The following is a 113987-nucleotide window of genomic DNA, read 5'->3' on the forward strand; positions in this document are numbered from 1 at the left end:
GTAGTAAGCGATGTAGCCGATGAGCGCGAGGCAGCCGGCGCAGGTCAGAATGGTCTGGGTGATGCTGATGCGGTTCATGTCGAAGCTCCTTCCGGGCAAAAACGACTCACCGTTCCAATATAGGAGCCATACCGCACCGCAGCGCGCGCTGATATCGCAATGCACAATTGCACGTACAGCATAAGTCGAGACCTAGGCCGCCTATTATTTCCCAAATCCCCGCAATCGATCACGCCGGCGGCTGGCCCGGCGGGACCTCGAGCAGAGCGGTGAGCCGGCGGGCCGCGGTACGGGCGAGCTTGAGCGTCAAAGACTTTCTGCGAGCAGCATTCAGTTTGTCGGTCTCGGCTTCCCGGAAGATGACCGCTTCATACTGATCCGCAAGAATAAGGCCGCATTTCGGATCGTCGGGCAGTTGATCGCGCGGAAAGTCCGGCGCGACGGCGAAGAAAAAGCGGTCGCAGAAATCCAGGTATTCGTGCCATTTGCGGTCCGCCAGATAGTCCGCCATGTCTGACTTCACCTCGACGACGATAATCTCGCCGGCCGGATCGAGCGCCATGACGTCCACTCTCCGCCCCGACCGCAGGGGCATTTCCGTGACATGGCTCCAGTCGAGCTCGGTGAAGAGGCGGGTGACGCCGCGCGTGACCCGCAGCGTAATTTCCGGACGGACCGCCACAGCCGCGATCAATCGTCGAGACGAAGATTCAGCGCACCGCGCAAATCGGCGCCGGAAAGATCGGCCCCGCGCAGATCCGCACCGTCGAACTCGGCATCGCGCAGAACCGCGCCCCTGAGATTGCAATCCCGCAAATCCGCGCCGGTAAATACAGCCCCGCTCATCTCCGCCTGATGGAAATCGCCGCCCCTCAGGATCGCACGATCGAAGCGGGCACGGTCGAAATGGGCAGGCCAGCGCTGGGTCTTCGCCCCGACGATCTGGATCGGCCCCGCCTGAACGCCCGTAAGCCGCGCTTCCATCAGATTGGCCCGCCGCATCGTCACACCGCGGAGATCCGCGTTCGAAAGATCGGCGGAGCGGAGATCGGACAGAGCGAGATCCGCCATCAGCAGATTGATACCCGTCAGATCGCAGCTTGTGAGGACGCTGCATTCAAGATTGGCCGCGGCCAGATTCAGCCGGCTGAGGCTCTGTTTGCTGACATCACGCCTTTCCAGGGACGCCCGCGCTCCCTGCTTGCCGTTGCTTTTGATCCAGAGATCGTGCTGGATCATGATCTCCCGCATCTCCGGACCGAGCGCATCGAGTGCCCGGGGCATTCTCGCCAGCCGGAACTGGGGGTCGTCCGGGTTCATGTTCGAGAACACGGCTCCGGCGAGATCGGCTCCCGTCAGGTCCGTGCCGCTGAACACCACGTTGTAGAGGATCGTGCCGTGCAGGATCGCACCGGTCAGGGTCGCCTCGGTCAGATCGGCGCCTTCGAGATCGGCGCCCGTCAGGTTGGAATGGCTGAGATCGGCTCGAACGAACCGGGTGTTCCGAAGTTTCGCATCGGTCAGGTCGGTCTGCACGATAAACGCGTTCGACAGGCGCGCGCCGCTCATATCGGCGCGAGTCGCATTCGCCACCGCGATGTCCGCATCGACCGTGTTGTAAGTGACCGCAACGAGGTTGCCCCGGGCATCCGGTTTGAGCAGGACGCCGTCCCGCAGATCGGCCTCCTGCATCGTTACATCGCAGAGATCCGCGCCGCGCATGCAGGCACCTCGCAGATCGGCCCGCGTCAGGATGGCGCCCTTCAATTGCGCCTCGCGCATGTCGCAAGCGAACAGGTTCGCCGTCTTCAAATCGCACTTTTCGAGATTGGCGTTCCGGAGCGAACATCCGGAAAGCTCCGCGCCGGCGAGTTCCCGTCCGGACAGATCCCTGAATTTGAGATCGTAGCCCTGAAGGTTTGCCCGCGCGCCACCAGTCTGTCCGCGCAGGAACATCCCGTGTCGTTCGATAACCTCTTCCAGCTCCGGGGCGCTGATTTCTCTGAGCGGGATATCGTCCGCAGCCGGTGAACCGAGGTCGAGCCTTGCTTCAGTAGAGGCCCAGGCGACTTCTGCTGGGATCCCCGTTACGGCATCCTTATCCTTTTCGTCTCCGGACAAGTCCTGCGCCCACTCTCCACACTCTATGCGCCGACGCGTTGTGCGTCCCGCCAACGTCTAAGTAGATCGTGTTCTTGGGGCGGATTGCAAAAAAATACTTGGAGAAACCCGGTTACATCCAGTCTTGGGCCTGGGGGAAATTGTAGGCAACGAACCTGTAGGTCGATTGCACGGCCTCCCGGATGCCTTTCGAGCGGGTGGAAAGATCGATTTCCCAGGTCTCGATAATCTCGTCCCAGATCATGATCTTCTTGTGCAGCTCATCGCGCATTTCGCGAATGAAATTGATCTGCTTGTCGTAACTCTTGAGAACGGTGAGAATCTCACCGGTCTGCGCATCGACCTGGTCGAAGATGAAGCTGAAATCGCGAATCGGCGGCTCCATGAGAGTCCGCACACGCTGTACCTCGTCGGTGAATTGCCGATCGCCGCGATGCAGGGCGATAACCTGCACGAGCTTGGTTTGGATCGCGCTCGCATGGGTAAAGCGGTCGCGCAATGCTTCGATATAGGCAAGCTCGCGCGCGACGCGGTCGACAAGATCCAGAACCTCCTGCTTGCGCTCCTGGCCGAGACCGAGCTTTTCGGCGATTTCGGAGATCCCCTTCTGGATCCGCTCCTTGGTCTCCGGTTTCGCGAGTTCGGCATGGATTTCCGATTCGTCCGGGTTCGCGACGGAGGAACCGGCGACCCACTGGGCGATCTGCACCATGAGCCGGTTCTTCGCCCGCTCCATGTGCTTTTCCTCGATCGACCAGCTCGCGGAGCCGTCCAGCAACTCGCGCGGGATGGTGTCGCCCGGACGGATGTCCTTTACGTAGTTCAGGCCCTTGCGAACCGTATCGAGCAGCTTTCCGTCCTGCGAGTCCTCGTCGATGCCGAACTCGGTACAGAGAGACTCGAGCGGAATCGATGCCTCGAGTTCACCCACTTTCACACGAAGGGCCGGAATCCGATCCTGGCCGGTTAGGGCGAAGTGCGCGCCGTTCACCTTGAAAATCTTATGTTCAAAGGCGAAGTGCGTCGACGGATCAAGCGCCTCTTCTTTTTCCTGTTCTGCGGCGGTCATTTTCGCTCCAAATTTGCGGGTCCGGAGACCAGCAACCCCAACGTAAGATGCCGTTCTACAACAAGAGACTGAATGAATTGCTAACGCTAACCAACCAACTCAAGGTACCCCTTAATCCTTATGTTTGTAGAGAAAATTGATTAACGGAAAATTAGGATGGCCACGCTATAGTGCAATTAAGCGGGGAAGCAAGGCATCGAACCAGGGTTGCCACTGTCCCATAAGACTAACTATTGCCGAGGTCGCGCCGTGGGTGATGCAAAGGGTAAACTCTTCTCGGTCGAACGCCGTGCTCAGCAGCGCGGCGGCTCGAGTGGACCGGTCATAACCCCGAAAGCCGTAGCGCCGGGTCTTTCATCCACCGCTTTCGAGGAAGCCCTGCTCGCCGAGGTGTCGAGTCTCCGGACCGAGCTTTCCGAAATCCGCAAAGCGATCGGAATGACCGGTGTCACGGTGCCGGTCACAGAAACGCCGGCTGTCGAGGAGACGGTCGCCGAGGCCGCGCCCGTTGACGAAAGCGACGTTGACCACGACCTCAGAATCGAGATCGCGCAGATGGTGCGGTCGATCGGCCGGGCGAAGAGCCAGATCGCGGCGATCAAGCATCCGATGTCTGCCGAGGACCAGATGCAGACCGCCTCCCTCCAGCTCGATACGATCGTTCAGACCACCGAAAACGCGACGAACGAAATCATGTCCTCGGTGGACTCGATCGAAGGCACTCTGAAGCAGATTCACGGCTTCACCCTGGACGACCCGGAAGTGCAGCAGTTGATCGACCAGGCCTCGAACCAGCTGATTTCCATTATCGAGGCCTGCAGCTTCCAGGATCTGACAGGCCAGCGGATCAATCAGGTGGTGAAGACTCTGCGCTTCATCGAGAGCCGCATCCTCGCCATGATCGATATCTGGGGCGGGCTTGAAGCCTTCAAGGATCTGCCGATTCCGAAGGAAGAGGGAGAAGAGGAAGCGGGCGAAGAGGACGATCTGCTGAACGGTCCGGCACTCGGCAGCGCCGGTCTCAGCCAGGAAGATATCGACGCCCTGTTCGACTAGACGCGGACCGCCAGGGTAGCGGTGCCGTCAGCGGAGCATGCCCGACGACTTGATCCGGACGTGGCGATCACCTACATGAGGAAGGCGCGTGATCAATGAGGATGCGCGCCCGGAGTGCCGCTCTTGCGGGCTCGCTGATCGTCTCGCTCATGTCATGAGGGGTTGGTCCCATGTCACGCATGTCTGTTTTCAATTCGCCGCTACTGCTCGGATTCGACCATTTCGAACGGGCACTCGACCGCATCGCGAAGACCACCACGGAAGGCTATCCGCCTTACAATATAGAGCAAACCGACAAGGACGGGCTGCGTATCACGCTCGCCGTTGCCGGGTTCGCTTCGGAGGATCTCAGCGTCCAGATAGAGGACAATCAACTCGTCATTCGCGGTCGCCAGACCGATGACGACGATCGGATCTATCTGCATCGCGGCATTGCGGCGCGCCAGTTCCAGCGAACCTTCGTCCTCGCCGAGGGGATAGAAGTGGTTTCCGCCGATCTCGATAACGGGCTCTTGCATATCGATCTCCGCCGCCCGCTGCCGGAAGTGAAGGTACAGACCATCGAGATCAATAGCGGTAAAAAGACACCGACCATCACGGCCGAGAAATTGGACGTCGAGCGCGCGGATTGAGCCGCGCGCAGAAACGGGTTGGCCAGCATACGATGGGAAATGGAATGAATATGACAGAACAGACAGACGTGCGCCGCATGAGCGCTCAGGACTTCGCCGCTCTCGGGATGTTCGATATCGCTTTCGTAAAGCCGGTCATGAGCAGCGGCGGGGCGACTTACGAGATTCACACCGCAGACGGCCAGCTTGTGGCAGACGCGCCGAGCTGGGACGAAGCGGTACTGCTGATCCAGGAAAACGAAATGCAGGCGGCACGCATTCACTGAGGCCGCCCTGTACCAAGCTCCCAGCCGCTAACGCGGCCACCGGGCCGATCCGTCAGGCGGCGTTGCTGGCCGTGGCTTCGGTCAGAAGCGCGTAGATCGCATCGACGCTGTCCGCGCCGCGGATCTTGTCGCACGTACCTTTGTCGCGCAGCAGCCGCGAGACCCGGGCGAGCGCCTTAAGATGGTCCGCGCCGGCCGATTCCGGCGCAAGAAGCAGAAAAATGATATCCACCGGCTTGTCGTCGATGGCATCGAAATCGACGGCGCGGTCGGCGCGCGCAAAGATTCCGTGCAGCCGATCCAGCGACGGCAGCTTTCCGTGCGGAATGGCGATGCCTTCGCCCATGCCGGTCGTGCCGAGACGCTCACGCTCCAGCAGGACGTCGAAGATTTCTCTTTGCCCGAGACCGGTCACGTCGGCAGCACGGCGGGACAACTCCTGCAGTGCCTGCTTCTTGGACGTGACTTTAAGATGAGGAAGAACGCCCTCGGGAATTAGGATTTCCGCGATTTCCATCGTGTCTACCCTGCTCTCGCATCAAATAGGCACCGCGCGGGCCGTCTCTATCAAGCGAGCAGCCCACTGCGATGCCGGTCCAAAACGAGGGCCGGCTCAGCCGTGAGCCAGGCCCTTCGGATCAATCCAACCAATGTTCCCGTCACTGCGACGGTAGATCACATTCAATTCACCGTGCGACCGGTTCCGGAACATCACCACCGGAAGGTCGCCCAACTCGAGACGCATGACCGCCTCCTCCACCGAGAGGTCCTCGATAGAGGTGGTCATTTCCGCAACGACCACCGGCTGCCACTCCTCCTCGGGAGAAGGCTGGGCCTCGGCGTGGTCTGCCGCAAGCACATATTGCTGCGCTGCAACTTTCGCGCCACCGTCGGCCCGATGATGATCGCGCACGCGGCGCTTGAACCGGCGCAGCCGCTTGTCGATATGCTCGCCCGCCTTGTCGGCGGACTTATAGGCGTCGCTATCGCTGCCCTGGCCGCGCACAAACATGTCGCGGCCGACATGGACCGCGATATCGGTGCGGAAATCCTGCCCCTCTTTGGAAACGGTCACGTTTCCTTCGAGCGGGTCACCGAAATACTTCTCGGTGATATCGGTCACAAGGCGTTCGACATGGTCCTTTAGCGCGTCGCTGATCTGGACCTGCTTACCGTTGATAGCTAGCTGCATGCGTCTTTCGCGGTCGATGAAACTGACCCCTGGTCGCGAAGCTCCGAAATGCACTAATCCGGAGATGACCAGCCCGCAACGCCGCCTCTGCGACGAAGGCGCGGAACTTATGCGCGCGTCATTGGAGAGTCAAGCACTGCGGTTACGGGATTTCTAAGTCCCGGACATTAAGATCAAATTCCCATCGATTTTTCGCGTCTCCTCTGAACGGACGACGGAATCTTCATCGCTTCTCGGTATTTCGCAATGGTCCGCCGTGCAATATCGACACCCTCGCCTTTCAGGATTTCGACGATGCGGTCGTCCGACAGCACCTTGTTCGGCGGTTCTTCGTCGATCAGTTTCTTGATCTTGAACCGCACCGCCTCGGCGGACAGGGCGTCACCACCCGCCGATGATGCGATCGCACTGGTGAAGAAGTACTTAAGCTCGTAAATACCGCGCGGCGTCGCCATGAACTTGTTCGAGGTGACGCGGCTGACCGTGCTTTCGTGCATTTCGATCGCCGCCGCGATATCGCGCAGGACGAGCGGACGCAGATACTGGATGCCGTGCTGGAAGAATGCATCCTGCTGACGCACGATCTCTCCCGCGACCTTGAGAATCGTGGTCGCACGCTGATGCAGCGAGCGCACGAGCCAGTTGGCGGATTGATGACACTCGCTCAGATATTCCCTGTCGGCCTTGTTCTTTGGATTGCGGCTGATCTGGGAGAGATATGCGTTATTGATCAGTACACGCGGCAGGGTATCCGGATTGAGCTCGACGACCCAGCTCCCGTCCGGCGCCGCGCGCACCAATACGTCGGGAACCACCGGTTCGCTGCTGTCCGGCTCGAAGGCGAGGCCCGGCTTCGGATTGAGCGAGCGAATCTCCTCCACCATCTCGGCCATGTCTTCTGCATCGACGCCGCAGACCTTGAGCAACCCTGCCATATCCCGCTTGGCCAGCATTGGAAGATTGTCGAGCAGCGCCTGAATCGCCGGATCGAGCCGATTGCGGTCCTTCAGCTGCAAGGCCAGGCATTCCGAGAGATTGCGGGCGAATATTCCGGGCGGGTCGAGCGCCTGCAGCTTGCCGAGCACGGACTCCACCGCTTCAAGATCCGAGCCGAGGCGGTCCGCCACCTCTTCGAGGTCGCCGGTGAGGTAACCCGCATCGTCCAGCAGATCCAGAAGATCGGCGGCGATCAGACGCTCGTCGGAGCGTTCGATATCGAGCGTAATCTGTTCCAGAAGATGCTCGCGCAGGGTCTTGAGGGCACCGACGCTCTCCTCCAGCCCCGGAAGATCCTCGCCGCCGCGCCCCGAGCCCGAGCCGGAGCCGGACGCCTCCCAGCTTCCAAGGGTCGGCGTCACCGACGGATCGGTTTCTTCGACCCCGGCGCTGCCCCAATTGTTGTCGTAATCCGTATCTCCCGGGTCCTCGCCGCCGGCGGGCAGCGATTCCGATGTCGTACGGTCGACCGTGTCGGGCCCGTCGGGTGCTTCGTCCCAGCCGCTCTCCGCCGCGCCGTCAGCCGGAGCGGCCTCGCCCTCCACCGCCTTGTCATAGGCCGCGAGATTGTCGGCTTCCAGCGCCTCCAGGGTCGCAGGCCCGTCGCCGTCGTCCCGCTCCAGCAGCGGGTTCTGTTCGAGTTCGGCCTCGACGAATTCGGACAGCTCAAGATTGTTGAACTGCAGCAGCTTGATCGCCTGCTGCAGCTGCGGCGTCATTACCAGGTTCTGGGACTGTCTGAGGTCCAGTCTGGCCGAAAGCGCCAAAGCCGGTCTCCCTAGAGGCTGAACCGGTCGCCGAGATAGACCCGCCGCACTTCGTTATTCGCGACGATCTCGTCCGGCTCACCGTCCATGAGGACCATGCCGTCATGCAGGATGAAGGCGCGGTCGACGATATCGAGCGTCTCCCGCACATTGTGGTCGGTAATCAGCACGCCGATCCCCCGGTCTTTCAGGTGGGAGATCAGGTCGCGGATCTCTCCGACCGCGATCGGGTCGATCCCGGCCAGCGGCTCGTCCAGCAGGATGAAGGCCGGATGAGAGGCCAAAGCCCGGGCGATCTCCACACGCCGCCGCTCGCCGCCGGAAAGCGCGATGGAAGGGGTCCGGCGTAAGTGGCTGATAGAGAATTCCGCCAGAAGATCTTCCAGCAATGCGTCGCGCCGGGCGGGATTGTCCTCGACCACTTCCAGCACCGCGCGGATATTCTGCTCGACCGTCAGCCCGCGAAAGATCGAGGCCTCCTGCGGCAGGTAACCGATGCCGAGGCGCGCCCGCCGATACATCGGCAATTCGGTGATATCCGCACCGTCCAAGTGGATGGAACCGTAGTCGGCGGAGATCAGTCCCGTGATCACGTAGAAACAAGTCGTCTTTCCGGCCCCGTTCGGGCCGAGCAGCCCGACCGCCTCACCGCGCTGCACCGAGATGCTGACGTCGCGCAGCACCGGGCGCGACTTGTAGCGCTTGCCGAGATTGAGCGCGACGAGCCCCCGATTGCTGGAGACCAGACGCGGCCCGTCTGCACTTCCCGTCGATGCGTCCGCCGCACCGGAACTGTTATCGGTCATCCCTAGCCTTTGCCCCGCTTTGCGGGCTGCCGTTTCCGCACCGGATCATTGCGTGTCCGATTTCGGGTTAAACAATCCTCTAACGCGCTGCCGCGTGCCGTCCGGCCCCGACAACAGCCGGCTGATGCCGGTCTTCAGATTCACTTCGGCGCGCTCGCCGTTCAGCTGGTTCTCTCCACGCGTGATCCGCACATTGCCCTGAAGGATCGCGGTTTCCGAATCGACATTGTAGATGCCTTCGTCGCCGTGCGCGACATCCTCTGCCGTGGTGATCACGACATTGCCAACGGCGTCCATGCGCTTGGCGACCAGTTGGCCGCCCGCATCTTCCTCGAAGCGTGCAATCAGAGTGTCCGCGCGGATCGTCCGGTCTTCCTTCTTCGCGACCGCGTTGCCGCGGGCGACCGCGATCTGCCGCTGCTCCCAATATTCCAGGCTGTCACGCGCGGTGATCGTCTCGGTCCCGGTCTCGAGTCGCGGCGGCGTCTGCTTGCCGAGCATGACCGCGACCGCCTCGTCGAGATCGTAGACGGCGCGCTCGCCATAGCCCCTCTGCTTTTCGGAAGAGATCACGACATTGCCGATCGCTTCCAGGCGATAGATGTCGGTTGCGCCGTTCTGCTCGCGATAGAGCGCTGTCAGGGTATCGGCTTCCACCGTCACCCCACCCCGCTCGGCCCGCGCATTGCCGCGCGCGACATACATGCGCTGATCGCGGATCCACTCTATGCCGTCATCGGCCTCGACCGTGACCGGCCCCTCGTCCTCGCCTTGCCCCGGAACGGACTGGGCAAGAAGCTCCGGCGAAAGGAACATCGAAACGGAAGCGAGAAGCAGGGCAGCAACAAAATTCATCGGATATCCGCAGCGGCGAGAAAGCGAGAGCATCAATTGGCGCTCCGGGTCTCGAGACCGCCGAGCTGCGAGGGATAGAGCACGACCTTGCTCTTACCGGTGAAAACGATCCGTTCGCCACGATTGTAGATCCGGAAGCCCTCACCGGTCGCGGTGCCGCTTTGCCCATGGGCGCTGACCGGGTCGTCGCTGGTCGCCATGCCTTCATCGAGAAGGACGCGCGCGCTGTCCGAGGATACCGTGTAGCCGCGGTCATGAAACACGGTCACCCCGCCGGAAAGGTCGATCGTCTTCTTTTTCTTGTCGTAAATGCCGGCCGTAGCCGAGAGGGCCAGCCATTCTTCCTGGTTGACCGCGAGATCGGCCTGCGGCGCGACGAGATCGAGGCGGTCGGAATCCGGATTGTCCTGGCTTGCGCGCTCAGCCGTGATCTCGTAGGGCCGCTGCTCCTCGTCCACGCCGACATAGCGCGGCTGATCCATGCTTAGACCGTCGGTTGCGCTGGCGAGCACGCTCCGCGCCTGATCGCCGAGACGGAACTTCGTATGGTCGGGAATCAGCTGCGGCCAGCTGACGATCAGAGCAACGATGGCGAGCGCCAGAGCCGGCAGGATCAGCTTCATAAGCACCACGAGCCGGCTGGCGCGGAAATGCGCGGCCCGCGCCCGGCGCGGCGCACCCGGCATGAACCTGCGCGCGCCGAGATCGCCTCCGATATTTCCCGCTGTCTGCTCGGACATCTGTTCCTCTTCGCATCCGCGAACGGCACAAAATCGCGCGGTGCACGGCATCGTCCGGGGCCGGCTCCGCGTGCCGGGCCCAATTTGGCCCGACAATTGCTTGTCTATGTGTCCGGAGTATGGCGAATGGCCGCCAAAGGGTCAATGAATCCCGATAGTTCCGAGCCTAATGCGCGAATATGTCCTGATCCTGATAACCGATCAGATCGAGCGAGGCCCGCACCGGAAGATAGGCGAAGCTGGCAGCCGCGTACCCGTCCCGTCCCTCGCGGACGAGCCGGCGATCGAGTTCTTCCTTCAAACGATGCAGGTAGAGCACGTCGGAGGCGGCGTAGGCCATCTGCTCTTCGGTCAGCTCGTCCGCACCCCAATCGGAAGATTGCTGCTGCTTGGACAAGTCAACCCCGAGCAGTTCCCGGCAGAGATCCTTCAGGCCATGCCGGTCGGTATAGGTCCGCACCAGCTTGGAGGCGATTTTCGTGCAATAGATCGGAGTCGTGACCACCCCTAGATAGGCCTGCATCACCGCCACGTCGAAGCGGGCGAAGTGAAACAGCTTCACCACCCCCGGATCGGTCAGCAGGCGGGTCAGGTTCGGCGCGTTGTAGCTGCCTTTCGGAAACTGCACGAGATGGGCGGTACCGTCGCCGGAGGACAGTTGCACGACGCAGAGCCGGTCACGCTCCGGGCGCAGCCCCATGGTCTCGCTGTCGATCGCGACGACCGGCCCGAGATCGAGTCCGTCCGGAAGATCGCCCTTGTGCAGGGTAATGGTCATTGATGTCTCCTGACCGCGTCTGGTCTGACGGCAAATAGGCCGCGCCACAGGCCGCATCAAGGCGAAATGCCAAGCGCGCCAATCGTTTCGGGTCTCTTTTTAAAGGAGGATGGTGCCCAGGAGAAGACTCGAACTTCCACGGCCTTGCGGCCACTGGCACCTGAAGCCAGCGCGTCTACCAATTCCGCCACCTGGGCACAGCCGGCGGAACGTGTCCGCCGGTGAGGCCGCCGTAAATGCCAGCACGCGGGGCGTCTGTCAAAGGCTTTTTGCGGGCCTCGGGTAATCCTTTTCCTCGGGATCGTCGGGACCGGGAATTTTGATCGCCGGTCCCCGCCCCTTATATTATAAGCGCCCATGTGGGTAAGGACGCGCCGCGGGCTTGCTGGGCCCCGCAAGGCGCGCAGGGGAAGGTCAGAAACCATGTTCGACGGTAAGCAGATCACCATTTTCGGAGGCTCCGGCTTCATCGGCCGGAATATCGTGCGCGAACTGGCGCAGCGCGGCGCCCGCATCGAAGTCGCCTGCCGCGACGTGGAAGGCGCCAAGCACCTGAAGGTCCAGGGAGTCGTCGGGCAGGTCACACCGGTCCATGTCGACGTGACCGAAGGGGAGAGCGCGATCGCTCCCGCCGTAGAGGGCGCCGACATGGTGATCAATCTCTGCGGCATTCTCTACGAGAGCGGCCGCAACCGGTTCGACGCCGTGCAGGCGACCGCGCCCGGCCTGATCGCAGCGGCGGCTGCAAAAGCAGGCGCGAAGAAATTCGTCCATATCTCCGCAATCGGTGCCGATGCCAAATCGCCGGCTCGCTATGCACGCAGCAAGGCGGCCGGCGAGGAAGCCGTGCGCGCCGCCTTCCCGGGTGCGTCGATCCTGCGGCCCAGCATCGTTTTCGGCCCCGACGACGACTTCTTCAATCGCTTCGGTGCGATGGCGGAAAGCTTGCCCTTCCTGCCGCTGATCGGCGGCGGCAAGACGAAGTTCCAGCCTGTCTATGTGGACGATGTCGCCGACGCCGCCCTGAACGCGCTGGCCAGCGATCCGGCGGCAGGCAAGATCTTCGAACTCGGCGGCCCGAAGATTTACAGCTTCAGGGACCTGATGGAACTGGTGATCGCGCAGACCGGCCGCAAACGCCGCCTCGTCGACATCCCGTTCTGGCTCGCTTCCGTAGAAGCCGCGTTCCTCGAATGGCTCCCGACCCCGCCGCTGACCCGCGACCAGGTAGAGCTGCTGAAAAGCGACAACGTCGTTTCGGAAGGTGCGCTGACGCTGCAGGATCTCGAAGTCGAACCGACGGCGTGCGAAGCGATCCTGCCGACCTATCTCGACCGTTTCCGCCCCGGCGGCCGCTATAACCGGTTCCGGGCGGCCTGACGGAGCGGGTACGGCGTCCTGCAATGACCGGTCATTTCAGATCCGCGACATAGTCCCGGTTCGCGTATGGTCCGCGAACCGAGGTCAAAACGGCATAGATATATGCCGAAGCAAGCAGCGAAAGACAGGTGACTGGAAGCGTTACGAGGCCCGAGATGAATTCGACATCCGGGATGTTGCGCGACACCAGATAGAGTCTTGAGAAGGACAGCGACAGCCCGGTGAGGGACTGCCCGCTAACAAGCGAAACGACCAGCCAATAAGTGTACTGCACTACGACTTCTATCAAGAAAGTCGCAAACTGGAGCAGCACGAGAACTGCCAAGATATGGAGTCGGTATCCCCGGGTCATCTGAAAACTTGCCTCGGTTGCCGCAAGCGGGCCGATGCGCTCCATTGCGGCGACGGGAAGCGCAAGGAACCAAGAACACAGCGCGATCAGACCGGGGACGACAAGAAGCAGGAATCCGATCGCGATGCCGATGAAAGCGAATGCTCCGGCCATGAAAACCCAAATGGCGCAAGATAGACCCGCTCTTACGGCGTCGGATGCAGACAGGGGCGTTCCTCGAAGCTGCCTAATTGCGGCGTAAATCAAGATCGAGGCGGAAAAACTCCCGACGAACAGATTGAGCCCTGCAAGCCCCCAGGCTTGCCAGCCTCGCGGCCACCATCCGCCAAACTTCACGGCAAGATATTCCGCTGAACCCAATAAAAGGATCGGCGTCCCAAGAACGACCGAATAGAATAAGAACCGTTCGCGGTACAAATTGACGGTATTCGCCAGAATGTCCCGGACCGTGAGCCCTTCGACCTTGAAGAAATAAGAAGATTCCATGCGCCCCAACCGCACTCGCCAGATATCGCCCTAAATCCGCCACGTCGGAGGAACAAGCGCAACTCTAGAATTTTCTTGGAAGTACTCGACCGGTATTCCTGCCGATTGCTTGAAAAGCCGGGCCCGGAAATGGACGAAGCCCGCAGGTTTCCCTGCGGGCTTCGGTGGTGGAGCCAAGCGGGATCGAACCGCTGACCTCTACAATGCCATTGTAGCGCTCTCCCAGCTGAGCTATGGCCCCTTAACGCTCCCGACCGGTTTGGGTTCCGGCGCGGTGGGCCGCTTATGTAACGACCCCGGCGCCCCGGATCAAGAGCTTTTTGTCATCCCTCTGACGCTAATTTCGACTCAGCGATCATCCTCGTCATCGTCGCCGCCGATCACCCCGACATCGTCGTCGTCATCGAGGTCGGACGTGTCCTCGATCAGGTCGTCGTCATCGTCGCCGCTTTCGTCGTCGGAGTCGTAATCGTCCGGCAGATCGTCATCGCCATCGTTGCCGTCGTCGTCATCGTCATCGTCATCGAGAACGTCATCATCGTCGCTGTCGAGCTCGTCGACACCGGCATCCTCTTCTTCGTCCTCGTTCTCGTCCTCGGCGTCCTCGGCTTCCTTCGGCTTTTTCTTTTCCTCGGTCAGCGGGACAGCCCGCGCGCGCCGGCTCTTCAGCACGGCTTCCGGATCGAATTCGGCCTCGCATTTCGGGCAGACGATCGGAGATTTCATCAGGTCGTAAAAGCGCGTGCCGCAAGACTGACAAGTGCGCTTGATGCCCCATTCCGGCTTTGCCACGGTATTCCTCCGAGAACAACTGACTTCGGATCGCAATCCAACGAGGCGCCGAATAGCGATCATCATTCCTTCTGTCAAAGCGAAAATGCGCAATACGGCGCCGCTTTCCGCAATGCCGTACGGATTTCCCCCAGACAGTATGCAAGCCTCTGTGATAGAGAGCCTGCGGTCAACGCGAATTCGCCCCAGAGAAGGCCAATGACGTCTCTTAGCGCATCGAAAAGCTCCGCCCTGACCGGCACGATCAAAGTGCCGGGCGACAAGTCGATCTCCCACCGCTCCCTGATCCTCGGCGGTCTCGCGGTCGGACGTACCACGGTTACGGGACTGCTGGAGGGCGAGGATGTGCTCGCCACCGCGGCCGCCATGCGCGCGCTCGGCGCCTCTGTGAAACGGCATGAGGACGGCACCTGGGAGATCCACGGCCGGGGCATCGGCACGCTGGACGAGCCTGAGGACGTGCTCGATCTCGGAAACTCGGGTACCGCCGCCCGCCTCTTGATGGGGGTGGTCGCGGGACATCCGATCTCCGCCATCTTCACCGGCGATGCCTCGCTCCGGCGCCGGCCGATGGGCCGGGTGATCACGCCGCTCGGACAGATCGGCGCCGCCTTTCACGGACGCGCCGGCGGCAAGCTGCCGCTCTGCGTCGTCGGGGCAAGAGATCCGCTGCCGATCCGCTACACGCTTCCCGTCGCTTCCGCGCAGGTGAAATCCGCGATCCTGCTCGCCGGGCTCAACACGGCGGGCGAAACCACGGTGATCGAACCAGAGAAGACCCGCGACCATACCGAGACCATGTTCCGCCATTTCGGCGCCGAGGTCCGGGTCGAGGATCTGCCCGAGGGCCGGGTCATCTCGGTCACCGGCCAGCCCGAATTCCACGGCCGCGACGTGGTCGTGCCGGCGGACCCGTCCTCCGCGGCCTTTCCGGCGGTCGCGGCGCTGATTACACCCGGCTCCGACATCCTGCTTGAGGCCGTCGGGCTCAACCCCCTCCGCTTCGGGGTCTTCGAGACCCTGATCGAGATGGGCGCCGATATCGAGATCACGAACCGGCGCGAGGAGGCGGGCGAGCCGGTCGGCGATATCCGGGTCCGAGCTTCGGAGCTGAAGGGCATCGAGGTTCCGGCCGAGCGCGCGCCGAGCATGATCGACGAATATCCGATCCTCTCCGTGGCCGCTTCCTTCGCGGAGGGCGCCACCGTCATGCGGGGCGTCGGCGAATTGCGGGTCAAGGAAAGCGATCGGCTCGGCACCATGGCCCGCGGGCTCGCGAAAGCCGGGGTTCGGGTCGAGGAAGGCGAGGACACGCTCGCCGTCACCGGCTCCTCCAACGGCGTGGCCGGCGATGCGCTGATAGAGGCCGATCTCGATCACCGGATCGCCATGTCCTTCCTGGTGCTCGGCATGGGGGCCGAAAGCCCGGTCGCAATCGACGACGCCCGGACCATCGACACGAGCTTTCCGGACTTCGCCGGCCTGATGCGCGGCGCTGGCGCGAAGATCCAGGAGAGAACCTGAACCATGATCATCGCCATCGACGGACCGGCGGCAGCCGGCAAGGGCACGTTGGCACGCCGTCTCGCGGACGAACTCGGCTGTGCCTATCTCGATACGGGGTCGCTTTACCGGGCGGTCGCCGTGATGGTGCTGCGCGCGGGCGCCGATCCGGAGGACGCTGTTGCGGCAGCCGAGGCCGCGCGCAATCTCGATCGGAGCATTCTCGGCAGCGCAGAGCTTCGGACCGGCGAGGCCGGTGCCGCCGCGTCGAAGGTCGCCGCGATACCGGAGGTCAGGGCGGCGCTCACGGACTTCCAGCGCGGCTTCGCGACCACCCCGCCGGACGGCGCGACGGGCGCGATCCTGGACGGGCGCGACATCGGCACGGTCATTTGTCCGGACGCCGACCGCAAGCTGTTCGTGACCGCTTCGGTCGAGGCAAGGGCAGAGCGGCGATTCAAAGAGTTGCAGGAGCGGGGCGAGGCCGCTATATATGCGCGCGTTTTGCAGGATATGCGGGAACGCGATGCCCGTGATGCCGGCCGGAGCGACGCTCCGATGGTGCAGGCGGACGACGCGGTTCTGATCGACACATCGTCGATGACCCCGGATGAGGCCTTCGCGGTCGCGCTCGAGGTGATCAAAGGCACGGACTGATCGCCGCGGCCTGGGAAACGAACTGAGATGCCGGTCAGTAGGTCCGCTGACCGGCTTTGGCAACCCAACGGTGGCTGACAGGCTCAGCCGCGTTCCAGCCCACGGACCGGGTGGAACGGCCCCGCGAGGCGGGGCGCAGATCATCATATTTGCACAGCCACCACGATACTGCTGCCGGTGAACCGCGGTTCTCCGGCATGACCCTTTGAGGAGCTTACATGGCTGATACAGCCGCTGCGGTTCAGGAACCGGAAATCACTGAGAATTTTGCTGCCCTGCTCGACGAGTCCTTCGGCGACGTCACGAGCATCGAAGGCAGCGTGGTCAAGGGCACGGTCGTCTCGATCGAAGGCGACAGCGCCCTGATCGATGTCGGACTGAAGTCCGAAGGCCGTGTGGCGCTGAAGGAATTCGGCGGCCCCGGCCAGAAGGCGGAACTCGCGCCGGGCGATACCGTCGAAGTCTATGTCGAGCGCATGGAAGACCGGAACGGCGAAGCGATGCTGAGCCGCGAGAAGGCCCGTCGCGAGGAAGCCTGGGCTGTCCTCGAAGGCGCCTTCGAGAAGAACGAGCGTGTCACCGGCACCATCTTCGGCCGGGTCAAGGGCGGCTTCACCGTCGACCTGTCCGGCGCCGTGGCCTTCCTGCCGGGCAGCCAGGTCGACATCCGTCCGGTGCGCGACATCGGCCCGCTGCTGGGTACGCCGCAGCCGTTCCAGATCCTTAAAATGGACCGCCGCCGGGGCAACATCGTCGTTTCCCGCCGCGCCGTTCTTGAAGAGTCCCGCGCCGAAGCCCGTTCCGAGCTGGTCGCGAACCTCCAGGAAGGCCAGGTCCTGCAGGGTGTGGTCAAGAACATCACCGACTACGGCGCGTTCGTGGATCTCGGCGGTGTCGACGGCCTGCTGCACGTCACCGACATCGCGTGGCGCCGCATCAACCACCCGAGCGAAGCGCTGCAGATCGGTTCCACCGTCAAGGTGCAGGTCATCCGCTTCAACCCGGAAACCCAGCGCATCTCCCTCGGCATGAAGCAGCTCGAGGCGGATCCGTGGGAAGGCGTCGAGCTGAAGTACCCGGTCGGCACCAAGTTCACCGGCCGCGTCACGAACATCACCGACTACGGTGCGTTCGTCGAGCTGGAGCCGGGCATCGAAGGCCTGGTCCACGTCTCCGAGATGAGCTGGACCAAGAAGAACGTCCATCCGGGCAAGATCGTCTCCACCAGCCAGGAAGTCGAGGTCATGGTCCTCGACGTCGATCCGAGCAAGCGGCGTATCTCCCTCGGCCTCAAGCAGTGCATGGCCAATCCGTGGGACGATTTCGTCACCAGCTACCCGGTCGGCACCGAGATCGAGGGCGAGGTCAAGAACATCACCGAATTCGGTCTGTTCGTCGGCCTCTCCGGCGAGATCGACGGCATGGTGCACCTCTCCGACCTCTCCTGGGAGCAGTCGGGCGAAGAGGCCATCAAGGAGTTCAAGAAGGGCGACATGGTCAAGGCGAAGGTCCTTGACGTCGATACCGAGAAGGAGCGCATCTCCCTCGGCATCAAGCAGCTCTCCGAGGATCCGTTCGAGTCCGGTGCGTCCGACCTGCGCAAGGGTGCGGTCGTCACCTGTACGGTCACCACACTCACCGACAATGGCCTTGAGGTCTCCGTCGGCGACGGCCTGAACGGCTTCATCCGCAAGTCCGATCTTTCCCGCGACCGTTCCGAGCAGCGCCCGGACCGCTTCGCCGTGGGCGAGAAGGTCGACGCGAAGATCACGCAGATCGACAACAAGACGCGCAAGCTCACGCTGTCGATCAAGGCCCGCGAGATCGAGGAAGAGAAGAAGGCCATGGCCGACTACGGTTCGTCCGACAGCGGTGCAAGCCTTGGCGACATCCTCGGCGCGGCCCTGAAACAGAAAGAAGAAGAGAACCAGGGTTAAGGCCGACGCCAAACCCAACTCTCTCGCGAGCAGCGGCGCCGCCCAACCGGGCGGCGCCGTTCTCATTTGCAGGGCCAAGACCGCACTTCGCGTTTGGTGAAGTGCTTTTTTATTATGCAAAAGAGAGACTTAAACTTGACGAACAGCGGCAAAATTCGGTTTTATTGTCGCCGTAACCCATCCGGCCGCCGTTCCGGTGCGCCGAAGGGTTGTTTTGGGGGAGCGTGGCAAACATGACCAAATCAGAGTTGATCATGCGTCTCGCTGAGGCGAACCCCCACCTTTATCAGCGCGACGTCGAGCGTATCGTTTCCGCAATTTTCGACGAAATCTCTGATGCCCTTGCACGCGGCGACCGGGTAGAGCTCCGCGGTTTCGGGGCGTTCTCCGTCAAGAAGCGCGATGCCCGTGTCGGACGCAATCCGCGGACCGGGGATTCCGTTCCCGTGCAGGAGAAGTTCGTGCCCTTCTTCAAGACCGGCAAGCAGCTCCGCGATCGCATCAACGAAGGCTAGGCGCCGGACGCCCGGGGCTCACTTCCCGCATTTCCGATTTCTGTGATGCCATCGGCGGACAATTTCCGCCAATTAGGCCATTTAGATTTTCCGCGCCGCGCACTAGATTAGGAGCGCTAGCAAAACGGAAACACCATGGCCCGCAGATCATTCATCGCTAAGACCTTCGGCATGCTGATCGGATTGCCGGTCGCGATCGTCATCGTCCTGTTCGCGATCTCCAACCGGCACGCCGTCGAGGTCGGGTTCTGGCCGCTGCCGATCACGGTCGAGGTGCCGGCCTATATTCTCGGGCTCTGCACCATGGCGTTCGGCTTCGTGCTCGGCACCGTCGTCGCCTGGTTCAGCGGCGGATCGACCCGGCGCCGCGCACGTGTCGCTGAAGGCAAGGCCCGGCGGCTCGAACACGATCTCGATGTCCGCTCTCACGAGGTGGACGATCTGCGCAAGGCGCTGCCCTCCCCGGATGCCCGGTAGAAAAGATGGACGTTAAAATCTGTGGCCTGAAAACGCCGGACTCGGTCGAGGCGGCCGCGGCGGCAGGCGCCACTCATCTCGGTTTCAATTTCTTCGCCCCCTCCCCGCGCGCGGTGACGCCGGCCGAGGCCAGGTTGCTGGCCCGCCATGTCCCGGCGGGGGTCAAGATCGTCGCCCTCGTGGTAGATGCCGACGACGCGCTGCTGGAGGAGATCTGGGAGCACTTGCATCCCGACATCTTCCAGCTCCACGGCAAGGAAACGCCGGAGCGGGTCCGCGAGATCAAGGCGCGCTTCGGCGTCGAGGTGATGAAAGTGGTTCGCGTCGCGGAAGCGGCGGACGCGCGGTCCGCGGAAGCCTATGACGGCGTCGCCGATCTGCTGCTGTTCGATGCCAAGCCGCCGAAGGATAAGGACAAACTTCCGGGCGGCAACGGCCTGATTTTCGACTGGACCGCGCTCCAGGCCTATCGCGGCAAGACCCCCTGGATGCTCGCCGGCGGGCTCGACGCGGCGAACGTCGCGGAGGCGATCCGCGTCACCGGGACCGGGGCGGTCGACACCGCGTCGGGTGCCGAGGATGCGCCCGGCGTGAAAAGCCCCGAGAAGATCCGGAAATTCGTCGCCGCGGCGCTCGGAAAAGCCTGACATATTTTGCCTGCCCGGAGCCTTGCTTTGGCAGGGCGCCCCGCGCATTATGCCGCCTTTCGCGAGCCTCCCCGAAAGATGAGGAAGTCTGACCATGGCCAGCGCCACGCCAGCCCCGAACTCGTTCCGAAGCGGACCCGATGAAAACGGGCATTTCGGAATCTTCGGCGGCCGTTATGTCGCCGAAACCCTGATGCCGCTGATTCTCGACGTCGAGAAAGCCTACCTGACGGCGAAAGGCGACCCGGACTTCTGGGCGGAGATGGAATATTACCGCAAGCACTATATCGGCCGCCCGAGCGCGCTCTATTTCGCGCCGCGGCTGACGGAGCATTTCGGCGGCGCCAAGCTCTACTTCAAGCGGGACGAGCTCAACCATACCGGCGCCCACAAGATCAACAACGTGATGGGCCAGGCCCTGCTCGCCAAGCGCATGGGCAAGACCAAGATCATCGCCGAGACCGGCGCCGGCCAGCATGGCGTCGCGACCGCCACTGCCTGCGCCCTCTTCGGCATGGAGTGCGAGGTCTTCATGGGCGCCGAGGACGTGAAGCGGCAGAAGCCGAACGTCGACCGCATGCGCCTGCTCGGCGCCAAGGTCGTTCCGGTGACCTCCGGCTCCGCCACCTTGAAGGACGCCATGAACGAGGCCCTGCGCTACTGGGTGTCGAAGGCGGAAACCCATTTCTACATCATCGGCACGGCCGCCGGCCCGCACCCCTACCCGGCCATGGTACGCGACTTCCAGTGCATCATCGGCGAGGAGGTGCGCTGGCAGCTCGAGGAAGCCGAAGGCAAGCTTCCGGACGCCGTGGTCGCCTGCATCGGCGGCGGCTCCAACGCCATCGGCCTGTTCCACCCGTTCCTCGACGATCCGAGCGTGAAGATCTACGGGGTCGAGGCAGCCGGACACGGTATCTCCAGCGGCGAACACGCGGCCTCGCTGACCGGCGGTGCGCCGGGCGTGCTGCACGGCAACCGGACCTACCTGCTGCAGGACGATGACGGGCAGATCACCGAGGCGCACTCGATCTCGGCCGGCCTCGACTATCCGGGCATCGGCCCCGAACATTCCTGGCTGCACGAGAGCGGCCGGGTGAACTATGTCAGCGCCACCGACAAAGAAGCGCTGGAGGCCTTCGCCCTCTGCGCCAAGCTGGAAGGCATCATCCCGGCCCTGGAGCCGAGCCACGCGCTCGCCTTCACCGGCACGATGATCGGCGACATGGATAAGGACGAGATCGTGGTCATGAACCTCTGCGGCCGCGGCGACAAGGATCTGGATGCGGTGATTCCGCGGCTCGAGGAAATGGGCAAACTCTGATGGACTATACCGCTTCCCGACTGGACAAGTGCTTCGCGGGCCTGAAGGCGGAGAACCGCCCCGGGCTCGGCATTTTCATCACTGCCGGCGATCCCGATCCGGAAACCTCGCTCGCGCTCCTGAAGGCGCTGCCCGGCGCCGGCGCGGACATGATCGAGTTCGGCATGCCGTTCTCCGACCCGATGGCGGACGGCCCAGCGATTCAGGCCTCGAGCCAGCGTGCGCTGAAGGCGGGCGCCTCGCTCGCCAAGACCATCGATCTGGTGAGGAAGTTCCGGGAAGAGGACCAGACGACGCCGGTCGTCCTCATGGGCTACTACAACCCGATCTACATCTACGGGGTGGAGAAGTTCCTGACCGACGCCATCTCCGCCGGCGCCGACGGGCTGATCGTGGTCGACCTGCCGCCGGAAGAGGATGACGAGCTTTGCGTACCGGCCGTGAAGCGCGGCCTGCCTTTCGTGCGGCTGGCGACGCCGACCACGAACGATGCCCGTCTGCCGAAGGTGCTGACCAATACCAGCGGCTTCCTCTACTATGTCTCGATCACCGGGATCACCGGGACGGCGGACGCGCCGGTCGATCTGGTCCGGGCCGCCGTCGGGCGCCTGCGCGGACACACGGATCTGCCGATCGCCGTCGGCTTCGGGATCAAGACCCGGGAACATGCGGCGGCCATCGGCTCGGTCGCCGATGCCTGCATCGTCGGCACGGCAGCGGTGAACGCGATTGCCGGAACGCTGGATGCGGACGGCAAGGCCACGGAAGGCACCGTCGGCGCCCTGACCGACCTCGTATCGGAGCTGGCCAAGGGCGTGCGCGAGGCGCGCGGCTGATTTTGACCCGCGAGACGCGGAGTGGGATGACATGAACTGGATCACCAACTCGGTCCTGCCGAAGATCAAGGCCCTCGTGCAGCCGCGCGACGTGCCGGAGAATCTCTGGATCAAGTGCGGCGGCTGCGGGGAGATGATCTTCCACCGCAATCTCGAGGAAAACCAGCAGGTCTGCCCGAACTGCGAACACCATATGCGGATCGGCGCGGTCGAGCGGCTGGAGCTGCTGTTCGACGGCGAGAAACATGACCGGATCGAACTGCCGAAGCCGGTGCTGGACCCGCTGAAGTTCCGCGACCGCAAGCGCTACACGGACCGGCTGAAGGAAGCCCAGGCGAAAACCGGCGAGGACGATGCGATCATCGTCGCCCACGGCAAGATGGGCGGTGCCCCGGTCGTCATCGCGCTGTTCCGTTTCGACTTCATGGGCGGATCGATGGGGGTCGCCGTCGGCGACGCGCTGGTCCGCGCAGCCGAGCTCGCCAAGGCGCAGAAGGCTCCGCTGGTGGTCTTCCCGGCCTCCGGCGGCGCCCGCATGCAGGAAGGCATCCTCTCGCTGATGCAGATGCCGCGCACGGTGATCGCCCGCGAGATCGTCAAGGAAGCCGGCCTGCCTTTCGTCGTCGTGCTGACCGATCCGACCACGGGCGGCGTCACCGCCTCCTTCGCCATGCTGGGCGACATTCATATCGCCGAGCCCGGTGCCATCATCGGCTTCGCCGGCCAGCGGGTGATCCAGGAGACTATCCGCGAGCAGCTGCCGGACGGCTTCCAGCGCTCCGAATACCTGCTCGAGCACGGCATGGTCGACATGGTGGTGCATCGCAAGGAGCTCAGGAACACGCTGATCCGGATCTTCTCCATGATCCGCTCGCCACTGCCTGAGGCCGAGGTGGTCTCTCTGCCGAAATCGAAGGCGGCAGAGGACACGGAAGAAGGCGGCGAGAGCTAGGCTTCGCCCGCCGGAGGACCCCGAGATTTCCGCACCGACGCCCTCGCCGCAGCCGATCCTGGAGAGGCTGCAGCGCCTGCACCCGAAACTGATCGACCTGACGCTCGACCGGCTGGAACGGCTGCTGGACGGCCTCGGTCATCCGGAGCGCAAGCTGCCGCCGGTGATCCATGTCGCCGGCACCAACGGCAAGGGCTCGACCATTGCCATGCTGCGCGGGATCTACGAGGCGGCGGGCCTGAAGGTCCATGCCGATACCTCGCCGCATCTCGTGCGCTACAACGAGCGCTTCTATGTCGCCGGCGAAGAGATCGGCGACGCGGCGCTGGTCGCGATCCTGGAGGATTGCGAGCGGGTCAATGGCGGCGTGCCGATCACGCTGTTCGAGATCACCACGGCGGCGGCCTTCCTCGCCTTCTCCCGCAGCCCGGCCGACGTGCTGCTGCTCGAGGTCGGGCTCGGCGGGCGGTTCGACGCGACCAACGTCGTGGAAAAACCGGCCGTCTCGGTGATCACGCCGGTCTCGATGGACCATATGGGATTCCTCGGCGACACGATCGAGAAGATCGCCTTCGAGAAGGCCGGCATCCTGAAGCCGGGCGTACCTGCGGTCATCGGCCCCCAGGATCCGGCGGCACTCGCCGTGATCGCAGCGCGCGCGGCGGAGGTCGGCGCGCCGCTCTACCGTTACGGCCAGGAATGGAATGTGGCCGAGGGCGGCGACGGCATCCTCTTCAGCGCCGGCGGCACCACGCGGCGCTATCCGAAGCCCGGACTGCTCGGCGCGCACCAGATCGCCAATGCGGGGCAAGCGCTTATGGCGGCCGACCTTGCGGAGAAACCGGTCCCCAGTCCGGAGGGCGCGCGCGCGAAAGGCATCGCCGAGGCGAGCTGGCCGGCCCGCATGCAGCAGCTTCAGGACGGCGCCCTGACAGAGTATCTCGCCCCCGGTTCCATGCTCTGGGTCGATGGCGGCCACAACGAGAGCGCGGGCGCGGCGGTGGCGGCGATCCTCGACGGCTGGGCTGCCGAGCCCGGCGCGCTGCCGGTCCATCTTCTCTTCGGCTCCTTGAACACCAGGGACCCTGCTGCCTATCTTAGACATCTGAAGGGGCGGGCGAAGCGGCTCTATGTGATGCCCATTCCGGGCGAGGAGAATTCCCTTTCCGAGGACGAGCTGATGGACGGCGCCAAACGTGCCGCCATGCCGGCGGTACCGGTAAAAACCGTGCAGCAGGCGCTTCGCGACAGTCAGAAGAAGAGCACGCCCGTGCGCTTCCTGATCTGCGGCTCCCTCTATCTCGCCGGGCACGCGCTCGGGATCAGTTCCGGCGGCTGAGCTTTTCGGCGCCACCACTACTTTTGTCGTCATCCCCACGCAAGTGGGGACCCGGTGATCATAGGGCTAGGCAGACAGCCCTGGGTCCCCGCGTTCGCGGGAATGACGGTTTTATCGTTGGGGAGCACACACATGGATCTCGGACTCAAAGCGAAGAAAATCATCGTCACCGGCGGCACCCGCGGCATCGGGCTCGCCATTGCGGAAGCCTGCGCGGCGGAAGGCGCCGCCGTCTCGGTCTGCGGCCGCAGCCAGGAAAGCCTCGCGAATGCCGCCGAGAAGATCTCGGCCCATGGCGGGGTGGTGCACACGGCGATCTGCGACGTCGCCGATGCCGACGCGGTCAAATCCTATATCGAGGGCGCGGCGGACGCGCTCGGCGGGATCGACGGGCTGGTGAACAATCCCTCCGGTTTCGGGGCGAGCGACGACGAGGAAAGCTGGAAGAAGGGCGTCGATGTCGACCTGATGGGCGTGGTCCGCGCCACCTGGGCGGCCTACCCCTTTCTCACCGCCTCGAAAGGATCGATCCTGACCATCTCCTCGATTTCCGGCATCGGCAGCTCGAGCTCGATCCCCTACGGCGCGGTGAAGGCGGCCGTGATCCAGCTGACCCAGAGCCATGCGAAGAAATTCGCCGCCGACCGGGTGCGGGTGAACTGCATCGCGCCGGGCTCCATCGAATTCCCCGGCGGCAGCTGGGAGCGGCGCAAGACCGAGGCGCCGGACGTCTATGCCGCGACGCTGGCTAGCATCCCGTTCGACCGCTACGGCACGCCGGCGGAAATCGGCACCGTCGCCGCCTTCCTGCTCTCGCCCGCCGCGAGTTGGGTCACCGGCCAGACCGTCGCCGTCGATGGCGGCCAGAACCTGTAAAGCAAGCGAAAGGACGCGAAGCATGGCAATCGAAGCCGTCAACCTCGCCGAAAAGCTCACGAAATTCAGCGAGCACTGGTCGCCGAAGAAAGTCACCGCCTTCAACGGTCACGACATCATGGTCGTGAAGGTGAAAGGCGAGTTCAACTGGCACTCGCACGACGATACGGACGATTTCTTCATGGTTCTGGAGGGACGGATCCGGATCGAGACCGAGGACGGCGACGTCACCCTCGGCCCGGGCGAACTCTATGTCGTCCCGAAGAATGTCCGGCACCGGCCGGTTGCCGAGGAAGAGGCCCATTTGCTGCTGATCGAGAAAGCCGGCACGCCGAATACCGGCGACGAAGCGACCGCGGCGACGATTACCGAGATCTGAGCTCCAACACCGTCACAGCCCGACGAAGAAGCCGATGACGAAGGCGTTGGCGAGGTCGACGAAGAAGGCGGAGACCAGCGGCAGCACGATGAAGGCAAGCGGCGCCGGGCCGAAATGTTTGGTCACGGAGGACATGTTGGCCATCGCGGTCGGCGTCGCGCCGAGGGTGAAACCGGCGAAGCCCGCGCTCAGCACGGCGGCGGTATAGTCCTTCCCCATCACCCTGAAGAAGATCAGGACGATGAAGGCCGCCGCCGCGAGGATCTGGAGCACCAGTACGGTGACCAGCGGCCCGCCGAGCCCGGCGAGGGTCCAGAGCTGGATGCTCATCAGCGACATGGCGAGAAAGATCGAGAGCGCATAGTCGGAGACGATGGCGAGCGAGCGGGTGCGCGCCGGAAACTGCACGCTCGGAAAAAGCAGCGGCACCGTGTTCGCCAAGACGATCCCGGTTAAGAGGCAGGGCACGAACAGCGGCAGCTTCAGACCGGCCTCGGCGATCCCCTTATTGGCAAAATAGCCGACGATCACGGCGATATGGGCCCAGAGCAGAACCCGCATCAGGGTGATGTGATTGACCTGACCCTCCCCGGTTTCGTCCTCCTCTTCCTTCGGATAGGGCATGCCGACCGTGAGGGTCGTATCGTTCCCGCCTGAGATACCGTGCCGGCCAATCAGGTAATGCGCGATCGGCCCGCCGATGAGGGCGGCCGAGACCAGCCCGAGCGTCGCCGCCGCGATCCCGATCTCGCTGGCGCCCGCGACGCCGGTCGCAGTCCCGATCGTCGGCCCCCACGCGATCGCGGTCCCGTGCCCGCCGATCAGCGACGCCGAGCCGATCAGGACGCTGAACGGCTTCGGAAGATCGAACAGGACCGCGCCGAGGAGCCCGACGGCGTTCTGCGCCACGATGAAGATGAAGGTGGCACCGAGAAGGATCGCGAGAAGGCGGCCGCCGCGCGCCAGATCCGAGAGCCGCGCATTGAGCCCGACCGTGGCGAAGAAGATCACCAGGAACTCGTCCCGCGCCGAGAGGTCGAACACCACCTCGATACCGGCGAAGAGATAGAGCAGCCAGATCACGAAGGCCACGACCAGTCCGCCCGAGACCGGTTCCGGAATATTGTAGGACTTCAGGAAACCGACCCGCCGCGTCAGCATCGCGCCGAGAAAGAAGACGATGATCCCGATCGTCACGGTCGGAAATGCAGGGATCTCCAACATGTTGCCCCCCTCGGACGGTTCGCCCTTGGGAGCCAATCATAAGCCAGCCGTCAACTGATCTGGAATTTCTTTCGGAGCGCGAGCGCGAAGAGGAAGGCGAGAAGCAGCGAGAAAACCGATTGCAACGTCGCCAGCAGTCGGAAGGCAAGCCATCCGAACCCGCCGTTTGACGGGCACGCCGTCTCGGCCGGCTTGCCGCAGCTCACGATCTTCACGATATCCAATTCGAAGAGCGTGGAACGTGTAGTCGCCGTCCAGGGCGAGAAGGGCTGAACCACGTTGCGGATGGAGAATTCCAGCGCCGTCCGCTCCTTTTCCACCCCAAGGAACGACGGGTCTAGACTAAGTCCCCAACCCCAATACACCACCCAGAGCAAGAGCACCGATAGCCCAAGCGCGGCCAGCGGCCGCCCCATCGAGTTGCCGTAATCCGACAGCAACCCGTAACTCCAGGACGCCACCTTCTCCAACCGCGACACCGAAGGCCGCCGCCGCTTCGCCTGCAACTCGAAGCGGAAAAACCGATGCTCCTGCATATGGTCCTTCTCCGCCTCCATGGCGGTCTTCAGAACTCGCAAGCCACCTTCCAGCGCAGCAAAGCGATTGTTGGCACCGCGCTCGTTCCCCGAGTATCCTCCGTCTGCCTTGACCGCCGCCTTTGTCGCCCGCAGCACGGCGTCGAACCGGCTCTGCTCCTCCCGCTCCGTCCTGGCGGCGGCGAGCAGCAGCTTGCCTTTGAAGACGGCCCCGTCGAAGGCGGCAAAGGCGGTGAAGTCCGGGCTCCGGAACCGCGCCTCTCCCATAAAGCGCGCGGTCTCGAACGCGCCCTGAATGCGCGCGGGTTGATTGGGCAAACGACAGCGCGAAAAGTCCGCCAGTTCGAAAAACTGCGCGGTACGGAAACCAACCGGTCCAGCGTCAGCCTTGTTCCAGAACTCCACGTCGTTGAACCCGGCGAAGCCGTGGAAATGGGCGCCGTCGAACTTGGCCCCACCGTGGAAATGGGCGCCGCCGAACCAGGTTGCACCGTGGAAAAGGGCGCCGCCGAACCAGGCCGCACCGTGGAGCTGGGCGCCGACGAACCGGGCCAGGCCGTGAAAATGGGCGCCGCCGAACTCGGCTGTACCGTGGAAATGGGCGCCAGCGAACCGCGCCGCGCGGTGGAACTGGACGTTGGCGAACAGGGCAGCGCCGTCGAAATGGGCGCCGCCGAACCCTGCCTGGCCGTGAAACTGGGCAGTGTCGAATCTGGCCAGGCTGTGGAATCGGGCGCTGGCGAATTCGGTCGTGCCGTGGAAATGGGCGCTGGCGAACTCGGCAGCGCTGTGGAAATGGGCGCCGGCGAACCAGGACAGGCCGTGGAACTGGGTGCCGTCGAACCGAGCCACCCCGTGGAACCGGGCGCTGGCGAACTCGGTCGTGCCGTGGAAATGGGCGCCGTGCACATCGAAGAATCGGAGTGCAGCAAGCCGTGCGTCTAGATATATCCTTGGGCGGTCATCCGGGCCTTCCACGTAGGATTCGGAATAGTTCCGCAGAACATCGCCAAGGCCTTTGGCCCGGGCTCCGATCAGGCGGAGCGCGCCATCCGGGCCGTTCCCGCCCGCCTCAAAGCCGACAGCCAATCGTGCCAAAAGCACGTGCGACAGGCTGCCGCCTCCGAACCCGCTTTTATCGGCACCGTCTCCCGGTTCTGCGTTTCGCAATTCTGTGGCGGAACCATCCAAGTCAAGGGAGGCATCGGGACGCAAGTGCAGGCGATGCCAGAGCGTACCGTCGGGCGCTTTCAGTAGAAGGTCCGCAATTCGAAGCTCATTATCGGAGAGCCGCCGGGTGCCTCTCTCGTCCCCCTCATACCCGAGCGACCAGCGCCAATAGTCCTGGAGCGTGGCCTCTTTCCAGGCAATCTCGCCCTCGCCGTGGGTCTCGCCACCGCCTGGAAAGTCCGCTGGAGCGCGCCAGCGTTTCAGCACTTGTGCTGCGTTGGGGCCGTCCTTCCGCCCCCATCCGGCGTCGGCGAGACCCTCCCAAGAGAAGTCCGCGGCCTCCCACATTGCCTCCCACAGTTCGACTACGGCTGCGGCATCGAGGTCTTCTGGGCGCTCGCGCCAAGCGGCGAAAGCGGTCTTGACGACCTTGTCCTTTGTCGCCTGATCGATCTGGTTCTTTTTCGACTGTTCCCCCACCACGCGCCGACCCTCCCATTCCGCCATCTTTACGTGTGCTGCCGATGGGAGCAAGGCGTCAGAGAATAGTCGCACCAAAGCCGTCATCCCGTTGAAAAACGGGATCCACTGCCGAGACCAGAGGGCCGAGAGTGGATCCCGACCTCCGTCGGGATGACGGAATGCTGGGGGATGACGATCAAGCTGCGATGGCATGCCCAGCCGTCGACCGGTTCTGGACGTTATCCCGGCCGGAGAGCCGGGACCTTGTCGAACGTGGAGCCAGGCTCTTCGGAAGATCCCGGATCAGGTCCGGGATGACGAATTTGGGGTTGGGGATCGGACCCTAGTATACCACCACGCTGCGGATGCTCTCGCCCGCATGCATCAGGTCGAAGCCCTTGTTGATGTCGTCCAGTGGCATGGTGTGGGTGATCAGACTGTCGATGTCGATCTTGCCGTCCATGTACCAGTCGACGATCTTCGGCACGTCCGAGCGGCCCCGCGCCCCGCCGAAGGCGGTGCCGCGCCAGGAACGGCCGGTGACGAGCTGGAAGGGGCGGGTGGAGATTTCCTGACCTGCACCGGCGACGCCGATGATGATGCTCTCGCCCCAGCCCTTGTGGGCGCATTCCAGCGCCTGGCGCATGGTGGTGGTGTTGCCGATGCACTCGAAGCTGTAGTCGGCGCCGCCCTTGGTGAGGTCCACCAGATAGGGCACCAGATCGCCCTCGACCTCCTTCGGATTGACGAAGTGGGTCATGCCGAACTTCTCGGCGATCTCTTTCCGCGCCGGGTTGAGATCGACACCGACGATCATGTCGGCCCCGACCATGCGGGCGCCCTGGATCACGTTGAGGCCGATGCCGCCGAGGCCGAAGACGACGACGTTGGAGCCCGGCTCCACCTTGGCCGTGTTCACCACCGCGCCGACGCCGGTCGTCACGCCGCAGCCGATGTAGCAGATCTTGTCGAACGGCGCGTCCTCGCGGACCTTGGCCAGCGCGATCTCCGGCATCACCGTGTGATTGGCGAAGGTCGAGCAGCCCATATAGTGGAAGATCTTCTCGCCGTTGATCGAGAACCGGCTGGTGCCGTCCGGCATCAGGCCGGCGCCCTGGGTGGTGCGGATCTTCTGGCAGAGATTGGTCTTCGGATTGAGACAGTATTCGCACTCCCGGCATTCCGGGGTGTAGAGCGGGATCACGTGATCGCCCTTCTTGAGGCTGGTCACGCCGGGGCCCACGTCGACCACCACGCCCGCGCCTTCATGGCCGAGGATCGCCGGGAAGATGCCTTCGGGATCGTCGCCGGAACGGGTGAATTCGTCGGTGTGGCAGATGCCTGTCGCCTTGATCTCGACCAGCACCTCGCCTTCGCGCGGGCCGTCAAGGGTCACGGTCTCGATCTGCAGCGGCTTTCCGGCCTCGAATGCGACGGCGGCTCTCGTTTCCATGGCGTCCTCCCTAACGTGCCCGGATTGGAATGGGAGGCTAACAGTCTTTCATCAAAGCCACTTTTGCAATGCGCGTCTCGGAGCATCCCGGAAACGTCATCCGCTCTCGACCCCGGCGGCAAAGCGCGAAAGAATACCCACCAATAATAGGGAGGAACAAAGATGATCAGCAAAACGGTGATTACCGGAGGCGCCTCCGGGATCGGTCTCGCGATCGCGGCGAAACTGCTCGCCGACGGCGGCAAGGTCTGCCTGCTCGACCAGAGCGACGCGAACCTCGTCGCCGCGCAGGAGCGCTTCGGCAGCGAACGGGTGATGACGGCCACCGCCGACGTGCGCGACGACGCGGCACTCAATCTCGCGATAAGGGCCGGGGCCGAATTCATGGGCGGGCTGACCGGCTGCGTCGCCAGCGCGGGCATCGGCTACCGGGTGCCGATCCTGGAGTCCGAGACGTCGGATTTCGAACGCGTCATCGCGATCAACCTGACCGGCGTCTACTCGACGCTCCGCAACGCGGCCCAGGTGATGATCGAGCGCGGCACCCGCGGCTCCCTGGTCTCGCTCGCCAGCGTTTGCGGCGTGCGCGGCTGCGCCGACCGGGCGGCTTACGGCGCGGCGAAGGCCGGGGTCATCAACCTGACCCAGGTCGCGGCCATCGAGTTCGCCAAGCACGGCATCCGCGCCAATGCGCTCTGCCCGGCGCCGATCAACACGCCGCTGATCGACGGCGTGCAGAGCGCGCAGCACAAGGCGGAATGGCTGAGCACGATCCCGATGGACCGCTACGGAGAGCCGGCGGAGGTGGCGGAACTCGCGTCCTTCCTGCTCGGCGACAAGGCCTCCTACATCACCGGGCAGGCGATCGGGGTCGATGGCGGCTGGATGGGCACGGGCCTGCAAACCGCCGATACCCATATCTCCCGGGGGGCCGCGGAATGACCGGCGCACCGGAGATCAAGGTCGGCAGCTTCCGGGTCCGCACCGTCACCGCCCCGCTGCCGCAGCCGCACAAGACCGCGTCCGGAACGCTGCATGCGGCCCCGCTCGTGCTGCTCGATATCGGCACCGACGCCGGCGTCGTCGGATCCGCCTACCTCTTTCCCTACGCCGCCCACTTCCTGCGTCCGCTGGCCCTTTTGGTCTCCGAGCTCGAGGATCTGGTGAAGGGTCAGCCGCTGATGCCGCGGGATATCTGGCAGATGTTCCGGACCAAGAGCCGGCTCGCCGGCTGGCCCGGCTTGATGGCCTCGGCGGTCGGCGGCATCGACATGGCACTCTGGGACGCGCTGGCGAAGGCGCACGAGCTCCCGCTCGCCGCCCTGCTCGGCAGCACGCCGCGCCCGGTCTGGGTCTATGACAGTCTCGGCCAGATGGGCCCGGAGGAAACCGCCCGCGATATCGAACGCTCGCTGAAGGACGGCTTCCGGGCCTTCAAGGTGAAGTCCGGCGCACCGGATCCGCGCCAGGATGTCGCCGTCGCCCGCGCCATCAAGTCGGTCGCGGGAGAGGATGCCTGGGTGGCGATGGATTTCAACCAGGCCTTCACCGCCGACGAGGCGGTGAAACGCATGCACCTGCTCGACCATGAGGGTCTCGCCTGGATCGAGGAGCCAGTCGCCTGGGACGACGTGAACGGCCACGCCAGTGTCCGCGCCTCCATCGCGACCCCGGTGCAGACCGGCGAGAACTGGTACGGCGCGCGCGACATGGCGAAGATGCTGGATGCGGGCGCGCTCGATCATGCCATGCCGGATGCAATGCGGATCGGCGGCGTCACCGGCTGGATGGAGGTCGCGGGGCTTGCCGCCGCGCACAATATTCCGGTCTCGAGCCATCTCTTCCCGGACCATTCGGCGCATCTGCTGGCTGCGACGCCGACCGGCCTCATCCTCGAATGGTTCGATATTGCCGCCGGTATCCTCGCGGAACGGCCGAAGATCGAGAACGGCATGGCGGTGCCGCCGGACCTGCCGGGTGCCGGCATCGTCTGGGACGAGAAAGCGATCGACGAACACGCGGCGTGAGAGCCGTCAGCCGATCGACATCAGGCTCGCATTGCCTCCGGCGGCGGCGGTGTTGACGCTGACGGACTGCTCCTCGACCAGCCAGTCGAGGCAGTAGTCCTCGCGGCCGGCGGCAAGCCCGGCGGGCGAAACGCCCTGAACGCCGAGCAGCGGGCCGTCGCGGTCCGCCGCGCGCTTCTGGATTTCGATCAGCGCATCCGCGTCGCCCTCGAAGAGAACGGCGGCGAGATCCGGTTCCGCCGTCCAGTCCTTCGTCAGCGTCACCCGATCACGGAGATCCGTCGGCAGGCTCGAGACCAGCTCGGCGGCGGCGCTGTTCTCCTGCAGCACCGCCGCATTTCCTGCCGCGAGGGCCGCCGCGACCTGACGCAGCATGCCGCCCTTGCCGGAGGCAAGGGCGGCGACGCGGCCTTTCGGATGCACCAGATAACGGTTCCGCTCCCCGACCGGTCCGGGCAGATCGAGATCGGTGCCGAGCGGCGAGCGGGCGATATAGGTCCGGGCGAGATCGGCTTCGGCCGTGCGGCCGGCCTCCCGCAGCCACGCCTCGAACTGATGCGCCGGTTCCGGTCCCACTTCCGGCACCCGGCCGACGAGCGCGGAGGCGAAGGGGCGCCGTGCCAGCAGGCGGTTGAGATAGAGCGGCCCGCCCGCCTTCGGCCCGGTGCCGGAAAGGCCGCGGCCGCCGAAGGGCTGCACGCCGACGATGGCACCGATGATGTTGCGGTTCACATAGACATTGCCGACGCCGATCCGCCGGGCGACCCGGTCGATGGTCTCGTCGATCCGCGAATGCACCCCGAAGGTCAAGCCGTAGCCTGTAGCGTTGATATCGTCGACCAACTCGTCGAGCCCGCTCCGCTTGAAGCGGATCACATGCAGTACCGGACCGAACACCTCGCGTTCCAGGTCCGCCATGTCGTCGATCTCGATCAGGGTCGGCGCGACGAAGGTGCCGTTGCGCGTTTCGGCCGGAAGCTCCAGCGCTTCGACCTTTTTCCCGCGCTCGCGCATCGCATCGACGTGGCTCAGGATGATGCCGCGCGCCTCGGCGCTGATCACCGGGCCGACATCGATGGAGAGCCGGTCCGGGTTGCCGACGGCGAGCTCGCGCATCGCGCCCTTCAGCATCTCCAGCATGCGGTCCGCGACATCCTCCTGCAGGCAGAGCACGCGGAGCGCGGAGCAACGCTGCCCGGCGCTGTCGAAGGCCGACATGATGACGTCGGCGACCACCTGCTCCGGCAGGGCAGAGCTGTCGACGATCAGCGCGTTCTGCCCGCCGGTCTCGGCGATCAGCGGGATCTGCGTGCCGTCCGGCGCGAGGCGCCCGGCAAGGCCTGACTGGATCAGCCGCGCCACTTCGGTCGAGCCGGTGAACATGACGCCGCGAACGCGTTCCTCCGCGACCAGCGCCGCGCCGACATCGCCCGCGCCGGGCAGGAGCTGCAGCACGTCTTCCGGGATACCCGCCTCATGCAGCAGACGTACCGCCTCGGCAGCGATCAGCGGGGTTTCCTCGGCCGGCTTCGCCAGCACCGGATTGCCCGCGGCAAGAGCTGCGGAGACCTGGCCGGTGAAGATCGCGAGCGGGAAATTCCAGGGGCTGATGCAGACCACCGGACCGAGCGGCCGGTGGGTATCCATGTCGAACTTGGCTGCGACCTCGGTTGCGTAGTAGCGGAGGAAATCCACCGCCTCGCGGACCTCGGCGATGGCGTTCGCCATGGTCTTGCCGGCCTCGCGGACGCAGATCCCCATCAGCACCGGCATGCGGGCCTCCATCAGGTCCGCCGCGCGCAACAGATGGGCGGCACGCTCCGCCGGTTCGGTCGCGGCCCAGACCGGCGCCGCCGTCTCGGCGTTTGCGAAGGCCTTCGAGATCGTCTCCGGATCGGCATCGCGGACCGTGCCAACGAGGTCGCGCCGGTCGGACGGGTTGCGCACCTCGCGCACCGATCCCGTCGCCTCTGCGCCCGGGACGGTCGGACCCGAGGTCCAGAGACCCTCGGCGCTGGAAAGCAGGGCGGCCGAGAGCGAGGCGAGCCGATGCTCGTTGGAGAGATCGAGACCTTCCGCATTCGGCCGCGCCTCGCCATAGAGACCGCGCGGCAGCCGGATCTGCGGATGCGGCGCGCCGACCGGCTCCACGGCCTGCGCGGCGGCCACCGGGTCCGCAATAAGGTCCTCGACCGAGAAGGCCGGGTCGGCGATGCGGTTGACGAAGGAGGTATTGGCACCGTTCTCCAGCAGCCGGCGGACGAGATAGGCGAGCAGGGTCTCGTGGCTGCCGACCGGGGCATAGACCCGGCAGGGCCTGTTCAGCCTGTCCTTGCCGACCACTTCCTCGTAGAGCGGCTCGCCCATGCCATGCAGGCACTGGAACTCGTACTGGCCGGAATAGTAATTCGGCCCGGCCATCTGCATGATCGCGGCGAGGCTCTGAGCGTTGTGGGTGGCGAACTGCGGGTAGACCGCGTCCGGCGCCGCCAGCAGCTTCTTGGCGCAGGCGAGGTAGGAGACGTCGGTATGGATCTTCCTTGTGAAGACCGGGAAATCCTCCAGCCCGTCGACCTGGGCGCGCTTGATCTCGCTGTCCCAATAGGCGCCCTTCACCAGCCGGATCATCAGCCGGTGACGGCTGCGCCGGGCGAGGTCGATCAGGTAGTCGATGACGAAGGGGCAGCGCTTGGAATAGGCCTGCACGACGAAGCCGATGCCGTTCCAGTCGGCAAGGTCCGGGTCGAAGCAGAGCGCCTCCAGGAGATCGAGAGAAAGTTCCAGCCGGTCCATCTCCTCGGCATCGATATTGAGCCCGATATCGTAGGAGCGGGCGAGCAGGGCCAGCTTCTTCAGGATCGGCAGCAGCTCCTCCATCACCCGGTCGAGCTTCTGGCGCTGGTAGCGCGGGTGCAGGGCGGAGAGCTTGATCGAGATCCCCGGCCCCTCATAGATGCCGCGGTTCTTCGCCGCCTTGCCGATGGCGTGGATCGCCTGCTCGTAATCCTTCAGGTAGCGCGCCGCGTCCGCCGCCGTGGTCGCCGCCTCGCCGAGCATGTCGTATGAGTAGCGGAAACCCTTCTTCTCCATCGCGCGGCTGTTGGCGAGCGCCTCGGAGATGGTCTGCCCGGTGACGAACTGCTCGCCCATCATCCGCATGGCGACGTCGACACCGCTGCGGATCAGCGGCTCGCCGCCGCGTCCGATCAGCTTGGTCAGCGCCGCGCCCATGCTCTCCTCGCTCTGGGTCGCGGTCAGGCGGCCGGTGACGACCAGGCCCCAGGTCGCCGCGTTGACGAACATGGACGGCGAATGGCCGAGATGGGACTTCCAGTCGCCGCCGGAGATCTTGTCGCGGATCAGTGCGTCGCGGGTCTGCCGGTCCGGAATGCGCAGCAGCGCCTCGGCGAGGCACATGAGGGCGACACCCTCCTGGCTCGAGAGATCGTATTCGTGGATCAGCCCCTCGACACCGCCGCGCACGCTCTTCTCGCGCAGGAGCTCGACCAGCTTGCGGGCGAGATCGGTCGCGGCGGAGAGCTTCGCGGGCGGCAGACTCGCCTCGGAGATCAGATAGGGCAGGCACTCGGTCTCGGGTTTGCGGTAGGCGGCGGTGATCCGGGCACGGAGCACGCTCTGGGCCTGCACGCCCTGGGCGAAGTCCAGAAACGGGCGCGGCGTCGGATCGGCGCTTGGCGATGCGTCCTCGAGATCCACCGCGGCGTCGCCGCCGAGATAGCCGTCCAGCGGCTCGCCCCGCTCGATCCGCTCGATGGCGCCCAGCAGAGACTGTTTCACCAGCCAGTGCGGCGTCCGGCCGACGCGCTCCGCCGCGTCGCGCAGACGCGCCCGCAATTCCTCGCTGACTTTCACCCCGATGGTCTGCGCCGCCATGACCGCCTCCGCTGGAACACCCCGAACGCGGAAAGGTTACACCATCAAAGGACAAAAGGTGCAACCTCAAAATCCGGGAGGACAACCTAAACCTATCGAACCGGCTCCAGCCGCAGCAATTGCCCGTCCGGACTGTCGGTCAGGACATAGAGCAACCCGTCCGGACCCTGTTTAACCGCCCGGATACGCTCCTCCAGGCCCTCCAGCAGCTTTTCCTCACCCACCACCCGATCGCCCTCAAGCGTCAGCCGGCGGAGATGTGTACGCGCGAGCGCGCCGACAAATAGATTGCCCCGCCAGTTCGGAAATTCGTCGCCGCGATAGAAATCCATTCCGCTCGGTGCGATCGAGGGAACCCAGTAGACCACCGGCTGCTCCATTCCCGGCGCCGCCGTCTTGTCCGAGATGATCGCCCCGCTGTAATCGATGCCGTAGGTGATCGCCGGCCAGCCGTAGTTGCGGCCGGGCCTCAAAATATTCACCTCGTCGCCGCCGCGCGGCCCGTGCTCGTGCGCCCAGATCGTGTCCGTGCCAGGCCGCAGCGCCATACCTTGAACGTTCCGATGGCCGTAGGAAAAGATCTCCGGCAGAGCCCCACCCCTGCCGGCAAAAGGATTGTCCTCCGGAACGGAGCCATCGTCATTGAGACGCACCACGGTCCCGATATGGCTCGCCAGGCTCTGCGCCTCCCGCATATAGCCACCGCGATCGCCCATGCTGATGAAGAGCGTGCCGTCCGGCGCGAACGCGAGACGCGAGCCGAAATGCCGGCCGCCGGAGACTTTTGGCCGTTGCCGGAAAATAACCTCAAGTTCTTTAAGAGAATTTTCGGTGAATCGCGCGCGGACCACCTCCGTACCCGCTCCGCCGGGGCCTCGCCCCGCATAGGATAGATAAATCAAACCGTTCGCAGCGAAATCCGGGTGCAGCGCGACATCCAGCAACCCGCCCTGCCCGGAGGCGTAGACATCGGGAACACCACCGACCGGCTCCGGCGCCAACCCGTCCGGACCGACGATCCTGAGATCGCCCTCACGCTCCGTCACCAGGATGCGGCCATCGGGCAGAAAGGCGAGGCCCCAGGGGTGCTCCAATCCCGCGGCAAGCGGGACGATTCGAAAATCATGCCGCTCCGATCGCTCCAGCCGGATTTCAACCGCTTGAGGGGACCGCGCAGAGCAAGACGCAAGAAGCAGCGCCGCCATGGCGAAGAAAAACAGGCGTGCAATACTGATCCACCGCAGGAACATCTCGCCCTCCAAAACGTTCGCACCTCCAGCTACATGGGAGCCCAGCAACAGACGGCAAGTCGTTCCGCGCTGACGCACGATAGTAAGACATGATTAACTAATCTATTCTGATATTTAGATAGAAAACAAAGTGAATATCCGGAATATTATTGTCTTTTTAACCAATGGTAACGCAAAATAGGAGAAATCAATCGGGGCAATGATCGCGTAAAGCGGTCCAAATAATAAAGCTGGGACGGAGAACGCCATGGCGGGCGATACGCAAACCTCAAGACTGTCATTTGCGGGCATTGACGACGCGACCCTCTCGGACCTGCGGACCATCTGGCCCGTGATCGAAGCCGGGCTGCCTTCGGTTCTGGATAAATTCTATACGCATGTCGCCTCGACCCCCGAAACGGCGGTCATTCTCGAGAAAGGCCCGGCCGTCGATGCCCTGAAAAAGGCGCAAACGATCCATTGGCGCAGCATTTTCACCGAAGGGCTGACGGAGGAGTATCTGAAAAGCGCATCGCGCATCGGCGCCGCCCACTCGAGCATCGGCCTGACACCCAGGTGGTATATCGGCGCCTACGCTTTCCTTCAGCCGCTGCTGTTCGATTTGATCGTCCGCAAACACAGCCGCAGTGATGCGGCGATCCGGTATTGCAATGCGGTTTCGAAAGCGATCGCGCTGGATATGAACCTCGCACTCGAGGCCTACAGCAGCTCGGACGAAGCCATGGCCCTGAGGAACCAGATCCTGAACCTCGCAGACACACTTGAGCGCGAGATCGACCAGACGGTCGAGGAGGTCATGCTGCAGGCGAACCGCGTCGCCGACCTGACCAACGGCCTCGCGATCGCCGCGACGGAGATGGCAACCCTTGTCAGCGAGGTCCGGCAGGCAACCGACGTCACAGCAAACAACGTGAATTCCGTCGCCGCGGCGACGGAGGAGCTCAGCGCCTCAAGCCAGGAAATCGCGACGCAAGTTTCCGATTCCGCAAAGCTGACCAGCGAAGCGACCGAGACCGCCGACAACGCCCGCGGTCAGGTCGCTGCACTCGAGGAAGCGACGACCAATATCAGCTCCGTCGTCGACCTCATCAACTCGATCGCCGCGCAGACCAAGCTGCTGGCCCTGAACGCCACGATCGAGGCGGCCCGCGCCGGCGAGGCAGGCAAGGGCTTCGCCGTCGTCGCAAGTGAGGTCAAATCGCTGGCGCAGCAGACCGAGAATGCGATCCAGGATGTCAGCCAGCACACGGCGAACGTGCAGACGGCAACACGCTACTCCGTCGACGCGATCACCGGCATTGCGTCCAAGATCGGCGAAGTGAACGGGATCGCCACCGGCGTCGCCACGGCCGTCGAGGAACAGCAGGCCGCGACGACGGAAATCGGCCGCTCCTCCAACGAGGCGTCCGAGATGACATCGCAGGTCGCCGAGGCGATCGTCCGGGTGTCCGAACATGCGGACCGGACCAGCAAATCCGCAGGCGCGATCGAGACATTGGCCAAAAATGTCAGCGTCAATGTCGGCGACATGAAGCGACGCCTCGCCATCGTCGTGCGCTCCGGCGGCGAAGCGGACCGCCGCGAAACGAACCGGGTTCCGACGGTGATCGAAGCGAATTTCGAGTTCGCCGACCTTCGCGAGAAAGGTTTCATCGCCGACCTCTCGCCGCGCGGCGCCCTTCTCCTCTGCGACAATCAGGAAACAGGGGTACCGGACACGGACGGCTACATCTCGCTCGCCAACGGCCTGCGCATTCCCGCCCGGGTGGTCGCCGCGACCTCGCTCGGCCTGCATGTCGGCTTCACCCGCCTCGACGCCAGCGCGGCAGAGGCCATCGGCGCCATGATCGAGCAGGCCATGAGCGAAAACGACGTCTTCCGCGATATCTGCCTGGAAGCTGCGAAGGAGGCGAACGACGCAATGAACGCGGCAATCACCTCCAGTCGCATCTCGGCCGACGACATGTTCGACACCCATTACACGGTTATCCAGGGCTCCAACCCGGTGCAGTTCTCGACCAAGTTCGTCGACCTGACGGACGAGATCCTGACGCCGATCCAGGAACGATGGAAAGCCAAGGACGAGCGGATCCGCCTGCTCTGCGCGACCGACCGGAACGGATATATTGGGACCCACAACAAGATCGTGTCCCAGCCGCAGCGGCCGGACGATCCGGTCTGGAACGCGGCCAATTGCCGGAACCGACGGATCTTCGACGACCGCGCCGGCCTACTCGCTGCGGGCAACCGGGAGCCGCACCAGTTGCAAACCTATATCCGCGATATGGGCGGAGGGCAGAAAGTCCTGCTGAAGGAAATCGACTGCCCGATCACGCTCGCCGGACAGCATTGGGGCAACATGCGCTGCGCCTTCGTTCCTTAAGCCGGCAGGAGATCGGCGGCCCAGTGCCCTGGCCCGCGCCCGGCCAGCGCCTTTTGGCCGGCGGGCCAGGCGCACTTCCCGCTTGGCCGTTAAAATCACCATATATCAACATCTTAATTGTGAGAATTGACTAGATTTGCGATCTTGAAGCGTGAATCACCACAAAATATTCGAAAATTTTATCCAACCACCGCCTGTTTACCAATATAGTGCATGCGGGCCTGGACACACGACAGCACTTCATTATATTCTATAAGTGGTTTTCGAAAATTGGTTTTCATTCTCAAATCAATTATCGAAAATTACCTTTCAAGCCAAAGACGATAGCCGATGAGCCGTTATTTGATACTCGATGAAAGGGCTGAACGCGAAGCTCGCGTCATGCACCGCTATCGGGTCGAGGTTGCGTCCTATTGGGCGAAATGGCATCTCGGCGTCTCGCTGATCTCAAGCCTCGGAATGATTTTCCTGACCGGCCTGCTGGTCGCGGTCTGGAACGCGGCCATTCTGGGCATCGGCCCGACGATCAACGACTGGGGCGACTTCTCCTTCGTCCTCGACATTCGCATCAACAGCTGGCGCGTCGACCCCGACTACTACCGCCGCCTCGTCACCTACCCGCTCACGCCGGTCACCCTCGACCATATGCCTTGGGCGCACCTCTTCGGCTTCATCACCTTCGGCACCTGCCTCATCACCGCGATGATGAGCATCCTGCATTTCGAGCCGATCGTCAGCCACGACCCGAACCGCTATATCCGGATCGAGCCCGTGCGCCTCTCCCCGGCGATCGAGGTCTATTTCGAGAACGACCGCGGCCGGGACCAGAAATGCGTGATCGACGTGATGTTCACCGCGCCGGGGCCGGCCAGCGCCCAGGTCATCCGCGAGAAATGCAAGGCGATCTCGCTGCATTGCCAGACCGAGCTGCAGCGGCTTGTCGACAACGCGGTATGGCAGATCCGGATACCTCAGTTACGCCGCAAGCTGGCGCAGATCGCGGTCGAGTATGTCCCGCGCGACGCCATCCACGACCTGCAGATCCGCTCGATCAAGATGCACGATGTGATCCGCCCGATGACGATGCAGAAGCAGCTCGACGAGCTTCCGGTGGAAGCCGTCGCCGTCGCGCCGGTCGCCCCGGTCCCGGCTGTCGCCGGCAACGAGTAAGCCCCGCCGCCTTCCTCAGACCCGCCGTCTTCCTCAGAATAGTGCGCTGAGTTCGCTTCCGCCGACCCAGAGCAGGCGGATCGCCAGCAATGTCAGAACGGTCTTGAAGCCGATCGCGAAGACCCGCTCCGGCAGCTTCTCCAGCACCTTCTTGCCTGTCGCCGTCCCAAGAAATCCCGTCGCGATCATCGCCGCGATCAGCGGCACCCATTCAAGGAACGCGAAACCGAGGATGCCGAAGGCGACGATCTTCACGCCATGCTGCATCGTCATACAGGCGCTGTGCGTGGCGACCGTCGTCATCTTGCCGTAGCGGTCCGGCGGCAGGAACGCGGCGAGCAACGGTCCGGTCGCGCCGACGAACATGGTGGCGAACGTGGTCGCGAGCCCGACGCCCGCGAAAGCGCCGGCCGGCACCTTGTGCTTGCCGAGTTTCGGGCCCCAGACGGTATAGAGAATGAACAGCGCCAGTACCGCCTGCAGCGCCGACTGGGGCACCGCTATCACGAGTTGCGCCGCGAGCGCCGCGCCGACGATCGCGCCGACGATGAAGAATCCGAAGAGCCGCCGCTCCAGATGCTCGCGCATCAGATAGGCGCGTCCTGCATTCGAGCCGAGCTGAACCACCCCGTGCACGGGAATGACGGCGAGGGGCGGCAGGACGGAGCCGATCGCGACCAGCATCATGACCCCGCCGCCGAGCCCGAAGGTCACGGTAACGGCGGACGTCACGTAGCTGAAAAGAACGAGGGCTATACCGCCCCAGAGCGGAACGGAGTCTGGCAACAGGAATTCGAGCACGGCAGGCGTTTCCAAAAAGAGGTTTTATCAATTGGGACCGCAGCTTAGACGATCCTGCATTTCGCGCCAGCCTGTCTATCAGGTGACTTCTCTCGCAAGGCGCGCCATATAGAGTGGACATCCAAAATGCGGCCACATTGATGCCGCACTCTGCCGGACCGCGGGACAACCGTGTGGGTGGCACCCGATGGAGGCTAAGGTGAAGAAACTGGTTCTCGCAGCTCTGGTGCTGTTGGTCCTTGTCGGCGCTGCGGTTCTTGTCGGACCGAGTTTCGTCGACTGGAACAGCTACAAGACGGAGATTGCCGAGGCGGTCGAGGACCAGACCGGCCGCAAGCTCGCAATCGACGGCGATATCGGCTTCCAGGTCCTCCCGGCACCCCGCCTTTCCGTCGAACGGCTCCGGCTCGCCAATGCGGAGGGCGGCACCGGCGATACTTTTGTCTCGGTCGGCGCGCTGCAGATCCACGTCGCCTTTGCGCCGCTGCTCCAGGGAAAGATCAAGGTTGCCTCGGTCACGCTGAAGGACCCGGTGATCCGGCTCGAGCAATTCGCCGACGGCAGCAATAACTGGACCTTCGGCGACAAGGCGGCGGCGTCCGGCAGCACGGCTGACAGCACGGGCGGCAGCGCCTCGGTAAGCGGCGACGGCCTCGATCTCACGCTCGACGGCGCCACCATTGTCAACGGCCGCGTCTCGTTCATCGATCATGCGAGCGGCGCGGAACATTCCATCAGCGGACTCGACGCCACCTTGAGCGCGCAGAGTCTCGACGGCCCGTTCAAAGCCACCAGCCGCCTCGTCTACCAGAACCTTCCCCTCTCGATTTCCGCCGCCACCGGCAAGGTCGACGCCGGAAAGGCAACGGCCCTGGAGGCCGTCATCTCCGTCGGCGACAATGCAGCAGAACTGTCCTTCGGCGGCACGCTTGTGCTGGACGACCGGCCGCGCGCGATGGGAACGGTGACCGCCTCTGGCGCGGACCTTGTAGCAGCAGGCAATGCCCTGCCCCCCCTCGGCCTCGCGGAAGACAGCGTTCCAGCCGCGCTGAAGGGGCCTTTCAAGCTTTCGGCAAAACTGCACGCGGATCCGGCCAGGGTCTCCGTCTCCGATCTTGCGGTCACGGCCGCAAAAATGTCCGCCGAAGGCGAGATAACTGCGGAACTCTCCGAACCGCTGGCGATCGATGCAAGCCTCGCGGTCGACCGCTTCTCGCTCGACGAGACGATCGCCACATTTGGCGGCGCGGCCGCACCTGCGGCAGCTGCGAACGAGCCCTCGGCGGGACCGGCGGGAGAGCCCGGCTCCTTCGAACTCCCGTCCGGGATCGACGCCAATCTCACGCTGACCGCCGACGCCATCGACTACCGGGGCGGGGTGATCCGCCAGCCGAGGATCGAGATGGCGCTCTCGAACCGGGTTCTGGTGCTGAAAGTGCTGAGCGCGCAGATGCCGGGCGGATCGGATCTTTCCGTTTCCGGAACATTGGAAAGTGCGGACGGCAAACCTCAATTCGCGGGACGTGCGGATTTCGTTTCCGACAATCTGCGGGGCGCACTTGCCTGGGTTGGCACCGAACTCGACGGCATCGCCGCCGACCGTCTGCGCAAAGGCAGTCTCGGTGCAGACATTGCCGCCACCCCGGAACAGGTCAAGCTGTCGAACTGGACGATGGATCTGGACACGACCCGGGTCCGCGGCGGTCTTACATTGCTGTTGCGCGAGCGCCCGGCTTTCGGCCTTGCGCTCAATCTCGGCAAGATCAATCTCGACGCCTATCTCCCGCCGGAAGGCGCTGCAAATCAGGCCGGCAACGCCGGTGCAGACCAGCAGGCATCGTCCGCCGGACCGACGCCGATGCAGCAGGTCGCGGTCGCGCTCAATACCTTCGATGCGAATATCGTGGTCAATTTCGAGGAAATCCTGATCCGCCAGACCGCGGTAATCGACGGTAAGATCGACGCCACGATCCAGAACGGCGCGCTGCAATTGCGCAACCTCTCGATCGCCGATCTCGGCGGCGCCCGGGTCAATCTGAGCGGCTCGCTCGCTGGCCTGGTCGCCGACCCGAACACCAAGCTCAATTTCGAGATCGACGCCAAATCCGCGGCCCGGCTAGCCCGCCTCGCCGGGATCGCTCCGGACGAGACCTTGCAGCGCGTCGGCGCCGTAACCGTCGCCGGAAGCATTCTCGGCGATTTCTCGAACCTGACGGTCGACGCCTCGGTACGCGCGGTGGGCGGCAATGCCTCCGTCAAAGGCGTCGTGCAGCCGCTCGCCCTACCGACCGGCATAGACCTCGCCCTCAAATTGCAGCATCCCGATGCGGACCGCCTGGTCGAGACCCTGTCGCCGGGAACGCTGCCGTCCGACATGACCCTCGGGTCCCTCGCGCTCGCCGCCAGCGTTGCGAATGCCAAGGGCGAAGCGCTCGGGATCGACGCCACGATGGATCTCGGCGGCGGTCAGCTCGGCGTGAAGGGAACCGTCGATCCGAGCGGCGCACTGCCGAAACTCGCCCTCGACACCCGCTACGCCCACCCCGACGTGGTCGCACTGATCCGCTCGCTCTCCCCCGGATATACGCCGGAGAAGCGGGATCTCGGCCCGGTGAAGCTGGAAACCCGACTGGAAGGCACGACGGAACAGCTCGCCTTCAACGGCATCAAACTCGGCGCGGGGCCGCTCTCGCTGACCGGCAACGCGGCCCTCGCCCTTAAGGAGCCGCGGCCGAAGCTGACCCTCGCCGCCGAAACCGGCACCGTCGCCATCGACCCCTGGCTGCCGAGAGGCACGGCCCGGCCTTCCGGCGGCGTCGCGCCCGCCGTTCCGCTCAAGAGCGGCGCCCGCGCCTGGTCGCGGGAGACGATCGATACCTCCGGCCTGCTGGCCGCCGATGCGGACATCTCGCTGAAGGCGAAGCAGGTCCAATACGGAGCCTACATTCTCGACAATGTCGATCTGGCGGCGGCACTCGAAAACGGCACCCTCACCGTCTCGCGTCTTAAATCCGGCCTGTTCGGCGGAAGCGTCGACGGAACCGCGTCCCTGAAACACGGCGCGACACCGACGGCCGGTCTCACCCTTACGGTCAGGAATGCCGACGTCCGGCAAGCCGCCATGTCCGCCTCCGAGGCCGCTCAGGTAACCGGCACGCTGGATTACGAGACCGCGCTGCAGACCAGCGGCCGCAGCGAGTTCGCGCTCGTCTCCGGCCTGCAGGGAACCGGGAAGATTTCGGTCCGCGAGGGCACGGTCGAGGGCTTCGATCTGCCGGCCGTGAGCGAGCAGCTCAAGGCGCTCGACCGTTCCGTCGATTTCCTCGTGCTGGCGCAGAAGGCAATGCGCGGCGGCACAACGCCGTTCGAAAGCCTGACCGGCAGCTACACCATCACCGACGGCGTGTTGCGCTCGGAGGATATCTCGCTCAAGTCGAAAGCCGCTGAGGGCCGCGGCACCGCCGTGGTCAATCTGCCGCCGCAGGAAATGGACGTGAACACCCAGTTCTGGCTGAGCGAGCACCCGAACTCGCCGCCGATCGGACTGCGCATGGTCGGGCCGCTGAACAATCCGCGCCAGGTGCTGGATGCGAACAAGATGCAGGCCTTCGTCCTGCAGCGAATCGTCGAACGCGGGATCCTTCGGCAGTTCAACAAGAACCAGGACAGCACGGGCCAGGATAGCGGCACGACGACGCCGGACGCATCGCCCTCGGAACCGGTCCGGAAACTGGCCCCGGAAAAAGCTCTGCAGGGTGTTCTGAAGGGCCTACTCGGGAACTGAGCGTCCCGCCTGCAGATCGGCCAGCACGTAAACCCGGAGCGCGCTGGAAAGATTGCCGCTGCGCTTCGCATCCACTTCGGAAACGAGCGTGTTGATCGAGAGGGCGCGGCGCTGCGCGATCGCCTTCAACGCCTCCCAGAACGCCTCCTCCAGCGAGATCGAGGTCTGGTGCCCGGACACTGTGACCGTGCGCTTGCGCAATCGGCTGGGATCGGTCTCGCTCACGGCGCCGCCCGCTCGAAATGCCCGACGAGCTCGATATGAGGGGTCCAGAGAAACTGGTCGATCGGCGTGACACCGGTAAGGCTATAGCCGCCATCGACAAGCGCCCGCGCGTCGCGGGCGAAGGTCGCCGGGTTGCAGGAGACATAGACGATGCGGCGAATGTCCGACGCGGAGAGCGCGGCGCATTGCTCCCGCGCGCCGGCCCTCGGCGGGTCGAGGATCACCGCATCGAAGGGCCCCAGTTCCTTGCCCGCGAAAGGCCGCTGGCTGAGGTCCCGCCGTTCTGTGCGGACGCGGCCGCCCAGCCCCGCCGCATCGGCCCCGGCGCGGATGGCCGCCAGCAGGCCCTCGTCGCCTTCCACCGCGACGCGCTCCGCCGGTCCGTCCAGTGCGAGGCAGAGCGTGCCGCAGCCGGCATAGAGATCGAGCACCGATTTCGCATCGCCGATCCCGGCACGGACGCGCTCCTGAATCGCCGCCTCGCCGTCCCGCGTCGCCTGCAGGAAAGCGCCCGCGGGCGGGGAGACTGGAACCTGGCCAAAGCGGATTTCCGGGCGCCGGCGCTCTGCCAGCGGCACCGCGTCCGGCAGCGTGTCGTCGCCCGCGTGATAGGAGAGCCGGGCGAGGTCCTGCGCCTCTGCGAATTCGGCGAGGCGTTCGCGGAAGCCGAGACCCGGATGGGCCGGCAGCCGCAGCAGGACGTCGAGTCCGTTATCGAGTGCGTTGACGACGCAATCGACACCGTCACCCGGTTTCAGGACGCTGTCGAAGAGCGCCCGCAAAGGTGCCAGCAGAGCGAAAATCTCCGGCAGCAGCACCGGGCATTCCTCGATCTCGACAATGCGATTGCTCGCCCGCTCGTGGAAGCCCGCGATCAGGCGCTGGCCGATCCGGCGCAGCACGAAATCGGCCCTGCGCCGGGTTGCGGGCGCGGCCGGATGCAGTTCGTTGACCGGCACGTCCGCCAGACCGACGCGGCCGAGATGTTGCACCACCTGCGCGCGCTTCCAGCTCGCATAGGTTTCCGCCGAAAGATGCTGCACGGCGCATCCGCCGCAGGACATGAAGTGGCGGCAGGCCGGGTCGATGCGCTCCGGCGACGGTGTGACCAGCTCGATCAGTTCGCAGGCGACCCCCTCGCCACGGTCGGACACGGGCCGCGCCCGGACCGTCTCGCCCGGCAGCGCGAAAGGCACGAAGACCGGCCGGCTCTCCTCGACATACCCCGCCTTGAGCACGGCTTCCGCAAGCCCGTCGCCGCGACCGCCAAGACGCGCGATCTCGATCTCCAGAATCGGGCTGTTTGCGGCATATCGCCGCCGCTGTCCCTCGCGTCCCCGCTTGCTTCTCTGCCGTCCGCGGCCCATAAAGCGTCCATCCTTTTCGCCTGTGCGCCGCGGTTTCCGCTCCGGACCTCCCGGCGCCTGCTATGGTGATGACATGGCTCGAGCCGACCTGACAACTGCCGAACGAGGGAAGCTGACCGGCGCATACCGCCGGCACCGCATCCTCGCGGCCATGTTCGGCCTGCTCGCCCTCTTGCTGCAGACCGGTTTCTCGATCGGCACCGTGGCGGGCGCCGGAAACGCGATGCCGGGCGGCCTCGCCGCCGATCTGGCCGTGCTCTGCATGGACGCCTCGAAATATTCCGGCGGCGGGACGGAAAACGGCACCGATGCCTGCGACCATTGCCGCCTCTGCGGCCCCGCGCTGAGCTGGTTGCCGCCGGAACTCACACCGGCCAGCGTTCAGATCGCGACTTCGGAAGCCCGAGGTTTGCCCGAACAGAAGGCCGCCCTTCGCCTTTTCACATCATCCAGCTATCCGCGCGCCCCGCCCGCCTGACCCTCAATTCACTTACGACACATCCCGCGCGGCGTGCCGCGCACCCGAATTGAAGGTCTGAAACGATGAAACTCTCTGTAACGACGATTGCGCGTGTTGCCGCGCTCGCCATCCTTACCCTGCCGCTGTTCGGCGGTCTCGCTCCCGTCTGCGCTCACGAGTTCAAGGTGGGCGAGATCATGATCGACCATCCTTGGGCACGCGCGACTCCGGGCCGGGCGAAGAACGGCGCCGGTTTCATGAAACTCATGAATCATGGCGGCGCGCCGGACCGCCTGATGGAAGCCCGAAGCGACGTCGCCGAGCGGGTCGAACTGCACACCCATATCCACGAGAACGGCGTCATGAAGATGCGCCCGAGCGGTCCGATCGAGGTGCCGGCGCACGGCCACGTCATGCTCGAGCCCGGCAGCTACCACGTGATGTTCCTCGGCCTGACGGCGCCGCTGGCGGAAGGTACGAAGTTCCCTGTCACGCTGGTCTTCGAGAAAGCCGGGGAAGTGACCGTCGAGCTCAAGGTCGAGTCCGTCGGCGCCGGTGCGGGCGGGATGAAAATGAACCATGGTGCCGGACACGGCATGAAGAAGAACTGAGGCAATCCGATCCCGGCGGGCGCGGTCAGGCAGGATCTTCCAGTTTGACCGTGCCCGGCCGCGTCACGATCCAGACCGCGACCAGTGTCAGCACGGTGCTGGTTGCCGCCGCCAGACGCCAATCCTCCAGCACGAAGCCCCAGAGCAGCGCCAGGGAAATGGCTATCATCGTCACCGCGGCGATCTTCGCGCGCGGCGGAATGACGCCGTATTCATGCCATTCGCGGACGCCCTGCCCGAAGCGGGGATGGTTGTAGAGCCAGAGATGGAAACGCTCGGAAGAGCGGGAAAAGGCCCAGAGCGCGATCAGCAGGAACAGCGTGCCCGGCAATCCCGGCAGGATGATTCCGGCGATGCCCACGCCCGTGCAGATGACGCCGACGGCGAGCAGCACGTAGCGAAACGGTCCGCAGATGGTTTTGGGCTCAGTGCTCACGCGCGTCTCCCGACTACCGGCCCATCATGGCGCCCGGCGGTTAAGATATAGTTAGAGACGCCGGGTCAGGCTAGAGGCGGCGGGCGAACCAGATCACCCGGCCGACAATATTCACCTCGTCCAGGGTGCGCTCGTAATTCTCGTAACGCGGGCTTTCGGAGCGGATCAGGAGCCGCGCCGGCTCGCTGTTCGGCACCAGCTCGATCTGTTTCGCGATCAGACCGATCCCGTCATGCAGCACGAAGATACCGGGCGGCGAGGGTGCGGTGCGGCTGAGATCGATCATCACCTTGTCGCCGGAACACAGCACCGGCTCCATCGAGTCGCCGTCGATCGAGATGATGCGGAGGTCGCGCGGGGTTGCCCGCAGCTCATAGCGCAACCAGCCCGCATCGAAATACCAGTCGATTCCGTCCAGCTCCTGTTCGAGGTGCGCGCCGCCGCCCGCGGACGCCGCGATCCGGACTTCCGGGACAGCGATCACGCCCGCGCCGCCGGACCGGTCGGCTGCCGGAAGCACCGGCGAACGTCCCGGCCGCGGCACAGCCGCCACCGGGTCCTGCTCCGCCCGGAGAACAGACTCGTCGACGCCGAGATGACGAGCCAGCGCATAACGCACATCCTCCGGCAGCTTCCGCGGAGTGCCGCGATTGATGAACTGATGGAGATAGGCGTGGTTCTTGCCGCAGGCCAGCGAGGCTTTCTTCAGATCCGTCGGCGGATCGCGATGCGCGACCAGCTCGAGGATACGCTTGCGCTGGATGTCGAGTTTCATGCCGGGAGCCTATTCTTACTCAATCGGAAGTTCAAGAATTTTTTTCCTATTGCATACATATCGAAACTGGCCTAAAACAACTTTTGCGTCAGCGATATGGGCATTTTTTAACCGGCAAAATCCGATTCTGCGATGCAGAACCGAGCCTGACGCGCAGAAACCGTCTCCACAAACGCTTCAGCGCATGCCCGGGTTCGACCATCCGGAATCATTTTTGGAGGGAGTTCATGACCATCACGCAAAATGTGCCGGATCCAAAATGGATCAAGCAATGCCTGAGAGAAGCGGCCGACACATTGCGCCGATTGCCTCGTGCCCATACGAAGCCGCGCCTTGCCGCCTGGCCCGACGTCGTCCGCAACAGCGCGCCTTATCAATCGGCGCCGAAACGGACCCGGCCCGCGGCCCCCAGCCCGGCAGCGATCGACCGGCTCGACGAAAGCCTGCACTGGATGTTCGCCTGCAGTCCCGAGCAACGCCGGATCGTCTGGGCCCGCGCCTGCGGCGTGCCTTGGCGCAAGCTCGAGGATATCGACGGCCGCAGTCACGTCACCCTGCGCCGGATTGAGGATCAAGGCGTCTCGGCCATCCGCGACCGGCTACGGAGCACCATCCGCAAACGCGCTTTTGACGCGCCTATGTAATCGGTTTTTTCCGATTATTGAAACTCATAACAATCTGAAAATAAGGGGTTTTTCCTGATCCTCATCCAAATTACATACGTCAATACGAATAATCATCGGAAAAAACCGCTTTACAAACTTTATAAAATCGGCTAATTACTATCCTACAGTCGGCGCCTTGCGGGTTCGCACCCCAAGGCGCCTTTTTTATTCGGTGAGCGCCATGGCTGAATCCGCCCTCAGAACCCGTAAGAAACGGCTGTTTCTGAAATGTCTCTGCGAGACCGGCAATGTCAGCGAAGCCGCCCGCAAAGCGCGCATCGCCCGAAGCCACGCCTATCAGCTACGGCGGCAGGACCCCGACTTCGCCCGCTCCTGGGACGAGGCTCTCGATATCGCCGTCGACCTGCTCGAGGCCGAGGCCCGCAGCCGCGCGGTCGACGGCGTCGAGCAGCCCCGCTTCCACCAGGGGAAGATCTGCGGAACGGTGCGGAAATACTCGGATTCGCTGCTGATGTTCCTACTGAGGGCGCACCGGCCCGAAACCTTCAGGGAGGGACGCGATGGAGGAGCAGAGGATCTCGAGCGCCGGTTCGAAGACGCAAGGCAGAAGCTCGCAGACCGGTTCGAGGCCGTCGCTCGAGGATCTGACGGCACAGGAACGGGCACGGATCCTGAGTGAGATCTCCGACGAGGAAGCCGCACTCCTGCTTTATGACTGGCCGTTCTGGGCCCGGAAGAAACAGCTGCCGCCGCCTCCGCCCTGGCGGATCTGGCTGATCCTCGCCGGCCGCGGCTTCGGCAAGACCCGGACCGGCGCCGAATGGGTGCGGGCCGGCGCAGAGCCCGGCCGGTGCCGGCGCATCGCCGTCATCGGCGCCACCGCCGGCGACGTGCGCGACGTCATGGTCGAGGGCGAGAGCGGCCTGCTCTCGGTCGCCCCGCCGTGGTGCCGGCCGCATTACGAGCCGTCGAAACGGCGCCTCACCTGGCCTTCCGGCAGCGTTGCCACATTGCTGTCGGCCGACGATCCCGATCAGGTTCGCGGCCATCAGTTCGACAGCGCCTGGGCCGACGAGATCGCCGCCTGGGCGCGGCCGGAAGCCTGGGACAATCTGATGATGGCGCTCCGCCTCGGCCGCGCTCCGCAATGCATCGCCACCACGACGCCGCGCCCGAAGGCATGGCTGAAACGGATCATGACGGCAAAGGATACGGCCCTGACCAGGGGCCGCAGTACGGAGAACCGCCTCAATCTGGCACCCGGCTTCCTCGCGGCGATGGAACAGAGCTATGGCGGCACCCGCCTCGGGCGCCAGGAACTCGAAGGCGAGTTCCTGGCCGACATACCGGGCGCGCTCTGGCAGCGCGACCGGATCGAGGCCGTACACATGGCGCCGTCGGAACTGCCCGAGCTCGAGCGGATCGTCGTCGCGATCGATCCGGCGGCGAGCCATCACGCGGCCTCGAACGAGACCGGGATCGTCGTCGCCGGACGCGCCGGAGAACACGGCTATGTCCTTGAGGACTTGTCCGGCCGGCGCGCGCCTGCGGACTGGGCGGCCATCGCGCTCGACGCATTTCGCCGCCATCGGGCCGACCGCGTCGTCGCCGAGATCAATCAGGGCGGCGACATGGTCGAACAGGTTTTGCGCAGTATCGACCCTTCGGCACCGCTTCGCCTTGTGCGGGCAAGCCGCGGCAAGCATCTCAGGGCCGAGCCGGTCGCCGCGCTTTACGAACAGGGGCGAGTCCACCATGTCGGCCGGTTCGACCGGTTGGAAGACCAGATGTGCAGCTTCACCGGCGCGCGGGACGGCAGCGCCTCGCCGGACCGTCTCGATGCGCTGGTCTGGGCCGTCACCGATCTGCTGCTGAGCCGAAACCGGACGCGCAGCGAGCAATTCCTGATCTAAGCAACACGGTGTGGGGGGACGGAAATGAATGTCATCGCTTGTCTCGACGCGCCCGTCGGCCCCGGAACCGGCCAGCCGCACGACGTCGCGCTGGTGCAGGCCATGCTGGCCCGGATCACGGACCGCACGGGCGGGTCCTACTGGAAAGGACAGCTGGACGGCCGCGCCTGCGACGCCCTCGCGGAGACCATCAGCCGTTTTCAGGAAGAGTTCGACCTTCTGGACGAGTCCGGCGAGGAAGTCCGCGCCATGATCGACCCCGCGTCGGTCACCTATCAGTGCCTGCGGGATGCCGCGCCGCCGCTCCTGGCGGGTCTCCGGGCCATCGCCGGAACCGCCACGCTCTATGTTCCGCCCGCTGGCGGAAGCCGGGTTCTGTCGGTGCTGACGGCGAAATTGCGGTGCATCGGCTATGCCGGCAGCCCCGCCTTCGGGCGGAGCCTCGCGGTGCTGGCGGAACGGGTCTTCGACCGGCACCGGTTCCTGATCCGCTTTCCCATGTCCGCGAACGACAAGCCCGAACATCGCGTCCGGGTCGCGCTGCACGGACTGAAATGGCTGACGGAGGGAGGGGCGCTGACCTCCTCCGAGAGCGGGACAAACCCGGTGCCGAGAGCCATCTGGTCCCTCGTCGCGTCCGAGGCGGAACGCCTGCGCACGCTCGTTCCCGAGCTGCGCGAACAGGAAGGACACGCGCAACTTTGGCTCCGCCATGACGGCTGATCTTCAGGAAACAAGAGGTGTGACGATGAGCGCCGATGTCGCGACCCCGAATGCCGCCTACCGGGAAATGGCCGCCGACTGGGAACTGATCCACGACCTGCTCGGCGGGACGCGAATCATGCGGCAGCGCGGCGAGAAATGGCTGCCGCGGGAGCCGGGCGAAAGCCGCGAGGCCTACGCCATCCGGCTCGGCCGCAGCGTACTCTTCAACGGTCTGCAGCGGACCGTGCAGACCCTGGTCGGCAAGCCGTTTCATCGACCGGCGGAGCTCGCGGGAAGCCCCGCCTCGGGAATGCTGGCCCTCGCGGAAGACGTCGATCTCGGCGGCCGCAATCTGACGATCTTCGCCCGCGACGTGCTGCAGGCCGCGCTGACCGACGGACTGACCCACATCCTGGTCGACCACCCCCGGCTCGGCGAGGGAGAGGAACCGGGCGGGACGCCCCGTCCCTATCTCGTCCATATCCCCGCCCCGGATCTGATCGGCTGGCGCGGCCAGGAGAACGGGATCGGCAGCAGGCTCAGCCGGATACGCATCCGGGAACGCGTGAACAGGAGTGCCGGCGCCTGGGAGGACCGTACCCGCCGGCAGGTGCGCGTGCTCTATCCCGGCCGCTTCGAGATCTGGCGCCGAGCCGGAGAGGAAAGCGACGGGCCGTGGCGCCGCGCCGAGACCGGAGAGTGCAGCCTCGACTGCATTCCGCTGGTGACCATTTATGCCAACCGGACCGGCTTCATGACCGCACGGCCGCCGCTGATGGACCTCGCCTGGCTGAACCTCGCTCACTGGCAATCGGCGAGCGACCAGCGCCATATCCTGCATGTCGCCCGGGTGCCGATCCTCTTCGGACGCAATCTCGCGTTGCCTGAGGACGGGCTCGAACTCGGACCGAACCGGATCGTGACCGGCGACGGCGACGGCGCCGATCTGCGCTTCGTCGAACATAGTGGCGCGGCCATCGCCGCCGGCCGCCAGGATCTGATCGACTTGGAAGACCGTATGGCGGTGATGGGGCTGGACCTGATGACCCGCCGCGCCGGGGCCGGTTCCACCACCGCGACGGCGCGCGCCATCGACGCGGCCGAGAACAGCACTGCCCTGCTGTCGCTGGTCCGCGCCGTCGAAGACGGGCTAACGGTCGCCTTCTCGTATATGGCGGACTGGCTGGACATTCCCCGAAGCGCATCCGGGCGGGTCGAGCTGCATCAGAGAGACGCAGCGGATCTCGACCCGGTGAAAAAGGGTTAACATCGGCGCTCCCGATGGATTAAGACCGCTGATATTAGCTATCAAGTGTCTTTACCTATTGATAACTTTGATCACGTAGAACCAAGGGCGAGTCTAAGGAGAGATACTTTGCCCAGGTATATGAAAACGCCCTACAGCATCGAGACGCGGCGCGCGGCCAATAATGGCAGCAAGAACGGCGCGACGGCCGATGCGGTGGTCTCCGCCGCCGAGGTCGATCTCTCGGAGGTCATGGAAGCGATCCGCAGCCTGGAACGCAAGATCGATGGCGGCGGTGTGAGCATCGGCGGCAACAGCGCGCCGCCCGCACCCAGTACCGCCAACGACGCCGTGGCTGTGCAGGACAAGAAGATCGAGGAGATCCGCACCGAGATCGCGGATATCGCGGGCCGCATCCAGGCGACAAAGGTCGAGATCGCCGCGCTCCGCCACCCGCTCTCCAATGACGACAAGTTCGAGGCCGCCTCTGCCGAGCTGAGCGAGATCGTGCGCCAGACCGAGGGCGCGACCGAAGGCATCATGTCAAATGCGGAGAAGATCGAGGAAGTGGTCGCCGACCTCATGTCCGTCACGACGGACGAGTACGCCAATTCCCGGCTCGGCGACATCGCCGACTTCATTACCGCGATCTACGAGTCCTGTAACTTCCAGGATCTCACCGGCCAGCGCATCACCAAGGTCATCAAGGTCCTCAACTATATCGAGGAACGCGTCGACGCGATGATGGAGACCTGGGACATCCGCGAGTTCCAGACCATGCCGCTGCCGGAGGACATCACCCGCAAGGACGAGGATCTCACCCTCAGCGGTCCGATGCAGGAGGGCGAAGCCATCTCGCAGGAAGAAATCGACGCCATGTTCGACTGACGAAGCCATCCTTCATCAGTACCGAGACGCCCCGCCCAGCGGGGCGTTTTTCGTTTCAGCCCCTTTTCGTGACCTGGAGCCAGCCATGCCTCTGCCTGCCGTGACCGAATCCCTCGATGCCGTCCCGGAGGCGGCGCGCGCCTTCTACATCGAAACCGGTGAGGGCGGCTTCCGCCTGGACGCCGAGGGCGTCGAGGATGTGAGCGGCCTCAAATCCGCACTGGAGAAGGAGCGCGCCGCGCGCAAGGAGCTGAAGGCCGAACTGGAAAACCGCGGCGAGGCCGGACCGGACACGGCGCGGGAGCGGCTCGAAACCGCCTTGATCGCCGCCGAGGCCCGCGCCGCGATCCATGCCGAACACGGCATCGCCGAGCTGCTGCTGCCCGTGGTGATGCCACGCCTGATGCTGAACGAGAGTGAGTCCGGCTACATGGTCGCGGTGCGCGGAGACAATGGCGAACCGGTGCGCGACGCCGAGGACCTCTCGCTCCTCACCCCGCGCGCCTTCGTGCAGTCGCTCCAGTCCAGCAAGACCTACGGCCGGGCCTTCGAGGTCCCGGCCAAGGGCGGCAGCGGCGCGCCGAGCCTCGGCCAGGCCGGCGCCCCCGAAACGGTGATCGCGCTCTCGGACCAGAACGCGCTCGACCGCAACATCGCCGCCATCGCGAGCGGCCGGGTGCGGGTCGCCCGCTAGAGCCCTCCGGCTCCGTACTCCTGACTGAAACTACCGGCGGCCGGGACGGCCGGCGGCGCTCTGTGCTGCGCGCGGGCCGGGCGGCACGAGGACCTTCCCTTTCATACACTTCGAGGAGTTCGAGAAATGGCGAATGCCGTCTCCGACATCATGCCGAAAATCCTGGCCCGCGGCCTGCTCGCCCTGCGCGAACAGGCGATCCTGCCGCGGCTGGTGAATGCCGACTATTCGAACGACGCGGCGCGCAAGGGCGACACGGTCGACGTGCCGCTCCCGAGCGCGATCGCGGCAACCGACGTCGCCCCCTCGGCCACCGCTCCGCAAGCGGGCGACACCGCGATCTCCAAGGTGCAGATCCCGCTCTCCAACTGGAAGAAGGCGGGCTTCTTCATGACCGACAAGGAGGTCATGGAAATCGATCGCAACGAGAGCTTCGTGCCGATGCAGATGAGCGAGGCGATCCGGGCGCTGGCCAATGCCGTGAACGCCTCGGTCCATGCCGAGTACCGGGGTATCTACGGTCTTGTCGGCACGGCCGGTGCGACTCCCTTCGCGGGCGACGTGACGGACGCCACCGCCGCGCGCAAGCTGCTGAACAAGCAGCTCGCCCCGCGCGGCGACCGGCGCGCCGTGCTCGACTACGATGCCGAGGCCAACGCGCTCGCCCTCTCGCCGTTCTCCGATGCCGAGAAGGTCGGCTCCGCCACGGTCAAGATCGAGGGCGAGATCGGCCGCAAGTTCGGGATTGACTGGTTCGCCGACGACGGCGTGCTGACCCATGCCGCCGGCAGCGCCAGCGACAGCGGCAGCTATACGATCAGCGCGGCCGCGGCGAGCGCCGGAGCAACCAGTGTCACGCTGAAATCCGATACCGGAAGCCCGGAACTGAAGTCGGGCGATATCGTCAGCTTCGCGGGGCACGGCCAGACCTATGCGGTCGCGGCGGATGCGCCGCTCGACACCGTCGGCGTGCCTGTGACGATCGGCCCCGCGCTGAAAAGCGATGTGGCGGCGGACGCGGCGGTCACGGTGACGCAGAGCCACGTGGTCAACATGGCCTTCCACCGCGACGCCTTCGCGCTCGCCATGCGCCCGCTCAGCGCCGGAACCCAGGACCTTTCGCTTGGCAACCAGATCCTCTCCATGACCGATGCGGAGACCGGGATCTCGCTCCGCCTCGAGATCTCGCGCCAGTACAAGCAGACCGTCTGGGAATTCGACGTTCTCTGGGGCGTCAAGCTGGTGCGCCCGGAACTCGCGGTCCGGATCGCCGGCTAGAGGTTTCCTCGCCCGCCTGGCCCGGACCCCACGTCCCGTCTCTCCCCACCGGGGCACGGGGCCCGGGCCGATTTTTCGCGAACTTCCAATCTTTCGACGAGGCCGCGCCATGTCCGAGCCCGAACCCGACCTGCTGCCCACCGTCACGCTGCAGCATCGCTATGGCGAGCAGCGCATCCGCGCGAACCGCGCCGATTATATCCGCGGCAAGGACGGGCGGTTCCGCAACTGGCTGCTTGCGAGCGACGATCCGGAACTGAGGCCAGTGCCCTGCCGCTCCCTGTCCGCCCCCGCGCAGACGTCCCAGCCGCCGAAGCGATCCACGCGGCGGAACCGGCGCGGGAGGCGGAAATGAGCCTGACTGTCGGCGAAGACAGCTACCTCTCGCCGGGCGACGCGGACGCCTATTTCGCCGCCCGGAACGTCGCCGCCTGGACGAGCGCGCCGAGCGTGGCGAAGGAGGCCGCCCTGCTGCAGGCCACCGCCTATATCGACGGTTCCTACGCCTTCCGCGGGCGCATCGCCGATCCGGGTCAGGTCCTTGCCTGGCCGCGCGTCGCCGCCGCCGACAGCGAAGGCCGGGCGCTCGCCGGCATCCCCCGGCGGATCGAGCACGCGACCGCCGAACTCGCCCTGATCGCGCTTGCCGGAGACCTGCTGCCCCCGCGCGAGCGCGGCGGAAAGGTGACGCGGGAAAAAGTCGGCCCGGTCGAGGTCGAGTACCTGCCCGACGCGGAGCCCGGCCGCACATACCCGCTGATCGACCTGCTGCTGAAACCCCTGCTGCGGCCCGCGGCGAGCCGGGAGGTGAAACGCGCATGACCTTGCCCGCCTCCTCTCTTTCCGGCGTGGCCGCGCGGCTGATCGCCCGCTACGGCGCGCCCATGCTGCTCTCGAAGACGGGGACTCCCGGTTACGACCCGGCGACCGGAACGGTGACGGGCACACCGGCGGAAATCGAAATCCCCGGTATCGTCGAGAGCATCGAGGCCGCCTTCGTCGGCGGTCTCGTGCAAGCCGGCGACCTGCTGGTCACGCTGTGCGGCGAAGACCTCGCCGAGGCCCGTCCCGCGCCGGGGGACCGGCTACGGATCGACGGGCGATGGCACGACGTGGTGAGCGTCACCGCAGCCGCGGCCGGCACCGCGCCGCTGCTCTTCCGCCTGCTCGTCCGCCGTTGATATCAAGGGAAATTCCCATGTCCTTCACCAGCGCCCGACGCGCGGTCGAGAGCTTTTTCGCCGCCAATTGGACGGAAACCCCGATCGCCTTCGAGAACGTCACTTTCACCCCGCCGGAAGACGGCCGCTGGGTGAAGCTGATGATCCTGAACGAGCAGTCCGAGCAGGCCGCTCTCGGCCGCCCGGTGCTGCGCCGCTATCGCGGCCGGATCCTGGTCTATTGCTTCGCGCCGGCCGGCGGCGGCGCCCAGGCGGCGAGCCTGCTCGCCGACGCCGCCGCTTCCCTGTTCGACGCCGCAGCAATCCCGGGACACGTGCTGCTGCCGCCCGAGCTTGCCGAGGACGAGGAGATCGACGGCGCCTACCGCGCCCGGGTCGCGATCCCGTTCTGGCGCGACGAACTGGTCTGACACCCCGCTTCAAAGGAGATTATCGATGGCGGATTCGAGCCGCACGGAACTCGCCTATGTGAAGGAGCCGCTCTGGGGCACCACCCCGGCATCGCCCCTCACCCAGCTGCGCTTCACCGGGGAAAGCCTCGGCTACACGATCTCGACCACCAGTTCGTCCGAAGTCCGCGCCGACCGGCAGGTACCGGACCTGATCCAGACCGGCGCCAGCGCCGCCGGCTCGGTCAATCTGGAGCTGTCCTACGGCGCCTACGACACCTTGATCGAAAGTGCCTTGTTCTCGGCGTGGAGCGCGCCGGTCGCAATCTCCGTTTCCGACGATATCGCCGCCAGCAACGCCTCTTCCGCTTTCACCAGCTCAGGCACGGACTTCACCTCCGCCGGTATCACAGCGGGGCAATGGGTCAAGATCGGCGGCTTCGCCGCGAACGGCGGAGAGAATAACGGCCTCTACCGGGTCACTGGCGTCGCCGCGAACAGCCTGGCGGTCTCCCCCGCCCCGGCAAGCGACGAGGCGGCGGGAGGTCTTTCCGTGACCGTCAGCGGCTCTACGATCCGCAACGGCATTTCCGAAACCTCGCTCACCCTCGAGAAGGCCTTCACCGATATCGGCCAGTATATCGCCTTCACCGGCATGGTCGCCGACACGATGGATCTGCAGATCCAGACCGGCCGGGTGCTCACCGGCAGCTTCGGCTTCATGGGAGCGAGCGCCTCGATCGGGACCGCGACCGCCGGAACCGGCGCGGCGGTGCCGGCGCCGAGCAATCCGGTGCTGAACGCGGTCAACAATATCGGCCAAGTGATGGAGGGCGGCGCGGCGCTTTCCGGGGTGTTCCTGCAATCGCTCTCGGTCTCGCTCGCCAACGGGCTGCGCGGGATCGGCGCCGTGGGTTCTCTCGGCAATGTCGATATCGGCAGCGGACGCTGCCAGGTGACGGGCCGCGCCAGCTTCTACTTCGCCGACGGAACGCTCTACGAGAAATACCTGAACGGCACCGCCACAAGCCTCTCCTTCCGGGTCACCGACGCGGACGGCAACGCCTATGTCTTCACCCTGCCGCGGGTGCGGCTGACGCGCGGGTCGATCGCCGCCGGCGGTCCGGACCAGGACGTGATGGCCGACTTCCAGTTCCAGGCGGTGCGCGATCAAGCCACCGGCGCAACCATTCAGATCGACCGGCTCGCCGCCTGATCCAAACGGGAGAACAAGCAGATGGATCTTTCCAGGTTCAAATCCGACCGCGAGGCCGAGGATGACGGCGTCTGGGTCGCGCTCGACGGGAGCGAGAATGCCAGCGTCAAACTCGCCCGCATCGGCAACCGCCGGTATCGCGACGCCATGCAACGGCGCATGAAGCCCTTTCGCCGGGCGCTCCGCGCCGGGACGCTGGAGGAAGCGACGGCGGAACGGATCACCGCCGAGGTGCTGGCGGAGACCGTGCTGCTGGACTGGCGCGACCTCACACTCGACGGCAGGGCGCTCACCTATTCGCCGGAACGGGCCCTCTCTCTCCTGCTCGACCCCGCGCTCCGCGATTTCCGCGATCTGATCGTCGAGATGGCGAGCGATATCGAGCTCTATCGCCAGCAGGACCAGGAGGCGGCGGAAAAAAACTTGCCGCCTTCGTCCGCTGGCACGTCGCCTGGGGCGAAAAACAGGATTTCCTGACCGCCCTCGCGGACCGCGACGGCGCGATTCCGCCGGCCCTCGCGGAGAAGCCGGGGCTTTTTCCCGACCTTGAGGAGGTCGCCCGCGCCTTCGCTCTGCTGACCCGCGGACGCCCTCTGGTCGCAACCCCCGCAGGCGCGGCGGAAGCACCGGTCCCGCTTACCGAGATCGCCGCCTATTGCGCGCTCTTCCCGGTGGCCGAGCCGGAGGAGTTCGTCTCCCTGCTCCGCGCGATGGACGAAGCCTATCTCCGCGCCCGCATGGAGCGCATGCCGAAAACCGGAAAGGACTGAGACCCGATGCCGATCCGCGAGCGCCCCCTGAAAACTGCAGCGCCAAGCGTCTATGCCCTGATCGAGGCCGTCGACCGGCTGCCCGAGGTTCTGCAGCGCGCGAGTGGCGCCTTCGACCTGCTGAGCACGAGCGCGGGCGACATGGCGGACAGGATCGGCACCTCCGCCGACGCGCTCGGCCGGCTGCAGGTTCCGCATTCCGGCGGCGTGAGCATGGAGCCGGGCGTCTACAGACCGTCGTTCGACCCGTCCGGAGACGACATGCTGACGACGGCGCGCGAGCGGCTCGTTCTCGAACAGAGAGTGACCGACGCGCTGCACGAACAGGCCGCCGCGACGGAGATTCTGGCCCTCGGGCAAGAGCGCGCCGCGCGCCAGAGCGGGAAGGCCTGGGACCGGCTCTCCGACGACATCGTCGGGGACTTCGACAACGCCTTCGCCGGCGTCGCCGCGAGCGGCGCGGAGACCTTCTCCGGTCTCTGGACCGATATGGCGGCCGGTCTTTCGCAGGCCATCTCCGCGATCGACTGGGACGGCCTGTTCGGACGCGGAGCCGGCCGGATCGCGTCGATCACCGGCGGTCTCATTCCGAGCGGTGGCGGGTCCGGTCTGTTCGATATCGGCGCCTCGCTTCTCTCGAGCTTCCTGCCCAGCGGCGGCGGGGCCGGTATCGGCGGGACGCTGACGAGCCTTCTTGGAGGCGGAGGCAGTTTTCTGCCGGTGACCGCCATCGCGACCGCCGCCGCCTTCGGCCTCAACGAACTCTTCAAGGACGAGGACTATCCCTTCGCCAAGGCCGTGATCGGCGTAGAGAACGGGAGTCCTGCGGCCGAAAGCGCGTTCGAGCTCGACGGCGGACCGCTGGACGAGCTTCTGGTTCTGCAGGACAGGGTGATCGAGACACTCGACGCCATGAGCAGCAGGATCGGCGCCGCTTTTTCCGGCAGCGCCGCCAACTTCCTGCAGATCGGCTATTCCAGCGGGCGCAAATCCTCCCTGCCGTCGGGCTATTTCGTCGGCGGTCTGGAGACGACCGGCGATTTCGCCAGCGGTGCGGATCTCTCCGGCATCGAGACCGAGGAAGAGGTGATCGCGCGGGCCATCGAGCTTGCATTCGCCAAAGCCCTCCGCGACGGAAACCTCGGCGGTTTCCCGAACACCCCGGATACCGGAAGCCGGTCCGCCAAGACCTTCTCCGAAGGCCTGGGGCGGCTGCTCGCCGCGCCGTTCGAGGATCTCGAGACCTCGCTGCGCCGGATCGATTTCCTGGCCAGCTTCGAGGAGACGGTCGCGCTCTATCGCGACGGCGCCGAGAGCCTGGATACCTACAACCGCTCTCTCCAACAGCAGCGATCGGCGCTCGACGAGGCCGGCCGCGCCGCCGCCACAGAGGCGCTCGATCCGATCCGCCTGTTCCTCCAAGACGCGGCTCTGCTCTTCGGTTCTGGCAGCGAAGGCGAGGTCGCCGAAACGGCGCGTCTGGATCAGGCCGGCCGGGCGGTCCGGGGCATGACCTCCGACTTGCTGGAGGCTTTCTCGCTCTCGGAAAGAGGTGCCGGCCTCGAAGGGTTCGCCCTGCTCTACGAGCAGCAGAAAGCACAGATCGCGGCGCTTGTGCCGGGACTGGAGAGTCTCAACCGGGAACTCGCCGCGCTCGGCCTTGAGACAGTTAATATCACAGCAACGGTGAACGCGGCCTATACAAGCCTTACACAGGAAGTGCAGAGCCGCTTCATCGAGTCCCTGGAGGACAGTCTCTCTCCCGGACGCCCGGCGGCCAGGCAGGCAGTGGAAGAACGCGACAGCCTGCTGCGCCAGGCCGAGCAGCTCGGCCTCGGCGGCAATCGCGGGGTCCTCGCCCGGATCGAACGCGTCCTCGTGGAGAAACTCGACACGCTCGGCTTCGCGCTGGATGCGAGCGGCGCGCTGATCGAGACCTTCGCGAACAGTATCGAGGCCGCCACCGCCGGCCTGGAGCGGCAGATCACGACCCAGGAAAGCGCGATCGGCGATATCGCGCGTCTGGCGGAAAGCCTGCGTTCGGCGCGGGACGATCTCGCCCTCGACGGCACGCTTTCACCGCATTCCCCGCTGGATCGCCTCGCCCAGGCACAGAGCACCTTCACCACGCTCGCCGCCGCCTCGGCCGAAGGCGACATCGAGGCCCGCGAGGAACTCGCCGCGAGCGCCCGCGAATACCTGAGCGTCGCCCGCGACGTACATGCCTCCGGCGAGACCTATACGGAAATCTTCCATGAGGTGGACCGGGCCCTCGCGGAGGCACTCGACAGTACGGAAGCTCAGATCTCAACCGCCGAGCGCCAGCTCGACGTGCTGCTTGAGATCCGCGACCGGATCGGTCCGGCCACGGGGGAGGGCGGTGCGCTCAGTTTCCGGGAAAGCGGTGGCGGACAATACGTCTCGGAGGGCGGCGGCCCGGTCGGCTCCGGCTACGATCTAGGCTATCGACCGGAACGCGCCGTCGCCATCCTGACCGCGCTCGACGCTGCCGGGTTGCCGTTGCCGAGCGGGTTCGGCGAAGGGCAACTCGCTCGATTGCGTCAGGAGAATGCAGCCGTCGATGCGGTTGTCTCCGCCATGGGCTTCGCGGAGGGCGGTATCATGAGCGCCGACGGCCCGCAGAGCGGCGGCATCGCCCTCGGCCCGTCAGTCTCGATCTTCGGCGAGGGCAGCCTGCCGGAAGCCTACGTGCCGCTGCCCGACGGCCGGACCATTCCCGTCACACTTTCGCTTCCGGCCAATGACGGTCCGGACCGGGCGACCCGCGAGGCGATGCACCGTCAGCATGCCGACAGCCGCGAGCTGGTGCGGGAGATGAAACGGCTTAACAGCGAGGTCGCTGCGCTGCGCGACGACAACGAGCGCTTGAGCCGACTGCTCGGCCGGGCGCTCTCGCGGCGGTCCGCTTGACTATCTGTATGTACGCCCGTATATACGAATTGTCTGAAGGAGTTCCGCCGTGAGCGAAAAGACGATCACACGTACCATCAAACGCTATGGAAACGGCGCCATGGTGCCTATCCACCGCGCGGATCTTGAAGAGCTGGACGCAGCAGTCGGCTCGACCGTTCAGATAACCTTGCGCAAAGTCGACGATTCTTACGAGGCCACGCGCAAGTCAGCCAAGCGCATGCGGCAGAGATTCTCCCGCACGCTGGAACTGCTCGGAAGGTGACGGACTTCGTCTGGCCGGACAAGACCGCCTTGCTCGACGATTTCGCCGAGTATTTCGAGGAAGTCGGCCAGATTCTCCAGATCCGATCCATCGAGGATCTTGAGGCCGGGCTGGACCGTGCCCGCACCGCATTCGACTACACACCCGACGCCGATGCGGCTGCGATCGCGGCCATCATTTTCGAGGGCGTAACCACACGGCACGCCCTGGTCGACGGAAACAAGCGACTTGGCTGGCAGGCCATGACCACGTTCCTCGATATGAACGGCATCTGGTTCGACCCGCCCGAGCTCGATGCTTATCACATCGCCATGGCGGTCATCCGCCACGAGGCGGCATTGGACGATCTCGCACAGTTCATCCGCGACCATACCAGCTCCGTGGACCCGCTCTCCGAATAGAGAGGCCGCGCGGGGCGAAGCATGCTCCGCCCCACTCATCCCCGGAGAACAGATATGAGCCGCTTCGATGCGCTAGTTGCGGACCCGTTCTCGGTCCGGCGCTATCTGGCGATCCTGGAGCCGTACGATCCGTCCGTCTCCGCGACTATTCCGCTCTATCTGAGCGATCACGGATTCGCCACCGAACCGGCGGACAGTCCGTCGAACCGCTATTTCGACGCCAGACTGCTCTCCGCCCTCAGTTTCGAGCGGCACCTCTACCGGAGCGGCGAGCTCGGCGGCCGGTCAGTGCCCGGCTTCGGGACACTTGATGTCAACAATGCCGACGGCGGACTCGACCACTGGCGTGATCTCGCTTTCGACGGGAGACGCGTGCGGCTTCTGCTCGGCGGCAACGACTTCCGGCTCGCCGAATACCGCACCGTGTTCGACGGGACCGCCGAGCGGATCGAGTTCGACGACGACCGGGTCCGGCTGCACCTCCGGGACCTCCAGGTTTTGTTCGAGCGGCCGTTGCAGGAAAATCTCTATCAAGGCACCGGCGGAATGGAAGGCGGCGCGGGACTTTCCGGCCGGACAAAGCCGCTCTGTTACGGCCGCTGTTTTCATGTGCCCGCCGTGCTGGTCGAAGGGGCGACCCTCACCTATCAGGTCCATGACGGACCGGTCGGGGGAATCGACGCCGTGTTCGACAGCGGCGTCGCGCTGACCCCGGGTAGCTCGCCACCGGATCCGGGCCATTTCTCCACCGATCTCGCCGCCGGCACCTTCCGGCTCGGCAGCGCGCCGGCCGGACCGGTCACCGCTGATGTGCGCGGCGACGCAAGCGCGGGGGCTTATGTCGAGGATGTGGGGAGCCTCCTGATCCGCATCGCGATGCGCGCACCTGGCCTGACGGATATCGACTGGACCGCTTTTGCGGATCTCACCATCGCCGCTCCGATGGCCACGGGCTTCTTCGCATCGGAAGCAACGGACCTTCTGGCCGCGCTTGACGCGCTCGCCGATGCGGCGGGAGCCCATTTCGGCTTCGACAGGAGCGGGCGTTTCACCGCCGGCCGCCTCGATGAGCCGGAAACGGAAGCCGCCGAAAGTTTCGACGAGACCGCCATTCTCGGCCTGGAGCGGGAACCGGCGGCGCTGCCATTCTGGCGCCTGCGTCTTGGCTACGGCCGGCATTGGCGCCCCCTCTCCGAGGGTGAGAGCGCCGCGTCGCTCGGCGCCGGGGCGCGGACCGATCTTGCGGAGCACTTTCGCTATGCCGAAACATCCGACGGCGCGATCCGGACCCGGCACCGGCTTGCGCGCGACCTGCAGCAGGAAAGCCTGATTGCGACCGGAGCCGACGCTGCCGCCGAGGCACTGCGCAGATTGACCCTGTTCGGAACGGCCCGCGATCTCTTCCGCGTCCGTGTAAAGACCCGGCCCTACAGCCTCGCGCTCGGAACCACCATCCTCCTCCGCTATCCCCGCCACGGGCTGGACGACGGGCGAAACCTTGTCCTGGTCGGGCTCGCCGAGGACAGCGCCTATGACGAAGCCGAACTGACCCTTTGGGGATAGATGGATATGGGCAACATGCTGATCGTCTACCGCAACTATCTCGACGCGGCGGCGCTTTCGGGCGGCGCCTGGAGCGAGGGACTGCCGCTGGAGAACCTCGCCCACCCGCATCCGAGCCGGATTGCGAGGAGCGAAGGTGCGGCGAGCGGAAGCTGCTGGTTCGAAGCTGATTTCGGCGCCCGGAGCCCGGTCAGCTTCGCCGGTATCCTGAACCATAATCTCTCCCAGCGCGGCGCCTGGCGCGTCCGGCTGCATAACGGCGATGCGGAACAGCCCGAGCTTGATACCGGCATGGTACCGATCTGGCCGCGCGTAGTGCCGTTCGGGACCGGGCATTGGGGCGAGTTCCAATGGGGCGGCCATCTCGACACGCGGACCGCTGAAACCTACGGGATCGGCGCCTATGCGTTGCTGCCTGCCGCCCGCCGCGTGCGGTATGTGCGCATAGATCTCGAGGACCCTGACAATTCCGCCGGCTACCTGCAGGCGGGACGGGCCCTGATCGCACCCGCTTGGACACCGAGCGTGAACCTGCAATATGGCTGGAGCATCGAGCAGGTGGACGAGAGCCGGATCGTCAAATCCCGCGGCGGTCAGGCCTATTTCGACGCAAAGCCCAAATATCGCCGCCTGCGCTTCCGGATCGAGCATCTCGATATCGACGAGATGCTCGCCAATGCCTACGAGCTGGAACGGCTGAAAGGCACCGGCGGCGACATCCTCGCCATGGTCGATCCGGAAGATACCGCTCATCTGCACCGCCGCACCGTCTACGGCCGGATCGCCGAGACAACGCCGATCGTGAACGACGTCTACGACCGGTATTCCAAGGAATTCGTCATAGAGGAGCTGTATTGATGAGCTGGTCCGCAACCATCGGCGATCGGACGTTCACCGAGGCCAATCTCGACGGCAATGCCTATGCGGAGGAGGAGTCCGGCTTTCCGGCCATCGTCCGCGCCATCGCCGAGGAGACGGCGGCGCTGAAGGGGGTTGCCGCCCTGTCGACATCGTCCCGCGTGCCGGCTTCCGGTTCTGTCGCCTTCGCCCTAGGCGCCGCTCCGCCGCCGGCGTGGAAACCGGGGCAGGTACTGCGGGCATCCAGCGCGGGCGACACGACCCATTTCATGGTCGGCACCATCACTGCAATCTCCGACGGGGAGATTACACTAGATGTCAGCTTTCCGGGCGGTTCCGGCGCGCGCGAGGACTGGGTTCTCACCTACCCGCTCTTCTGGCCCTATCTGAGGCTCAACGGCGGCACGATCTCGGGCGGGCTCAAGATCGACGGACATTCCCTGCTGCTGAACGCACCGCCGGAACAGTTTCTCTATGTCCGCATGATGCGAAACGAGCAGAAATTCCTCGATTTCGGTCTCGACGATACGCCGGTGACCGGCACCGCCAGCGGTAGCCGCGTCTACCTGCATACCTTCGACAATAACGGCGGCTGGACAGGCCGTCCGCTGGAGATCGATCGGGCAACCGGAGAGATCCGTACCTTGAGCATCGACGTTCAAGAGAATGCGCTGATGCGGGCCGATCTCCGTGGAACGCGCATGGGCATCGAGGCCCTGGGTTCGCTCGGAACCGAAACCGTGTCGATCACCGCAGACCGCTGGAATGCGTTGGCCGCCACCATGGACGGCAATCCGACCTTCGATTTCACGGTCCTCGGCAACGGGTTCGAATATACGCGCAAGTTGCGCCTGACTCAGGGAACCGGGGGCGGGTTCGTGCCGATCTGGACGCTCGGCGGAGACGCCGCCGGCGTGAAGCGGATCGGTGTCCAGCCGGGTTACGCGAACCAGCCGGCAGGCACCGTCACTCGGGTCACCGCCGAGGTTTGGGGCAGCGAGCTCCGGCTTTGGGAAACCGAGGAGCACTGAGCCATGTGGATCATCGAGGATGGCCTTGACGGCACGGCAACCGGCGTCAGATGGGATCCCCTGGAAACGGCCGCAACTCTTTCCGACGGCGACCGGGTTGCCTCATATAGCAACTTCAGCCCGGTCCTAGTGGGGCGCGGTACCCGGTCCGTGACCGGGAAGACCGGCGGCAAATGGTATGTCGAGATAAGAAGTCTCTATTTCCGTCCTGACCGGGTCTTCTGTGGCTTCGACATCGATGGCGACCAGGACCTCTTCTCCGATGCGCCCACGGACTTCGTCGGCCCGGCCACGATGGCCTCGACGACGCCGTTTGCCTCGACTGTCGAGGCCGTGACCGTCGATGCCAGCGGGACCCCGATCGAGCTCGCTTGCGGCGATGCGATCGCTCTGGCGCTCGATCTCGATGCCGGCAAGCTCTGGATCGGCGCGCTCAATCCTTGGGAACGGGAAGTTTCCTGGCATGGCGCCGCCGATCCGGCCTCCGGCAGCGGCGCCCAGTTCACCGCTTTGCCCGCAGGAACCTATCACCTCTTCTGCGCGCTGACGGCGAACGACGAGGCACTGCATGCCAGCATGGAGATCCCCGAGATCGCGCGTGGACGCCCGCCCGGCGGTTTCACCGTCTGGTAGCCGGCCGCGGCCCGATTTCCCTCGTTTCGAAAGAGCCTTCCCATGTCCGCAAAATCCCTTGTGGCCGCAATGGCCGTCTCGCTCTGGCTTCCCGCATGCGCCGACCCCGAGGCCGCCGCCCGCCTGGAGATCCGCCGCCAGAACGCGCTCGCGACAATCGAAGCTTTGCGCGAGACCTATTGCGCGCTTTCGCCCGCGACCCGTCGGCGGCTTCGCGCGGCGGGTGAGATCGATCCCGAATTCGACACGTGCGTCCCTGCCACTGCCACGGAGAAAGCAGAATGAAACTGAACGGACACTGGCTCCTGGCACGGCTGCGGGAACGCAGCACCTGGCTTGGCATCACCGGCTGCCTCGCCTCCCTCGGCCTCGTCATCGCGCCGGAACTGGGCGAAGCGATAGCCGGTTTCGGTGTTGCCGCCGCCGGCTTGATCGCGGTTGTGACCGCCGACCGGGTGGATTGAGGAGCGCGCGCATGATGAGCGATGACGACGCCCGGCGCGTGGTTCGGGCGACCCTTACCGAACTCGGGCTCGATGTGACCTCGCCCGCGCGGGTGATCCAGGCCCAACACGACTTCGCCTACCTGCGCCACCAGCGTAATCTTTCGGAAAAGATCGGCATCGGCGTCCGTCTGATGGTGCTGACCAGCATCATCAGCGCCGGTCTTGCGGTGATCTGGCTCGGCATCCGGCACGCCCTGGCGCTGAAATAGGCGGGCCTAGCGCCAATGCTCGGCGACCCAGCCGCCCCCGATCATGTGCGGTTTGGGATTCGTCGGGAAAGTGACGATGCGGGTATCGGTCTTCGCCAATTCTTCGGCATCGAGATCGGGGTGCAGTCCCCGGAAAAGCCGGACGAGTCCCTTTGGGAAAGTATCGAGGCCCGGCATGCATTCCTCGATCCAGTCCTGATCGCCGATCAGACGCTGGAGATCGTCTCTCCGGATCCGCTGCGAGACAGGTGCCGCGAAAGATCGGTCGAACAGCATCACCGAGGAATTGAAGCAGGGAGAATCGGGATGCTCGAGGATGTGGAAGCCGACTTTCAAGCCGCCAATGAAATCGAGATCCCCGACCACAACCGTATCCAGATCGAGATAGAAGACAGTCTCGTCGGCGAGCGGAACCCTCGGATCGAACAACGCCAGCTTCGCCCACCAGCCCCTGACCTGAAGCCCGGAGATATCGACCACACCCACCTCGGGCCTGAGCCCCTTCGGATCGTCCGTGTAGCAGACGAACCGCCAGTCGCCCGGCAGATGGCGCCGGACCATGGAATAGAGCCGGTTCACATAATCGGACCCGTACTTGGTGCCGTGCTTGACGCAGCCGACGGTGAGGCGGTCGAGATCGACGGTTCGCGCATCGCCGCGAACCGACGGCGGGCCGTCGCGCAGTAGCGTCTCCGCCCGTGCGAGCGTGCGTCCCAAGAAATCGTGCTCGACGGCGAAGGGGCATGCCTCGATGGTCCGGACCGCCAGTTCGCAGTCTCCGAGGTTGATCCGGATCCGCGCCAGCCGCGCGAGCAAAGATCCGACCAGCCTCGCCTGCTCCCGGCTTGGATCCGTACCGAACCGCCCGAGCGTCATATCGAGGAGGCCTTCCAGAACCGGAACGGCCTGCTCGAAAGCTCCCTGCGAGTAGAGCGCACGCGCTATCGCACCGAGCACATTGACCTCGACATCGAACGAGCCGCCCGCTGCCTTGAGAGCTTCGAGCAGCGCAAGACCCTCGTCGAAACGCCCGGTTTCGGTCAGCAAGGTGGCAAGGCGGAAGGTGTAGCCCGGATGGTCGGGGGAATCGGCGTGGAGGAGCCGCATGTGCCCGAGCGCCGCTTCCAGGTCCCGTTCCAGATGGTTCACGCCGCCATCCCGCCGGGCGCCTGCGGCTTGCGTATAGTGCTGGACCAGTCTCTTCCGGAGATTGTGCGCCTCGTCCGCAGAAATGGCCCCGCGGAGACGCTCTTCGGCTTCCGCCACGGCGCCCGCCTCACCCCTGGATATCCGTTCGGCTAATGTCGTCATCAAGTCACCCGGAACGCCCGCAGCCCGCAAAGAGCGCGACCCTATCAGACTTCCGGACGGAGGGGAGGATCAGGGTTTCAGAAGCGTGCGTTCGGCGAGGTCGATGCGTTCGGACGCGCCGGTGATATGCCCGACCACCATACCGAACAGCCCTTCCGATTCCAGCCGGACCGGAACCCAGGGCCCGTCCTCCGTCAGGCGGCTCACCCAGAGACGCGTGCGCGCACCGGTCTTATCCTTGCCGAACCAGGGCTTCTTATAGCCGCCCGCGAGGGTCTCGTACGTCACCTCGCAGATATCCGCAGGGCCGCTGAAGGCGCTGTAATCGGTTTTCGGCAGGCGATCGCTCCCGGCGGGACTCAAGCGGAAATCGGTCCGCGTACGGCCATTGAAAACGGGAAGCTCCGACTCGCAGGGATGACCGTCCGATTTCAGCGCCAGCGCGACAACGGCGGCATAGGGATCGATGGTATCGAGCTGCAGCGCTTCCGGCACCGCGTCGCGCTTCTCGGGGTCGCGCGGCGGGTGGACGGAGACTTCCGGCGCAGCACCGATACGGCTCTTCAGAGACGTCCGCCGCGGCTCGCCGTCGAAGGTTCCCGTACTTCGGAACATCCGCGGCCGGACCCGGCCCTCCGCGAGCACGCCGCGGCCCTCGCTCATGACTTCGATCGGGAAGAAGTAATCGAGGATGCCGGTCGACCGGGCGCTGGTGGTCACCCGGTAATCGGCGGCGCTGTATTCGATCTTGGAGTCGAACTCGGCGACGGAGAAGCCGCCGAAATAAATCGCATAGGAGAGATCGAGTTCGCGGGCGTCGGATTTTCCCGCCAGCACGACCGCGCCAACCAGTCCCGCAATGAGCCACCGCATGATCTCGTCCCCTCGACGCAAGTGCGTATGGCTTCAGATAATGGAGAGCGGCGGCGGGTCAAGCGCCGCCGCTCTTCACAATGTGGTTTTAGTAACGATAGGTGTCCGGCTTGAACGGGCCCTCGGAGGTGACGCCGATATAGTCGGCCTGCTCCTTGGAGAGCTGAGACAGCATCGCGCCGACCTTCTTCAGGTGCAGGGCGGCGACCTTCTCGTCCAGTTTCTTCGGCAGCACGTAGACCTGTTTCTCGTACTTGTCCGCGTGGTTCCAGAGCTCGATCTGGGCCAGGGTCTGGTTGGTGAAGGAGGCGCTCATGACGAAGCTCGGATGGCCCGTGGCGCAGCCGAGATTGACGAGACGTCCCTCGGCCAGCAGGAGCATCCGCTTGCCGTCCGGGAACTCGATCTCGTCGACCTGCGGCTTCACGTTATGCCATTGCAGGTTCCGCAGCGGCTCGACCTGGATCTCGTTGTCGAAATGGCCGATGTTGCAGACGATGGCGCGGTCCTTCATGGCCCGCATATGGTCCATCGTGATGATGTCCTTGTTGCCGGTCGCGGTGACGAAAATGTCGCCGCGCGGCGCGGCCTCTTCCATGGTCACGACCTCGTAACCTTCCATCGCCGCCTGCAGGGCGCAGATCGGATCGATCTCGGTCACCAGGACGCGGGCGCCGCCATTGCGCAGGCTCGCCGCCGAGCCCTTGCCCACATCGCCGTAGCCGGCAACCACGGCGACCTTGCCGGAGAGCATGACGTCGGTCGCACGGCGAATGCCGTCGACCAGGCTCTCGCGGCAGCCGTAGAGATTGTCGAACTTGGACTTGGTCACGCTGTCATTGACGTTGATCGCCGGGACCTTGAGCGTACCGGCCTTCGCCATCTCATAAAGCCGGTGCACGCCGGTCGTGGTCTCCTCGGAGACGCCGCGAACGTCGTCGAGAAGCTCTGCATATTCCTCGTGCATCATCAGCGTCAGATCGCCGCCGTCATCCAGCAGCATGTTCGGAGTCCAGCCGTCCGGACCCTTGATGGTCTGGCGCAGGCACCAGTCGTATTCCTCTTCCGTCTCGCCCTTCCAGGCGAAAACCGGGATGCCGGCCGCCGCGATCGCCGCCGCCGCCTGGTCCTGGGTCGAGAAGATGTTGCAGGAGCTCCAGCGAATCTCCGCCCCGAGATCGACCAGCGTCTCGATCAGCACGGCGGTCTGGATCGTCATATGCAGGCAGCCGGTGATCCGCGCGCCGGCCAGCGGCTTCTTGCCCTGGTATTCCTCGCGCAGCGCCATCAGGCCCGGCATCTCGGTTTCCGCGATGGCGATTTCGCGGCGGCCCCATTCGGCGAGAGAAATATCGGCGACCTTGTAGTCGGTGAACGCGGTATCGGCCATTCGGCTAGCTCCTTGAACTTTTCCGGACCGGCGAAACCGCCGGCATCACGCGCTGTGGGCTATAACAGTCTGGGAAAATAGGGGCAACCCGCCAAAGGACAAGCCGCGCGATTGACACCCCGGACCGCCCGGCCTTATCTGGCCTCTCTCCGGACCGCCGAAAGACCCAGATCATGCCTTCCCATTCCATCTATATCGCCGCCATGCAGGGTGTCGAAGCCGAAGACGCCTGGGCCGTTCATTCCGAGGCCCGCAAACGTTGGCGTGCCGGCGAGAAGGACCTGATCGTGCTCTCGGTCGGCGATCATGATTTCACCACAGACGAGCGGATCGTCGACAGCGCGGTCAGCTCCCTACGCGCGGGGCACCATCACTATACCCCGAGCATCGGCCTGGTGCCGCTGCGCGAGAAGATCGCTGCCTTCCACAGCAAGCGGGTCGGCGAGCCGGTCGGACCGGAGAACGTCGCCGTGGTTCCGGGCGCGCAATGCGGCGTCTTCACGGCCGGTCTCGCTGTCCTCGATCCGGGCGACCACGTCATCGCCTTCGATCCGATGTATGTCACCTATTACGGCGCGCTCATCGCGCGCGGCGCGACACTGAGCCAGGTGCCGCTCCACCCCGAGAACGATTTCCTGCCGGACATGGAAGAGGTCCGCGCCGCGCTGCGGCCCGAGACGCGGGCGATGGTGATCAATTCGCCGAACAATCCGACCGGCGCGGTCTGGCCGAAGGAGACGATGGAGGTGATCGCCGACTTCTGCAGGGAACACGATCTCTGGCTGATCTCGGACGAGGTCTACTGCACCATGACCTATGAGCAGCCGCACCACTGCCCGCGGCTGATCGAAGGCATGAAGGACCGCACCATGTCGGTCTACAGCTTCTCCAAGAGCCACGCGATGACCGGCTGGCGCCTCGGCTGGGTCGTCGCCGATCCGAAGAGCATCGAGGCGATCGAAATGGTCATGGGCTCGATGCTGTTCGGATCGCCGCCCTTCGTACAGGAGGCGGCGATGACCGCGCTCGACGCGGCGGAAGACACGGTCGACAGCATCCGCGAACTCTACCGGCACCGCCGCGACCGGGTCTGCGAGGGCCTCGCCGCCGTGCCGAAGATCAAGCTGCGCAAGCCCGATGCCGGCATGTTCCTCATGCTGGATATCCGCGAGACCGGCTGGAACGCCATCGACTTCGCCTGGAAGCTGCTCGAGGAGCAGAAGGTGTCCCTCCTCCCGGGCGAAGGCTTCGGCAAGATGCTGGAAGGCCATCTCCGGCTCAGCTACGGCGCCTCCGACGAGACGCTGGACGAGGCGGCGCGGCGTCTCTCGGCGTTTATCCAGAAGCACGGCTAGGCGCCGGCGGCGATCAGCTCCAGTATCTCCGCGGAGGGACGGACATCGCCGAAAATCCGGTAGAAGCTATTGAGCGTCGCCTCGTGCAGACCGAAGGCGTGCCCTGCCAGCGCGTCGGAGACCATGGTCACCTTGTAGCCAAGCTCCACCGCGTCTCGTGCCGAGGATTCGCAGCAGACATTGGTGACCGTTCCGGTGATGAGCACGCTTTCGATGCCGCGCTCCCGCAAGCGCTCGGGGAGATCGCACTTGCCGGGGAAGAAGGCGCTGGCACCGCGCTTCCGGACATGAATATCCCCATCCCTGGCATCGAGTTCGGGCCAGAGCTGCGAATCCGGGTTGTCAATTTCGGCCCGGTGCGCGTATTTCGCGGCGGTTTCGGCGCCGACCATCGCCGTCATGTGCGGGCCGATCGAATCCGGGGTGACGGTGCCCCAGGCAACGGTCCCGCCCGCTTTTCGAAGAGCCGAGGCAATCGCATTCACAGGGGCAACCAAGCGCCTGCAATTCTCGTCCTCGCGGACGGACCCGGTCATCAGATCCACCACCACCAGAGCGGTTCTCGCCGGATCGAGGCTTTCAAAGGCATGCAGGCGGCCGCGCCGGGCCACGACCTTGCGCACGAGGCGCGGGCAAAGACCGCTCGGATGGGAGAGTTCTTCCCCTTCCTCCACAGGCTCTCTCCCTAAAGACGCTTCTCCATATCCATCGAGGTCGGCGCGTCGAATCCCGCATGCGCCTGGCGGCCCGTCTCGACAAATCCCTGACGCTGAAAATAAGCGATGTTGCCGGTCAGCGCGAGACGGACGCCGAGCGTGACGCGGCTGGTCCCGCTTTCCCGCGCATGCTCCTCCACCGCATTGATCAGGCTCCGGGCGATACCGCGTCCGCGCGCGGTGGAATCGACGGCGAGCCGGTCGAGATAGATCGCGTCCCTCTTCCGCGCGGCGAACACCGCGCCGCACAGCTTCCCGTCCTGCTCCGCCAGAAAGAGGCGATTTTTCTCCAGCCGTTTTCCGAGGCTCTCCACGGTCTCCGAGAGGGCGCCGCTTTCCGGCATCAGCTTGCCCCTGTATTCCCCGAAGGCCCGATGGACGAGCGCCACGATCTCCGTGAGATCGTCCCGTGCCGGATCGTAAGCGCGGATCTCCGTCATGCCGCGAGGCTGGCCCGAAGCCGTTTTGCCAGTTCCGGCATTTCCTCCGCCGTCGCGTTGGCGAAGGCGAGGCGCAGAAAGCGTTCCTGATCCGGACCGAAGAAGCTGCCCGGCAGGCAGAGAATGTTCTGCTCGTCCGCCACTTTACGCGCGACCTGTTTCGCCGTCAGATCCTCGAAGGGATGGCGGACATAGGAGAAGTACGCTCCCGCCGAGACCAGCTCGTAGCCGAGGTCGTTCGAGCGGAAAGCCGCTTCCAGCGCTTCCTTGCGGCCCTTCAGCATGGCGCGTTTCTCGGCCACCCAAGGCCAGACGTGCCGGAGGCCGTAGAGCGCCGCATATTGGGAGATCCGCGGCGTGCAGATCTGGATCGTGTCCATGATCTTGGTGACCGCGTCGATCGTCTTCGGACCGGCGATCACCGAGCCGACCCGGTAGCCGGTGAGGCTGAAGGTCTTGGAGAAGCTGTAGAGCTGGATCAGCGTCTCGCCCCACTTCTCGTCCTGGAACAGCCTGTGCGGCGGGCCGTCCTCGTCTTCCAGGAAATCCCGGTAGGTCTCGTCGAGAATGAGCGCGATGCCCTTCTCGGCGGCGAGATCGCGGAACTGCTCGATCACCTCCGGCGGGTATACCGCGCCGGTCGGGTTGTTCGGGCTGACCAGCACGATGGCCTTTGTCTTCTCCGTCAGCATCGTGCGGGCCTGCTCCGGATCGGGCACGCCGGCGCGGTCGAAGCGGAACGGCAGGTGGATCGGGTCGATCCCCTGCATCTCCAGCCACATCTGGTGATTGAAGTAATAGGGCACCGGCAGCATGACCGCGTCGCCGGCCCGCGCGATGGCGAGAATCGCCATGCAGAAAGCCTGGTTGCAGCCGGCGGAAATGAGCACATGCTCCGGACCGAGGCTCCCGCCATAGCGATGCGCGACATGGGACGCGAGGTCCTGGCGCAGCTCGGGCAATCCCCGGATCACCGAATACTGCGCGGTCTCGAAATGCGCCGCACGCTCGGCGACATGGTCGGTCAGTTCCTTCGCCGGCGGATAGCTCGGCACGGCCTGCGACAGGTCGAGCAGCGGCTTCTCCGCCGGAAAGGTCCGGCCGGCGATCCAGGTCTGGGATTCGGCGATCGGCGGCTCGATGGCGCCGAGCACATCCGCGTTGAGAGCAAATGTCATGTAGGGACACACCCGAAGGAGCGGGAAAGGATCGGCCGAGACTAGAGACTGTCGTTGAAATCGTCCAGCAGCGCGGAGATCCGGCCCTCGTCGCCCTGATCCATGATCGCCAGCGCACGCCGCGTCGCCGCCCCGGTATCGATCGCACGGACCCGCTGCTTGACCCTCGGAATGCTGTGCGAGGACATCGAGAGGTCGCGCACTCCGAGCCCGACCAGCAGCGGCGCGTAGCGCGGATCGCCCGCGATCTCGCCGCAGATGCTGACGGGGATCCCTGCCCGGTGGCCCGCCTGGACCGTGAACTGGATCAGCCGCAGGACGGCCGGGTGCAGCGGATTATAGAGACCGGCCACGGCATCGTCGCTGCGATCGATCGCGAGCGCGTAGCTGGTGAGATCGTTGGTGCCGATGGCGAAATAATCAACCTCGCGGGCCAGCCCGTCGGCCATCAGGGCGGCCGCCGGCACCTCGATCATGGCGCCGAGAGGCGGCACCGGGTCCGCGATCCGCACGCCTTTGCGCTTCAGCCGCCGCACCACCTTCTGGATGACCTTACGTGACTGCCGGATCTGTTCCACGGAGGAGATCAGCGGCAGCAGGAAGCGCACCGGCCCATGCGCACCGGCGCGCAGGATCGCCGCGATCTGGGTTTCGAACAGTTTGGTCTCGGCGAGGGACAGCCGTATTCCCCGCAGCCCGAGCGCCGGGTTCGGCGAGACCCCAATCTTGCCGCCAAGCGCCGTCGAGATCTTGTCCCCGCCCACATCCAGCGTCCGGATCGTCACCGGACGGCCTTCCAATCCCTCCACGATGCCGCGCAGCACAGCATATTGCTCATCCTCGTCCGGCAGCGTGTCGCGGTTCATGAAAAGGAACTCGGTGCGCAGCAGACCGACGCCTTCCGCCCCGGCGGTCAGCGCCCCCTCGACGTCGCGCGGCAGTTCTAGATTGGCCTGCAGCACGATCAGCTCCCCGTCGCGGCTCTCCGCCGGAAGGGATCGCAGCCGGGCGAGCTGACGCTCCAGCCTCTTGCGCGCCTCCGCCTTCCGCTCGAACTCGGCCAGCGTTTCCGCGCTCGGCGAGATGACGATCCGCCCGTGCTCCCCGTCGACCAGCACCCGCTCGCCGGAACGCACCTTGCCGAGCAAGCCCTGCACACCGAGCACCGCCGGCAATCCCATGGAACGCGCCATGATCGCGGAATGGCCCTCAGGGCCGCCCGCCGTCGTCGCCAGCGCCGCCACCCGCGACGGATCGAGCAGAGCGGTGTCGGCGGGGCTGAGTTCGTCAGCGATGATGACCGCGTCCTTCGGCAGCACGGAGAAAGCCTGATAGGGCTTGTCCGCGAGATTGCGCAGCACCCGCCCGGCCACATCGCGCACGTCGGTCACGCGGGCGGCGAGATAGGGGTCCTTCATCGCGGCGAAGGCTTCGGTAATGTCGTGTACGACGTGCTGGACCGCCGCTTCCGCGTTGATTCGGCGCTCGCGGATCTGCGTTTCAATTCCCTTGCCGAGACGGCTGGAGCCGAGCATGGCGGCATGTGCGTCGAGCAGCGGCGCAAGCTCTTCCGCCACGCCTTCCGGCATCCCCGCAGTCTTCTGCCGGAGCTTGCCGACCTGTTTCTGCGCCTTCGCCAGCGCGGCGCGGAACCTGCCGGCCTCGGCATCCACCGCGCTCACGTCGATCTCGTATTCCGGCAATTGGCCGAGACCCGTCTCGACCACATGCGCGACGCCGATCGCGATCCCCGCCGATACGCCGACCCCGTCGATCACCCGTTCTCCGGTCTTTCCGGATACCCGTTTCGTCATCGGGGTCAGTTCCTCAATCTTCGTCGAACTTGTCGTCCACCAGTTTCGCGATGGCATCCAGCGCCGCTTCCGCGTCCTCGCCTTCGACCTCCACGCGGATCGTGCAGCCCGGCGCCGCCGCCAGCATCATCAATCCCATAATCGAGCGTCCGGACACCGTTGTATCGCCCTTGGTCACGGATATCTCCGCCTCGAAGGTCTCCGCCAGCTTCACGAACTTGGCCGCCGCACGCGCATGCAGCCCGCGCTGATTGACGATCGTGAGGTCGCGGGCGACCGCGCTCGAGGCCTCAGCGTTTTCGCTCATGCGGCTATTCCCCGGCCAGAACCTGAGAGGCGATGCGGATATATTTCCGCCCCGCATCCTGTGCCTCGGCGGCGGCCGCAGCGAGATCGAGCGTACCGCGGACGCTGGCCAGCTTGATCAGCATCGGCAGGTTCGCCCCGGCCAGCACTTCCACATTCGCCTTTTCCATGATCGAGATCGCGAGGTTCGACGGCGTGCCGCCGAACATGTCGGTCAGCACAATGACACCGCGCCCCTGATCGACCGCGCCCACGCTTTCAAGGATCTCGGCCCGGCGCTGTTCCATATCGTCTTCCGGCCCGATACAGACGGTCGCCAGATGTTCCTGCGGCCCCACCACATGCTCCACCGCTGAGCGGAACTCGTCGGCGAGATTTCCGTGAGTGACCAATACAATGCCTATCGGCAAGCCTTGTGCCTCCGCACCCATTCGGTTAGCCCCCAAGTGACAGCGTTTTGTTCACTGTTTTTTCGTCGTTCCGCCGATTTATTTGCCAGTCCGTACCGGTCAATCCTGACCGCTCCGGTCGACGTCACGATGCAGCAGCGTGACAGCTAGACCGCCAGCCTTCAACTCCCGCGCCACCCTTTCGGCGACGAATACCGAGCGGTGACGCCCTCCGGTGCAGCCGATCGCGATGGTCACGTAACTCTTCCCTTCCGCCCTGAAGCGCGGCATCAGCGGCGTCAGGAAGCCGACCAGCCGGTCGTAAAACGCCGCGAAATCCGGGTCTTCCGCGACGTAATCCGCGACCGCCGCATCGCGCCCGTCGAGCGGCCGCAGCGCCTCGTCGTAATGCGGGTTCCGGAGAAAGCGGACGTCGAACACCATGTCCGCCTCGCGCGGCAAGCCGCGGCGGAAGCTGAAGGACGTCACCGTAACGGTCAGTTCCCCACCTTCGCTGAAACCAAGCTGCTCCGAAAACACCCGTTTGAAATCGGCGGTGCTGAGGCGGGAAGTATCGATCGTAACGTCCGCCTGCTCGCGCAGCGGCGCCAGCATCCCCCGCTCTGTCCTGATACCGTCCGCGACAGGCCGGTCCATCGCGAGAGGATGACGGCGTCGAGTTTCCGTGAAACGGCGGATCAGCACATCCGTGTCGCAATCGAGGAAGACGAGCGTCAGCGCGATATCGCTCCGGTTCCGCAGTGCCTCCAGCTCCGCGGTCAGCCGTTGCGGCGTGAAATCGCGAGTCCTCGTGTCGATCCCGATGGCGATCCGGTGTCCGTTCGCATCGCCCGGACGCGGGGCCAGAAGTGCCGGCAGCAGCGAGAGCGGAAGATTGTCCACCGCCTCGAATTCCGCGTCTTCCAGGGCCTTCAGACTGGTCGTGCGGCCGGCACCGGAAAGGCCTGTCACCAGCACGACGCGGATCGGCCGTCCCTCGCTTGCGGCGGGGTTCTGCACGTTCCTCTCCCCTTCAACGCGCATGTCGGTCGGCGGCATTATCTGGCCGTCAGATGCCGGAGTGCAAGCCGCACCTTCGCCGGTGTCGAGGCCTCGAAAGGAGAGAGCGCGAGCAGCGGGACAGTGATTTCAAGATAGGTGCAGCTTCCGGCTTCCGGATAGCGCTCAACCTGCTCCGGCGGAACCATGTCGATCACAAGATCGAGGGGCGCCCTGCGCACATTGTCGACCGGCACGATGCCCACCCCGCGAACCTCGAGCTGTCCCGCGATGGTGTCCGGTGCACTGGCCACCAGCCGGCCGGACTCCCGAACCAGACGCGTCTGGTCGTCCGCCACAAGCTGCGCGCCGTTTTCGATCAGGCGCAGCGCAAGATCGGATTTGCCGCTGCCGCTCGGACCGCGCAGCAGCACCGCACGGCCTTCCACGGCCACGGCCGTGCCATATACCAGCTCCATCAGTTCCCCGCCCGGATTATCCCGGTTCTTATTGCATCACGCGGGGTAAACGTATGACGAACCGGGCGCCAATAACAGAGCCATCCGCGCCGCTCCGGTTCTCCGCCCAGAGCCGCCCCGAGGACGCCTCGACGATCTGCCGGGAAATGCTGAGACCGAGGCCGGAATGGGTACCGAATTTCTCGCCGGACGGGCGCTCGGAATAGAACCGGTCGAAGATGGCTTCGAGCTTGTTTTCCGGAATGCCGGGGCCGTCATCCTCGACCGTAATGATCACCTCCCGGCCGTCGACCGGGTCCGCGCCCGCGGTGAGGCGCACCGATCCGCCTTCCGGCGAGAAGGTGATCGCGTTGCTCACCAGATTGCGGATCACCTGAACCAGCCGGTTCTCGCTGCCGCGCACACGCAGATCGGCCGAGCCGTTCACCGTGGTCTGCACCTTCACGCCATGCGGGTTCTCTGTTGAGGCGTAGACTTCGGCCAGCGTCGCAAGGACGGCTCCGAGATTGACCGTTTCCGTCCCGGTGCGGGAAAGCTCCGCATCGAGGCGGGAGGCCTCGGATATGTCGCTGATCAGCCGGTCGAGACGCTGCACGTCGTCGAGGATAATGCCCATCAGCTTCTTCTGCTTCTCCGGATCCTGCACCTTGGATGCGGTTTCGACCGCGCTCCGGACGGAAGTCAGCGGGTTCTTGATCTCATGCGCGACGTCGGCCGCGAAACGGTCGATCGCGTCCATCCGCTGCCACAGCGCCTCGGTCATCTCGCGCATGGCGCGCGCAAGATCGCCGATCTCGTCGTCCCGCCCTTCGAAACCGGGGATCTCGGTTTCCCGCGTGCGGTCGCGCCGGATCCTTTCCGCGGCCGCGGCAAGCTTCTGCACCGGCCGGGTGATTGTGCCGGCGAGGTAGAGCGAGAGCAGGATGGTCACCCCGAAGACGAAGGCAAAAACGCCGAGAATCTCGAAGCGCACATCGCGCATGGCCTTGTCGATCTCGGCGCCATCGGTGCTCAACATCAACGCGCCGAGCACCTGCTTGTAGCGGCGCACCGGCACCGCCGTAGTGAGGATCAGCCCGCCATCCGGCATGGTGCGGACCGCCCGGGCGTTCCGTCCCTGCATCGCGTCCAGCGCCTCGGGATAGTTCTCCGCGCGCTGTATCCGCTGCTCTTCATAACGCGGGAAATCCCCGCCCCGGGGAAGCCAGTCCACCAACAGGTCATAGAGCCGGTCGAGCCAGCGCGACGGAGACACGCCTGACACCTCCGGCGGCGGAAGGGGGCGGATCTGCACGATCCCGCCGGCGCGCCCGAAGCTGTTGCTGTCCGCCATCAGGTGGCCGTCCGGGGCGAACAGACGCAACCGCGTGCCGAACTGGTCCGAGGCGTGACGCACCATGCGCCGTACCAGGTCCTTAGAGAGCTCCGTCGCCTCGGAGAACTCAGGCTCCACCGCCAGCGCGGCCACGCCCTTGGCGAAGATGCTGCCCTGGCGGGTCAGCGCTTCCAGTTCCGCCTCGATGAGGCTGTCCTGGTAGCGATCCATGTAGAGCAGGCCGACAAGCGGGATCGCCACGGCGAAGAGATTGATCGCGAGGATGCGGAGGGTCAGCCCCGAGACCCGCGGACGCCGGCGCGTCTCGTCCACCGCCGGTCGCTCGTGCGCGGCCGTGCCGGACTTTTCGGGAACATCAGTCACGCGCAGCACTTTCCGCCAGCGCCCGAGCGCGCGGAAACCCTCCCCCCAGGACAGGCTCATGCGGAGCCGGCGGGCACCAGGGCCGGATCGCGGTAGCGGTACCCGACCCCGTAAAGCGTTTCGATCTGGTCGAACTCGTCATCCACGCCCTTGAACTTCTTGCGGATGCGTTTGATGTGGCTGTCGATCGTGCGGTCGTCCACATAGACCGCATCGCCATATGCCGCATCCATCAGCTGGTCCCTGTTCTTAACATGACCGGGCCGGGTGGCGAGAGAGCGCAGGATCAGGAACTCGGTCACGGTGAGCGGCACCGGCCGTCCCTTCCAGGCGCAGAGATGGCGAGAGCCGTCCATCATCAGGTCGCCGCGCGAGAGCACGGCCTCGCTGGTCGGGTTGGCCTCGTCCTGGGCCAGTTCCTGGCGGCGCAGCAAGGCGCGGATACGTTCGATCAGCAGGCGCTGGGAGAACGGCTTGGTGATGTAGTCGTCGGCGCCCATCTTGAGGCCGAGCACCTCGTCCAGCTCGTCGTCCTTCGAAGTCAGGAAGATGACAGGCAGGGCGCTCTGGCGCCGCAGCCGGGCGAGCAATTCCATCCCGTCCATCCGCGGCATCTTGATGTCGAGCACCGCGAGATCGACGGGGCGCTGGGTCAGTCCCCTGAGTGCCTCCTCGCCATCCTTGAAAGTGCGCACCTCAAAGCCTTCGGCCTCAAGCGCGATGGAAACAGAGGTAATGATGTTCTGATCGTCGTCGACGAGTGCGATGGTGCTCATAACGCGATTCCTTTCCGCCGCCGGGCGGCGCCCCCAATTCTGCACCGAACCCGCCCGCGGGACCAGCCGGCGTGCAAGGTGCCTTAATCTCCGGAATTCTCAATGATGTCGGAATGAGGCGAAGCTGTGACAAGCTTTGGGCATTGTTTCGGCGACAAAGGGCGGATCCCGATTTCCGTCGGGACTCGCTGCCTAGGCCTCCACTCTTGAAACGTCCACCCGCTTCGCTATTGATTTCGCCAGGCACACCACACTGGAGGGGACCGAGCCCATGAGCGATACCGAGAAACAGGAACCTGCTCCCGGCGTACAGATACGCGGTCTGATGCGCAGCCTGGATCGCGCGACGCTCGCGACCGGCATGGCCGGGGAAGATTTCTGGCCCTATGCCTCTCTGGTCATGGTCGCGGTCGATCAGGACGGCAGCCCGCTGATGCTGCTCTCGGATCTCGCGGAACATACAAAAAACCTGAAGGAGGACCCGCGGGTCTCGCTGCTGTTCGACGGGACCGGCGGTTATGACGAGCCGCTGACGGGTCCGCGCGCCACCGTGCTCGGACAGGCCGCCAGGATCGATGACGGGAGGCTGGCCGAGCGCTATCTCCGCCGCCATCCCTCAGCCCGCATGTTCGCCTCCTTCAAGGACTTCGGCTTCTACCGGGTCGAGGTCGAGCGGGCCCATATCGTTGCCGGTTTCGGACGTATTCACTGGGTCGAGGCGGCTGACATTCTCGCCCGTCGCTCGGAAGCCCTGGAGGCTGCGGAGGCGGGCATCGTCTCCCACATGAACGCGGACCATGCCGATGCGAACCAGCTCTATGCCTCTGTTCTTCTGGGTCTTTCGGGGGAAGGCTGGGAGATGACCGGCTGCGATACGGAAGGCTGCGATCTGCGCCTCGGCGGCTCCGTCGCCCGGCTCGATTACGATGCGCCGGTCAAGGATGCAGAAGAGAGCCGCAAGGCGCTCGTCGCCCTCGTCAAGCGGGCGCGGCAGAGTGCCGCGGTTTAGTGAGACGTTTTTTCACGGAATGGGCCCGTCGGGCGGTTGCATTCACCGAAACAGACTCGTAACAATCTCCGACCCAAGCGGAGCGGAACCGCAGAAAAGAGTCGCAATTTCCGCGCGGAGTTACTGAAGCTAGATCGAGGAAACGAGTCTCATGGGCCAGGAACGATCCGCCAAGGATCTGGAACAGCACGGGCTGTTCAATCTCGGAACCGCCTACTGGAACCTCTCCGTGGCGGAACTCTACGAACATGCGATCCGCAACGACGAGGGCCAGATCGTCCCCGGAGGCGCGCTCGCGGTCGAGACCGGCAAGCATACCGGCCGCTCTCCCAAGGACAAATTCATCGTCGACACCCCGTCGATCCACGACCAGATCAACTGGGGCAATGTCAACCGGCCCTGCACGCCGGAGCTGTTCGACGAGATGCACCGGCGCCTGACCGGCTACATGCAGAACCGTGACTGCTACGTGCTCGACTGCTTCGCCGGCGCCGACGAGGATTACCGGCTGCCGGTCCGGGTCGTCACCGAGACCGCCTGGCACAATCTCTTCGCCAAGAACATGTTCCGCCGCCCGGAACCTGCCGATCTCAAAGGTTTCGAACCGCAATTCACAGTGCTTCAGGCCCCCGGCCTGCAAGCCGGGGGCGAGGCCGACGGCCTCAATTCCGAGACCTTCATCCTGGTCAATTTCGACAAGCGCCTCGTCATCATCGGCGGCAGCTGGTACGCGGGCGAGATCAAGAAGTCGATCTTCGGCATCCTGAACCACATGCTGCCCGACGCCGGGGTCATGCCGATGCACTGCTCGGCCAATGTCTCCGAGAACGGAGAGAGCGCGATCTATTTCGGACTTTCCGGTACCGGCAAGACGACGCTCTCCTCGGACGGCACCCGCATCCTGCTGGGCGACGACGAACATGGCTGGTCCGACAAGGGCATCTTCAATTTCGAGGGCGGCTGCTACGCCAAGGTGATCCGGCTCTCCGAAGAAGCGGAGCCGGAGATCTACGACGCCTCGCAACGTTTCGGCACCGTGTTGGAAAACGTCGTCTATCACCCGGATACGCGGGAGATCGATTTCGACGACGGCTCGCTGACCGAGAACAGCCGCTCCTGCTATCCGATCGATTACATCCCGAACACGGATCTTTCCGGCACGGCCGCCCATCCGAAGCACATCATGATGCTGACGGCCGACGCGTTCGGCGTCCTGCCGCCGATCTCAAAGCTGACGCCGGAACAGGCGATGTACCATTTCCTCTCCGGTTACACGGCCCGTGTCGCCGGCACGGAAAAGGGTCTCGGCAACGATCCGCAGGCAACCTTCTCGACCTGCTTCGGCGCCCCTTTCATGCCGCGTCATCCGAGCGTCTACGGCGAGATGCTGCGGGAACGCATCGCCAAGCACGGCGCGACCTGCTGGCTGGTCAACACGGGCTGGCAGGGCGGCACCGCCGGCATGGGCGCTCAGCGCATGCAGATCGCTTTCACCCGCGCCATGGTCCGCGCCGCGCTCGCCGGAAAGCTGGACGACGTGCCGGTGAAGCAGGAACCGCATTTCGGCCTCTACATCCCGGAAAGCTGCCCGGGCGTACCCGCCGAGGTGCTCGACCCGCGCAATAGCTGGTCGGACAAGGCAGCCTACGATGCCACCGCGTCGGATCTCCGCGCACGGTTCCAGGAGAATTTCCGGCAGTTCGAGGAGTATGTCGAAGCCGCGGTGATCGAGGCCGGGGTCAAGGCCGCCGCCTGACCCGCTCTCCGGTAAAGAATGCGAAAGGCCGCCCCCGGGCGGCCTTTTGTTCTTCCAGCCTCCCAAAAAGCTTCGTCATCCCGGGCCTGATCCGGGATCTTGTGCAGTCAGCCTCAACTCCGACCCCGAAAGATCCCGGCTCTGCGGCCGGGATGACGGCTGGCAGGCTAACGCGACATCCCGTCCCTACGCTCCACCCATATCCATTCCCATATGCAATGAAAGCAACGGACCGGAGACCCCGCAATGATCAGCATCACCAAACCCGCTCCCAACCGCATCGATATGGAGTTCAAGGGCGAGAGCATCGACGAGGAGACGATGCGGAGCGCGATCGAGCAACTCATCGAACTCGCCAAGGATATCGAACATGGCCGGTTGCTCTACCGGCTGCACCACTTTCCCTGGCCGAGCCTTGCGGCCGTCGGCGTCAAGCTCGGACACCTGCCGGAACTCTTCAAGATGCTCGGCCGCTTCGACCGCTGCGCCGTCCTCAGCGACGAAAGCTGGCTGCGCACCGCGTCCGATATAGAGGGCGCGCTGATCCCGGGGCTCGAAATCAAGGGGTTCAGGTTGGACGAGGCTGCGGAAGCAGAGACGTGGCTAGCCAGCGAAGATTGACCGCACGGGCTGAGACCTATCGCTCCAGCTTCTTCTCGAACACGTGCGTCGCGACCTTGTAACCGAGGATGTCGGTGTCGATCCGGCCGGTTTCCTCGTAGCCCATGGCACGGTAAAACACCGCCGCGCGGGCGTTGAAGACGTCGCATTCGACATAGACGGCCGTGTGACCGGCTTTCCGGATCTCCGCCTCCGCATCCTCCAGCAACGCTCGACCGACGCCGCGGTGCTGGTAGTCGGGCAGGATCTGGATGGTCTTGATCTGCCGCTCGATCAGGAACGAGAAACCAACCACGCCGGTCTTACCGTCGTCGGCGTCCGCAACCCTGCAAGTCTGCCAGGCATGGTCGACGAAGGCCTGCCCCAGATTTTCGTTCCTGTACCGCGCGGGCACAGCCGGCGGCATGAACGGCATCCAGGTCGCTTCCCAACATTGGTCCATGATCTCGACCATGCGCGGCTTGTCCCGTTCTTCCGCCTGGCGGGCTGTGACGGCAAGGGGCTTCGCTTTCGGCTTCTGCTTCGGTCTCGGCAGTTGGCTCATTGTGCCTCCCGATTGTGACAGACCGCCTGCAGCTTGTTGCCGTCCGGGTCGCGGACATAACAGGCGTAGTAATTCCGGTGATAGTGCGGCCGCAAGCCGGGTGCGCCCTCGTCGCTGCCGCCATGGGCGAGCGCCGCTTCGTAGAAAGCCCGGACCGCGGCCCGGTCCGGCGCGAGGAAAGCGATGTGGCTGCCGTTGCCGACACTCGCCGGCTTGCCGTCGTAGGGATACATCACCCAGGTCTGGTTTCCCTTGGGCTCTCCGTATCCGGCATATCCCTCGCGCGAATAAAATCGTCCGATCTCGAGCGTCGCGAAGACCGCATCGTAAAAGGCCGTCGCGGCAGCGAAGTCGTTCGTCCCGAGAGTAACGTGACTGAACATCCCCGCCCCGCTCCTAATGCGCCTCGGCCCAGCTGTCTCCGGTGCCGGCATCGGCGACAAGCGGCACCGAGAGCTCGACGACAGGCTCCGCCGCACTCTCCATCACCCGGCGCACAACCTCCGTGGTCTTTTCGATCTCCGCCTCCGGCACCTCGAACAAGAGTTCGTCATGCACCTGGAGCAGCATCTTCGCTGCCAGCCCCGCGTCCGCCAAAGCCGGATTGATACGGACCATCGCCCGCTTGATGACGTCGGCGGCCGAGCCCTGGATCGGCGCGTTGATCGCCGCCCGTTCCGAGAAGGCGCGGCGCGCCGGATTGTTGTCCTTGATCCCCGGAATATGCACCCGGCGCCCGAAGATCGTGGTGACGTAGCCGGTCTCCCGCGCCGCCGCCTTGGTCTCGTTCATGTAGTCGCGGATGCCGGGGAAGCGCTCGAAATAGGCGTCGATATATTTCTTCGCCACGCCCGGCTCGGTGCCGATCTGGCGCGCCAGTCCGAAGGCAGAGATGCCGTAGATGATGCCGAAATTGATCGCCTTGGCATTGCGCCGCGTGATCGGGTCCATCTCCGCGAGCGGCACGCCGAAGACCTCCGAGGCGGTCTGGGCGTGAATGTCGATGCCGTCGCGGAAGGCCTGTTTCAGGCTTTCGATATTGGCGATATGGGCGACGAGGCGCAGCTCGATCTGGGAATAGTCGACCGCCAGCAGTTTGTTGCCCGGCTCGGCGACAAAGGCGGTGCGGATCTTGCGCCCCTCCTCGGAGCGGATCGGGATGTTCTGCAGGTTGGGATCGTTCGAGCTGAGCCGTCCAGTACTCGCCCCGGTCATCGAGTAGGAGGTGTGGATACGCCCGGTCTCGGGGTTGATCGCCTCTACGAGTGCATCCGTATAGGTCGATTTCAGTTTCGAGAGCTGGCGCCAGTCGAGCACCCGGGCCGGCAGGTCGTGCCCCTGGGCGGCAAGATCCTCAAGGATCTCGGCGCCGGTCGCATAGGCGCCGGTCTTGCCCTTCTTGCCGCCCGGAAGGCCCATCCTGTCGAACAGGATCTCCCCCAGCTGCTTCGGCGAACCGATATTGAACTCCTCACCCGCCAGCTTGTGGATCTCCACCGCGAGCTCGTCGAGCCGCTTCTCGAAATCCTTCGACATGTCACGCAGGATCTGGGGATCGACCTTGATACCCGCCTTCTCCATCCGAGTGAGCACGGGGATGAGCGGCCGCTCCAGCGTCTCGTAGACGGTCAGCAGACCCGCCTTGGGCAGCTCCGGGCGCAGCGTGCGGTGCAGGCGGACGGTCATGTCCGCATCCTCGGCCGCGTAGTCCAGTGCCTTGTCCAGCGCCACCGCCGAGAACGGGATCTGCGTCTTCCCCTTTCCGCAGACATCGGCGAACTTGATGTTTGTATGGCCGAAATGCAGCTCCGAGAGCTCGTCGAGACCATGTCCGTGCAACCCGCCCTCAAGCACATAAGACATGCACATCGTGTCGTCGACCGGCGTCACGTTCACACCGCCATTGGCCCCGCGCGCCAGCACGAGCAGGTCGTACTTCGCGTTGTGCAGTACTTTCAGAACCGAAGGGTCCTCGAAGAGCGGTTTCAGCAGTCCGAGGGCCTTGTCGCGCGGGATCTGTTTCGGCCCGTCGCCGTTTCCGCTGTCGCCGAGCAGACTGCCCTGCGCCTCGCCGTCGGTATGGCCGAGCGGGATGTAGCAGGCCTTGCCCGGCACCACGCTCATCGAAACGCCGACGAGCTCCGCCCGCATCGCGTTCAGGGACGAGGTTTCCGTGTCGACGGCCACGGTGCCTTCGGCCCGCGCCAAGGCGATCCAGCGTTCGAGATCCGCGATCTCCTGCACCAGTTCGTAAGCGACATCACCCTCCGGGCTGGGCGAACCGACCGAACCCTCTACCGGACCGCCGCCGGCGGACGCCGCGCCGCCGTCGGAGAGCTCCGCCTCGAAGCGCGCGATCAGCCGTTTGAACTCCATTTCCTTGAGAAATGAGAGCACGGTGGCGTCGTCCGGATCCTCCACCGTCAGCCGCTCAAGCGGCTCTTCCACGCTGACATCGTCCTTGAGCCGCACCAGCTCGCGGGAGATCCGGGCCTGCTCGGCGAACTCGATCAGGTTCTGCCGCCGCTTCGGCTGCTTGATCTCCTCCGCCCGCGCAAGGAGCGTGTCGAGATCGCCGTACTCGTTGATCAGCTGCGCCGCTGTCTTGATACCGATACCCGGCACGCCCGGCACATTGTCGACGCTGTCGCCGGCGAGCGACTGAACGTCGACGACCTTCTCCGGCCCGACGCCGAATTTCTCGAACACCTCGTCGCGGCCGATCGCCCGGTTTTTCATCGGGTCGTACATGTCGACCCCGTCGTCGACGAGCTGCATCAGGTCCTTGTCGGAGGAGACGATGGTGACCCGCATCCCCTTCTCCTTCGCCTGCCTGGCGTAGGTTGCGATCAGGTCGTCGGCCTCGTAGCCCTCCATCTCCAGGCACGGCACGTTGAAAGCCCGGACGGCGTCGCGGATCAGCGAGAATTGCGGGCGCAGATCCTCCGGCGGCTCGTCCCGGTTGGCTTTGTAGTCGGCGAAGATCTCGTTCCGGAAAGTGAGCCGCTTGGTATCGAAGATCACCGCGACATGGTCGGCCTCGATATCCTCCACCAGCTTCAGCAGCATGTTGGTGAAGCCGAAGACCGCGTTGGTCGGCGTGCCGTCCGACCGGTTCATCGACGGCAGCGCGTGAAAGGCGCGGAAGATATAACCGGAGCCGTCGACCAGATAGAGATGATTGTCGCCGTTCGAGGCGGCGGTCTGATCTTCGGGGATGGCGAGATCGGTCATGGATGCGGTCCAGCTGAGGGTCGGGGGAACCTTGGGCGGAGTCTAACCACCGGACGATCCATGACAAGCGAATTGGAGCGTTCGCGGACCGCGGTACATTGAACCCGCCCCGGCAGCGCTGTAATAAGCCTTATTGCCGCGAACGTGAGCGGCTTCAGGGCGAACCGGACGACGCACCCCATGTTCACAGCACTCCATGTCGGCTGCGGCCGACAGAGCACAGAAATTCTTCCGGCTTTCGATTGGGGCGGGAGCTGGAAAGAAGTGCGCGTCGATATCGATCCGGCCGTGAGCCCGGATATCGTCGACGACATATCCAGCCTATCGAGCGTGCCCGACGGCTCGGCGCATATGCTGTTCTCGAAGCACAATATCGAGCATCTCGACTATCACCAGGTCCCCTCTTGCTTCGCGAACTTCCATCGGGTGCTGGACGACACCGGATTTGCGATCCTGCGAACGCCTGACCTGAAACTGATCTGCGAATCGATCCTCGAGAACGGGCCGGAAGCGGTGCACCATCACAGCCTCATCGAAGGCCAGATGCGTGCCGTGAAACTGCTCGACATGCTGTTCGGCGCGAGCTGGGCGATCGAGGAAGGCAATCACTTCATGGCGCACCGGACGGCGTTCACGGCGGAAAGCCTAAGGGCGAAACTCTACGACGGCGGCTTCGAGCACGTGCAGGTATTCACCGATGCCAGGATCTTCGAGCTACGGGCGATCGCACTTAAAAAGGTTCAGGGGAATGTCTTCTGGCAGGAAACCGGCCAGACACCTCCGGCGCACGGCGTCGCCTAAGCCGCGCTTTCGCCCGCGACAGGCTTGCTGTAGACGAATTCGCGCGAGCAATAGGGGCAGGTGACCTTGCCGGTATCGTGGTCGATCGTCAGAAAGACCCGCGGATGACCGAGCGCGCCCTTGCCGCCATCGCAGGCGACGCGCTTTTCCGTAACGGTGACAACTTCGAACGGTTTTGCCATCTGACTGGTCCTTCCACGTCCGGGTACCTATATTGAGGCCAAGCTCAATCCCGGACTGCCCGACGATAATAGCCGTTCGTTGCGCTTTTTCAATTGCCTGCAGAAGGTCTTTCCGTGCCGACCGAGTGTCAGATCCGCCCCGTCGCTCCCGAATTCGCCCTCGAGGTCAGGGGGCTCGAGAAGCTCTATGGCCGGGCCGGCAGCCCGCGGCGCAAACATGCGCTGAAAGGCGTCGATCTCGAAGTACCGCGCGGCTCGATCTTCGCCCTGCTGGGCCCGAATGGCGCCGGTAAATCCACCCTCATCAACATTCTCGCCGGGATGGTCAACAAGACCGCCGGAACCGCGAAGATCTGGGGCATCGATATCGACGAGGATCCGCGACAGGCCCGCGCCGCGATCGGCATCGTGCCACAGGAACTGAATATCGACGCCTTCTTCAGCCCCCGCGAACTGCTCGACCTGCAAGCCGGGATGTACGGAGTGCCGAAATCCGAGCGCCGCACCGACGAGATCCTCGAACTCGTGGACCTCGCCGACAAGGCGGACGCCTATACGCGCTCGCTTTCCGGGGGTATGCGCCGGCGCCTGCTGGTCGCCAAGGCGATGGTGCACAATCCGCCGATCCTGGTGCTCGACGAGCCGACAGCCGGCGTCGATATCGAGCTTCGCCGCAAGCTTTGGGAAAATGTCCGCGAGCTCAACAGGCGCGGCGTGACCATCCTGCTGACGACGCATTACCTCGAAGAAGCAGAAGAACTCTGCGACCGTATCGCGATCATCAATCACGGCGAGGTCATCGCCTGCGACACCAAGGAAAACCTGATGCGGAGGCTTGACGCCAAAACCGTCACGGTCACCGTCGCGGAGGCCCTGCCCGAAAACACCGCGAGCCTGCCGCATGCGCTCGCGTCCTTCTCCGTCGAGATCACCGGCCCGCAGACGCTGGTCTTCGCCTTCCGCAAGAGCGACGGGCCGATCGCCCGCATCCTCGGCGCCATCGCGTCCGCCGGGTACCACATCCAGGATATCAGCACCGACGAGAGCGATCTCGAGGACATCTTCCTCGAGCTCACCAGCGACAAGCAGGAGGCCGGCCGCATTCATGCGGCATAACGCGCGCCTCAGGGCCTGTCTCGCCTCCCTGTTCCTGACGATCGCCGCCGCCTGCGCTCCCGGAATTGCCCCCCGGATGGAAGCCCACCGCCCGGCGGAAATCCGGCCCGAGACCATCGTGATGCAGGACGGCGCACACCTGCCCTACAAGCGCTGGAGCCCGGACGGCCCGGCAAAGGCCGCCGTCATCGCCCTGCACGGCTTCAACGACTATTCCGGCGCCTACAAAGATCTCGCCCCCCTGCTGGCCGCGCGGGGATTGCTCGTCTTCGCCTACGACCAGCGCGGCTTCGGCGGCACGGTAATGCGCGGAGACTGGGCGGGCACCGAGGCGATGATCCGCGATCTCGACACGGTGACGGAGCTGCTGCGCGCGGCCTATCCGGAACTGCCGGTCTATGCCCTCGGCGAAAGCATGGGCGGGGCCGTGATCATGGCCGCGCTCGGCGGCTACAGCCCGCCGCGGCTCGACGGCGCGGTGCTGTCGGCGCCCGCGGTCTGGGGCCGCAATACCATGATCCCGTGGCAGCGGGGCGCGCTCACCGCCGGCGCGCATCTCGCGCCGCGCATCCGGGTCCGCCCGCAGAGCCTGCCGAAGCTGCCCTCGGACAATATCGAGATGCTGCGGCGGCTCTATTACGATCCGATGATGATCAAGGAGACCCGGGTGGAGACCGCCTGGGGCCTGACAGGCCTGATGGATCGGGCCCTCGAGGCCGCGCCCCTGCTCGATATGCCCCTGCTGGTACTCTACGGCAGAGAGGACGGGATCATCCCCCGCGCCCCGACCTGCCGCATGCTGCGCACGCTCCCCACCGGTGCGGACGATGTGCGGCGCTGGCGCCTCGCCCTCTACGAGAACGGCTACCACATGCTGTTCCGGGACCTGAACGGCGGCGCTGTCAGCGCCGACATCGCCGCCTGGCTCGCCGATCCTGCCGCTCCCTTACCGAGCGGCGCCGAGGTCGCGGCGCCCGCCGGCGCGCGCCCCCTCCCCGACTTCTGCGGACGCGCCGCCCCAGAATAGCGCACCGCCGCTTTCCCCTTGCATGCGCACGCGCGCGCAGGTAGGTTCCGCGTCGCTCGCTGCCCGGACTTTCCGGAGCGGCCCCGGCATGCACCCGTAGCTCAGCTGGATAGAGCGCTGCCCTCCGAAGGCAGAGGTCAGAGGTTCGAATCCTCTCGGGTGCGCCAATTTTCCGCAGTTTCGCCAAAAACCGCAGATTTCCTGATAACCGACTGGGTTTTCACCGCTTTCGCCAGCCGATAATGGTACAAAGCGTGGTACAAAACCGATGCCGGTCTATCGAATTATGCATCTCTTCAAAGACAAGAACGGGACCTTCAGATACCGCCGAGGGGTACCTGCTCCCCTTCATCCGTATATTGGCAAAACGGAGATAAAACGTAGCCTCAAGACCAAGGATCGCGGAGAGGCCGAACGAAAGGCCGAGATACTGGACCGCGAGACGGAAGCCGAGTTCGAGATAGCGAGACGTGCCCTCGCCGGAGCGGTTATCCCCGTCACATCCGAACAGTTGCGTGAAATCCACGAAAAGCTCGAAAAGACCGAGGTCTTCGCGAAACGCCTAGCCGCCCTCTACACTCCCGAATTGGCACGAAAGGACGCAGCGAAAGATACGGCCGACAAGATCACTTTCTCGCTCATCTCGATAGACATGGGAGACACAGGGAAACACGACCTGGTCATCGACGATTTACTTTCCCAGTATCGACTTTCGAACACTCCGGATAATCGACAGCAGGTGTTTCAGGTGATCTCCGAGGTCACATTGAAAGCCCTCGACCAGCAGCTCAAAGTCCTTCGCGGCGAATCCATCGCTCCTCAAACGACATCTCATTGGGCTCCCACCCCGGCACATGTTCATCCTGTTGCCGCTGTCGAGCCAACAGACCAAAGCCCGCCGATATCGGAGATGTCGGAGAGGTATATCCGCGAATCAGGTATGGCCGAGCAGACCGCAAACGAAACGCGGAGAATGATTGGCTGGTTCATCGAACTCAAAGGCGACAGGAGGATCAGATCGATCACGAGAAACGACATTCTGGATTTTCGTGACAGCATCGCCAAACGCCCCGGACGTGATGCAGGAAAACGGGTCTCCAGCGTCACAGTGCAAAAGTACCTGAACCTTCTGAGTTCCATGTTCAAAGTCGCCACCGAAGCCAGCGAGCTCGAACGAAACCCGATGCAGGGGCTGAGGAAGCTGAAGGCCAATCGAACACCGAAAAAGCGGCAACCATTCACCACAGAAGAGCTAACAACCATCTTCAACGGTGACTGGTACCAACCTCACACCGAGCGAAACGCCCGCTTCTGGGTTCCTTTGCTATCGTTGTTCACAGGAGCCCGCCTGAATGAGCTCGCCCAACTTCGCGTTTCGGACATCACTGAAGAGGCAGGCATATGGTGCCTTTCCGTAGTCCGGGACGACGCGGCCGAGGAGGAAGACGACACTGAGGGGCATGTGGTGGGAGCGACATTCGTCAAGAATGACGGCTCAACGATCCGGACCGTGCCGCTGCATCAAAAGCTTATCCGGGTCGGCTTTATCGACTATGTGCTTAAAGTTCGACAGTCAGGCTCCATCCAGCTCTTCCCGGAACTGACTCCGGATAAATTCGGTAAGCTTGGCAAGACCCTGGGCGGTCAATTTGCGAAGTACAAGAAAGCCCTCGGCTTCGAATCACAAACCAAGGTCTTCCACAGCTTCCGCCACGGTTTCAAGCAACGCTGCCGCAGTGCACAGACGCCCGAGGACACGCACGACTACATTACCGGCCACACCAGTCAGGCAGTCGGGCGGAGCTACGGCTTTGAGGCGGATATCTCGGTGTTAAGGGAGTTTGTGGACCGGATCGAATATCCGGGTTTGGATTTGGGGCATCTGTATTCCCCCTCCACGAGCTGAGCCTCCTCATGAAAATATAAGGGATCATGAATAAGCGGTTCTGACGTCAATTCTTCCAATGATTCGGGACCAGATACATCAATCAGAATCGGAAATAGATGCCGTGATCTGTTCCCTTGATAACCAGCCCGCCCCAATACCATCCATTGGGCCCTACAGCCGCACTAGCGACCATAGGCTGCAAGCACCTCTGAACCGCTCGATTGAAAATTAGCTCGACAATTGCTCTAACAGTGCTGTTCAGGATGCGTCAAAATCGTTAAAGTGCATCAGAATCATAAGGCTAGACATTATCTCCTCAGGGTGAAAATTTCCCTTTCGGGAATAGGGGATAGATGCGATTGACCACAGTTAAGTTGCTTGAACAATATCATGACGGCAAATCAACCAGCCTCCTACAACAAGGTACAGCAAGACCAACTGACCGCAATTGACCTCTTTTGTGGCTCGGGTGCTGTCACACTCGGCTTGAAAAATGCCGGATTTTCGGTTGCAGCTGCCGTAGAAATCGACCTCATCGCATCAGAAACTTACCGAGCGAACCACCCAGAAGTTCATCTGATCCGCAAAGATATTTGCGATGTGGACTTGAATGTGGACTTGCCAACCAAATTTCCATCCGGAGTAGATGTCATTGCAGTATGTGCACCGTGTCAGCCTTTTAGCAATCGGAACCGTGCACGCTCCGAATCAGATAGTCGGGTCGCTCTTGTCCTGGAAGCACTGAAGTTTATCAAGCATTTCAAGCCTCGTGTTGTGTTTGTAGAGAACGTACCCGGGCTGGAACGCAATATGGTTTTTGAGCGGTTTTCCCTAGAATTGATAAGCCTCGGGTACTCCGTTGGCCATCCCCATACGCTCGACGCGGCCGACGTTGGTGTGCCTCAACGACGCCCCAGAATGACCTTAGTCGCGGCGAAAGACCGGGGTCTGTTAGAAAAAATTTCCGGAATCGACAAGGAACCATATGCGACGGTCCGTGACGCCATAGGCGACCTAGGCACCCCGCCATCTATAAAATCAGAGACTCCGCCATCGGACCCAATGCACGTCTCCCGCCAACATCATCCAATCACGATGAAAAGACTGAAGCACATCCCCAAAGATGGCGGCAGTAGAGATGCCCTCCCAGACTACTTAGTTCTCGCATGTCATCGAAATCTAAAGCCGAACCAATTCCCGGATAGCTACGGACGCATGAGGTGGGATGACGTTGCCCCCACCCTAACAACCGGATGCACGGACCTTACCAGAGGCAGATACGCTCATCCGGAAGAAGATCGGGCGATTACCTTGCGAGAAGCAGCCAGGTTACAAACTTTCCCTGACACTTATATTTTCGCTGGCAATGCTGCTCAAATTGCATCGCAAATCGGGAACGCAGTCCCTCCCAAGATGATGAAATCGATTGCAGGGCGATTTGCTTCGTGCCTTCTAAAACCATAAACAAATCGCTCCGGCCGGGACTCTTCGGCGGCGAGACTGGATGCACGGGTGGCGAAGCTAAGAGTTAGAGCCAGAGCAGTCGACATGTTGGGACGGCAACAAATTGCCGGTATCCCGACCGCACTTCATGAACTGCTAAAAAATGCCCACGACGCGTACGCTGAGCGGGCCGAAATCGACTTCATCCGTCGGAACAGAATGCTGGTCCTACGTGATGACGGATATGGGATGACCAGAGAGGATGTCGAGAACCGCTGGCTGACGATCGGGACGGAAAGTCGGGTCGGTGCAAATAAGCTTAAAGACAGCTGGACGGGCCCAAAGAATCTCCCCAGGCGTGCATTAATGGGAGAAAAGGGGATTGGTCGGTTGGCGATAGCGGTCATTGCTCCCGTCACCCTATTGATGACTCGGGCTATACGTCCCGATACGGGCCTGAATAATCTCGTTGTAGCTTTAGTCCATTGGGGCCTGTTCGAGCAACCGGGCCTCGATATCAGCCAGATTGATGTTCCTATCGAAGAATTTCCCGACGGGACTTTGCCGGACTCGTCGGACATAGAAAATCTAAACAGACAAGTAATTGATAATATAGACCGCCTCAGCGGCGACATCGGAGCAAGCTCAGCCAACCACTTAAAATCTACAATAGCGAACTTCCGATTTGACCCAGAGAAGATGGATAAATTCTTCTCTAATCAATCAAAAAACTCCTTAAGCCTTAAGGAAAACTCTTATGGGACGCATTTTGTAATGCTCCCCACGGGAGCAGAGCTTGAAGATGACATTCGTAGAAAAAATAGTGATGAAGCTTCGCAGTTAGAGAAGGTTCTCTTAGGTTTTTCAAATACAATTGATGGGAGGGAACCAGTTCTTGCCACCGCCTTTCGCGATCACGCCCTTGATGGCGAGGTAATCGAACGCATCTCGGAAAGAGAATTTCTCGGCCCAGATGATTTCAGGAAAGGTGATCATTGGCTAGACGGAAGCTTCGACGAATACGGGCAGTTTCGAGGAAAAATATCCATATACCATCAGGAGCCAATTGAATTTGTGTGCAATTGGCCGGATGGCAAAGGACGCCCGGCTAAATGCGGGCCATTCAGCATAAAATTTGCCTATGTAAATGGCGACGCCAAGTCCAGCCTTCTCTCCCCAGAGGAACATAAAGAAATCAAGTCAAAGCTCGACCTTATTGGCGGCCTTTATATATATCGAAATGGAATTAGGATTCTTCCCTACGGAAGCTCGGATTATGACTTTCTCGGAATCGAGACAAGGCGAGGGAAAAGTGCCCAAGATTGGTTTTTTGCATACAGACGGTTCATTGGATTTGTATCAATAGACCAAGATCACAACAGCTCTTTAAGTGAAAAAGCAGGCCGAGAGGGCTTTCGGCAGAACATCGCCTATCGTGATTTTCGCGATATTCTTACAAACTTATTTGTCCGATTGGCATTGGAATTTTTCCGCACTTCTTCTCCGCAGTCCGACCAGTACTGGGACAAAAACAAAGAATTAAACAGAGAATTTCGAGCATTAGAACGGCAAAGAAAAAACGCATCAAAAAGAAGAAAATACCTAGATAACTCCTTAAAGGAATTTTTCGAAAAATATGAGTCTGACAATTATAAAAATACATCTGACGAGATAATTACAGAAGCAGAACGGCGACTCGATTCATTATCGAACCTTTCAAGCAATACTGAACTCGCATTATACCTGGATGATGTTGAAGAGGATTTCATTGGAAAAATTCGAGGTTTAGAGGCCCAAATTGTCATTTCAAAACCGCGAAACCTCTCGCTTCGCGGCCGACTTGAGAAAGATTGGAACGCGTATCTAAGGATCGCAGAGAAACTCAAGATTGAGCTAGTCGATCAAATTCGAAATAAGCTGTCCGCACGACTTGCCGACCTCCGAAAATCGCGAGTCGACCCAGCCAGAACCCGCGAACGCTCTATAGCCGCCCTCGCGGCCGAACGAACAGACCTCGTAAGGTCGTTGACGGACTTGAGAAACCAATCCTATGCGGCCACCGAGAGTATGCGAGCATCTCTTCGAGCAATGATCAAAGAGGAATTCTCAAAATTCCGTGCCGCAGTCGAAGAGCTTATTTCGGACTTCACTTCTCGTTCCGCAAAAGACCCGGAAATTATCGATCAACTTCGCGGGGAAATCGAAAGTCGACTTCTGGAGATACGAAATACGGAGACCGAGTTCTTCAATTCAATTCGAAGGAATATGGAAGATTTGGCCGAAGACCTCCGTGAAGGCCAAACTACGGAGGATCGGCTGGGGGCAATCGAACAAGAAATGATCCATCTGGAGGCTAAGGTCGAGTTCCTTAGCGACTTCGCACAAGTCGGTATGTCCGTCGGCATTCTCCAACACGAGTTCGAGAAAAGTGCTCACGATCTACGTCGGGCGATGAGGGACCTAAAGCCCTGGGCAGACGGAACCCCAGATTTGAGAGTAATCTACAACCGAATGCGGCAGTCGTTCGACTATCTGGATGATTACCTCAAGACTCTTGATCCGTTGGGCCGACGAATGGTGCGACGCAAGGTCGACTTGAGAGGCGATGACATTCGTATCTACCTCCACCGAATCTTCGACCGCCGCCTCAACGAAGACGACATTGAACTCATAGCGACAAGTCAATTCAACGGCAGGGTTGTAAAATGCCACGCTCCGACATTGCTCGGTGCATTTGTGAACGTTCTGGATAATGCGATCTATTGGGTATCAAATGGTGCGGACGGCGAAAGGAAAATTACTCTTTCGGCGGATGATAAAGGGTTCTTAATATCCAATACAGGCCCTGGGATCGAAGAAAAGGTCAAGGACCGCATCTTCGACTTTGGCGAGAGCACGAGACCCGGAGGCAGAGGCATGGGCCTGGCGATAGCCAGAGATGTTCTAGCCCGGGACGATTTCAGGCTTGAGCTAGCCCAATGGGGGCGGGACAAGCAGCCTATATTCCGAATTGTTACTGAGCAGGATAATGATGACGACGATCATGACGACGGATGATACGGTAGGACAGTCGACGGAAACCCGTTGGAAGGAACATTGCAAGACTGCATTGAGAGAGTTCTTACTCAATGCAGTCATTATAGACGACCAGCCATATTTAGAATCAAAACTCGAACAAACCCCGAAGGTTGCAAGCATCAGTCCGGCCCTAGATGACTTCGGCAGCACGGAAGCACCGGCTCAGCTCCCTTCCGAAGAGCCCTCGATTAACAACGAACCGCCCCCCCTATCTGGCGAAAAGACTGATATTGATCACGGGGATTCGCTCCATGATCTCGATGTGCGACAAGGAACGGATGCATTCACAGACGAGGGCATGGGATGCTCTTTCCTCTTTCCCTCCGACACCGATACGCCGGATATCATATTCGAACGAGCAAAGAACATGGCTCGGTCCGCAGATATTATTATTATTGATTGGTATCTCCGGGAAAAAAAATCCGACTTAACAAAAAGAGCTATCGAGGAAATACTACAAGATGACAAAAAACAAAATGGAAGATTAAGGCTTTTTTGCATCTATACCGGACAACCGGATACAGATGATATACTCACTCAGCTCAACTCACTGTGTCGAAGTCATTTAAGTAATTTGAAAATAGACAAGAGTAATTCCTTAATATATTCAGATAATTTCTGCCTTGTCGTATTAAACAAGCAAAATATTTCAATTTCCAATCTGCCAAAAGAATTAGTGAACCGTTTTTTCTGTATTGCAGATGGTATCTTGCCTTCATTTGTTCTCAGTGCCATATCGGCGTTGAGAACAAACGTACATCATCTGATAACTAGATTTCCGAAACACCTTGACTATGCATATGTAGCAAATCGGCTTATCACCGATCCGCCAGGTGATGTCTCCGAACTAATCCGCGAGCTATTTGTTTCGGAGTGCGATACCGCTGTCGGATTAGAAAGAGTTGCGGACAAATATTTGGAAAATGACGCGATGCTACTATGGCTAGAACATCGTGAATCTTCCGGAAACCTTACAAAACCTGTTAACGGGGGCAAAGGATTAAATATTGATATTAGCTTAATTCAAAACCTGATCTCTAATGGGTTTGACTCCTCCAAAGATGAGTTACTGCACAACGGAGCGTCAGTTAAATTTCAAGAACACAAAAGAAAATTAATATCTCATTTTCTTTACGAAAGCGAAGAAGAATCAAAAATTAGAGAAGCAGAATTTTCCCGACTTGTCACCATGAAAAGAGAAGCATTTGGAAATACAAAAATATTCTCCCAGGACGACAATTGGACACCAAGTTTAACTCTTGGATCTATTTTAAGAATAAATCACGAAAATTCTGACGAAGAATACATATATTGCCTAACCCCAGCCTGCGACACCGTACGCCTGAATAAAGACGGACGCCCATTTATGTTTATATTACTTCGCGAGTCTCCAGAAAAAACCGGGATAATATTAAAAGACACAGATGGCAATCAAATAAAACTATCTACATCTAAATTTGAATCCGCGTCGGTCCGAATCTGGAATTTCGTCGGAAACGAAAAACTAGGACGAGTGCTTTCTTACAGGGCTGCCGATAACCGTTTTCTTTTCACCGCCAAATCTGGTGAGGAGTTCGAGTGGATGGGAGAGGTTCGCGGCCCTAGAGCACAGAACCATCTTTCTGAAATGACAAAACAATGGATGCGATTTGGCATCCTCGATTCCGAATACCATCGACTAGCTGGAAAGGGGAAATCCGAATATTAAGGTGCGGAAGAATTCGGGCTGACGATCACAAAGCCGTGGTTTACGGGACGTGTCTCGCCTGACTGGACCTTAGTTGGACGCCCAATAGAGACTATGGATACGCTATCACAGCCCCAACGGTCGCGGCTTATGTCCAGAGTGCGATCAAAGAATACCAAACCTGAGCTTATGCTGCGGAACGCACTCTGGAAGCGGGGGCACCGATACCGGTTGGGAAAGATGCTCCCGGGGAAACCTGATGTCTCGTTTGGTAGAGGCCGGGTCGCCATTTTCGTAGACGGCTGTTTTTGGCACGGCTGCCCCGAACACGGATCAATTCCAAAGACAAACACCACATTCTGGATCAGCAAGATCGCCCGCAATATGGAGAGAGACAGACACGTAAACTTTCTCCTGGAGAATATGGGGTGGCACGTCATCCGCGTCTGGGAGCATGAGATCGAACACTCTCTTACAAGCGTCGTGACCCTTATCGAAACCACCCTGACGCATCGACGAGAAATCCACACCTGATCGTCGGATGCTCACTGCTATCAGCCTCTCGATCAACTGGCTCAATAACCTTCGCATCGTAAAGCTCAAGCACAATAACTTGCGTTGTTTCCCAGAATCGAACGTTTCTGAGACATCTCATCGTGCCCCGACTGCGAGCTCGAGACGGCCGGTCTACAGTTCTCATAACTGTATCTCGAAACTCAGTCTCTCAATCTCATGCCGTTTGACGTTTTCGAGAATCGCTATGCCCCTTCATGCAGCAGGTCCAGGTATCGGCGGTAGGCATAAACCCGGCCTCGTCGTTTACCGGTGATCTCCTCGACGATGCCCATCTTCTCCAGGTCAGCCAACGCGGCGTTCACCGTTGGTGTCGTCAGACCGGTGGCTGCTCTTGTGGCGGGGCCGGAGATAAACGGACGGGTCTGCATCGCCTCATGCACTCGCAGGACCGACCCGGCTCGAACACTCTCCAATGAGATGCGGTCCCGATCCGTCCGAAAGAGCTCGTCGATACCCGTAGCGGTCTCGAATGCCTGATTCGCTATCTCGATCACACCATCCAGGAAGAACTCGATCCAAGCCTCCCATGCCCCTCGTTCCCGTACCTCCTGGAGGAGGCGATAGTAGTCAGCTCGGTGGGTCTTCAGGTAGAGGCTGAGATACAGCAGTGGTTGACGGATCACACCCGTCACGATGAGGAACAGGGTCACGAGCAAGCGACCGATGCGTCCATTGCCGTCCAGGAAGGGATGGATGCTCTCGAATTGGACATGCAGGAGCCCGGCTTTGATCAGTGCCGGAAGATTCGGCGTCTCGTCATGCATGAAGCGTTCGAACTGATCGAGGCACAGAATCATCTCTGCCACCGGCGGCGGGACATAGATGGCGTTTCCGGGACGTGTTCCACCGATCCAGTTCTGAGTGGTTCGGAATTCTCCAGGCATCTTCGATCCGCCACGCCCCTCACGTAGCAGCCGTTCGTGCATCTCCCGAATCAGCCGAAGGGAGAGCGGCAATGAAGACAGCCGGTCGAGCCCGTACATCATCGCGTCCACGTAGTTCGACACTTCTCGGATATCGTCGACCGGCTGGCCCGCCTCGGCATTCATCTCGAACAGAAGCAGATCGTCGAGGGTCGATTGGGTGCCTTCGATCTGCGAGGAGAGAACCGCCTCTTTGCGAACATACATGTACAGGAACAGCGGCTGATCAGGCAGTCTGGCCGCAACGCCGTCGAGGCGACCCAACGCCCTCTCCGCCTCAGCAAGTCGGGTCACGATAGCCGGGGTAAGCGTGAGCGGTGGCTCCGGAGGGAGAGACGGCGGAATGAACGACCGAACGATCTCGCCCCCCACCGGCGTTTCCATGTATTTGCCCAGGCGTGAGCCGGGTTGATCGTCGCTGCTCATGCTGGCCATTTTACCAATCACTCTCCGCTAGTAAAGCGAAGCGTATTTGATTTTACTAACGGTGAGCAATTGATAAAATTATCCTCTGATCCATTATTCAAATAAAAATCCCTATAATCGATTTACATGACTATTTATTAGAAGCATTTTGAATGTATAAATCATCAAATTATTGACTTTAACTGAAAATTATGCAATAATATACGCTGCATAGATAAGTATAGGATGTCGATATGCAGATCGGATACTGTCGTGTTTCTACCATTGATCAGAATCCAAATCTTCAGCGAGACACTCTAAGCAAAGCAGGTTGTGAACGGTTGTTCGAAGACCGCATGACCGGCACCAAGAAGGATCGACCAGGCCTGACCGAAGCTCTCGCGTTTGCCCGTCCAGGGGACACGATCACGGTTTGGCGGCTCGACCGCCTGGGTCGATCCCTCAAAGACCTCCTCGAAATCGTTGCCGACCTTGAAGAACGCGGTGTCGGGCTCCGCTCCCTCACCGAATCCATCGATACGTCGAGCAGTGGCGGTCGGTTGATCTTCTCGATCTTCGGTGCCATCGGCGAGTTCGAACGAAATCTGATTCGCGAACGCACTCTTGCCGGGCTGGACGCAGCACGTCGTCGAGGTCGAACCGGTGGGCGACCCAAGGCACTCTCCGAACGCGATGTCCTGGCCGCAAAGGCGATGCTCAACGAAGACAACCTTACAGTCGCCGAGGTAGCCGGTCGCATGGGTGTCAGCGTGCCCACACTCTATAGACATGTTCCCGGCGGGCGTGCAGCATTAGTCGACTGATTAAGCCATAAGCACAACCAAAGAGAGATAGAAGCGGAGGATATCCATGGGATCGCCATACTGTCGCGGGCAAGCCAAGATAGAGCACAATACGACCAAGCAAGTCTTTACGATCTCTCCCAACGATAGCGTCTGGCAGCATGTATCGTCGACACCACGAGAGATGGGATCGGAAAACCACTACGAGTTCACCGTAGAGCACGACGCACTCGGCACGCTCACGTGGTCCGTTTGGGAATACCCGGAGGGCGTCTACAACGAACAAGAAACCGATTCGGGTCCCCATAAGGTCATCGAGAACCTGGACGTCGGCATCAATCCCTAGAACGACGTGATCATTGACGAACAGTCGGCTTCGCGGCTACCCGCCGCGAATCCACGGATGGTTGACCTGCTAATCGAATGGGATCAGGCGGCACGAGCTCGTAACGAGGACCTGGTTCGAGGCCGAGTTTCTCGCGAAGCCCTTTCGAGAGAGACATCATTTAGAAACCATCGGCGGGTGAAACGAAGTTTCTCGCGACGATGATTTTATCCATATTGAGGTAGAGTGTTTGCGTGAGACGCTTGCGTCGGGAGCGAATACTCTACCTCGACATGGAGAAAGGCAGGAACCACTAGCATAGTACCTACCTACTGGAGCATCTCGGCTCCATTCGCGAGAGCGATCCCCACTCAACTCATTGATTTTTAGTCATTTTGATAGTCAAAATACGTCCAGAGAGCGTCGGGCATTCCCTTGGTGGAGACTTCGCCCGGACCTTTATTGGACTTTCCCTGATATCTCCATACATATCGAGAAACACGACTAAATGGAGAATATCGAGTATGTCCCGAACGATCACCCACAAAGACAAGCACTACGTTTCAATGACGAAAACCGAGCTGAAGGCAATCATCTCCGCCATGGCGGAGATGGCATCGATAGATGACCTCGACGACCGAACCAGCCGTAATCTCCAACTCATGCAAAAGGCAGTTCTCGTTCGAGGAAAGAATCCGAGCCGGGACACCCTCTAATACTTTCTGAAGAATTGTGAGACGCTCGAAATCGAGACCCGGTACCTCAAACGTGATTCCTCCAACAAGGGAGAGCGTTCGCTCGTCGCGTTCGAGATTGGTGATGAAAACGGAAGTCAGTGGGCACCAAAGCCGAAGGATGATCGCGTCGCGTTCTACAACGCCCGTCGCGAATTCTGCCTCCATCTCTATCAGAAATCATTGGAAGCTCTCGGCTTCAACGAAACCACCGTCCCGAATCCGATGCCAGGTGCGTTGAATGAGGCGTTCGAGGAGGTCGCCGAGCCATATTTTCGAGCCCTCGCAGCCATGCAGAATGAAGCAACACAGGATCGCATGGAGTACAAGGACCTCATCGTGGCGGTGCGACAGACGCAATCCGAATTGGCCAAACTGGCGAACGATGTACGAGAGAAATGGTACGAGAAATTCGATAAACGCCTCACAAGAGTTGAAGAGAACATCAACCTGCTGTTCTCGAAGCTAGGGGAACTGGATCAACCCCAAGCCGCCTAGAAGGCCATCCCTCGCGTCGACATCGGTGAACACTCGCCAAGGTCGACCTTCCTCCCCAGCCACTGCGAATGGAGCCTGGACCGCTTCGTCGAGAGGATTTCGAAATCCAGCGACTGCTCCTCGAACACGCCGCACTGATGTGCAAGCGCGCTGTACTCGAACGACGTGGCGATGACCTTCTGCGGTCGACCTCGACCCAGGTCCGGAAGTGATCCCAGAACGAGCGGAACTCCTTCTTGTCCATCTTGGTGAGATCACCACGCAACTCGGCATGAGCGTCACAGAACCGGGTCAGCGTCGGCTCGCGTTCCTCTTCCGTCGCCGCGATGATCATCCATGACAGAATCCAATCCGCACATGGTGATCTGACCCGGACGCGGTGCGATGGTGAACCGGTAGTCTCGCAACCAATCCTCTTGAGCCGTCTCGATGGCCCATGACGCCCGATCGCCTTCAATCAATTGAAGACGACCGAGGATCGAGAACGCCATCATACCGTCGTCGTTCGGATGCCCGCGTCCGATCAGAATTTCCCCGGTGATCGTACTCAATCTCGCCTCCCTACAGTCATGAGAACTGAAAAGGGGTGACGCCACGCGGCATCACCCCCTTTATCGGACGACAAAGCACCGTTGCCGGTGCCCGCCGTGGTCGATGTCAGGACCCGATATGGGTGGCGAAGAACTCGACCGTCCGGGTCAGGCCATCCGTCGCCGCATGCCCGTTGCGGCCGATATGAGCTCCACGCTTGGCACAGCCCTTCACCATCGAGCCGACGAACTCGGTCCAGGACTTGCCGACAGAGACGTACTCACCGGCCCGTTCCTCGCCGTCGTCGCCGATCACCTGCTGTGGGCACTCGTTGAACTGCCATGCCTGGGCGTACCACCACACATCCCGGTCGCTGATGAATCCGTGACGGGCACCCTCGTACTTCACGATCTCGACCGAGGCTCCGTGGTTCCGCATGCCCTCGGCGTTGATGTCGCAAAATGCGGGATCGGTGTAGTCGTCAGCGGCACCGACCAGCATCAGCACCGGAGCACCGGTCGCCACATGATTCTCGAATTTCGATCCGCATCCCGGATAGATCGGGACATGTGCCGCGAATCTCGGCTCGCCCGGCAGCACCTTCGAGACGAAGGCTTCATTTGCCGTCAGATTGGATACCGTGCCGCCGAACGAGAATCCGGTGACGCCGATCTTCGCCGGATCGACATCCGGACGTTTGGCGAGAGCATCGAGAGCCATGAGAGCATCGACGACACGCGAGGCACGGGAAAGCTGACCCTGATTCCGGGTGGTCTCGTTGATGCCGCGACCGGAATAGCTATCGGCGAAGAAGCTGCCGATACCCTTCGCCAGGAGTGCGTCGCGAAGATCGTCCTTCCAGGGCTGATAGTTCGGATGATCCGGTTGGCCCGAGCCATGCTGCACCACCACGACCGGATGACGGCCGTCTGCCTTCGGCAGGTAGAGGGTGCCGGACAGATTGTGCGAGGTCTTCTTCCAGGTGCCCTGGTACACGTCACGCATGAAGTCCATGTCGTAGCCGACATACGAAACATCGGTCTTCGTATACGGCAGCTCGGCCTTCGCGGTCTGCTCAGCCGGGACCGTCGAAGACGCAGTCGATCCGCTTGTCCCGGTGGTCTGACATCCTGCCAACGCCAGCATTCCGACGGCGACGACACCCATACCGAATCTCAATCTCAACGATATTCCGTTCATGCATTTCCTCCTGTGGTCATGACGACTGTTCGGCCTCGCCAGAGCACGTTGGTGAGGCCCGTTTGGTTGATGATGGAAGGGAAGAACCGGCATCGAGCTGACACCGGAATCAGAAGAAGGCTCAGCCTCCAGCCTGCTTGCGAGGCAGATATTTGCGGGGGACGCCATCGACATAGCGATCCGGCCACAGCGTCTCCGGCTTCTCGTCCAGAGCGTCGGCGATGATGCGTTCCATCTCCGGCCAGGAGACCCGCAACGCCCGTGCAGCGGAGTTCGCGTGATAGCCATGACGACGCGACAACTCGGCCAGAGACAACCCACGACGCTGAAGCTCGCCTTTGATCCGGATCGAATCCCAAGCATCGTCAGTTTGTTCTTGACGAAGAACATCCATTCGTGCACGTTTCCCCGTATATTGAGCATCAATGAGATAATTCGCTCATATACACGAAATTTCGTACTATGTCCATGCTCTGGGCTGGACGAGGTGTGTCCTCATGGAAGGCTTGGCCGGGCGACTGAGAGAAGCGAGGCAACAACTCGGCCTCACTCAAGCGAAGCTCGCGGAAAGATTCGGCATACCCTACAGAACCGTCCAGGATGGCGAGCTTGGCCACTCCACGCCTGGAGCAAGGGTCTTGGCGGCTTACGCACAGCACAATGTAGATGTGAATTGGCTGCTGACCGGAAAACGGATCAGCGACGGGACCAAAGAATCAGAGCCGAAAGCCAGAAAATCATCGGCTCCGATCAAAGGCCGTAACTTTCGCATCCGGAGCCGAAGAGTGGTCCAAATCCCCCATTATGACCCATTTGATCCAGACAGCTTCGATCCAGACAAGCCGGATAGCGTACTCTCCATCACCCCATCGAGGCTGACGGCTTACAGCATCGATTATGCAATTCTGGGACGCGAAGATGCAGAATTAGCAACCACGACAGTAATCGACGAAAGCACCTCGGGTGGTTTGAAAAAAGGCACTCTGGTGCTGTTCGACACGTCGGTGCGTGAGAAGCTTCCGGCAGAGCGATACATCGTTCGCGATGGGAAAGTTCTGACCGTATCGACGAAGGAACATTTGGGTCCGGACCAGACAGTTCTGGGAAGGATTGCGTACGCATTGACGCCGCAATCTTAGCCATCGTCCCGTTGGCCCTCCGGCTACTTTTCAGACACCCCGGCGGTACAGAGCAACAGTACAAGATCGACATACAACGCAATTTCCCGTAGGGTAGCACCAGTCCTGAAATGCGTTGAAATTCAGAAAGTTACTGGAAGATCGGCATTCGTCGAGGCACTGTGTTTGGCTAATCCTCTCGGGTGCGCCAATCTTTCCCGGACATATCACTTCCATCTTCCCGGCCCGACTCCCGGCGTTTACGCTTGAGAGCAGGATCGGCGTCATGTCGGGGGAGGTCCTGGTGCGTTTCGCGTTCTTCGCTGCGGTTGTCGCGGCCGTTTTCATTTCGGCCGGGCTCGGGCTCGCCGGTTTCTGGTGGGCATGGTTTGTCTTCGCCGTCGCCGCGCCGCTGGCTCTGCTCGGCATCTGGGATCTTGTTCAGGGCCGCCACAGCCTGTTGCGGAACTATCCGGTGCTCGCCCACATGCGCTGGCTCTTCGAGGGGATCCGGCCTGAGATCCGGCAATATCTGATCGAGAGCGATGCCGACGCCTTCCCGTTCAACCGGGAACAGCGCTCGCTCGTCTATCAGCGCGCCAAGCAGGAGCAGGAGACGGTGCCGTTCGGCACCCAGATGGATGTCTACAAGGCGGGCTACGGCTATTTCACCCATTCCCTCGCCCCGGTGCATCCCGCCAGTCACGATTTTCGCCGCCGCGTCGGTGGGCCGGATTGCGCGCAGCCCTACGACATCTCCCTCTTCAACATTTCGGGCATGAGCTTCGGAGCGCTCAGCGGCAACGCGATCGCCGCACTCAACAAGGGGGCCGCGGCCGGCGGCTTCGCGCACGATACGGGCGAGGGCTCGATCTCGCCGCATCACCGGCGCCATGGCGGCGACCTGATCTGGCAGATCGCATCCGGCTATTTCGGCTGCCGCACCGCCGACGGGCAGTTCGATCCGGAAAAATTCGCCGCCACCGCATCCGATCCGCAGGTGAAGATGGTGGAACTCAAGCTCTCCCAGGGCGCGAAACCCGGCCATGGCGGCGTACTGCCCGCCTCCAAGATCTCGGCCGAGATCGCGGAAACGCGCGGCATCCCGAGTGACCGGGATTGCGTATCGCCGGCGGCGCATCCGGCATTCTCGACACCGGAGGGACTGGTCGATTTCATTGCCGAACTGCGCCGCCTCTCGGGCGGCAAGCCGGTCGGTTTCAAGCTCTGCGTCGGCCATCCATACGAATTCATGGCGATCTGCAAGGCGATGATCGCCCGAGGCAGCTATCCGGATTTCATCGTCGTCGACGGCAAGGAAGGCGGCACCGGCGCCGCGCCGGTGGAATTCACCAACAGTCTCGGCATGCCGCTGCGCGAAGGGCTGCATTTCGTCCATATGACGCTTACCGGCGCCGGGATCCGGGACCGGGTCCGCCTCGGCGCCAGCGGCAAGATCATCTCCGGCGCCGATATCGCGACCGCTCTGGCTCTGGGCGCCGACTGGTGCAATGCCGCCCGCGGCTTCATGTTCGCCATCGGCTGCATTCAGGCCCGCGCCTGCCACACCAACCGCTGCCCGACCGGCGTCGCGACGCAGGACGAGAGCCGCCAGCGCGGACTGGTGGTGGAAGACAAATACAAACGGGTGGCGAACTTCCACCGCAACACGTTGCGCGGTTTCGCCGAGATGCTGGGCGCCATGGGACTGGACGATCCGGGCCAAATCCGGCCCGAGACCATGCACATCCGCTCGACCGACCCGACGAGTATCCTGCATCATCGCCTGAGGCCCGGTCAGCTCTTCGAGAAGGAATGCCCGGTGGCTTTCTCCGATCCATGGAGCCTCGCCCGGATCGACAGCTTTCGCCCGTCGGACGCGAGGGACGGTTGAAATGAATCCGACGGCGAGAGCGAGCGACACATCGGTTGACAATAATTTCGTTATTTTGCTAAATAACGAAATGAAAGCCTCGAGCGAAGATGTGTATTCCGCCCTCTCAAGTCCTGTTCGTCGCCAGGTCCTTGGCCTGTTGCGGGAACGCGCAATGAGCGCCGGTGAACTCGCGGATGAAGTATCGGTCAGCAAACCGACGCTCTCTGGACATCTGAACATCCTCAAAGGGGCAGACCTCGTCACCGTCGAACGGCTCGGAGCGGTTCGCCTTTACAGGATCAATCTCTCAGTCGTCGAAGAGGCCTTGGCGAGCCTGATGCAATTGCTCCGGATCGACACCGGCTCCTCAGCCTTTGAAAAAGAAAGCAAAACAACATGATAAAACACGGCCTCAAGTGGAGTGCCAGTTTGCTCGCTATCATGTGCGCGGCCTCAGTTTATGGATGGATCGCGCTGCCTAAGGAAACGGAGTTCCCCGTCCACTGGAGTCTTGACGGCACCCCTGACAGATACGCGGGAAAGATCGAGCTGCTCTTGATCCTGCCCTTAGTGGCTATCGTGGCCACTTTAGTCTTTACGATAGCCCCGCGGTTCGAACGGCGCAGGCGAAACCTGCTTCGGAGCCGGCCTCTATATCTGACGGGTTGGATCGGAGGTATTGTCGTCACCACACTTGCGCATCTTGCTATTCTGCGCGTTGCGGTGACCGGATCCCCACCGGCTTTTGACCTTATATTCATTTCCGCCGGTCTGTTGATGACCGTCTTGGGGAACTATCTGGCTAAGTCGAGGGCGAACGTCCTTGCCGGAATCCGAACGCCCTGGACGCTCGCGAGCGACCATGCTTGGGTAACGGCAAATCGGATTGCCGGCTGGGGTTTTGTCGCAACTGGAACTGCGACAGCGTTGTCGGCACTGATATCCTCTCCTGCGGTGCCGACACTGGTCCTACTTGTCGGGCTTGCCGTCAGCACGATCGCCAGCGTGATCGTCTCCTATCGTGCATGGCGCAACGATCCGGACTCCAGGACCTCAAACCGCTCCTAGCCAATACCTCTTCCCTCGTGCCATAGCCGGAAGGGAAGCAACCACGCGGATCAGCAGCAGATCGGAGTCGTGTCCACAGCCCGATCCAGAAGACGTCGCAACAGCGCTCTGACGCGGCGCAATCCCGTCCCCAAGCGGCGTCTCATGCCGTCGCCCGCCCGCCAGTCTCGGCGCCGTCCCTTGCCTTTTGCCGCCGGACCGCCACCAGTTCTGCCATGATGGAGAGGGCGATTTCCTCCGGCTCTATGGCGTTGATGTCGAGCCCGGCAGGCGCCTTCAGCGCGTCGCGCCGGGTCTCCGACACGCCGCGTTCCGCGAGCTGCCCACGCAGCGCCTGCGCCTTGCGGCGGCTGCCGACGAAGGAGACGAAGCCGGCATCGCTTCCGAGCGCGGCGGCGAGCGCTTCGCGGTCGCGCTTGCCCTGGGTCGCGACGACGACGAAATCGCGCTGCCGGAGATCGAGCCCGTCGAGCGCGAAACCCTCGTGCCTTGTCGCGTCGGCAGCGAAGCCGTCGAGATCCTCCGCGAGGGCCGCCGCCGTCACCCGGTAGCCGAGCGTCGCTGCAAGCCGCGCCAGCACCGTCGCGACCGGCGAGCCGCCGCAGATCACCACGCGCGGCGCCTGACGCATCGGTTCGATGAAGATGTCGACGGTGCCGCCGCTCGGACAGCCGCTCTTGTGCAGCTCGACCCCGTCCCGATCCAGCCGCTCGACCACTTCGTCGCCGGGCTTCACACGGATCAGGCGGGGCTCCCCGGCCGCAAGCACTTCCGCCGCCGAGCGGCGCACGGCGCCCTGGACGCAGCCACCGCCGAGGAAGCCCTTGATCGTCCCGTCGGAGAGCACCACCGCCTTGGCGCCTGCCTTGGCGCTGGTGGCGTTCTGGGTCCGCACCACGGTGGCGACGCAGAATTCCGCTTCCCCCTCCATCAGCGCCGCGATCGCGGAGAAGACATCGTCATGCTGCCGTTCCATGCTTTCGCCTCCCTATATGGCCGCGAGCTCGGGTTCGAGATCCGCCAGCGCCTGCAGGCTGTTCGCCGCGGCGAAATGGTCGATATGGGGCAGCGCCGCCGCCATGCCCCGCGCCACCGGTTCGTAGTCCTTCCAGCCGAGCAGCGGGTTCAGCCAGACAATGCGGCGGGCCCTCGTCCGGAGCCGCCTGAGCTCCCGCGCCAGATCTTCCGGCGCCTCGGTGTCGTACCCGTCGCTCAGGATCACGACGACGGTCCGGCTGTCGATCGCTTCCCTGGCATAGCGGGCGTTGAAATCGGCGAGCGCGCCGGCGATCCGGGTGCCGCCGCCAAAGCCCTCGACCATGAGCGAAAGCTTCGCCAGCGCCCGGAATGGATCCTTGTCGGTCAGCGCCTCCGTCACCCGGACGAGACGGGTATGGAAGAGATAGGCGTCGGCCCGCATCCAGCGCGAGAGCAGGCCGCGCACGAAGAGCAGGAAATAGCGGCTGTAGAGCTTCATCGAGCCGGAGACGTCGAGCAGCACCACGACCCGAACGGGGCGGTCCGGCCGGGTCCGCCGCAGAAGGTCGACCGGCTCGCCGCCATGGGCGATGTTGCGGCGGATGGTGCGGCGGAGGTCAAGGCTCCGCCCCCGCGCGGACGGCTTGCGGCGGCGGCTGAGCCGGTACCGCATTGCCTTTGCCAGACGTTCGGCCACCCGTTCGGCCTCGGCGATATCCTCTTTCGCGGCGATCTCGCGCAAGTCGGTCTTGAACAGGCTGTCGCGGCTGTCGGCGGCGATACGATGCGGCGCCGAGGTCCCGCCCGCATCCTCCTCGGCATCGCTGCTGCCTGCTGCCTGTGCCGCCGCGCCGATCGGCCGGCCCGCCCGCTCTTCGGGCGGCAGGACCTTGTCCCAGAGCGCGGGACGCGCCCGCTTCGGTGTGCTGGTATTCTCCCCGCGCAGGACCGTGGCGCGTTTCACGCCTTCGCCGAACCAGTAGGCCGGGAACAGGTCGTCGAAGCGCTCCCAGTCCTCCCGGCAGCCGCAGAGCGCGACCTTGAGGGCCGCCCGGACGCCTTCCGGTGCCGGCCTCTCAAGGCGTCCGACGATATCGAGCGCGAGGGCCGTTTCCGAGGGCCCGAGAGTGAAACCGTTCAGCCGGAGATGGGCGATGAAGCCCCGCATCCGCTCACGCGGTCCCGGGAGCGCCGGCAGGCCATCGATCTCGCCGGGCTCCGTCATGCTCACGCAACCTTACCCAGCAAGCGTTGCGTCACCTCGGGCACGATCGCCCGCTGGTCCGCCTCGGTCTTCAGGAGACAGATCAGGCTCGCCTGAAGCAGATCGAGATTGTCCTCCAGCTTCTCCACCTTGAGGCCGACGAGGGCTGTCGCCCAGTCGAGCGTCTCCGCGATCCCGGGGACTTTTTCCAGATCCTCGCGGCGAAGCTGCTGCACGAAGCCGACGATCCGCCGGGCAAGCTCCCCGTCGATCTCCGGCATGCGCGCGGCGAGGATCGCCCGCTCCTTTTCCGCATCGGGGTAATCGACCCAGGAATAAAGGCAGCGCCGGCGGAGCGCGTCGGAAAGCGCGCGTGTGCCGTTCGAGGTCAGGACCACATGCGGGATCGAAACCGCCTCCATGGTACCGAGTTCCGGGACGGTCACCTGATAGTCGGCGAGCAGTTCGAGCAAGAACGCTTCGAATTCCTCGTCGGCGCGGTCGATCTCGTCGATCAGGAGGACCGGCGGCTCGAGCTGACTGATCGCTTCCAGCAGCGGCCGGCGGAGGAGATAA

Annotated in this window: 112 protein-coding genes, 3 tRNA genes and 2 pseudogenes (1 of these 117 only partly in view); 69 read left to right on the forward strand and 48 right to left on the reverse strand. The window is 63.2% G+C overall.

Features of this window, described 5'->3' with window-relative positions:
- Positions 1–229 precede the first annotated feature (229 nt).
- The 3 genes from NUH88_RS08605 to NUH88_RS08615 form a co-directional block, all read right to left on the reverse strand.
- Positions 230–682, reverse strand: coding sequence for an MmcB family DNA repair protein (locus NUH88_RS08605; RefSeq protein WP_257771415.1), 453 nt, complete (start codon positions 680–682; stop codon positions 230–232).
- Between the two features lie 8 nt (positions 683–690).
- On the reverse strand, positions 691–2121 hold the full coding sequence (locus tag NUH88_RS08610; RefSeq protein ID WP_257771416.1) for a pentapeptide repeat-containing protein: 1431 nt from the start codon (positions 2119–2121) through the stop codon (positions 691–693).
- A 112-nt stretch (positions 2122–2233) separates the two neighbouring features.
- The gene (locus NUH88_RS08615; RefSeq protein ID WP_257771418.1) at positions 2234–3190 is read right to left on the reverse strand and encodes a hypothetical protein; all 957 of its coding nucleotides are present in this window, start codon (positions 3188–3190) and stop codon (positions 2234–2236) included.
- Between the two features lie 249 nt (positions 3191–3439).
- On the opposite strand from NUH88_RS08615, the gene NUH88_RS08620 reads away from it, so the two are divergent.
- From NUH88_RS08620 to NUH88_RS08630, 3 genes are all read left to right on the forward strand, one after another.
- Positions 3440–4246 carry a protein phosphatase CheZ gene (locus tag NUH88_RS08620; RefSeq protein WP_257771420.1) on the forward strand — a complete coding sequence of 269 codons (807 nt, stop codon included), beginning with the start codon at positions 3440–3442 and terminating at the stop codon, positions 4244–4246.
- A 170-nt stretch (positions 4247–4416) separates the two neighbouring features.
- Positions 4417–4878: an Hsp20 family protein gene (locus tag NUH88_RS08625; protein ID WP_257771422.1), complete on the forward strand. Its 462-nt coding sequence runs from the start codon at positions 4417–4419 to the stop codon at positions 4876–4878.
- A gap of 50 nt (positions 4879–4928) precedes the next feature.
- Positions 4929–5144 carry a DUF1150 domain-containing protein gene (locus NUH88_RS08630; RefSeq protein WP_257771424.1) on the forward strand — a complete coding sequence of 72 codons (216 nt, stop codon included), beginning with the start codon at positions 4929–4931 and terminating at the stop codon, positions 5142–5144.
- A gap of 52 nt (positions 5145–5196) precedes the next feature.
- On the opposite strand, the gene ptsN is transcribed toward NUH88_RS08630, so the two are convergent.
- The 8 genes from ptsN to NUH88_RS08670 form a co-directional block, all read right to left on the reverse strand.
- Complete coding sequence (ptsN, locus tag NUH88_RS08635; protein ID WP_257771425.1) at positions 5197–5661, reverse strand: PTS IIA-like nitrogen regulatory protein PtsN; 465 nt, start codon at positions 5659–5661, stop codon at positions 5197–5199.
- Between the two features lie 96 nt (positions 5662–5757).
- Positions 5758–6336 (reverse strand): ribosome hibernation-promoting factor, HPF/YfiA family, encoded by a 579-nt coding sequence (gene hpf / locus NUH88_RS08640; RefSeq protein WP_257771427.1) that lies wholly within the window; start codon positions 6334–6336, stop codon positions 5758–5760.
- A gap of 173 nt (positions 6337–6509) precedes the next feature.
- The gene (rpoN, locus tag NUH88_RS08645) at positions 6510–8099 is read right to left on the reverse strand and encodes an RNA polymerase factor sigma-54 (protein WP_257771428.1); all 1590 of its coding nucleotides are present in this window, start codon (positions 8097–8099) and stop codon (positions 6510–6512) included.
- Between the two features lie 11 nt (positions 8100–8110).
- Complete coding sequence (lptB, locus tag NUH88_RS08650; RefSeq protein ID WP_257771430.1) at positions 8111–8905, reverse strand: LPS export ABC transporter ATP-binding protein; 795 nt, start codon at positions 8903–8905, stop codon at positions 8111–8113.
- A 45-nt stretch (positions 8906–8950) separates the two neighbouring features.
- Complete coding sequence (locus NUH88_RS08655) at positions 8951–9760, reverse strand: LptA/OstA family protein (RefSeq protein WP_257771431.1); 810 nt, start codon at positions 9758–9760, stop codon at positions 8951–8953.
- A gap of 32 nt (positions 9761–9792) precedes the next feature.
- Positions 9793–10500 (reverse strand): LPS export ABC transporter periplasmic protein LptC, encoded by a 708-nt coding sequence (gene lptC, locus NUH88_RS08660; RefSeq protein WP_257771432.1) that lies wholly within the window; start codon positions 10498–10500, stop codon positions 9793–9795.
- Between the two features lie 166 nt (positions 10501–10666).
- Positions 10667–11278: a ribonuclease D gene (locus tag NUH88_RS08665; protein ID WP_257771433.1), complete on the reverse strand. Its 612-nt coding sequence runs from the start codon at positions 11276–11278 to the stop codon at positions 10667–10669.
- Between the two features lie 110 nt (positions 11279–11388).
- Positions 11389–11475, reverse strand: a tRNA-Leu gene (locus NUH88_RS08670).
- A gap of 226 nt (positions 11476–11701) precedes the next feature.
- Between NUH88_RS08670 and NUH88_RS08675 the strand changes: the two genes are divergently transcribed.
- Positions 11702–12658, forward strand: a complete 957-nt coding sequence (locus tag NUH88_RS08675; RefSeq protein ID WP_257771435.1) for a complex I NDUFA9 subunit family protein — start codon at positions 11702–11704, stop codon at positions 12656–12658.
- A gap of 31 nt (positions 12659–12689) precedes the next feature.
- Here the strand turns inward: NUH88_RS08675 and NUH88_RS08680 are convergent, their stop codons facing one another.
- From NUH88_RS08680 to NUH88_RS08690, 3 genes are all read right to left on the reverse strand, one after another.
- A complete protein-coding gene (locus tag NUH88_RS08680) occupies positions 12690–13496 on the reverse strand; it encodes a hypothetical protein (protein ID WP_257771436.1) in 807 nt (268 codons plus the stop codon).
- A 165-nt stretch (positions 13497–13661) separates the two neighbouring features.
- Positions 13662–13737 (reverse strand) — tRNA-Ala (locus tag NUH88_RS08685).
- A 107-nt stretch (positions 13738–13844) separates the two neighbouring features.
- Positions 13845–14288, reverse strand: coding sequence for a TIGR02300 family protein (locus tag NUH88_RS08690; protein ID WP_257771437.1), 444 nt, complete (start codon positions 14286–14288; stop codon positions 13845–13847).
- A 198-nt stretch (positions 14289–14486) separates the two neighbouring features.
- Between NUH88_RS08690 and aroA the strand changes: the two genes are divergently transcribed.
- From aroA to NUH88_RS08750, 12 genes are all read left to right on the forward strand, one after another.
- Positions 14487–15812 carry a 3-phosphoshikimate 1-carboxyvinyltransferase gene (aroA, locus tag NUH88_RS08695; protein ID WP_257771438.1) on the forward strand — a complete coding sequence of 442 codons (1326 nt, stop codon included), beginning with the start codon at positions 14487–14489 and terminating at the stop codon, positions 15810–15812.
- Between the two features lie 3 nt (positions 15813–15815).
- A complete protein-coding gene (gene cmk / locus NUH88_RS08700) occupies positions 15816–16448 on the forward strand; it encodes a (d)CMP kinase (protein WP_257771440.1) in 633 nt (210 codons plus the stop codon).
- Positions 16449–16666: 218 nt separating this feature from the next.
- The gene (gene rpsA, locus NUH88_RS08705; RefSeq protein WP_257771442.1) at positions 16667–18385 is read left to right on the forward strand and encodes a 30S ribosomal protein S1; all 1719 of its coding nucleotides are present in this window, start codon (positions 16667–16669) and stop codon (positions 18383–18385) included.
- Between the two features lie 233 nt (positions 18386–18618).
- Positions 18619–18900 carry an integration host factor subunit beta gene (ihfB, locus tag NUH88_RS08710; RefSeq protein ID WP_193184070.1) on the forward strand — a complete coding sequence of 94 codons (282 nt, stop codon included), beginning with the start codon at positions 18619–18621 and terminating at the stop codon, positions 18898–18900.
- A 135-nt stretch (positions 18901–19035) separates the two neighbouring features.
- A complete protein-coding gene (locus tag NUH88_RS08715) occupies positions 19036–19377 on the forward strand; it encodes a lipopolysaccharide assembly protein LapA domain-containing protein (protein WP_257771446.1) in 342 nt (113 codons plus the stop codon).
- Between the two features lie 5 nt (positions 19378–19382).
- Entirely contained in the window at positions 19383–20024 is a 642-nt protein-coding gene (locus NUH88_RS08720; protein ID WP_257771448.1) for a phosphoribosylanthranilate isomerase, read from the forward strand.
- Between the two features lie 94 nt (positions 20025–20118).
- Positions 20119–21348, forward strand: a complete 1230-nt coding sequence (trpB, locus tag NUH88_RS08725; protein ID WP_257771450.1) for a tryptophan synthase subunit beta — start codon at positions 20119–20121, stop codon at positions 21346–21348.
- Positions 21348–22184: a tryptophan synthase subunit alpha gene (gene trpA, locus NUH88_RS08730; RefSeq protein WP_257771451.1), complete on the forward strand. Its 837-nt coding sequence runs from the start codon at positions 21348–21350 to the stop codon at positions 22182–22184. The genes trpB and trpA overlap by 1 nt, the downstream gene beginning before the upstream one ends.
- A 31-nt stretch (positions 22185–22215) precedes the next feature.
- The gene (gene accD, locus NUH88_RS08735) at positions 22216–23136 is read left to right on the forward strand and encodes an acetyl-CoA carboxylase, carboxyltransferase subunit beta (protein ID WP_257771452.1); all 921 of its coding nucleotides are present in this window, start codon (positions 22216–22218) and stop codon (positions 23134–23136) included.
- Positions 23137–23299: 163 nt separating this feature from the next.
- The gene (locus tag NUH88_RS08740) at positions 23300–24475 is read left to right on the forward strand and encodes a bifunctional folylpolyglutamate synthase/dihydrofolate synthase (protein WP_257771454.1); all 1176 of its coding nucleotides are present in this window, start codon (positions 23300–23302) and stop codon (positions 24473–24475) included.
- A gap of 132 nt (positions 24476–24607) precedes the next feature.
- Positions 24608–25351, forward strand: a complete 744-nt coding sequence (locus NUH88_RS08745) for an SDR family NAD(P)-dependent oxidoreductase (RefSeq protein ID WP_257771456.1) — start codon at positions 24608–24610, stop codon at positions 25349–25351.
- 22 nt (positions 25352–25373) lie between these two features.
- A complete protein-coding gene (locus tag NUH88_RS08750; RefSeq protein WP_257771457.1) occupies positions 25374–25730 on the forward strand; it encodes a cupin domain-containing protein in 357 nt (118 codons plus the stop codon).
- A 12-nt stretch (positions 25731–25742) separates the two neighbouring features.
- Here NUH88_RS08750 and gltS read toward each other — a convergent pair whose 3' ends face one another.
- The 3 genes from gltS to NUH88_RS08765 all read right to left on the reverse strand — a co-directional run bounded on the left by gltS (position 25743) and on the right by NUH88_RS08765 (position 30575).
- Positions 25743–26954 (reverse strand): sodium/glutamate symporter, encoded by a 1212-nt coding sequence (gene gltS, locus NUH88_RS08755; protein WP_257771459.1) that lies wholly within the window; start codon positions 26952–26954, stop codon positions 25743–25745.
- A 50-nt stretch (positions 26955–27004) separates the two neighbouring features.
- Positions 27005–29167 (reverse strand): pentapeptide repeat-containing protein, encoded by a 2163-nt coding sequence (locus NUH88_RS08760; protein ID WP_257771460.1) that lies wholly within the window; start codon positions 29165–29167, stop codon positions 27005–27007.
- Positions 29168–29465: 298 nt separating this feature from the next.
- Positions 29466–30575 carry an S-(hydroxymethyl)glutathione dehydrogenase/class III alcohol dehydrogenase gene (locus NUH88_RS08765; protein ID WP_257771462.1) on the reverse strand — a complete coding sequence of 370 codons (1110 nt, stop codon included), beginning with the start codon at positions 30573–30575 and terminating at the stop codon, positions 29466–29468.
- A 162-nt stretch (positions 30576–30737) separates the two neighbouring features.
- Here NUH88_RS08765 and NUH88_RS08770 point away from each other — a divergent pair, with 162 nt between their 5' ends.
- A complete protein-coding gene (locus NUH88_RS08770) occupies positions 30738–31517 on the forward strand; it encodes an SDR family NAD(P)-dependent oxidoreductase (protein ID WP_257771464.1) in 780 nt (259 codons plus the stop codon).
- Positions 31514–32602, forward strand: coding sequence for an enolase C-terminal domain-like protein (locus NUH88_RS08775; protein WP_257771466.1), 1089 nt, complete (start codon positions 31514–31516; stop codon positions 32600–32602). Before NUH88_RS08770 ends, NUH88_RS08775 begins: the two co-directional genes overlap by 4 nt.
- A gap of 6 nt (positions 32603–32608) precedes the next feature.
- On the opposite strand, the gene putA is transcribed toward NUH88_RS08775, so the two are convergent.
- A complete protein-coding gene (putA, locus tag NUH88_RS08780; protein ID WP_257771468.1) occupies positions 32609–36496 on the reverse strand; it encodes a trifunctional transcriptional regulator/proline dehydrogenase/L-glutamate gamma-semialdehyde dehydrogenase in 3888 nt (1295 codons plus the stop codon).
- Between the two features lie 92 nt (positions 36497–36588).
- Positions 36589–37746, reverse strand: coding sequence for a PQQ-dependent sugar dehydrogenase (locus NUH88_RS08785; protein WP_257771470.1), 1158 nt, complete (start codon positions 37744–37746; stop codon positions 36589–36591).
- Between the two features lie 247 nt (positions 37747–37993).
- Between NUH88_RS08785 and NUH88_RS22280 the strand changes: the two are divergent.
- From NUH88_RS22280 to NUH88_RS08795, 3 genes and pseudogenes are all read left to right on the forward strand, one after another.
- Positions 37994–39139: pseudogene (locus NUH88_RS22280) on the forward strand (protoglobin domain-containing protein); the annotation flags it as partial.
- Positions 39140–39331: 192 nt separating this feature from the next.
- Positions 39332–40129: pseudogene (locus tag NUH88_RS22285) on the forward strand (PilZ domain-containing protein); the annotation flags it as partial.
- Between the two features lie 381 nt (positions 40130–40510).
- Entirely contained in the window at positions 40511–41299 is a 789-nt protein-coding gene (locus NUH88_RS08795) for a hypothetical protein (protein WP_257771474.1), read from the forward strand.
- Positions 41300–41332: 33 nt separating this feature from the next.
- On the opposite strand, the gene NUH88_RS08800 is transcribed toward NUH88_RS08795, so the two are convergent.
- Positions 41333–42100: a sulfite exporter TauE/SafE family protein gene (locus tag NUH88_RS08800; protein WP_257771475.1), complete on the reverse strand. Its 768-nt coding sequence runs from the start codon at positions 42098–42100 to the stop codon at positions 41333–41335.
- A 199-nt stretch (positions 42101–42299) separates the two neighbouring features.
- Here NUH88_RS08800 and NUH88_RS08805 point away from each other — a divergent pair, with 199 nt between their 5' ends.
- Positions 42300–45884, forward strand: a complete 3585-nt coding sequence (locus tag NUH88_RS08805) for an AsmA family protein (RefSeq protein ID WP_257771476.1) — start codon at positions 42300–42302, stop codon at positions 45882–45884.
- Here the strand turns inward: NUH88_RS08805 and NUH88_RS08810 are convergent.
- Both NUH88_RS08810 and NUH88_RS08815 read right to left on the reverse strand, forming a co-directional pair.
- Positions 45870–46109 carry a ribbon-helix-helix domain-containing protein gene (locus NUH88_RS08810; protein WP_257771477.1) on the reverse strand — a complete coding sequence of 80 codons (240 nt, stop codon included), beginning with the start codon at positions 46107–46109 and terminating at the stop codon, positions 45870–45872. The two genes, NUH88_RS08805 and NUH88_RS08810, sit on opposite strands and share 15 nt — an antisense overlap.
- Complete coding sequence (locus NUH88_RS08815) at positions 46106–47476, reverse strand: class I SAM-dependent RNA methyltransferase (protein ID WP_257771478.1); 1371 nt, start codon at positions 47474–47476, stop codon at positions 46106–46108. The genes NUH88_RS08810 and NUH88_RS08815 overlap by 4 nt, the downstream gene beginning before the upstream one ends.
- A 73-nt stretch (positions 47477–47549) precedes the next feature.
- Between NUH88_RS08815 and NUH88_RS08820 the strand changes: the two genes are divergently transcribed.
- Together NUH88_RS08820 and NUH88_RS08825 are read left to right on the forward strand one after the other, a co-directional pair.
- Positions 47550–47954 carry a hypothetical protein gene (locus NUH88_RS08820; protein WP_257771479.1) on the forward strand — a complete coding sequence of 135 codons (405 nt, stop codon included), beginning with the start codon at positions 47550–47552 and terminating at the stop codon, positions 47952–47954.
- A 65-nt stretch (positions 47955–48019) separates the two neighbouring features.
- A complete protein-coding gene (locus tag NUH88_RS08825) occupies positions 48020–48547 on the forward strand; it encodes a copper chaperone PCu(A)C (protein ID WP_257771480.1) in 528 nt (175 codons plus the stop codon).
- 25 nt (positions 48548–48572) lie between these two features.
- Here the strand turns inward: NUH88_RS08825 and NUH88_RS08830 are convergent, their stop codons facing one another.
- Both NUH88_RS08830 and NUH88_RS08835 read right to left on the reverse strand, forming a co-directional pair.
- The gene (locus NUH88_RS08830) at positions 48573–48983 is read right to left on the reverse strand and encodes a YbaN family protein (RefSeq protein ID WP_257771482.1); all 411 of its coding nucleotides are present in this window, start codon (positions 48981–48983) and stop codon (positions 48573–48575) included.
- Positions 48984–49053: 70 nt separating this feature from the next.
- Entirely contained in the window at positions 49054–49758 is a 705-nt protein-coding gene (locus NUH88_RS08835; RefSeq protein WP_257771484.1) for a S24 family peptidase, read from the reverse strand.
- Between the two features lie 227 nt (positions 49759–49985).
- Between NUH88_RS08835 and NUH88_RS08840 the strand changes: the two genes are divergently transcribed.
- From NUH88_RS08840 to NUH88_RS08955, 25 genes are all read left to right on the forward strand, one after another.
- A complete protein-coding gene (locus NUH88_RS08840; RefSeq protein WP_257771486.1) occupies positions 49986–50402 on the forward strand; it encodes a DUF6362 family protein in 417 nt (138 codons plus the stop codon).
- A gap of 202 nt (positions 50403–50604) precedes the next feature.
- A complete protein-coding gene (locus NUH88_RS08845) occupies positions 50605–51063 on the forward strand; it encodes a hypothetical protein (RefSeq protein ID WP_257771488.1) in 459 nt (152 codons plus the stop codon).
- Positions 50945–52297: a DNA-packaging protein gene (locus NUH88_RS08850; RefSeq protein ID WP_257771490.1), complete on the forward strand. Its 1353-nt coding sequence runs from the start codon at positions 50945–50947 to the stop codon at positions 52295–52297. Before NUH88_RS08845 ends, NUH88_RS08850 begins: the two co-directional genes overlap by 119 nt.
- Positions 52298–52321: 24 nt before the next feature.
- A complete protein-coding gene (locus NUH88_RS08855) occupies positions 52322–53020 on the forward strand; it encodes a hypothetical protein (protein ID WP_257771491.1) in 699 nt (232 codons plus the stop codon).
- 25 nt (positions 53021–53045) lie between these two features.
- Positions 53046–54269: a DUF4055 domain-containing protein gene (locus NUH88_RS08860; RefSeq protein WP_257771493.1), complete on the forward strand. Its 1224-nt coding sequence runs from the start codon at positions 53046–53048 to the stop codon at positions 54267–54269.
- Between the two features lie 108 nt (positions 54270–54377).
- Positions 54378–55136, forward strand: a complete 759-nt coding sequence (locus NUH88_RS08865) for a protein phosphatase CheZ (RefSeq protein WP_257771495.1) — start codon at positions 54378–54380, stop codon at positions 55134–55136.
- A gap of 85 nt (positions 55137–55221) precedes the next feature.
- Positions 55222–55830: a hypothetical protein gene (locus NUH88_RS08870; protein WP_257771497.1), complete on the forward strand. Its 609-nt coding sequence runs from the start codon at positions 55222–55224 to the stop codon at positions 55828–55830.
- A gap of 126 nt (positions 55831–55956) precedes the next feature.
- A complete protein-coding gene (locus NUH88_RS08875) occupies positions 55957–57108 on the forward strand; it encodes a major capsid protein (protein ID WP_257771498.1) in 1152 nt (383 codons plus the stop codon).
- A gap of 109 nt (positions 57109–57217) precedes the next feature.
- Positions 57218–57463, forward strand: a complete 246-nt coding sequence (locus NUH88_RS08880; protein ID WP_257771499.1) for a hypothetical protein — start codon at positions 57218–57220, stop codon at positions 57461–57463.
- Positions 57460–57930 (forward strand): DnaT-like ssDNA-binding protein, encoded by a 471-nt coding sequence (locus NUH88_RS08885; RefSeq protein ID WP_257771500.1) that lies wholly within the window; start codon positions 57460–57462, stop codon positions 57928–57930. The genes NUH88_RS08880 and NUH88_RS08885 overlap by 4 nt, the downstream gene beginning before the upstream one ends.
- Before the next feature lie 2 nt (positions 57931–57932).
- Positions 57933–58289, forward strand: coding sequence for a hypothetical protein (locus tag NUH88_RS08890; protein ID WP_257771502.1), 357 nt, complete (start codon positions 57933–57935; stop codon positions 58287–58289).
- Positions 58290–58306: 17 nt separating this feature from the next.
- Complete coding sequence (locus tag NUH88_RS08895; protein ID WP_257771504.1) at positions 58307–58699, forward strand: phage tail terminator-like protein; 393 nt, start codon at positions 58307–58309, stop codon at positions 58697–58699.
- Between the two features lie 25 nt (positions 58700–58724).
- Complete coding sequence (locus tag NUH88_RS08900; RefSeq protein WP_257771506.1) at positions 58725–59894, forward strand: phage tail tube protein; 1170 nt, start codon at positions 58725–58727, stop codon at positions 59892–59894.
- Between the two features lie 21 nt (positions 59895–59915).
- Positions 59916–60371, forward strand: a complete 456-nt coding sequence (locus tag NUH88_RS08905) for a phage-derived protein YdaY family protein (protein WP_257771508.1) — start codon at positions 59916–59918, stop codon at positions 60369–60371.
- Between the two features lie 26 nt (positions 60372–60397).
- Positions 60398–60664 (forward strand): phage tail assembly chaperone, encoded by a 267-nt coding sequence (locus tag NUH88_RS22335; protein WP_444329693.1) that lies wholly within the window; start codon positions 60398–60400, stop codon positions 60662–60664.
- Between the two features lie 6 nt (positions 60665–60670).
- Positions 60671–63595, forward strand: a complete 2925-nt coding sequence (locus tag NUH88_RS08910; RefSeq protein WP_257771509.1) for a hypothetical protein — start codon at positions 60671–60673, stop codon at positions 63593–63595.
- Positions 63596–63644: 49 nt separating this feature from the next.
- Positions 63645–63860, forward strand: a complete 216-nt coding sequence (locus tag NUH88_RS08915) for a hypothetical protein (protein ID WP_257771510.1) — start codon at positions 63645–63647, stop codon at positions 63858–63860.
- Positions 63857–64261 (forward strand): type II toxin-antitoxin system death-on-curing family toxin, encoded by a 405-nt coding sequence (locus NUH88_RS08920; protein ID WP_257771512.1) that lies wholly within the window; start codon positions 63857–63859, stop codon positions 64259–64261. Before NUH88_RS08915 ends, NUH88_RS08920 begins: the two co-directional genes overlap by 4 nt.
- 54 nt (positions 64262–64315) lie before the next feature.
- Complete coding sequence (locus tag NUH88_RS08925) at positions 64316–65824, forward strand: hypothetical protein (protein WP_257771514.1); 1509 nt, start codon at positions 64316–64318, stop codon at positions 65822–65824.
- 6 nt (positions 65825–65830) lie between these two features.
- Complete coding sequence (locus tag NUH88_RS08930; protein WP_257771515.1) at positions 65831–66682, forward strand: hypothetical protein; 852 nt, start codon at positions 65831–65833, stop codon at positions 66680–66682.
- Positions 66682–67713: a hypothetical protein gene (locus NUH88_RS08935; RefSeq protein WP_257771516.1), complete on the forward strand. Its 1032-nt coding sequence runs from the start codon at positions 66682–66684 to the stop codon at positions 67711–67713. The genes NUH88_RS08930 and NUH88_RS08935 overlap by 1 nt, the downstream gene beginning before the upstream one ends.
- 3 nt (positions 67714–67716) lie before the next feature.
- Positions 67717–68346 carry a hypothetical protein gene (locus NUH88_RS08940; protein ID WP_257771517.1) on the forward strand — a complete coding sequence of 210 codons (630 nt, stop codon included), beginning with the start codon at positions 67717–67719 and terminating at the stop codon, positions 68344–68346.
- Between the two features lie 42 nt (positions 68347–68388).
- The gene (locus NUH88_RS08945; RefSeq protein ID WP_257771518.1) at positions 68389–68631 is read left to right on the forward strand and encodes a hypothetical protein; all 243 of its coding nucleotides are present in this window, start codon (positions 68389–68391) and stop codon (positions 68629–68631) included.
- Positions 68628–68810: a hypothetical protein gene (locus NUH88_RS08950; RefSeq protein WP_257771519.1), complete on the forward strand. Its 183-nt coding sequence runs from the start codon at positions 68628–68630 to the stop codon at positions 68808–68810. The genes NUH88_RS08945 and NUH88_RS08950 overlap by 4 nt, the downstream gene beginning before the upstream one ends.
- Positions 68811–68821: 11 nt before the next feature.
- The gene (locus NUH88_RS08955) at positions 68822–69061 is read left to right on the forward strand and encodes a hypothetical protein (RefSeq protein ID WP_257771521.1); all 240 of its coding nucleotides are present in this window, start codon (positions 68822–68824) and stop codon (positions 69059–69061) included.
- Between the two features lie 6 nt (positions 69062–69067).
- Here the strand turns inward: NUH88_RS08955 and NUH88_RS08960 are convergent, their stop codons facing one another.
- From NUH88_RS08960 to ahcY, 3 genes are all read right to left on the reverse strand, one after another.
- The gene (locus tag NUH88_RS08960) at positions 69068–70372 is read right to left on the reverse strand and encodes a hypothetical protein (protein ID WP_257771523.1); all 1305 of its coding nucleotides are present in this window, start codon (positions 70370–70372) and stop codon (positions 69068–69070) included.
- 69 nt (positions 70373–70441) lie between these two features.
- Positions 70442–71245, reverse strand: a complete 804-nt coding sequence (locus NUH88_RS08965) for a DUF3108 domain-containing protein (RefSeq protein WP_257771525.1) — start codon at positions 71243–71245, stop codon at positions 70442–70444.
- A gap of 88 nt (positions 71246–71333) precedes the next feature.
- Entirely contained in the window at positions 71334–72635 is a 1302-nt protein-coding gene (ahcY, locus tag NUH88_RS08970; RefSeq protein WP_257771527.1) for an adenosylhomocysteinase, read from the reverse strand.
- Between the two features lie 173 nt (positions 72636–72808).
- Here ahcY and NUH88_RS08975 point away from each other — a divergent pair, with 173 nt between their 5' ends.
- Positions 72809–73990 (forward strand): pyridoxal phosphate-dependent aminotransferase, encoded by a 1182-nt coding sequence (locus NUH88_RS08975; RefSeq protein ID WP_257771529.1) that lies wholly within the window; start codon positions 72809–72811, stop codon positions 73988–73990.
- Here NUH88_RS08975 and NUH88_RS08980 read toward each other — a convergent pair.
- The 10 genes from NUH88_RS08980 to NUH88_RS09025 all read right to left on the reverse strand — a co-directional run bounded on the left by NUH88_RS08980 (position 73987) and on the right by NUH88_RS09025 (position 82786).
- Positions 73987–74664 (reverse strand): cysteine hydrolase family protein, encoded by a 678-nt coding sequence (locus NUH88_RS08980; protein WP_257771531.1) that lies wholly within the window; start codon positions 74662–74664, stop codon positions 73987–73989. The two genes, NUH88_RS08975 and NUH88_RS08980, sit on opposite strands and share 4 nt — an antisense overlap.
- 11 nt (positions 74665–74675) lie before the next feature.
- Positions 74676–75146 carry a GNAT family N-acetyltransferase gene (locus tag NUH88_RS08985; protein ID WP_257771532.1) on the reverse strand — a complete coding sequence of 157 codons (471 nt, stop codon included), beginning with the start codon at positions 75144–75146 and terminating at the stop codon, positions 74676–74678.
- The gene (locus NUH88_RS08990; RefSeq protein WP_257771534.1) at positions 75143–76324 is read right to left on the reverse strand and encodes an aminotransferase; all 1182 of its coding nucleotides are present in this window, start codon (positions 76322–76324) and stop codon (positions 75143–75145) included. The genes NUH88_RS08985 and NUH88_RS08990 overlap by 4 nt, the downstream gene beginning before the upstream one ends.
- Positions 76325–76365: 41 nt before the next feature.
- Positions 76366–78138, reverse strand: a complete 1773-nt coding sequence (gene ptsP, locus NUH88_RS08995) for a phosphoenolpyruvate--protein phosphotransferase (RefSeq protein ID WP_257771535.1) — start codon at positions 78136–78138, stop codon at positions 76366–76368.
- Positions 78139–78151: 13 nt separating this feature from the next.
- Positions 78152–78445 carry an HPr family phosphocarrier protein gene (locus tag NUH88_RS09000; protein ID WP_257771536.1) on the reverse strand — a complete coding sequence of 98 codons (294 nt, stop codon included), beginning with the start codon at positions 78443–78445 and terminating at the stop codon, positions 78152–78154.
- 4 nt (positions 78446–78449) lie between these two features.
- The gene (locus NUH88_RS09005; protein WP_257771537.1) at positions 78450–78854 is read right to left on the reverse strand and encodes a PTS sugar transporter subunit IIA; all 405 of its coding nucleotides are present in this window, start codon (positions 78852–78854) and stop codon (positions 78450–78452) included.
- Positions 78855–78953: 99 nt separating this feature from the next.
- On the reverse strand, positions 78954–79853 hold the full coding sequence (gene rapZ, locus NUH88_RS09010) for an RNase adapter RapZ (RefSeq protein ID WP_257771538.1): 900 nt from the start codon (positions 79851–79853) through the stop codon (positions 78954–78956).
- A 38-nt stretch (positions 79854–79891) separates the two neighbouring features.
- Positions 79892–80311 (reverse strand): HPr kinase/phosphorylase, encoded by a 420-nt coding sequence (locus NUH88_RS09015; RefSeq protein WP_257771540.1) that lies wholly within the window; start codon positions 80309–80311, stop codon positions 79892–79894.
- Between the two features lie 28 nt (positions 80312–80339).
- The gene (locus NUH88_RS09020) at positions 80340–82070 is read right to left on the reverse strand and encodes a sensor histidine kinase (protein ID WP_257771542.1); all 1731 of its coding nucleotides are present in this window, start codon (positions 82068–82070) and stop codon (positions 80340–80342) included.
- Entirely contained in the window at positions 82067–82786 is a 720-nt protein-coding gene (locus NUH88_RS09025; RefSeq protein WP_257771543.1) for a response regulator transcription factor, read from the reverse strand. Before NUH88_RS09025 ends, NUH88_RS09020 begins: the two co-directional genes overlap by 4 nt.
- A gap of 271 nt (positions 82787–83057) precedes the next feature.
- On the opposite strand from NUH88_RS09025, the gene NUH88_RS09030 reads away from it, so the two are divergent.
- From NUH88_RS09030 to NUH88_RS09040, 3 genes are all read left to right on the forward strand, one after another.
- Positions 83058–83795 carry a HugZ family pyridoxamine 5'-phosphate oxidase gene (locus NUH88_RS09030; RefSeq protein ID WP_257771545.1) on the forward strand — a complete coding sequence of 246 codons (738 nt, stop codon included), beginning with the start codon at positions 83058–83060 and terminating at the stop codon, positions 83793–83795.
- A 151-nt stretch (positions 83796–83946) separates the two neighbouring features.
- Positions 83947–85551: a phosphoenolpyruvate carboxykinase gene (locus tag NUH88_RS09035; RefSeq protein ID WP_257771547.1), complete on the forward strand. Its 1605-nt coding sequence runs from the start codon at positions 83947–83949 to the stop codon at positions 85549–85551.
- Between the two features lie 246 nt (positions 85552–85797).
- Positions 85798–86172, forward strand: a complete 375-nt coding sequence (locus NUH88_RS09040) for a SpoIIAA family protein (protein ID WP_257771549.1) — start codon at positions 85798–85800, stop codon at positions 86170–86172.
- Positions 86173–86188: 16 nt separating this feature from the next.
- On the opposite strand, the gene NUH88_RS09045 is transcribed toward NUH88_RS09040, so the two are convergent.
- Genes NUH88_RS09045 through polA form a run of 3 tightly spaced genes read right to left on the reverse strand, consistent with a single transcriptional unit; the run spans position 86189 to position 89950 of the window.
- A complete protein-coding gene (locus tag NUH88_RS09045; RefSeq protein WP_257771551.1) occupies positions 86189–86716 on the reverse strand; it encodes a GNAT family N-acetyltransferase in 528 nt (175 codons plus the stop codon).
- The gene (locus tag NUH88_RS09050) at positions 86713–87099 is read right to left on the reverse strand and encodes a VOC family protein (protein WP_257771552.1); all 387 of its coding nucleotides are present in this window, start codon (positions 87097–87099) and stop codon (positions 86713–86715) included. The genes NUH88_RS09045 and NUH88_RS09050 overlap by 4 nt, the downstream gene beginning before the upstream one ends.
- Positions 87100–87112: 13 nt before the next feature.
- Positions 87113–89950 (reverse strand): DNA polymerase I, encoded by a 2838-nt coding sequence (gene polA, locus NUH88_RS09055; RefSeq protein WP_257771554.1) that lies wholly within the window; start codon positions 89948–89950, stop codon positions 87113–87115.
- Positions 89951–90130: 180 nt separating this feature from the next.
- Between polA and NUH88_RS09060 the strand changes: the two genes are divergently transcribed.
- Complete coding sequence (locus NUH88_RS09060; protein ID WP_257771556.1) at positions 90131–90751, forward strand: class I SAM-dependent methyltransferase; 621 nt, start codon at positions 90131–90133, stop codon at positions 90749–90751.
- On the opposite strand, the gene NUH88_RS09065 is transcribed toward NUH88_RS09060, so the two are convergent.
- Complete coding sequence (locus NUH88_RS09065; RefSeq protein WP_257771557.1) at positions 90748–90933, reverse strand: zinc-finger domain-containing protein; 186 nt, start codon at positions 90931–90933, stop codon at positions 90748–90750. The two genes, NUH88_RS09060 and NUH88_RS09065, sit on opposite strands and share 4 nt — an antisense overlap.
- A gap of 114 nt (positions 90934–91047) precedes the next feature.
- Here NUH88_RS09065 and NUH88_RS09070 point away from each other — a divergent pair, with 114 nt between their 5' ends.
- From NUH88_RS09070 to NUH88_RS22290, 8 genes are all read left to right on the forward strand, one after another.
- Positions 91048–92049, forward strand: coding sequence for an ABC transporter ATP-binding protein (locus tag NUH88_RS09070; protein ID WP_257771559.1), 1002 nt, complete (start codon positions 91048–91050; stop codon positions 92047–92049).
- Positions 92039–93076, forward strand: a complete 1038-nt coding sequence (locus tag NUH88_RS09075) for an alpha/beta hydrolase (RefSeq protein ID WP_257771561.1) — start codon at positions 92039–92041, stop codon at positions 93074–93076. Before NUH88_RS09070 ends, NUH88_RS09075 begins: the two co-directional genes overlap by 11 nt.
- A gap of 90 nt (positions 93077–93166) precedes the next feature.
- A tRNA-Arg gene (locus NUH88_RS09080) sits at positions 93167–93243 on the forward strand.
- A 101-nt stretch (positions 93244–93344) separates the two neighbouring features.
- Positions 93345–94982, forward strand: a complete 1638-nt coding sequence (locus NUH88_RS09085; protein WP_257771563.1) for a site-specific integrase — start codon at positions 93345–93347, stop codon at positions 94980–94982.
- 372 nt (positions 94983–95354) lie between these two features.
- On the forward strand, positions 95355–96428 hold the full coding sequence (locus NUH88_RS09090) for a DNA cytosine methyltransferase (RefSeq protein WP_257771565.1): 1074 nt from the start codon (positions 95355–95357) through the stop codon (positions 96426–96428).
- An 84-nt stretch (positions 96429–96512) separates the two neighbouring features.
- Positions 96513–99464 (forward strand): ATP-binding protein, encoded by a 2952-nt coding sequence (locus NUH88_RS09095; protein WP_257771567.1) that lies wholly within the window; start codon positions 96513–96515, stop codon positions 99462–99464.
- Positions 99436–101193 carry a response regulator receiver domain gene (locus tag NUH88_RS09100; RefSeq protein ID WP_257771569.1) on the forward strand — a complete coding sequence of 586 codons (1758 nt, stop codon included), beginning with the start codon at positions 99436–99438 and terminating at the stop codon, positions 101191–101193. Before NUH88_RS09095 ends, NUH88_RS09100 begins: the two co-directional genes overlap by 29 nt.
- A 93-nt stretch (positions 101194–101286) precedes the next feature.
- Positions 101287–101706 carry a very short patch repair endonuclease gene (locus tag NUH88_RS22290; protein ID WP_372743554.1) on the forward strand — a complete coding sequence of 140 codons (420 nt, stop codon included), beginning with the start codon at positions 101287–101289 and terminating at the stop codon, positions 101704–101706.
- A 224-nt stretch (positions 101707–101930) separates the two neighbouring features.
- Here the strand turns inward: NUH88_RS22290 and NUH88_RS09105 are convergent, their stop codons facing one another.
- Positions 101931–103106, reverse strand: coding sequence for a Fic family protein (locus tag NUH88_RS09105; protein WP_257771570.1), 1176 nt, complete (start codon positions 103104–103106; stop codon positions 101931–101933).
- Positions 103107–103330: 224 nt separating this feature from the next.
- Here NUH88_RS09105 and NUH88_RS09110 point away from each other — a divergent pair, with 224 nt between their 5' ends.
- The 3 genes from NUH88_RS09110 to NUH88_RS09120 all read left to right on the forward strand — a co-directional run bounded on the left by NUH88_RS09110 (position 103331) and on the right by NUH88_RS09120 (position 105436).
- Positions 103331–103900: a recombinase family protein gene (locus NUH88_RS09110; RefSeq protein ID WP_257771572.1), complete on the forward strand. Its 570-nt coding sequence runs from the start codon at positions 103331–103333 to the stop codon at positions 103898–103900.
- A gap of 46 nt (positions 103901–103946) precedes the next feature.
- On the forward strand, positions 103947–104225 hold the full coding sequence (locus NUH88_RS09115) for a hypothetical protein (RefSeq protein WP_257771574.1): 279 nt from the start codon (positions 103947–103949) through the stop codon (positions 104223–104225).
- Between the two features lie 896 nt (positions 104226–105121).
- Positions 105122–105436 (forward strand): hypothetical protein, encoded by a 315-nt coding sequence (locus NUH88_RS09120; RefSeq protein WP_257771575.1) that lies wholly within the window; start codon positions 105122–105124, stop codon positions 105434–105436.
- Positions 105437–105714: 278 nt separating this feature from the next.
- On the opposite strand, the gene NUH88_RS09125 is transcribed toward NUH88_RS09120, so the two are convergent.
- From NUH88_RS09125 to NUH88_RS09135, 3 genes are all read right to left on the reverse strand, one after another.
- Complete coding sequence (locus tag NUH88_RS09125; RefSeq protein ID WP_257771576.1) at positions 105715–105987, reverse strand: hypothetical protein; 273 nt, start codon at positions 105985–105987, stop codon at positions 105715–105717.
- A gap of 106 nt (positions 105988–106093) precedes the next feature.
- Positions 106094–107167, reverse strand: a complete 1074-nt coding sequence (locus NUH88_RS09130; protein WP_257771577.1) for a dienelactone hydrolase family protein — start codon at positions 107165–107167, stop codon at positions 106094–106096.
- A 121-nt stretch (positions 107168–107288) separates the two neighbouring features.
- Complete coding sequence (locus NUH88_RS09135) at positions 107289–107561, reverse strand: helix-turn-helix domain-containing protein (RefSeq protein ID WP_257771579.1); 273 nt, start codon at positions 107559–107561, stop codon at positions 107289–107291.
- A 103-nt stretch (positions 107562–107664) separates the two neighbouring features.
- Here NUH88_RS09135 and NUH88_RS09140 point away from each other — a divergent pair, with 103 nt between their 5' ends.
- The 4 genes from NUH88_RS09140 (at position 107665) to NUH88_RS22295 (ending at position 111229) form a co-directional block, all read left to right on the forward strand.
- Positions 107665–108306, forward strand: a complete 642-nt coding sequence (locus NUH88_RS09140; protein ID WP_257771581.1) for a helix-turn-helix domain-containing protein — start codon at positions 107665–107667, stop codon at positions 108304–108306.
- Between the two features lie 265 nt (positions 108307–108571).
- Positions 108572–110179 carry an FMN-binding glutamate synthase family protein gene (locus NUH88_RS09145; protein ID WP_257771582.1) on the forward strand — a complete coding sequence of 536 codons (1608 nt, stop codon included), beginning with the start codon at positions 108572–108574 and terminating at the stop codon, positions 110177–110179.
- A gap of 1 nt (position 110180) precedes the next feature.
- Positions 110181–110561 (forward strand): metalloregulator ArsR/SmtB family transcription factor, encoded by a 381-nt coding sequence (locus NUH88_RS09150; protein ID WP_257771583.1) that lies wholly within the window; start codon positions 110181–110183, stop codon positions 110559–110561.
- A gap of 41 nt (positions 110562–110602) precedes the next feature.
- Complete coding sequence (locus NUH88_RS22295) at positions 110603–111229, forward strand: SdpI family protein (RefSeq protein WP_372743565.1); 627 nt, start codon at positions 110603–110605, stop codon at positions 111227–111229.
- Between the two features lie 142 nt (positions 111230–111371).
- On the opposite strand, the gene NUH88_RS09160 is transcribed toward NUH88_RS22295, so the two are convergent.
- The 3 genes in view from NUH88_RS09160 to NUH88_RS09170 are tightly spaced (at most 12 nt apart) and all read right to left on the reverse strand, a layout consistent with a single transcriptional unit that may run on beyond the window.
- The gene (locus tag NUH88_RS09160; RefSeq protein WP_257771584.1) at positions 111372–112205 is read right to left on the reverse strand and encodes an XdhC family protein; all 834 of its coding nucleotides are present in this window, start codon (positions 112203–112205) and stop codon (positions 111372–111374) included.
- A gap of 12 nt (positions 112206–112217) precedes the next feature.
- Entirely contained in the window at positions 112218–113432 is a 1215-nt protein-coding gene (locus NUH88_RS09165) for a vWA domain-containing protein (RefSeq protein ID WP_257772169.1), read from the reverse strand.
- 2 nt (positions 113433–113434) lie between these two features.
- Positions 113435–113987, reverse strand: partial view of an AAA family ATPase gene (locus NUH88_RS09170; RefSeq protein WP_257771585.1) — the 3' portion only. It continues 332 nt past the right edge of the window; 553 of the gene's 885 nt are visible here — the last part of the coding sequence; the start codon falls outside the window, past its right edge; it ends in the stop codon at positions 113435–113437.

The organism is Nisaea acidiphila (genome assembly GCF_024662015.1).
Taxonomy (GTDB): Bacteria; Pseudomonadota; Alphaproteobacteria; order Thalassobaculales; family Thalassobaculaceae; genus Nisaea; species Nisaea acidiphila.

Bases quoted from the DNA above. Each gene is read 5' to 3' on its own strand.
- NUH88_RS08615 (WP_257771418.1), bottom strand. From the start codon at position 3,190: ATGACCGCCGCAGAACAGGAAAAAGAAGAGGCGCTTGATCCGTCGACG.
- NUH88_RS08625 (WP_257771422.1), top strand. From the start codon at position 4,417: ATGTCACGCATGTCTGTTTTCAATTCGCCGCTACTGCTCGGATTCGAC.
- NUH88_RS08630 (WP_257771424.1), top strand. From the start codon at position 4,929: ATGACAGAACAGACAGACGTGCGCCGCATGAGCGCTCAGGACTTCGCC.
- ptsN (WP_257771425.1), bottom strand. From the start codon at position 5,661: ATGGAAATCGCGGAAATCCTAATTCCCGAGGGCGTTCTTCCTCATCTT.
- hpf (WP_257771427.1), bottom strand. From the start codon at position 6,336: ATGCAGCTAGCTATCAACGGTAAGCAGGTCCAGATCAGCGACGCGCTA.
- lptB (WP_257771430.1), bottom strand. From the start codon at position 8,905: ATGACCGATAACAGTTCCGGTGCGGCGGACGCATCGACGGGAAGTGCA.
- NUH88_RS08655 (WP_257771431.1), bottom strand. From the start codon at position 9,760: ATGAATTTTGTTGCTGCCCTGCTTCTCGCTTCCGTTTCGATGTTCCTT.
- lptC (WP_257771432.1), bottom strand. From the start codon at position 10,500: ATGTCCGAGCAGACAGCGGGAAATATCGGAGGCGATCTCGGCGCGCGC.
- NUH88_RS08665 (WP_257771433.1), bottom strand. From the start codon at position 11,278: ATGACCATTACCCTGCACAAGGGCGATCTTCCGGACGGACTCGATCTC.
- NUH88_RS08675 (WP_257771435.1), top strand. From the start codon at position 11,702: ATGTTCGACGGTAAGCAGATCACCATTTTCGGAGGCTCCGGCTTCATC.
- NUH88_RS08680 (WP_257771436.1), bottom strand. From the start codon at position 13,496: ATGGAATCTTCTTATTTCTTCAAGGTCGAAGGGCTCACGGTCCGGGAC.
- aroA (WP_257771438.1), top strand. From the start codon at position 14,487: ATGACGTCTCTTAGCGCATCGAAAAGCTCCGCCCTGACCGGCACGATC.
- cmk (WP_257771440.1), top strand. From the start codon at position 15,816: ATGATCATCGCCATCGACGGACCGGCGGCAGCCGGCAAGGGCACGTTG.
- rpsA (WP_257771442.1), top strand. From the start codon at position 16,667: ATGGCTGATACAGCCGCTGCGGTTCAGGAACCGGAAATCACTGAGAAT.
- ihfB (WP_193184070.1), top strand. From the start codon at position 18,619: ATGACCAAATCAGAGTTGATCATGCGTCTCGCTGAGGCGAACCCCCAC.
- NUH88_RS08715 (WP_257771446.1), top strand. From the start codon at position 19,036: ATGGCCCGCAGATCATTCATCGCTAAGACCTTCGGCATGCTGATCGGA.
- NUH88_RS08720 (WP_257771448.1), top strand. From the start codon at position 19,383: ATGGACGTTAAAATCTGTGGCCTGAAAACGCCGGACTCGGTCGAGGCG.
- trpB (WP_257771450.1), top strand. From the start codon at position 20,119: ATGGCCAGCGCCACGCCAGCCCCGAACTCGTTCCGAAGCGGACCCGAT.
- trpA (WP_257771451.1), top strand. From the start codon at position 21,348: ATGGACTATACCGCTTCCCGACTGGACAAGTGCTTCGCGGGCCTGAAG.
- accD (WP_257771452.1), top strand. From the start codon at position 22,216: ATGAACTGGATCACCAACTCGGTCCTGCCGAAGATCAAGGCCCTCGTG.
- NUH88_RS08745 (WP_257771456.1), top strand. From the start codon at position 24,608: ATGGATCTCGGACTCAAAGCGAAGAAAATCATCGTCACCGGCGGCACC.
- NUH88_RS08750 (WP_257771457.1), top strand. From the start codon at position 25,374: ATGGCAATCGAAGCCGTCAACCTCGCCGAAAAGCTCACGAAATTCAGC.
- gltS (WP_257771459.1), bottom strand. From the start codon at position 26,954: ATGTTGGAGATCCCTGCATTTCCGACCGTGACGATCGGGATCATCGTC.
- NUH88_RS08760 (WP_257771460.1), bottom strand. From the start codon at position 29,167: ATGGCGGAATGGGAGGGTCGGCGCGTGGTGGGGGAACAGTCGAAAAAG.
- NUH88_RS08765 (WP_257771462.1), bottom strand. From the start codon at position 30,575: ATGGAAACGAGAGCCGCCGTCGCATTCGAGGCCGGAAAGCCGCTGCAG.
- NUH88_RS08770 (WP_257771464.1), top strand. From the start codon at position 30,738: ATGATCAGCAAAACGGTGATTACCGGAGGCGCCTCCGGGATCGGTCTC.
- NUH88_RS08775 (WP_257771466.1), top strand. From the start codon at position 31,514: ATGACCGGCGCACCGGAGATCAAGGTCGGCAGCTTCCGGGTCCGCACC.
- putA (WP_257771468.1), bottom strand. From the start codon at position 36,496: ATGGCGGCGCAGACCATCGGGGTGAAAGTCAGCGAGGAATTGCGGGCG.
- NUH88_RS08785 (WP_257771470.1), bottom strand. From the start codon at position 37,746: ATGTTCCTGCGGTGGATCAGTATTGCACGCCTGTTTTTCTTCGCCATG.
- NUH88_RS08795 (WP_257771474.1), top strand. From the start codon at position 40,511: ATGCACCGCTATCGGGTCGAGGTTGCGTCCTATTGGGCGAAATGGCAT.
- NUH88_RS08815 (WP_257771478.1), bottom strand. From the start codon at position 47,476: ATGGGCCGCGGACGGCAGAGAAGCAAGCGGGGACGCGAGGGACAGCGG.
- NUH88_RS08820 (WP_257771479.1), top strand. From the start codon at position 47,550: ATGGCTCGAGCCGACCTGACAACTGCCGAACGAGGGAAGCTGACCGGC.
- NUH88_RS08825 (WP_257771480.1), top strand. From the start codon at position 48,020: ATGAAACTCTCTGTAACGACGATTGCGCGTGTTGCCGCGCTCGCCATC.
- NUH88_RS08835 (WP_257771484.1), bottom strand. From the start codon at position 49,758: ATGAAACTCGACATCCAGCGCAAGCGTATCCTCGAGCTGGTCGCGCAT.
- NUH88_RS08840 (WP_257771486.1), top strand. From the start codon at position 49,986: ATGACCATCACGCAAAATGTGCCGGATCCAAAATGGATCAAGCAATGC.
- NUH88_RS08845 (WP_257771488.1), top strand. From the start codon at position 50,605: ATGGCTGAATCCGCCCTCAGAACCCGTAAGAAACGGCTGTTTCTGAAA.
- NUH88_RS08850 (WP_257771490.1), top strand. From the start codon at position 50,945: ATGGAGGAGCAGAGGATCTCGAGCGCCGGTTCGAAGACGCAAGGCAGA.
- NUH88_RS08855 (WP_257771491.1), top strand. From the start codon at position 52,322: ATGAATGTCATCGCTTGTCTCGACGCGCCCGTCGGCCCCGGAACCGGC.
- NUH88_RS08860 (WP_257771493.1), top strand. From the start codon at position 53,046: ATGAGCGCCGATGTCGCGACCCCGAATGCCGCCTACCGGGAAATGGCC.
- NUH88_RS08870 (WP_257771497.1), top strand. From the start codon at position 55,222: ATGCCTCTGCCTGCCGTGACCGAATCCCTCGATGCCGTCCCGGAGGCG.
- NUH88_RS08875 (WP_257771498.1), top strand. From the start codon at position 55,957: ATGGCGAATGCCGTCTCCGACATCATGCCGAAAATCCTGGCCCGCGGC.
- NUH88_RS08880 (WP_257771499.1), top strand. From the start codon at position 57,218: ATGTCCGAGCCCGAACCCGACCTGCTGCCCACCGTCACGCTGCAGCAT.
- NUH88_RS08885 (WP_257771500.1), top strand. From the start codon at position 57,460: ATGAGCCTGACTGTCGGCGAAGACAGCTACCTCTCGCCGGGCGACGCG.
- NUH88_RS08895 (WP_257771504.1), top strand. From the start codon at position 58,307: ATGTCCTTCACCAGCGCCCGACGCGCGGTCGAGAGCTTTTTCGCCGCC.
- NUH88_RS08900 (WP_257771506.1), top strand. From the start codon at position 58,725: ATGGCGGATTCGAGCCGCACGGAACTCGCCTATGTGAAGGAGCCGCTC.
- NUH88_RS08905 (WP_257771508.1), top strand. From the start codon at position 59,916: ATGGATCTTTCCAGGTTCAAATCCGACCGCGAGGCCGAGGATGACGGC.
- NUH88_RS08910 (WP_257771509.1), top strand. From the start codon at position 60,671: ATGCCGATCCGCGAGCGCCCCCTGAAAACTGCAGCGCCAAGCGTCTAT.
- NUH88_RS08925 (WP_257771514.1), top strand. From the start codon at position 64,316: ATGAGCCGCTTCGATGCGCTAGTTGCGGACCCGTTCTCGGTCCGGCGC.
- NUH88_RS08930 (WP_257771515.1), top strand. From the start codon at position 65,831: ATGGGCAACATGCTGATCGTCTACCGCAACTATCTCGACGCGGCGGCG.
- NUH88_RS08935 (WP_257771516.1), top strand. From the start codon at position 66,682: ATGAGCTGGTCCGCAACCATCGGCGATCGGACGTTCACCGAGGCCAAT.
- NUH88_RS08940 (WP_257771517.1), top strand. From the start codon at position 67,717: ATGTGGATCATCGAGGATGGCCTTGACGGCACGGCAACCGGCGTCAGA.
- NUH88_RS08945 (WP_257771518.1), top strand. From the start codon at position 68,389: ATGTCCGCAAAATCCCTTGTGGCCGCAATGGCCGTCTCGCTCTGGCTT.
- NUH88_RS08950 (WP_257771519.1), top strand. From the start codon at position 68,628: ATGAAACTGAACGGACACTGGCTCCTGGCACGGCTGCGGGAACGCAGC.
- NUH88_RS08955 (WP_257771521.1), top strand. From the start codon at position 68,822: ATGATGAGCGATGACGACGCCCGGCGCGTGGTTCGGGCGACCCTTACC.
- NUH88_RS08960 (WP_257771523.1), bottom strand. From the start codon at position 70,372: ATGACGACATTAGCCGAACGGATATCCAGGGGTGAGGCGGGCGCCGTG.
- NUH88_RS08965 (WP_257771525.1), bottom strand. From the start codon at position 71,245: ATGCGGTGGCTCATTGCGGGACTGGTTGGCGCGGTCGTGCTGGCGGGA.
- ahcY (WP_257771527.1), bottom strand. From the start codon at position 72,635: ATGGCCGATACCGCGTTCACCGACTACAAGGTCGCCGATATTTCTCTC.
- NUH88_RS08975 (WP_257771529.1), top strand. From the start codon at position 72,809: ATGCCTTCCCATTCCATCTATATCGCCGCCATGCAGGGTGTCGAAGCC.
- NUH88_RS08985 (WP_257771532.1), bottom strand. From the start codon at position 75,146: ATGACGGAGATCCGCGCTTACGATCCGGCACGGGACGATCTCACGGAG.
- NUH88_RS08990 (WP_257771534.1), bottom strand. From the start codon at position 76,324: ATGACATTTGCTCTCAACGCGGATGTGCTCGGCGCCATCGAGCCGCCG.
- ptsP (WP_257771535.1), bottom strand. From the start codon at position 78,138: ATGACGAAACGGGTATCCGGAAAGACCGGAGAACGGGTGATCGACGGG.
- NUH88_RS09000 (WP_257771536.1), bottom strand. From the start codon at position 78,445: ATGAGCGAAAACGCTGAGGCCTCGAGCGCGGTCGCCCGCGACCTCACG.
- NUH88_RS09015 (WP_257771540.1), bottom strand. From the start codon at position 80,311: ATGGAGCTGGTATATGGCACGGCCGTGGCCGTGGAAGGCCGTGCGGTG.
- NUH88_RS09020 (WP_257771542.1), bottom strand. From the start codon at position 82,070: ATGAGCCTGTCCTGGGGGGAGGGTTTCCGCGCGCTCGGGCGCTGGCGG.
- NUH88_RS09025 (WP_257771543.1), bottom strand. From the start codon at position 82,786: ATGAGCACCATCGCACTCGTCGACGACGATCAGAACATCATTACCTCT.
- NUH88_RS09030 (WP_257771545.1), top strand. From the start codon at position 83,058: ATGAGCGATACCGAGAAACAGGAACCTGCTCCCGGCGTACAGATACGC.
- NUH88_RS09035 (WP_257771547.1), top strand. From the start codon at position 83,947: ATGGGCCAGGAACGATCCGCCAAGGATCTGGAACAGCACGGGCTGTTC.
- NUH88_RS09040 (WP_257771549.1), top strand. From the start codon at position 85,798: ATGATCAGCATCACCAAACCCGCTCCCAACCGCATCGATATGGAGTTC.
- NUH88_RS09045 (WP_257771551.1), bottom strand. From the start codon at position 86,716: ATGAGCCAACTGCCGAGACCGAAGCAGAAGCCGAAAGCGAAGCCCCTT.
- NUH88_RS09050 (WP_257771552.1), bottom strand. From the start codon at position 87,099: ATGTTCAGTCACGTTACTCTCGGGACGAACGACTTCGCTGCCGCGACG.
- polA (WP_257771554.1), bottom strand. From the start codon at position 89,950: ATGACCGATCTCGCCATCCCCGAAGATCAGACCGCCGCCTCGAACGGC.
- NUH88_RS09060 (WP_257771556.1), top strand. From the start codon at position 90,131: ATGTTCACAGCACTCCATGTCGGCTGCGGCCGACAGAGCACAGAAATT.
- NUH88_RS09065 (WP_257771557.1), bottom strand. From the start codon at position 90,933: ATGGCAAAACCGTTCGAAGTTGTCACCGTTACGGAAAAGCGCGTCGCC.
- NUH88_RS09075 (WP_257771561.1), top strand. From the start codon at position 92,039: ATGCGGCATAACGCGCGCCTCAGGGCCTGTCTCGCCTCCCTGTTCCTG.
- NUH88_RS09085 (WP_257771563.1), top strand. From the start codon at position 93,345: ATGCCGGTCTATCGAATTATGCATCTCTTCAAAGACAAGAACGGGACC.
- NUH88_RS09090 (WP_257771565.1), top strand. From the start codon at position 95,355: ATGACGGCAAATCAACCAGCCTCCTACAACAAGGTACAGCAAGACCAA.
- NUH88_RS09095 (WP_257771567.1), top strand. From the start codon at position 96,513: ATGTTGGGACGGCAACAAATTGCCGGTATCCCGACCGCACTTCATGAA.
- NUH88_RS09100 (WP_257771569.1), top strand. From the start codon at position 99,436: ATGATGACGACGATCATGACGACGGATGATACGGTAGGACAGTCGACG.
- NUH88_RS22290 (WP_372743554.1), top strand. From the start codon at position 101,287: ATGGATACGCTATCACAGCCCCAACGGTCGCGGCTTATGTCCAGAGTG.
- NUH88_RS09105 (WP_257771570.1), bottom strand. From the start codon at position 103,106: ATGGCCAGCATGAGCAGCGACGATCAACCCGGCTCACGCCTGGGCAAA.
- NUH88_RS09110 (WP_257771572.1), top strand. From the start codon at position 103,331: ATGCAGATCGGATACTGTCGTGTTTCTACCATTGATCAGAATCCAAAT.
- NUH88_RS09115 (WP_257771574.1), top strand. From the start codon at position 103,947: ATGGGATCGCCATACTGTCGCGGGCAAGCCAAGATAGAGCACAATACG.
- NUH88_RS09130 (WP_257771577.1), bottom strand. From the start codon at position 107,167: ATGAACGGAATATCGTTGAGATTGAGATTCGGTATGGGTGTCGTCGCC.
- NUH88_RS09135 (WP_257771579.1), bottom strand. From the start codon at position 107,561: ATGGATGTTCTTCGTCAAGAACAAACTGACGATGCTTGGGATTCGATC.
- NUH88_RS09140 (WP_257771581.1), top strand. From the start codon at position 107,665: ATGGAAGGCTTGGCCGGGCGACTGAGAGAAGCGAGGCAACAACTCGGC.
- NUH88_RS09145 (WP_257771582.1), top strand. From the start codon at position 108,572: ATGTCGGGGGAGGTCCTGGTGCGTTTCGCGTTCTTCGCTGCGGTTGTC.
- NUH88_RS09150 (WP_257771583.1), top strand. From the start codon at position 110,181: ATGAATCCGACGGCGAGAGCGAGCGACACATCGGTTGACAATAATTTC.
- NUH88_RS22295 (WP_372743565.1), top strand. From the start codon at position 110,603: ATGTGCGCGGCCTCAGTTTATGGATGGATCGCGCTGCCTAAGGAAACG.
- NUH88_RS09160 (WP_257771584.1), bottom strand. From the start codon at position 112,205: ATGGAACGGCAGCATGACGATGTCTTCTCCGCGATCGCGGCGCTGATG.
- NUH88_RS09165 (WP_257772169.1), bottom strand. From the start codon at position 113,432: ATGACGGAGCCCGGCGAGATCGATGGCCTGCCGGCGCTCCCGGGACCG.